Annotated in this window: 116 protein-coding genes and 2 pseudogenes (1 of these 118 only partly in view); 58 read left to right on the top strand and 60 right to left on the bottom strand. The window is 71.0% G+C overall.

The genetic code is table 11. The features are described from left to right. The 3 genes from IEY17_RS13220 to IEY17_RS13210 all read right to left on the bottom strand — a co-directional run. A protein-coding gene (locus IEY17_RS13220; protein ID WP_188987662.1) for a type 1 periplasmic-binding domain-containing protein crosses the window boundary here: on the bottom strand, positions 1–861 show its 5' portion. The gene continues 651 nt to the left of window position 1, outside the view; the window shows 861 of its 1,512 coding nt (coding positions 1–861); it begins with the start codon at positions 859–861; the stop codon falls past the left edge of the window. A gap of 15 nt (positions 862–876) precedes the next feature. Further along, positions 877–2,721: a hypothetical protein gene (locus IEY17_RS13215; RefSeq protein WP_188987661.1), complete on the bottom strand. Its 1,845-nt coding sequence runs from the start codon at positions 2,719–2,721 to the stop codon at positions 877–879. A 141-nt stretch (positions 2,722–2,862) separates the two neighbouring features. Beyond that, positions 2,863–3,012 carry a hypothetical protein gene (locus tag IEY17_RS13210; RefSeq protein WP_188987660.1) on the bottom strand — a complete coding sequence of 50 codons (150 nt, stop codon included), beginning with the start codon at positions 3,010–3,012 and terminating at the stop codon, positions 2,863–2,865. 474 nt (positions 3,013–3,486) lie between these two features. Here IEY17_RS13210 and IEY17_RS25405 point away from each other — a divergent pair, with 474 nt between their 5' ends. The 3 genes from IEY17_RS25405 to IEY17_RS13200 are packed head-to-tail and all read left to right on the top strand — an operon-like array spanning position 3,487 to position 4,497. Then, positions 3,487–4,020 (top strand): Scr1 family TA system antitoxin-like transcriptional regulator, encoded by a 534-nt coding sequence (locus IEY17_RS25405; RefSeq protein WP_229680117.1) that lies wholly within the window; start codon positions 3,487–3,489, stop codon positions 4,018–4,020. Further along, the gene (locus IEY17_RS25400) at positions 3,977–4,324 is read left to right on the top strand and encodes a DUF5753 domain-containing protein (RefSeq protein ID WP_229680116.1); all 348 of its coding nucleotides are present in this window, start codon (positions 3,977–3,979) and stop codon (positions 4,322–4,324) included. Before IEY17_RS25405 ends, IEY17_RS25400 begins: the two co-directional genes overlap by 44 nt. Then, the gene (locus tag IEY17_RS13200; protein WP_188987659.1) at positions 4,321–4,497 is read left to right on the top strand and encodes a DUF397 domain-containing protein; all 177 of its coding nucleotides are present in this window, start codon (positions 4,321–4,323) and stop codon (positions 4,495–4,497) included. The genes IEY17_RS25400 and IEY17_RS13200 overlap by 4 nt, the downstream gene beginning before the upstream one ends. Positions 4,498–4,546: 49 nt before the next feature. Here the strand turns inward: IEY17_RS13200 and IEY17_RS13195 are convergent, their stop codons facing one another. From IEY17_RS13195 to IEY17_RS13170, 6 genes are all read right to left on the bottom strand, one after another. Continuing rightward, positions 4,547–6,310: an acetyl/propionyl/methylcrotonyl-CoA carboxylase subunit alpha gene (locus tag IEY17_RS13195; RefSeq protein WP_188987773.1), complete on the bottom strand. Its 1,764-nt coding sequence runs from the start codon at positions 6,308–6,310 to the stop codon at positions 4,547–4,549. Between the two features lie 57 nt (positions 6,311–6,367). Further along, the gene (locus IEY17_RS13190) at positions 6,368–6,622 is read right to left on the bottom strand and encodes an acyl-CoA carboxylase epsilon subunit (RefSeq protein ID WP_188987658.1); all 255 of its coding nucleotides are present in this window, start codon (positions 6,620–6,622) and stop codon (positions 6,368–6,370) included. A 34-nt stretch (positions 6,623–6,656) separates the two neighbouring features. Beyond that, positions 6,657–8,297 (bottom strand): acyl-CoA carboxylase subunit beta, encoded by a 1,641-nt coding sequence (locus IEY17_RS13185; RefSeq protein WP_188987657.1) that lies wholly within the window; start codon positions 8,295–8,297, stop codon positions 6,657–6,659. A gap of 210 nt (positions 8,298–8,507) precedes the next feature. Next, entirely contained in the window at positions 8,508–9,725 is a 1,218-nt protein-coding gene (locus IEY17_RS13180; RefSeq protein WP_188987656.1) for a TetR/AcrR family transcriptional regulator, read from the bottom strand. Between the two features lie 135 nt (positions 9,726–9,860). Then, entirely contained in the window at positions 9,861–11,237 is a 1,377-nt protein-coding gene (locus IEY17_RS13175) for a type I glutamate--ammonia ligase (RefSeq protein ID WP_188987655.1), read from the bottom strand. Positions 11,238–11,303: 66 nt separating this feature from the next. After that, positions 11,304–12,401, bottom strand: a complete 1,098-nt coding sequence (locus IEY17_RS13170; RefSeq protein ID WP_188987654.1) for an LLM class flavin-dependent oxidoreductase — start codon at positions 12,399–12,401, stop codon at positions 11,304–11,306. A gap of 179 nt (positions 12,402–12,580) precedes the next feature. Here IEY17_RS13170 and recQ point away from each other — a divergent pair, with 179 nt between their 5' ends. Both recQ and IEY17_RS26090 read left to right on the top strand, forming a co-directional pair. Continuing rightward, positions 12,581–14,440, top strand: a complete 1,860-nt coding sequence (recQ, locus tag IEY17_RS13165) for a DNA helicase RecQ (protein WP_188987653.1) — start codon at positions 12,581–12,583, stop codon at positions 14,438–14,440. Positions 14,441–14,561: 121 nt separating this feature from the next. Then, complete coding sequence (locus IEY17_RS26090; RefSeq protein ID WP_188987652.1) at positions 14,562–14,726, top strand: hypothetical protein; 165 nt, start codon at positions 14,562–14,564, stop codon at positions 14,724–14,726. Between the two features lie 371 nt (positions 14,727–15,097). Here IEY17_RS26090 and IEY17_RS13155 read toward each other — a convergent pair whose 3' ends face one another. The 3 genes from IEY17_RS13155 to IEY17_RS13145 form a co-directional block, all read right to left on the bottom strand. Beyond that, complete coding sequence (locus IEY17_RS13155; RefSeq protein WP_188987651.1) at positions 15,098–16,360, bottom strand: NB-ARC domain-containing protein; 1,263 nt, start codon at positions 16,358–16,360, stop codon at positions 15,098–15,100. Positions 16,361–16,583: 223 nt separating this feature from the next. Then, positions 16,584–17,099: an XdhC family protein gene (locus IEY17_RS13150; RefSeq protein ID WP_188987650.1), complete on the bottom strand. Its 516-nt coding sequence runs from the start codon at positions 17,097–17,099 to the stop codon at positions 16,584–16,586. 40 nt (positions 17,100–17,139) lie between these two features. Then, positions 17,140–17,769, bottom strand: coding sequence for a class I SAM-dependent methyltransferase (locus tag IEY17_RS13145; RefSeq protein WP_188987649.1), 630 nt, complete (start codon positions 17,767–17,769; stop codon positions 17,140–17,142). A 262-nt stretch (positions 17,770–18,031) separates the two neighbouring features. Here IEY17_RS13145 and IEY17_RS13140 point away from each other — a divergent pair, with 262 nt between their 5' ends. Together IEY17_RS13140 and IEY17_RS13135 are read left to right on the top strand one after the other, a co-directional pair. Continuing rightward, positions 18,032–20,521, top strand: coding sequence for an ATP-dependent Clp protease ATP-binding subunit (locus IEY17_RS13140; protein WP_188987648.1), 2,490 nt, complete (start codon positions 18,032–18,034; stop codon positions 20,519–20,521). 71 nt (positions 20,522–20,592) lie between these two features. Beyond that, the gene (locus IEY17_RS13135) at positions 20,593–20,940 is read left to right on the top strand and encodes a gamma-glutamylcyclotransferase family protein (RefSeq protein WP_188987647.1); all 348 of its coding nucleotides are present in this window, start codon (positions 20,593–20,595) and stop codon (positions 20,938–20,940) included. 142 nt (positions 20,941–21,082) lie between these two features. On the opposite strand, the gene IEY17_RS13130 is transcribed toward IEY17_RS13135, so the two are convergent. Next, positions 21,083–21,439 (bottom strand): arsenate reductase family protein, encoded by a 357-nt coding sequence (locus IEY17_RS13130; protein ID WP_188987646.1) that lies wholly within the window; start codon positions 21,437–21,439, stop codon positions 21,083–21,085. A gap of 114 nt (positions 21,440–21,553) precedes the next feature. Here IEY17_RS13130 and IEY17_RS13125 point away from each other — a divergent pair, with 114 nt between their 5' ends. From IEY17_RS13125 to IEY17_RS13100, 7 genes are all read left to right on the top strand, one after another. Further along, entirely contained in the window at positions 21,554–21,838 is a 285-nt protein-coding gene (locus IEY17_RS13125; protein WP_229680115.1) for a DUF3040 domain-containing protein, read from the top strand. A 93-nt stretch (positions 21,839–21,931) separates the two neighbouring features. Beyond that, positions 21,932–22,012, top strand: a complete 81-nt coding sequence (locus tag IEY17_RS26085; RefSeq protein ID WP_373289879.1) for a putative leader peptide — start codon at positions 21,932–21,934, stop codon at positions 22,010–22,012. Between the two features lie 211 nt (positions 22,013–22,223). After that, entirely contained in the window at positions 22,224–23,135 is a 912-nt protein-coding gene (locus IEY17_RS13120) for an ABC transporter substrate-binding protein (RefSeq protein WP_229680114.1), read from the top strand. A gap of 12 nt (positions 23,136–23,147) precedes the next feature. Then, positions 23,148–24,284 (top strand): LLM class flavin-dependent oxidoreductase, encoded by a 1,137-nt coding sequence (locus IEY17_RS13115; protein WP_188987645.1) that lies wholly within the window; start codon positions 23,148–23,150, stop codon positions 24,282–24,284. Positions 24,285–25,303: 1,019 nt separating this feature from the next. Next, positions 25,304–25,615 carry a hypothetical protein gene (locus IEY17_RS25395; RefSeq protein ID WP_229680113.1) on the top strand — a complete coding sequence of 104 codons (312 nt, stop codon included), beginning with the start codon at positions 25,304–25,306 and terminating at the stop codon, positions 25,613–25,615. Between the two features lie 89 nt (positions 25,616–25,704). After that, positions 25,705–26,055: a class III lanthionine synthetase LanKC N-terminal domain-containing protein gene (locus IEY17_RS26215; protein WP_483407259.1), complete on the top strand. Its 351-nt coding sequence runs from the start codon at positions 25,705–25,707 to the stop codon at positions 26,053–26,055. Between the two features lie 334 nt (positions 26,056–26,389). Further along, the gene (locus IEY17_RS13100; protein WP_188987644.1) at positions 26,390–26,542 is read left to right on the top strand and encodes a hypothetical protein; all 153 of its coding nucleotides are present in this window, start codon (positions 26,390–26,392) and stop codon (positions 26,540–26,542) included. 78 nt (positions 26,543–26,620) lie between these two features. Here the strand turns inward: IEY17_RS13100 and IEY17_RS13095 are convergent, their stop codons facing one another. Both IEY17_RS13095 and IEY17_RS13090 read right to left on the bottom strand, forming a co-directional pair. Beyond that, positions 26,621–27,160 (bottom strand): MarR family winged helix-turn-helix transcriptional regulator, encoded by a 540-nt coding sequence (locus IEY17_RS13095; RefSeq protein WP_229680112.1) that lies wholly within the window; start codon positions 27,158–27,160, stop codon positions 26,621–26,623. A 62-nt stretch (positions 27,161–27,222) separates the two neighbouring features. Continuing rightward, positions 27,223–27,768, bottom strand: coding sequence for a hypothetical protein (locus IEY17_RS13090; protein WP_188987643.1), 546 nt, complete (start codon positions 27,766–27,768; stop codon positions 27,223–27,225). A gap of 582 nt (positions 27,769–28,350) precedes the next feature. On the opposite strand from IEY17_RS13090, the gene IEY17_RS13085 reads away from it, so the two are divergent. Together IEY17_RS13085 and IEY17_RS13080 are read left to right on the top strand one after the other, a co-directional pair. Continuing rightward, positions 28,351–29,397, top strand: a complete 1,047-nt coding sequence (locus tag IEY17_RS13085) for a tryptophan dimethylallyltransferase family protein (RefSeq protein WP_229680111.1) — start codon at positions 28,351–28,353, stop codon at positions 29,395–29,397. 70 nt (positions 29,398–29,467) lie between these two features. Continuing rightward, positions 29,468–30,844, top strand: a complete 1,377-nt coding sequence (locus tag IEY17_RS13080) for a tryptophanase (RefSeq protein WP_188987641.1) — start codon at positions 29,468–29,470, stop codon at positions 30,842–30,844. Between the two features lie 78 nt (positions 30,845–30,922). Here the strand turns inward: IEY17_RS13080 and IEY17_RS13075 are convergent, their stop codons facing one another. From IEY17_RS13075 to IEY17_RS13060, 4 genes are read right to left on the bottom strand one after another with little or no spacing between them, the layout of a single operon-like run. Then, positions 30,923–31,495, bottom strand: coding sequence for a GTP-binding protein (locus tag IEY17_RS13075; RefSeq protein ID WP_229680135.1), 573 nt, complete (start codon positions 31,493–31,495; stop codon positions 30,923–30,925). A 40-nt stretch (positions 31,496–31,535) separates the two neighbouring features. Next, on the bottom strand, positions 31,536–31,895 hold the full coding sequence (locus IEY17_RS13070; protein WP_188987639.1) for a DUF742 domain-containing protein: 360 nt from the start codon (positions 31,893–31,895) through the stop codon (positions 31,536–31,538). A 2-nt stretch (positions 31,896–31,897) separates the two neighbouring features. Then, a complete protein-coding gene (locus IEY17_RS13065; RefSeq protein ID WP_188987638.1) occupies positions 31,898–32,314 on the bottom strand; it encodes a roadblock/LC7 domain-containing protein in 417 nt (138 codons plus the stop codon). Between the two features lie 30 nt (positions 32,315–32,344). Beyond that, a complete protein-coding gene (locus tag IEY17_RS13060) occupies positions 32,345–34,696 on the bottom strand; it encodes a sensor histidine kinase (RefSeq protein WP_188987637.1) in 2,352 nt (783 codons plus the stop codon). A gap of 753 nt (positions 34,697–35,449) precedes the next feature. Here IEY17_RS13060 and IEY17_RS13055 point away from each other — a divergent pair. Then, positions 35,450–36,268 (top strand): polysaccharide lyase, encoded by an 819-nt coding sequence (locus tag IEY17_RS13055; protein ID WP_229680110.1) that lies wholly within the window; start codon positions 35,450–35,452, stop codon positions 36,266–36,268. Between the two features lie 27 nt (positions 36,269–36,295). Here IEY17_RS13055 and IEY17_RS13050 read toward each other — a convergent pair whose 3' ends face one another. Further along, positions 36,296–37,216 (bottom strand): sugar phosphate isomerase/epimerase family protein, encoded by a 921-nt coding sequence (locus tag IEY17_RS13050; protein WP_188987636.1) that lies wholly within the window; start codon positions 37,214–37,216, stop codon positions 36,296–36,298. A gap of 2 nt (positions 37,217–37,218) precedes the next feature. Continuing rightward, positions 37,219–38,361 carry a Gfo/Idh/MocA family protein gene (locus tag IEY17_RS13045; RefSeq protein ID WP_229680109.1) on the bottom strand — a complete coding sequence of 381 codons (1,143 nt, stop codon included), beginning with the start codon at positions 38,359–38,361 and terminating at the stop codon, positions 37,219–37,221. A 152-nt stretch (positions 38,362–38,513) separates the two neighbouring features. Here IEY17_RS13045 and IEY17_RS13040 point away from each other — a divergent pair, with 152 nt between their 5' ends. Next, the gene (locus IEY17_RS13040) at positions 38,514–39,737 is read left to right on the top strand and encodes an ROK family transcriptional regulator (protein ID WP_188987634.1); all 1,224 of its coding nucleotides are present in this window, start codon (positions 38,514–38,516) and stop codon (positions 39,735–39,737) included. A gap of 37 nt (positions 39,738–39,774) precedes the next feature. On the opposite strand, the gene IEY17_RS13035 is transcribed toward IEY17_RS13040, so the two are convergent. Next, on the bottom strand, positions 39,775–39,987 hold the full coding sequence (locus IEY17_RS13035; protein ID WP_188987633.1) for a PQQ-dependent sugar dehydrogenase: 213 nt from the start codon (positions 39,985–39,987) through the stop codon (positions 39,775–39,777). Positions 39,988–40,289: 302 nt separating this feature from the next. Between IEY17_RS13035 and IEY17_RS13030 the strand changes: the two genes are divergently transcribed. From IEY17_RS13030 to IEY17_RS13015, 4 genes are all read left to right on the top strand, one after another. After that, positions 40,290–40,520 (top strand): hypothetical protein, encoded by a 231-nt coding sequence (locus IEY17_RS13030; protein WP_229680108.1) that lies wholly within the window; start codon positions 40,290–40,292, stop codon positions 40,518–40,520. 98 nt (positions 40,521–40,618) lie between these two features. Then, complete coding sequence (locus tag IEY17_RS13025; RefSeq protein ID WP_188987632.1) at positions 40,619–40,978, top strand: hypothetical protein; 360 nt, start codon at positions 40,619–40,621, stop codon at positions 40,976–40,978. Between the two features lie 76 nt (positions 40,979–41,054). Beyond that, entirely contained in the window at positions 41,055–41,642 is a 588-nt protein-coding gene (locus IEY17_RS13020; protein WP_188987631.1) for a DUF305 domain-containing protein, read from the top strand. Between the two features lie 88 nt (positions 41,643–41,730). After that, positions 41,731–41,913: a hypothetical protein gene (locus IEY17_RS13015; protein WP_188987630.1), complete on the top strand. Its 183-nt coding sequence runs from the start codon at positions 41,731–41,733 to the stop codon at positions 41,911–41,913. A 3-nt stretch (positions 41,914–41,916) separates the two neighbouring features. Here IEY17_RS13015 and IEY17_RS13010 read toward each other — a convergent pair whose 3' ends face one another. Then, positions 41,917–42,198, bottom strand: coding sequence for a metal-sensitive transcriptional regulator (locus tag IEY17_RS13010; protein ID WP_188987629.1), 282 nt, complete (start codon positions 42,196–42,198; stop codon positions 41,917–41,919). A 213-nt stretch (positions 42,199–42,411) separates the two neighbouring features. On the opposite strand from IEY17_RS13010, the gene IEY17_RS25825 reads away from it, so the two are divergent. The 4 genes from IEY17_RS25825 (at position 42,412) to IEY17_RS12995 (ending at position 45,426) form a co-directional block, all read left to right on the top strand. Further along, on the top strand, positions 42,412–42,540 hold the full coding sequence (locus IEY17_RS25825; RefSeq protein ID WP_268240342.1) for a hypothetical protein: 129 nt from the start codon (positions 42,412–42,414) through the stop codon (positions 42,538–42,540). Between the two features lie 173 nt (positions 42,541–42,713). Then, the gene (locus IEY17_RS13005; RefSeq protein ID WP_188987628.1) at positions 42,714–42,998 is read left to right on the top strand and encodes a WhiB family transcriptional regulator; all 285 of its coding nucleotides are present in this window, start codon (positions 42,714–42,716) and stop codon (positions 42,996–42,998) included. A gap of 306 nt (positions 42,999–43,304) precedes the next feature. Further along, positions 43,305–44,579, top strand: a complete 1,275-nt coding sequence (locus IEY17_RS13000) for a multidrug effflux MFS transporter (protein ID WP_229680107.1) — start codon at positions 43,305–43,307, stop codon at positions 44,577–44,579. Between the two features lie 49 nt (positions 44,580–44,628). Then, the gene (locus IEY17_RS12995; protein ID WP_188987627.1) at positions 44,629–45,426 is read left to right on the top strand and encodes an SAM-dependent methyltransferase; all 798 of its coding nucleotides are present in this window, start codon (positions 44,629–44,631) and stop codon (positions 45,424–45,426) included. Here IEY17_RS12995 and IEY17_RS12990 read toward each other — a convergent pair whose 3' ends face one another. Next, complete coding sequence (locus IEY17_RS12990) at positions 45,427–45,702, bottom strand: GlsB/YeaQ/YmgE family stress response membrane protein (protein ID WP_188987626.1); 276 nt, start codon at positions 45,700–45,702, stop codon at positions 45,427–45,429. A gap of 185 nt (positions 45,703–45,887) precedes the next feature. Between IEY17_RS12990 and IEY17_RS12985 the strand changes: the two genes are divergently transcribed. Then, the gene (locus tag IEY17_RS12985; RefSeq protein ID WP_188987625.1) at positions 45,888–46,619 is read left to right on the top strand and encodes a FadR/GntR family transcriptional regulator; all 732 of its coding nucleotides are present in this window, start codon (positions 45,888–45,890) and stop codon (positions 46,617–46,619) included. Between the two features lie 7 nt (positions 46,620–46,626). On the opposite strand, the gene IEY17_RS12980 is transcribed toward IEY17_RS12985, so the two are convergent. After that, positions 46,627–46,908, bottom strand: coding sequence for a hypothetical protein (locus IEY17_RS12980; protein WP_229680106.1), 282 nt, complete (start codon positions 46,906–46,908; stop codon positions 46,627–46,629). 184 nt (positions 46,909–47,092) lie between these two features. On the opposite strand from IEY17_RS12980, the gene IEY17_RS12975 reads away from it, so the two are divergent. Further along, positions 47,093–47,404: a hypothetical protein gene (locus IEY17_RS12975; RefSeq protein ID WP_188987624.1), complete on the top strand. Its 312-nt coding sequence runs from the start codon at positions 47,093–47,095 to the stop codon at positions 47,402–47,404. A 145-nt stretch (positions 47,405–47,549) separates the two neighbouring features. Then, positions 47,550–48,524, top strand: a complete 975-nt coding sequence (locus tag IEY17_RS12970) for an Acg family FMN-binding oxidoreductase (RefSeq protein WP_188987623.1) — start codon at positions 47,550–47,552, stop codon at positions 48,522–48,524. A gap of 4 nt (positions 48,525–48,528) precedes the next feature. On the opposite strand, the gene IEY17_RS12965 is transcribed toward IEY17_RS12970, so the two are convergent. Next, a complete protein-coding gene (locus IEY17_RS12965) occupies positions 48,529–48,732 on the bottom strand; it encodes a hypothetical protein (RefSeq protein ID WP_188987622.1) in 204 nt (67 codons plus the stop codon). A 314-nt stretch (positions 48,733–49,046) separates the two neighbouring features. On the opposite strand from IEY17_RS12965, the gene IEY17_RS12960 reads away from it, so the two are divergent. The 5 genes from IEY17_RS12960 (at position 49,047) to IEY17_RS12940 (ending at position 55,185) form a co-directional block, all read left to right on the top strand. Beyond that, positions 49,047–49,730: an acyl-CoA dehydrogenase family protein gene (locus IEY17_RS12960; RefSeq protein WP_188987621.1), complete on the top strand. Its 684-nt coding sequence runs from the start codon at positions 49,047–49,049 to the stop codon at positions 49,728–49,730. Between the two features lie 405 nt (positions 49,731–50,135). Further along, positions 50,136–51,614, top strand: coding sequence for a DUF4153 domain-containing protein (locus IEY17_RS25390; protein WP_229680105.1), 1,479 nt, complete (start codon positions 50,136–50,138; stop codon positions 51,612–51,614). A gap of 305 nt (positions 51,615–51,919) precedes the next feature. Next, positions 51,920–52,894: an NAD(P)-dependent oxidoreductase gene (locus IEY17_RS12950; protein ID WP_188987620.1), complete on the top strand. Its 975-nt coding sequence runs from the start codon at positions 51,920–51,922 to the stop codon at positions 52,892–52,894. Beyond that, positions 52,891–53,889 carry a DUF1015 family protein gene (locus tag IEY17_RS12945; RefSeq protein WP_188987619.1) on the top strand — a complete coding sequence of 333 codons (999 nt, stop codon included), beginning with the start codon at positions 52,891–52,893 and terminating at the stop codon, positions 53,887–53,889. Before IEY17_RS12950 ends, IEY17_RS12945 begins: the two co-directional genes overlap by 4 nt. A gap of 471 nt (positions 53,890–54,360) precedes the next feature. Beyond that, entirely contained in the window at positions 54,361–55,185 is an 825-nt protein-coding gene (locus tag IEY17_RS12940; protein ID WP_188987618.1) for a nitroreductase/quinone reductase family protein, read from the top strand. Between the two features lie 39 nt (positions 55,186–55,224). Here IEY17_RS12940 and IEY17_RS12935 read toward each other — a convergent pair whose 3' ends face one another. Continuing rightward, positions 55,225–56,175, bottom strand: a complete 951-nt coding sequence (locus tag IEY17_RS12935; protein ID WP_229680104.1) for an ArsR/SmtB family transcription factor — start codon at positions 56,173–56,175, stop codon at positions 55,225–55,227. Between the two features lie 530 nt (positions 56,176–56,705). Between IEY17_RS12935 and hppD the strand changes: the two genes are divergently transcribed. The 10 genes from hppD (at position 56,706) to IEY17_RS12885 (ending at position 68,565) form a co-directional block, all read left to right on the top strand. Next, a complete protein-coding gene (hppD, locus tag IEY17_RS12930; RefSeq protein ID WP_188987616.1) occupies positions 56,706–57,830 on the top strand; it encodes a 4-hydroxyphenylpyruvate dioxygenase in 1,125 nt (374 codons plus the stop codon). A gap of 51 nt (positions 57,831–57,881) precedes the next feature. Then, the gene (locus IEY17_RS12925) at positions 57,882–58,922 is read left to right on the top strand and encodes a prenyltransferase (RefSeq protein WP_188987615.1); all 1,041 of its coding nucleotides are present in this window, start codon (positions 57,882–57,884) and stop codon (positions 58,920–58,922) included. A 46-nt stretch (positions 58,923–58,968) separates the two neighbouring features. Further along, the gene (locus IEY17_RS12920) at positions 58,969–59,997 is read left to right on the top strand and encodes a polyprenyl synthetase family protein (RefSeq protein WP_188987614.1); all 1,029 of its coding nucleotides are present in this window, start codon (positions 58,969–58,971) and stop codon (positions 59,995–59,997) included. Then, positions 59,994–61,667, top strand: a complete 1,674-nt coding sequence (locus IEY17_RS12915) for a prenyltransferase/squalene oxidase repeat-containing protein (protein ID WP_188987613.1) — start codon at positions 59,994–59,996, stop codon at positions 61,665–61,667. Before IEY17_RS12920 ends, IEY17_RS12915 begins: the two co-directional genes overlap by 4 nt. Further along, on the top strand, positions 61,664–62,914 hold the full coding sequence (locus IEY17_RS12910) for an FAD-dependent oxidoreductase (protein WP_188987612.1): 1,251 nt from the start codon (positions 61,664–61,666) through the stop codon (positions 62,912–62,914). The genes IEY17_RS12915 and IEY17_RS12910 overlap by 4 nt, the downstream gene beginning before the upstream one ends. After that, positions 62,911–64,299 carry an NAD(P)/FAD-dependent oxidoreductase gene (locus tag IEY17_RS12905; protein WP_188987611.1) on the top strand — a complete coding sequence of 463 codons (1,389 nt, stop codon included), beginning with the start codon at positions 62,911–62,913 and terminating at the stop codon, positions 64,297–64,299. The genes IEY17_RS12910 and IEY17_RS12905 overlap by 4 nt, the downstream gene beginning before the upstream one ends. Then, on the top strand, positions 64,296–65,081 hold the full coding sequence (locus IEY17_RS12900; protein ID WP_188987610.1) for an SAM-dependent methyltransferase: 786 nt from the start codon (positions 64,296–64,298) through the stop codon (positions 65,079–65,081). Before IEY17_RS12905 ends, IEY17_RS12900 begins: the two co-directional genes overlap by 4 nt. A gap of 100 nt (positions 65,082–65,181) precedes the next feature. Next, the gene (locus IEY17_RS12895; protein ID WP_188987609.1) at positions 65,182–66,015 is read left to right on the top strand and encodes an SAM-dependent methyltransferase; all 834 of its coding nucleotides are present in this window, start codon (positions 65,182–65,184) and stop codon (positions 66,013–66,015) included. A gap of 2 nt (positions 66,016–66,017) precedes the next feature. Continuing rightward, positions 66,018–67,181, top strand: coding sequence for a cytochrome P450 (locus IEY17_RS12890; RefSeq protein ID WP_229680103.1), 1,164 nt, complete (start codon positions 66,018–66,020; stop codon positions 67,179–67,181). Positions 67,182–67,350: 169 nt separating this feature from the next. Then, a complete protein-coding gene (locus IEY17_RS12885; RefSeq protein WP_229680102.1) occupies positions 67,351–68,565 on the top strand; it encodes a cytochrome P450 in 1,215 nt (404 codons plus the stop codon). 631 nt (positions 68,566–69,196) lie between these two features. On the opposite strand, the gene IEY17_RS12880 is transcribed toward IEY17_RS12885, so the two are convergent. The 6 genes from IEY17_RS12880 to IEY17_RS12860 form a co-directional block, all read right to left on the bottom strand. After that, on the bottom strand, positions 69,197–70,099 hold the full coding sequence (locus tag IEY17_RS12880; RefSeq protein WP_188987608.1) for an aminoglycoside phosphotransferase: 903 nt from the start codon (positions 70,097–70,099) through the stop codon (positions 69,197–69,199). A gap of 50 nt (positions 70,100–70,149) precedes the next feature. Further along, entirely contained in the window at positions 70,150–70,815 is a 666-nt protein-coding gene (locus IEY17_RS12875) for an AAA family ATPase (protein ID WP_229680101.1), read from the bottom strand. 91 nt (positions 70,816–70,906) lie between these two features. Then, the gene (locus IEY17_RS12870; protein WP_229680100.1) at positions 70,907–71,446 is read right to left on the bottom strand and encodes an SPASM domain-containing protein; all 540 of its coding nucleotides are present in this window, start codon (positions 71,444–71,446) and stop codon (positions 70,907–70,909) included. Between the two features lie 2 nt (positions 71,447–71,448). Next, on the bottom strand, positions 71,449–71,622 hold the full coding sequence (locus IEY17_RS25385; RefSeq protein WP_229680099.1) for a hypothetical protein: 174 nt from the start codon (positions 71,620–71,622) through the stop codon (positions 71,449–71,451). Positions 71,623–71,796: 174 nt separating this feature from the next. Beyond that, a complete protein-coding gene (locus tag IEY17_RS12865) occupies positions 71,797–72,018 on the bottom strand; it encodes a hypothetical protein (protein ID WP_188987607.1) in 222 nt (73 codons plus the stop codon). 112 nt (positions 72,019–72,130) lie between these two features. Then, the gene (locus IEY17_RS12860) at positions 72,131–72,382 is read right to left on the bottom strand and encodes a hypothetical protein (protein WP_188987606.1); all 252 of its coding nucleotides are present in this window, start codon (positions 72,380–72,382) and stop codon (positions 72,131–72,133) included. A 619-nt stretch (positions 72,383–73,001) separates the two neighbouring features. Here IEY17_RS12860 and IEY17_RS12855 point away from each other — a divergent pair. Beyond that, complete coding sequence (locus tag IEY17_RS12855) at positions 73,002–74,192, top strand: helix-turn-helix domain-containing protein (protein ID WP_188987605.1); 1,191 nt, start codon at positions 73,002–73,004, stop codon at positions 74,190–74,192. Positions 74,193–74,542: 350 nt separating this feature from the next. On the opposite strand, the gene IEY17_RS25820 is transcribed toward IEY17_RS12855, so the two are convergent. Both IEY17_RS25820 and IEY17_RS26080 read right to left on the bottom strand, forming a co-directional pair. Next, positions 74,543–75,097, bottom strand: a complete 555-nt coding sequence (locus IEY17_RS25820; RefSeq protein ID WP_373289878.1) for a transposase — start codon at positions 75,095–75,097, stop codon at positions 74,543–74,545. 21 nt (positions 75,098–75,118) lie between these two features. Further along, positions 75,119–75,223: pseudogene (locus IEY17_RS26080) on the bottom strand (CRISPR-associated endonuclease Cas1); the annotation flags it as partial. 932 nt (positions 75,224–76,155) lie between these two features. Here IEY17_RS26080 and IEY17_RS25960 point away from each other — a divergent pair. After that, entirely contained in the window at positions 76,156–76,434 is a 279-nt protein-coding gene (locus IEY17_RS25960; RefSeq protein WP_308423985.1) for a DUF397 domain-containing protein, read from the top strand. 59 nt (positions 76,435–76,493) lie between these two features. Here the strand turns inward: IEY17_RS25960 and IEY17_RS12840 are convergent, their stop codons facing one another. Continuing rightward, positions 76,494–76,925: a protein-tyrosine phosphatase family protein gene (locus IEY17_RS12840; RefSeq protein ID WP_229680097.1), complete on the bottom strand. Its 432-nt coding sequence runs from the start codon at positions 76,923–76,925 to the stop codon at positions 76,494–76,496. A gap of 1,070 nt (positions 76,926–77,995) precedes the next feature. Beyond that, positions 77,996–78,136 (bottom strand): hypothetical protein, encoded by a 141-nt coding sequence (locus IEY17_RS12835; RefSeq protein WP_188987602.1) that lies wholly within the window; start codon positions 78,134–78,136, stop codon positions 77,996–77,998. A 294-nt stretch (positions 78,137–78,430) separates the two neighbouring features. Between IEY17_RS12835 and IEY17_RS12830 the strand changes: the two genes are divergently transcribed. Together IEY17_RS12830 and IEY17_RS12825 are read left to right on the top strand one after the other, a co-directional pair. Then, positions 78,431–78,622 (top strand): LPXTG cell wall anchor domain-containing protein, encoded by a 192-nt coding sequence (locus tag IEY17_RS12830; RefSeq protein WP_188987601.1) that lies wholly within the window; start codon positions 78,431–78,433, stop codon positions 78,620–78,622. Between the two features lie 85 nt (positions 78,623–78,707). After that, the gene (locus IEY17_RS12825; RefSeq protein ID WP_229680096.1) at positions 78,708–79,316 is read left to right on the top strand and encodes a class F sortase; all 609 of its coding nucleotides are present in this window, start codon (positions 78,708–78,710) and stop codon (positions 79,314–79,316) included. Between the two features lie 66 nt (positions 79,317–79,382). Here IEY17_RS12825 and IEY17_RS12820 read toward each other — a convergent pair whose 3' ends face one another. Genes IEY17_RS12820 through IEY17_RS12800 form a run of 5 tightly spaced genes read right to left on the bottom strand, consistent with a single transcriptional unit; the run spans position 79,383 to position 84,124 of the window. Further along, the gene (locus IEY17_RS12820; RefSeq protein WP_229680095.1) at positions 79,383–80,168 is read right to left on the bottom strand and encodes an ATP-binding cassette domain-containing protein; all 786 of its coding nucleotides are present in this window, start codon (positions 80,166–80,168) and stop codon (positions 79,383–79,385) included. Positions 80,169–80,173: 5 nt separating this feature from the next. Beyond that, positions 80,174–81,220, bottom strand: coding sequence for an ABC transporter permease (locus IEY17_RS12815; protein WP_188987600.1), 1,047 nt, complete (start codon positions 81,218–81,220; stop codon positions 80,174–80,176). An 8-nt stretch (positions 81,221–81,228) separates the two neighbouring features. Next, complete coding sequence (locus IEY17_RS12810) at positions 81,229–82,233, bottom strand: sugar ABC transporter substrate-binding protein (protein ID WP_188987599.1); 1,005 nt, start codon at positions 82,231–82,233, stop codon at positions 81,229–81,231. A gap of 17 nt (positions 82,234–82,250) precedes the next feature. After that, positions 82,251–83,126, bottom strand: coding sequence for a sugar phosphate isomerase/epimerase family protein (locus IEY17_RS12805; RefSeq protein ID WP_188987598.1), 876 nt, complete (start codon positions 83,124–83,126; stop codon positions 82,251–82,253). Continuing rightward, positions 83,123–84,124, bottom strand: a complete 1,002-nt coding sequence (locus tag IEY17_RS12800) for a Gfo/Idh/MocA family protein (RefSeq protein WP_188987597.1) — start codon at positions 84,122–84,124, stop codon at positions 83,123–83,125. The genes IEY17_RS12805 and IEY17_RS12800 overlap by 4 nt, the downstream gene beginning before the upstream one ends. Positions 84,125–84,254: 130 nt before the next feature. Here IEY17_RS12800 and IEY17_RS12795 point away from each other — a divergent pair, with 130 nt between their 5' ends. Beyond that, positions 84,255–85,259 carry a LacI family DNA-binding transcriptional regulator gene (locus tag IEY17_RS12795; protein WP_188987596.1) on the top strand — a complete coding sequence of 335 codons (1,005 nt, stop codon included), beginning with the start codon at positions 84,255–84,257 and terminating at the stop codon, positions 85,257–85,259. Positions 85,260–85,455: 196 nt separating this feature from the next. Here IEY17_RS12795 and IEY17_RS12790 read toward each other — a convergent pair whose 3' ends face one another. After that, the gene (locus IEY17_RS12790; protein ID WP_188987595.1) at positions 85,456–86,616 is read right to left on the bottom strand and encodes a beta-ketoacyl synthase N-terminal-like domain-containing protein; all 1,161 of its coding nucleotides are present in this window, start codon (positions 86,614–86,616) and stop codon (positions 85,456–85,458) included. Positions 86,617–86,973: 357 nt separating this feature from the next. Here IEY17_RS12790 and IEY17_RS12785 point away from each other — a divergent pair, with 357 nt between their 5' ends. Continuing rightward, positions 86,974–89,694, top strand: coding sequence for a sensor domain-containing protein (locus IEY17_RS12785; protein WP_188987594.1), 2,721 nt, complete (start codon positions 86,974–86,976; stop codon positions 89,692–89,694). A gap of 6 nt (positions 89,695–89,700) precedes the next feature. Here the strand turns inward: IEY17_RS12785 and IEY17_RS12780 are convergent, their stop codons facing one another. The 3 genes from IEY17_RS12780 to IEY17_RS25810 form a co-directional block, all read right to left on the bottom strand. Beyond that, positions 89,701–91,041 (bottom strand): hypothetical protein, encoded by a 1,341-nt coding sequence (locus IEY17_RS12780; RefSeq protein ID WP_188987593.1) that lies wholly within the window; start codon positions 91,039–91,041, stop codon positions 89,701–89,703. Between the two features lie 85 nt (positions 91,042–91,126). Beyond that, a complete protein-coding gene (locus tag IEY17_RS12775; protein WP_188987592.1) occupies positions 91,127–91,513 on the bottom strand; it encodes a hypothetical protein in 387 nt (128 codons plus the stop codon). A gap of 183 nt (positions 91,514–91,696) precedes the next feature. After that, positions 91,697–93,031: a hypothetical protein gene (locus IEY17_RS25810; RefSeq protein ID WP_188987591.1), complete on the bottom strand. Its 1,335-nt coding sequence runs from the start codon at positions 93,029–93,031 to the stop codon at positions 91,697–91,699. Positions 93,032–93,656: 625 nt separating this feature from the next. On the opposite strand from IEY17_RS25810, the gene IEY17_RS12765 reads away from it, so the two are divergent. The 3 genes from IEY17_RS12765 to IEY17_RS12755 all read left to right on the top strand — a co-directional run bounded on the left by IEY17_RS12765 (position 93,657) and on the right by IEY17_RS12755 (position 96,031). Continuing rightward, entirely contained in the window at positions 93,657–93,998 is a 342-nt protein-coding gene (locus IEY17_RS12765; protein WP_229680094.1) for a hypothetical protein, read from the top strand. Positions 93,999–94,288: 290 nt separating this feature from the next. Beyond that, positions 94,289–95,101 (top strand): dienelactone hydrolase family protein, encoded by an 813-nt coding sequence (locus IEY17_RS12760; RefSeq protein WP_229680093.1) that lies wholly within the window; start codon positions 94,289–94,291, stop codon positions 95,099–95,101. A gap of 285 nt (positions 95,102–95,386) precedes the next feature. After that, the gene (locus IEY17_RS12755) at positions 95,387–96,031 is read left to right on the top strand and encodes a nuclear transport factor 2 family protein (protein WP_229680092.1); all 645 of its coding nucleotides are present in this window, start codon (positions 95,387–95,389) and stop codon (positions 96,029–96,031) included. Between the two features lie 218 nt (positions 96,032–96,249). On the opposite strand, the gene IEY17_RS12750 is transcribed toward IEY17_RS12755, so the two are convergent. From IEY17_RS12750 to IEY17_RS12700, 12 genes are all read right to left on the bottom strand, one after another. Next, a complete protein-coding gene (locus IEY17_RS12750; protein WP_188987589.1) occupies positions 96,250–96,522 on the bottom strand; it encodes a GlsB/YeaQ/YmgE family stress response membrane protein in 273 nt (90 codons plus the stop codon). Positions 96,523–96,676: 154 nt separating this feature from the next. Continuing rightward, positions 96,677–96,820 (bottom strand): hypothetical protein, encoded by a 144-nt coding sequence (locus tag IEY17_RS25375; RefSeq protein ID WP_229680091.1) that lies wholly within the window; start codon positions 96,818–96,820, stop codon positions 96,677–96,679. Positions 96,821–96,868: 48 nt separating this feature from the next. After that, positions 96,869–97,183, bottom strand: coding sequence for a gas vesicle protein K (locus IEY17_RS12745; RefSeq protein ID WP_188987588.1), 315 nt, complete (start codon positions 97,181–97,183; stop codon positions 96,869–96,871). Next, a complete protein-coding gene (locus IEY17_RS12740) occupies positions 97,176–97,403 on the bottom strand; it encodes a gas vesicle protein (protein ID WP_188987587.1) in 228 nt (75 codons plus the stop codon). Before IEY17_RS12740 ends, IEY17_RS12745 begins: the two co-directional genes overlap by 8 nt. Continuing rightward, the gene (locus IEY17_RS12735) at positions 97,400–98,194 is read right to left on the bottom strand and encodes a GvpL/GvpF family gas vesicle protein (protein ID WP_188987586.1); all 795 of its coding nucleotides are present in this window, start codon (positions 98,192–98,194) and stop codon (positions 97,400–97,402) included. Before IEY17_RS12735 ends, IEY17_RS12740 begins: the two co-directional genes overlap by 4 nt. Further along, a complete protein-coding gene (locus IEY17_RS12730; protein WP_188987585.1) occupies positions 98,187–98,597 on the bottom strand; it encodes a gas vesicle protein in 411 nt (136 codons plus the stop codon). The genes IEY17_RS12735 and IEY17_RS12730 overlap by 8 nt, the downstream gene beginning before the upstream one ends. After that, positions 98,594–99,004, bottom strand: coding sequence for a gas vesicle protein GvpO (locus IEY17_RS12725; protein WP_188987584.1), 411 nt, complete (start codon positions 99,002–99,004; stop codon positions 98,594–98,596). The genes IEY17_RS12730 and IEY17_RS12725 overlap by 4 nt, the downstream gene beginning before the upstream one ends. A 3-nt stretch (positions 99,005–99,007) precedes the next feature. Beyond that, the gene (ccmI, locus tag IEY17_RS12720) at positions 99,008–99,256 is read right to left on the bottom strand and encodes a c-type cytochrome biogenesis protein CcmI (protein ID WP_188987583.1); all 249 of its coding nucleotides are present in this window, start codon (positions 99,254–99,256) and stop codon (positions 99,008–99,010) included. A gap of 1 nt (position 99,257) precedes the next feature. After that, positions 99,258–100,049, bottom strand: a complete 792-nt coding sequence (locus tag IEY17_RS12715; protein ID WP_188987582.1) for a GvpL/GvpF family gas vesicle protein — start codon at positions 100,047–100,049, stop codon at positions 99,258–99,260. After that, positions 100,046–100,456, bottom strand: coding sequence for a gas vesicle protein GvpJ (gene gvpJ, locus IEY17_RS12710; RefSeq protein ID WP_188987581.1), 411 nt, complete (start codon positions 100,454–100,456; stop codon positions 100,046–100,048). Before gvpJ ends, IEY17_RS12715 begins: the two co-directional genes overlap by 4 nt. Further along, positions 100,453–101,484, bottom strand: a complete 1,032-nt coding sequence (locus IEY17_RS12705) for an SRPBCC family protein (RefSeq protein ID WP_188987580.1) — start codon at positions 101,482–101,484, stop codon at positions 100,453–100,455. The genes gvpJ and IEY17_RS12705 overlap by 4 nt, the downstream gene beginning before the upstream one ends. Continuing rightward, positions 101,477–102,019, bottom strand: a complete 543-nt coding sequence (locus IEY17_RS12700) for a hypothetical protein (RefSeq protein WP_188987579.1) — start codon at positions 102,017–102,019, stop codon at positions 101,477–101,479. The genes IEY17_RS12705 and IEY17_RS12700 overlap by 8 nt, the downstream gene beginning before the upstream one ends. Positions 102,020–102,360: 341 nt before the next feature. On the opposite strand from IEY17_RS12700, the gene IEY17_RS12695 reads away from it, so the two are divergent. Beyond that, positions 102,361–102,606, top strand: a complete 246-nt coding sequence (locus tag IEY17_RS12695) for a hypothetical protein (RefSeq protein WP_188987578.1) — start codon at positions 102,361–102,363, stop codon at positions 102,604–102,606. A gap of 118 nt (positions 102,607–102,724) precedes the next feature. On the opposite strand, the gene IEY17_RS12690 is transcribed toward IEY17_RS12695, so the two are convergent. Together IEY17_RS12690 and IEY17_RS12685 are read right to left on the bottom strand one after the other, a co-directional pair. Next, complete coding sequence (locus tag IEY17_RS12690) at positions 102,725–104,668, bottom strand: YhgE/Pip family protein (protein ID WP_188987577.1); 1,944 nt, start codon at positions 104,666–104,668, stop codon at positions 102,725–102,727. A 35-nt stretch (positions 104,669–104,703) separates the two neighbouring features. Further along, the gene (locus tag IEY17_RS12685; protein ID WP_188987576.1) at positions 104,704–107,427 is read right to left on the bottom strand and encodes an efflux RND transporter permease subunit; all 2,724 of its coding nucleotides are present in this window, start codon (positions 107,425–107,427) and stop codon (positions 104,704–104,706) included. 175 nt (positions 107,428–107,602) lie between these two features. On the opposite strand from IEY17_RS12685, the gene IEY17_RS12680 reads away from it, so the two are divergent. The 4 genes and pseudogenes from IEY17_RS12680 to IEY17_RS25370 all read left to right on the top strand — a co-directional run. Beyond that, positions 107,603–108,301, top strand: coding sequence for a TetR/AcrR family transcriptional regulator (locus IEY17_RS12680; RefSeq protein ID WP_229680090.1), 699 nt, complete (start codon positions 107,603–107,605; stop codon positions 108,299–108,301). A 735-nt stretch (positions 108,302–109,036) separates the two neighbouring features. Further along, positions 109,037–109,930, top strand: coding sequence for a hypothetical protein (locus tag IEY17_RS12675; protein WP_188987574.1), 894 nt, complete (start codon positions 109,037–109,039; stop codon positions 109,928–109,930). A gap of 351 nt (positions 109,931–110,281) precedes the next feature. After that, complete coding sequence (locus tag IEY17_RS12670; RefSeq protein ID WP_188987573.1) at positions 110,282–110,548, top strand: hypothetical protein; 267 nt, start codon at positions 110,282–110,284, stop codon at positions 110,546–110,548. Further along, positions 110,541–110,721: pseudogene (locus tag IEY17_RS25370) on the top strand (DUF6879 family protein); the annotation flags it as partial. The gene IEY17_RS12670 and the pseudogene IEY17_RS25370, both read left to right, overlap by 8 nt.

The following is a 110,721-nucleotide window of genomic DNA, read 5'->3' as shown; positions in this document are numbered from 1 at the left end:
GTTCGCGGTGCCCAGCGACGAGTCGTAGATCTCCGGCCGGATCAGCTGCCGCCCGTCCCGCGGGTACTCGCTGTTGAACGCCTCAGCCAGGTTGTTGGCCAGCAGGTCGGACTGGTTGGCGTCCTGCACCAGCATCGCGCGGCGGGTGCCGGCCAGCCGCCGGACCATCGCCCGGACCTGCTCGGTGTTCGACGGCGCCACCCGCATCAACCCGGTGAACCGGCCCTGCCGCTCCGCCTCGGTGAACACGTCGGCGGTGATCGTCGCGCCCACCATCGGGATGCGGTACTCCGCCAGCCGCTCGATGGCCCGCGCCGTGCCCTCGTGGCTCTGCCCAAGCCCGGCGACCGCCACCACCCGGTCGTCCGAGTGCTGCGCCTGCCGGATCCGCTCCACCACCGGCTCCCACTGCTGGAACCGGGTTCCGGGGTTGGCGGGCAGCAGCCGGATCAGCGGGAAGTCGCCCTCCCAGCCGCCGTCGTGGTTGGCGCGCAGCTGGGCGATGTAGGCGCCCCGCAGGGCGTTGCGGGTGGCCTCGACGGTGACGGTGTCGCCCTCGGCCAACGTCATCGGGGCGAGGTAGACGATGCTGACGTACGGCCTGCCCTGCGCCAGCACCCAGTCGTTCTCCTCCTTGATCTTGCGCTGGACGTCGGCCAGCATCGGGTGGAATTCGAAGGAACCGTCGGATATCCCGATGCACTCACCGTCCGGGCCGAGCCGGTCGACGCCCGCCGCGCAGCGGCCCGCCTGCCACACCCAGAACACGCCCCCACCGGCCAGCAGCAGCACGACGGCGGCCACCGCTAGCACCTTCATCCGGTGCTGCTGCCACCACGTCCGCTCCACGTAATTCGCCACCGACTGCCTCCCGGGTCAGGCGTACTTCTCGCTCTCGCCGAACAGCACCACGAATCCGGCCCGCGCCTGCCGCGCGAGCTGTTCGAACTCGCTGCGCACGATGCCGCGCAGGGTCCGGCCGGGGTCGCCCAGCGGGTCGGACATCAGCCACTTCGCCGCCACCAGCCGGGCCAGGTTCGCGTTCGCCGCCGGGGCCGCCCGCACCAGCTGCTCCACCTGCTCGCGGGGTTCGCGGTCGGTGGGCAGGCGGTTGGGCGCGGCCGTGATCAGCTCAAGGCGCTGCAACCACGGGTGCACGTCGGCCTCGGTGCTGATCTGCTCGAACCGCTGCTGGAGGTGCGCCACCACGGCCCCCAGGTCCTGCAGGGCCAGCGCGTGGTAGAGCGCCAAGGCGGTGTTGCCGTTGTCGCGGTGGTGCTCGCGGTGCCGGGTGTGCACCACGACCCAGCGCTGCGGGTGGTCGTCGGGCCGGTTCGCCAGCTCGTGCAGCAGCAACCGGCGCAGCCACGGGTGCAGGGCCAGCCGGTTCTCGTGATCCAGCACCGACCACAGCCGACTGCGGATCTCGTGCAGGACGCCCGCGGCGCCGTCGCTGCCCAGGCGGACCTCGGCGCGGGTGGCCAGCTCCAGGTTCGGCGCCGCCGACAGGCCGACCAGTACCTCCCGCTGCGCGGCGTCGAAGTCCCGCAGCAGGTAGTCCCGGGCCCGCTCGGCGAGGGGCGCGGCGCCCGCGGCGCGGTGCTTCAGCACCAGCCGCATCGCCGAGCCCGTCGGCCGGTCACCGAGCGCGGCGCGGACCTCCTGCACACCCCACGGGTGGCCGCCGGTCAGCTCGTGCACGAACGGCGCCGCCGCCGAGCCCGCCGCGAACCGGCCGACGATCGCCACCTCCGCGGGCACCAGGTCGCGTAGGTCGATCGGGTACCACCAGGAGTCCGGTCCCCGGTCCGGTTCGCGGTGGTCGGCCCAGTCGGCCAGCGAGGCATGCTCCGGGGCGACACCCCGCTGCCCCCACCTGGGGTGCCACTGCCGACTGGTGCCGACCACGACCAGCGGGTCCGGTTCGTGGCGCTGCCGCAGGGTGAGCAGGAGGTCGAGGAACCGCATGCCGCCGGGCGAGTCGACGTTGTCCAGCAGCGCCACGCAGTTGGCCCTGCGCCGTCGGCCGCGGCGGCCCCGGTACGCCTCCCGCAGGTCGGCGAGGAACGCCGCGCAGAACACCTCGTCCATCAGGTCGCTGTCGGCGGCCCCGATGTCCACCAGCACGTCCTGCAGGTTCGGGGACCGCTCCGGTACGGCCTCCCGGATGCCGGAGGCGCGACGCAGTCTATGTCGCCACCGCAGTGATTCGCTGCCCCGCAACAACGTCTCGGCGGCCAGCTTCGACCACCACGGAACCACGCCGCCCTGCATGACGCTGTCGATGACGCCTTCGACCACGGTGTGCGTGCGTTCGGAGAACTCCGCGTCGGCCGCCGCGGCGGCGCGGACCTGCGCCAGCGCCTTCTCCCGGTTCTCCGGGTTCAGCTGGGCGCCGACGACCAGCAGGCACAGCATGAGCTGCCGGAAGTGGATGCGGCCGGAGCTTTCGTACTTGCGGCTCAGCTCAAAGGCCAGCTCGGTGACGATCGCCCGCGGCGAGGTGTCGGGCTGCTCCAGATCGGACGCGGCGTGCGGCACCAGCATCCCGCAGCGCCGCCGGATGTCGCCCAGCGCTGCGGTCTTGCCGCTGCCGCGCGGCCCCGCCAGCACGATGACGGGCAGGTCCGCCCCCGCCGCGCGCAGGTCACGGCGCACGCACTGGCGCACGAGCCCCTCGACCACGCCGGACCGCCCGGCCAGTTCGCCGCCCCCAGCCATCCCTCTCCCTTGATCACCCCCGAGGGATCCAGTGTCACCACTGCCGGCGATGAGTCAAGCGGTTTGCGCGAAATCGGCGGGAACGCCCGAAACCGCCTCGGCCCGGCACGTGCGCGCGGCGCACCGCAACCGAGGTGACCTTCAGGCCCGCGTGGCCAGCCAGCCGAAGCGGCGCAGAGCGTTCGCGAAGCGTTCGGTGTCGGCGGCCAGACGTCCGAGGCGGATCACATCCACGTCACCGGTGGGGATACGGCGTGCCTCGTCCGCCAGGTCCTGTTGCAACACCAGCATTTGCGGACGCCATCTCACGCGGCGTGTCGATCCGCGCCGGGATCATCCCGTCCGCCACTGCCCGGTCGGCGAGCTCCGGAAATGCGGCGGCCACGAAGCAATCCGCGCATTCGTGCATCCCCGCCGGCAACCCGGGGGACGGCTCTCCCGGCGGCGAGCACTCCTCCACCTCCTCTGCCTGGAACAGCCGGCGGCACCAGGACCGCACCAAGGAATCATCTGCGCCGCAACGAATGTGCGCGAACCTGCACCAGTCCGGCACAACCCCCGGCCGGTACTGGAAATGGCGAATCCCCTTGGCAGCCCGGATAGTTGAACCATATTCCGGTTTCGTGGACATCATCCCTCCGCTCACTGCTTTCGTTCTCGACCACCCGATGTGGTCATTACTGAACTTTGTTGCAACGTGCCACCATCAACAACGCCGTGACCATGGGCGCAACAGGTGATCAGTGCTTACGAACGGAGAGAGCTATGACGAGAACCCCCAGAAGCCGAGCGCTTGGGAACGCGCTTCGCGAGGCTCGGCAGGAGCAAGGACTGACGGTCCGCGGGTTCGCCGCCCAGCTCGGCCGAGACCCCGGGGTCCTGTCGCGATGGGAAACGGGTGATCGGATACCGAAGCCGGAACAGGTCGCCCAGATCCTGACGGCGCTGGGGGTGAACGGGGAGCGCTACGAGGAAATCATCGGTCTTGCTTACGGCGCAAGCGATTCGAGCTGGGTAGCGACGACGCTCCCCGAAAACCGGCAGCAAACCGCCGCCTTGCTCGACCTGGAGCAAAACGCGACCAAGATAACCGAGGTGTCACCCCTGCTCATCCCCGGCTTGGTGCAGACGACCGACTACATCCGCGGAATCATGGGATCAGGTCTGCCCGCTGGCGAACTCGCGACCCGCGTCTCGATCCGGGTCGGGCGGCGCGAGGTGCTGACTGGCCCGCAAACCCGTCCAGTTCGTAGCCATGATCGGCCAGTCGGCGCTGACGCAGGTCATCGGCTCCCGTAAGGTTCTCACCGAGCAGCTCAGGTACCTCTTGAAGGCCGGGAAACGCCCGAACATCGAGCTGCGGCTCATCCGGTCCGACACTGGCTGGAATCCCGCGCTCGACGGACCGTTCATGCTGATCGAAACCCCTTCCGGGGCGGCCGTCCACCTCGAGAACCGCAAGTCTGGCCTCTTCCTCCATGAAGAAGCAGACATTCGCATGTACAGGCAGGCGATCGAGATGGTACGAAAAGAGACGCTGAGCCCCGAAGACTCGGCGAAGCGCATAGCGGACCTGGTTGGCAGGATGGAGCGGAAGGAATGACCGACCCGAAGGTCTGGATCAAGTCGTCCCGCAGTCAGAGCACCGCGACCTGCGTCGAATTGACGACGAGCCTAGACGAGATCCGCGACTCCAAGGACCCGCACGGCCCCACCCTGCGCGTAGACGTCGCCACGTTCGTACAGGCCGTCAAGCGCGGCCGGTTCGACCGCTGAGCACAGACGGGCCCCGCTCGGAGCTCCCAGGCGGGGCCCACCGCGTTCGTCAGTCCTTCAGCTCGCAGAGGGTGGTGCCCTGGGACACCGAGTCGCCCGGCTGAGCGGACAGGCCGGTGACGGTACCCGCCTTGTGGGCCGTCACCGGGTTCTCCATCTTCATCGCTTCCAGGACCGCGATGAGGTCGCCCGCGGCGACCTCCTGGCCGTCGGTGACGGCGATCTTGACGATGGTGCCCTGCATCGGCGCGGTCACCGCGTCGCCCGACACCGCGGCGGCGGTCTTGCCCGCGGTACGCCTGCGGCGCTTGGCCCTGGCCGCCGGGGCGGCCGACGGCGCGGCGAACTCGGCGGGCAGCGTGACCTCCAGGCGACGACCGCCGACCTCCACGGTGATGGTCTGCCGGGGCTCCGGCTCCTCCGCCTCGGCGCCGCCGGTGAACGGCTCGACGGTGTTGTCGAACTCGGTCTCGATCCAGCGGGTGTGCACGGTGAAGCCGTCGGTGCCGACGAACGCCGGGTCGCGGACGATCAGCCGGTGGAACGGCAGGACCGTGGCCAGGCCCTCCACGACCATCTCGTCAAGCACCCGCCGGGATCGCTCCAGCGCCTGCTGCCGGTCCGCGCCGGTCACGATCACCTTGGCCAGCAGCGAGTCGAACTGCCCGCCGATCACGCTGCCGGTCTCCACCCCGGCGTCCACCCGGACACCCGGGCCGTGCGGGGCGACGAAGCGGGTGACCGTGCCGGGCGCGGGCAGGAAGCCGCGGCCCGGGTCCTCGCCGTTGATGCGGAACTCGATGGAGTGGCCGCGCGGCTGCGGGTCCTCGGTGATCCGCAGCTTCTCGCCGGCGGCGATGCGGAACTGCTCGCGGACCAGGTCGATGCCGGTGGTCTCCTCCGACACCGGGTGCTCCACCTGCAGCCGGGTGTTGACCTCCAGAAACGAGATCGTCCCGTCCAAACCGACCAGGAACTCCACGGTGCCCGCGCCGTGGTAGCCGGCCTCGGCGCAGATGGCGCGCGCCGCCTCGTGGATGGTGCGGCGCTGCTCGTCGGTGAGGAACGGCGCGGGCGCCTCCTCGACAAGCTTCTGGTGGCGACGCTGCAGCGAGCAGTCACGGGTGCCGACGACCACGACGGTGCCGTGCTGGTCGGCCAGCACCTGGGCCTCCACGTGCCGTGGCCGGTCGAGGTAGCGCTCCACGAAGCACTCGCCGCGGCCGAAGGCGGTCTCGGCCTCGCGCACCGCCGAGGCGTACAGCTCGGGGATCTCCTCCAGGGTGCGGGCCACCTTCAGGCCGCGCCCGCCGCCGCCGAAGGCCGCCTTGATGGCGACCGGCAGCCCGTGCTCCTCGGCGAACGCCACGACCTCATCAGCTCCGGACACCGGGTCCTTGGTGCCCGGCACCAGCGGCGCCCCGGCGCGGGTGGCGATGTGCCGGGCGGTGACCTTGTCGCCGAGGTCCCGGATGGCCTGCGGCGACGGCCCGATCCACACCAGGCCCGCGTCCAGCACCGCCTGGGCGAAGTCGGCGTTCTCCGACAGGAAGCCGTAGCCCGGGTGCACCGCGTCGGCCTCGGCGCGCTTGGCCACGTCGATGATCTTGTCGATGTTGAGGTACGACTCGCCGGGTGTGGAACCGCCCAGCGCGAACGCCTCGTCGGCCAGCCGCACGAACGGCGCGTCGGCGTCCGGCTCGGCGTAGACGGCGACCGAGGCGATGCCCTCGTCCTTGCAGGCGCGGATGACCCGCACCGCGATCTCACCGCGGTTGGCGATCAAAACCTTGCTGATCGGCGTCACGTCCACAGTGGTCAACTCCTCATTTCCCGGCGCGACGCCGGACAACTGGTGACATCTGGTTGCTCAGCCCGGTAGCGCCGAGGCACGCCAGGCGTGCGGCCCCGGCCGCAGCGGGCGGCGCCCCACCGGGTGGCGGAGCGCGGCGGACCGGTCACCCCACAGCGACATCGGCTGGCGCACCGGTGCGGACGCGGCGGCCCGCGCGGCGGCCAGACCGGTCAGCGCCGCGGTCAGCGCGGCGATCTCGACGTCGTTGGGATTGCCGCGCACGACGCGCAGCACCGGCCGCAGCGGCGCCGCACCCTCGTCCTGGCTCATCGAACACCTCCTCGCGGGAGTCCCGCCCTCGACGTCACAGCGGGATGTTGCCGTGCTTCTTCGCGGGCAGGTGGGCGCGCTTGTCGCGCAGCATCCGCAGCGACCTCGCCACGTACCCGCGGGTGTGCGACGGCGGGATGACCGAGTCGACATAGCCGCGCTCGGCGGCGACGTACGGGTTGCAGAGGGTGTCCTCGTACTCCTGCTGCAGGCGGGCGCGCAGGGCCTCGACGTCCTCCCCGGCCTCGGCGGCCTCGGCGAGCTGCCGTCGGTAGAGGATGTTCACCGCGCCCTGGGCGCCCATCACCGCGACCTGCGCGGTCGGCCACGCCAGGTTGATGTCGGCGCCCAGGTGCTTGGAGCCCATCACGTCGTAGGCACCGCCGTACGCCTTGCGGGTGATCACGGTGACCAGCGGGACGGTGGCCTCGGCGTAGGCGTACAGCAGCTTCGCGCCGCGCCGGATGATGCCGTTCCACTCCTGGTCGGTGCCCGGCAGGAAGCCCGGCACGTCGACGAACGTCAGCACCGGGATGTTGAACGCGTCGCAGAACCGCACGAACCGCGCCGCCTTCTCGCTGGCGTCGATGTCCAGGGTGCCCGCGAGCTGGGTGGGCTGGTTGGCGACCACGCCCACCGGGTGTCCCTCGATCCGTCCGAAGCCGGTGATGATGTTCGGCGCGAACAGCGCCGAGGTTTCCAGGAACTCCTCGTCGTCGACGACCCGGGAGATCACCTCGTGCATGTCGTACGGCTGGTTCGGCGAATCCGGGATCAGCACGTCCAGCTCCCGGTCGGCGTCGGTGACCGCGTCGGCCACCGAGCCGACACTGTTGTCGAGGCCCTCGAAGACGGGCGCTTCGGCCAGGTTGTTGCTGGGCAGGTACGACAGCAGTTCCTTGACGTAGGCGATCGCGTCCGCCTCGTCGCTGGCCAGGTAGTGCGCGTTGCCGGACCGCGAGTTGTGGGTGCGGGCGCCGCCCAGTTCCTCGAACGTGACGTCCTCGCCGGTGACGGTCTTGATGACGTCCGGTCCGGTGATGAACATGTGCGAGGTCTGGTCGACCATCACGGTGAAGTCGGTGATCGCCGGGGAGTACACGGCGCCGCCCGCGCACGGTCCCATGATCAGCGAGATCTGCGGGATCACACCGGATGCGTGGGTGTTGCGCTTGAAGATCTCGGCGTAGAGGCCCAGCGCCGCCACGCCCTCCTGGATGCGCGCCCCGCCGGAGTCGTTGATGCCGATCAGCGGGCACCCAACCTTGAGCGCCAGGTCCATGACCTTGACGATCTTCTCGCCGAACACCTCGCCGAGCGAGCCGCCGAACACGGTGAAGTCCTGGGAGAACACGCAGACCTTGCGGCCGTTGATGGTGCCGTAGCCGGTCACCACGCCGTCACCGTAGGGCCGGTTGGCGTCCATCCCGAAGTTCGTCGAGCGGTGCCGGGCGTGTTCGTCGAGCTCCACGAACGATCCCGGGTCCAGCAGCATGTCGATCCGCTCGCGCGCGGTGTTCTTGCCCTTGGCGTGCTGCTTGGCCACCGCGCGCGCCGAGCCGGCGTGCACCGCCTCGTCGCTCCGCCGGTACAGATCCGCCAGCTTGCCGGCGGTGGTGTGGATGTCCGGCACGTCAACCGGCGGCTGACCGACCGGTTCCGTCGCGCTGCTCATGCAACCAACCCGTCCTCGAAACCTGTTCGATTCCAGTGTCCACCGTCCAGCCCCCGCCCAGGCAGACCTGGTCCACGCGGAGCGTAGTGCGGACCGCCACTCGAAGTCAACGTCGAAGTGAGCAGCCCCTAGTATGTCGTGACCAGCAGTAACGTCACTTTCAGCGGGTTTGAACTGTTAAGTGAATCGTGGTTAGCAGCCCTGTGCCGCTCAGGGGAGGTCCTGTCGCACCGCCTCGACCGGGGTGTCCAGCATCAGCGCCGACCCGATCCGCAGCAGCGCGTCGACGTCGCGCACCGCGCCGGTGCGGGCCATGTCGTTGGCCGCGGTCAACGCGGCCTGCACCAGGATCCGGGAGCGCACCGGGTCCAGCTCCGGTCGCGCCTCGCAGAGCAGCCCCACCCACTCCGCGACGTAGGCGTGCTGCGTCTGCCGCGCCCGGTGCCGCTCCGCGTCCGGCAGGTGGTTGACCTCGCTGACCAGGATGTCGATGAACCGGCCGTGGTCGAAGGCGAAGGTGATGTAGGAGCGCAGCAGCTCCCGCAGCGCGTCGTCAGCGGCCGGGGTGCTGGCCAGCGTCCGCTCCAGCTCCACCTCCAGCCACGCGCTGCCGCGGTTGATCACCGTGCTCAGCAGCTCCTGCTTGCTGGCGAAGTAGTTGTACAGGCTCGGACCGGCGATGCCCGCCGCCGCGCCGACGTCCTCGGTGGTGACCTTGGTGTAGCCGGCGTCGGAGAACAGCCGCATCGCCGCGGCCAGCAGCAGCCGCCGCCGCGAGGCGCGCCCGGCGAACAACGCGGCACGCCGGTCGGGGTCCTCGTCGCGCCGGTCGGCGAAGCGCAGCGGCGGCTGGTTGCCGATGACCACCACCATCGCACGCAGCAGCTGCTCGAACTCCCGCCGCGGCAGGTCCACCTGGTGGTACGACGGGCTGGTCAGCACGCTGAACATGCACCAGGCGCGGAACCGGGCGTCCTCGCCGGTCAGCTCCGGCCGGAAGGCGCGCGCCACCTCGGCCAGCCCGCTGGCGACCCCGCGCAGCTCCTCGCGCAACACGTCGCGCTGCTCCTCCGGCAGCTGCCGAGCCTCACGCTGCCACAGCACGCCCAGCTGGCGGTGGTCCAGCGCGGCGGTGGCCAGCTCGGCGACCACCTCGTCGAGGTCGCGGTCGGTGACCTGCGCGGTGATCGCACTGAACGGCTGGAGCTCGTCGAGCACCACCCGGGTCAGCAGTTGCTGCTTGCCCGCGAAGTGCCGGTACAGCGCCGAGGAGCCCACGCCGACCGCCTCGGCGATGTCGCTCATCCCGACACGCGCGTAGCCGAGGCGGTAGAACAGGTCGGCCGCCGCGGCGGTGATCAGCGCGCGGCGGTTACGCGGCCGGGTCCGGCGGGCAGGCCGACTGGCCGTGTCGGTCACCTCAGCCATCGCAGCCTCCCCTCTGCAGGTGTCGCGGACCATACTTTCGCACCGCGTCGGGACCGCGCCAGGACGGCATGGCCCAGAACACGCCGTCCTCTGCGGACGGTGCGCGGGGCTGCTCGCGGATGGTGGACGACGTGGTCACCAGCGCCACAGCGTTCGCGCGACGAGATCGGCGGGGTCGGCGTCGGCGAAGCGCTCGGCCTCCCCGCGGCGCACCGCGAGCACGGCGTCGTGCAGTTGCGGGCCCATGGCCTCGGCGAGCACCTCCGACGCCGCCAGCGCGTCAGCGGCCTGCGCGGCATCCGTCGGCAGGCGGCGGATGCCCGCCTCGGCCCGCGCGGCCTCGCCCAGCGCCGCGGGGTCGCCGGTCGTCTCCGGCGGCAGGCGCAGACCGGCACGCACCCCGGCCAGCCCGGCGGCCAGCACCGCGCCCACCACCAGGTAGGGGTTGGCGGTGGCGTCGAAGCACTTGACCTCCGCGTTGGCCGCCCACTGCTGGGTGCCGACCGTGCCGGTGATCAGCCGCAGCGCCGCCTCCCGCGCCTCCCGGCCCCACACCTGCCAGACCCCGGCCCACCGCGACGGCTCCAGCCGCAGGAAGCTCGCCGGACTGCCGCCGCCGATCGCCAGCAATGCGGGCAGTTCCCGCAGCACCCCGGCCAGGAACGCCTCGCCCTCCGGACGCAGCCCGTGGCGCCCGGAACCACCGGCGAGCAGGTTGCCGTCCGCGTCGCGCACCGACAGATGCAGGTGGGCCCCGGACCCCGCCTCGCCCGGCACCAGGCATGGGGCGAAGGTCGCCCGCCACCCGTACCGCCGGGCCACCGCACGCGCCGTGTGCCGCACCAGCAGCGCGTCGTCAGCGGCGGCCACCGGGGCCTTCGCCGCGACCGACAGCTCCACCTGGGCCAGCGCGTACTCCGGGTGGAACTGCTGGACCTGGAGCTGCTGCGCGTGCAGTGCGGCCACCAGCTCGCGCGCGTAGTCGGCGGTCGCCTCCAGGCGGGCCTGGCCGTAGGCGGGACCGGTGCAGGCCGGGACGAACCGGGTGTCGTCGGCGCTCAGCGCCCACTCGTGCTCGAACGCGGCCAGCGCGATCAGACCGGCTGCGGCTGCCGCGTCCACCTGGCGCCCGGCGAAGGCCCGCTGACAGGCGACGAACCGGTGTCCGTCCTGGTCGTACTTGTCGGCCGGGGCCCACGCCCAGCCCGGCAGCGCCACCAGGCGGACCAACCGCGACGCGTCCGGGACCAGCCGCAGGTCACCGTCCGGGCCGCCCAGGTAGCGCCCGCGCACCATCGCGTCGTCGCAGGTGAAGGTCTCGAAGCACGGCGAGGCGCCGACACCGAACCGCGTCGCGGCGGGCAACCGGTCCAACGGCACCGACTTCACCCGCACGATCCCGGCGTTGTCCACGAAGGACATCTCGACCATCTCGACGCCGTCCGCCCGCAACCGGGACACGACGTCGGCCAGCGCTGACGGCTCCTCGGCGGGAATGCGCTCCGGCCCCATCCTGCCACGGTATCCGCATTCCACCGCTGGAGTGCGAGTGCCCACATTGAGGCAGAACCTGGGGGCTCATCGCACCGCCTCGGACCTCGCTGCCTCGGCCGCTGCCTTCAGGGAGGCGTGTGTCGGTGCCTCCGGCACGTGCGCGGGCCGCAGCTTGCGGAACTCCTCGCGCAGCACCGGGACGACCTCCTCGCCGAGGATGTCCAGCTGTTCCAGCACGGTCTTCAGCGGCAGCCCGGCGTGGTCCATCAGGAACAGCTGCCGCTGGTAGTCGCCGACGTACTCACGGAAGCCCAGCGTGCGGTCGATGACCTGCTGCGGACTGCCGACGGTCAGCGGGGTCTGCTCGCTGAACTCCTCCAGCGACGGGCCACCGCCGTACACCGGGGCGTGGTCGAAGTACGGGCGGAACTCGCGCACCGCGTCCTGGGAGTTCTTCCGCATGAACACCTGGCCGCCGAGGCCGACGATCGCCTGGTCGGCCGAGCCGTGCCCGTAGTGCTCGAAGCGCTGCCGGTACAGGTCGACCATGCGCTTGGTGTGCTCCTTGGGCCAGAAGATGTTGTTGTGGAAGAACCCGTCGCCGTAGTAGGCGGCCTGCTCGGCGATCTCCGGGCTGCGGATCGAGCCGTGCCAGACGAACGGCGGGATGCCGTCCAGAGGGCGCGGTGTCGAGGTGAAGCCCTGCAGCGGGGTGCGGAAACGGCCCTCCCAGTCGACCACGTCCTCCCGCCACAACCGGTGCAGCAGGTGGTAGTTCTCGATGGCCAGCGGGATGCCCAGGCGGATGTCCTGGCCGAACCACGGGTACACCGGCGCGGTGTTGCCGCGCCCCATCATCAGGTCCACCCGGCCGTCGGCCAGGTGTTGCAGCATCGCGAAGTCCTCGGCGATCTTGACCGGGTCGTTGGTGGTGATCAGGGTGGTGGCGGTGGACAGGATCAGTCGCTCGGTGCGGGCCGCCACGTAGCCCAGCATCGTCGTCGGCGAGGACGGCACGAACGGCGGATTGTGGTGTTCGCCGGTGGCGAAGACGTCCAGGCCGATCTCCTCTGCCTTGAGCGCGATCCGCACCATCGCCTTGATCCGCTCGGCCTCGGAGGGCGTGCGGCCGGTGGTCGGGTCGGTGGTCACGTCACCGACCGTGAAGATGCCGAACTGCATGTGCGCTCCCCCGCAGGCCGAACTAGTACGAGATTCAACTGTTTCTGCGAACGATTCTGCGCGGCGAGTTGTTCCCGGCGGCCACGGGCAGCCGGGCCCCACGTCACACCGCCCACCACGACGCGCCGGGGCGTGTCGGCCCCGTCGGACACCCCGGTCCATCGGGGCCCGTGCGTAAGATGCGCGCCGTGGCTTCCCCCGATCGCGCGGCCGAGCCGACCAGCTCGTCGGCCACTGCCCTGCAGGTCCTCCAGCGGATCTTCGGCTACGACTCCTTCCGCGGTGACCAGCAGGAGATCGTCGAGCACGTCATCGGCGGCGGCGACGCCCTCGTGCTGATGCCCACCGGCGGGGGCAAGTCGCTGTGCTACCAGATCCCGGCGCTGGTCCGGCCCGGCACCGGCGTGGTCGTCTCGCCACTGATCGCGCTGATGCAGGACCAGGTCGACGCGCTCAACGAGCTCGGCGTGCGGGCGGGCTTTCTGAACTCCACCCAGAGCTACGAGCAGCGGCGCGCCACCGAGGCCGCGTTCCTCGCCGGTGAGCTGGACCTGCTCTACCTGGCACCGGAACGGCTCCGGCTCGACTCAACCACGGTCCTGCTGGACCGCGGCGAGGTCTCGCTGTTCGCCATCGACGAGGCGCACTGTGTGGCGCAGTGGGGCCACGACTTCCGCCCCGACTACCTGGCGCTGTCGGTGCTGCACGAGCGCTGGCCCGCGGTGCCGCGCATCGCGCTGACGGCCACCGCGACCCCGGCCACCCGCCAGGAGATCGCCACCCGCCTGGAGCTGACCGGCGCCCGGCACTTCGTGGCCGACTTCGACCGGCCCAACATCCAGTACCGGATCGTCCCGAAGAACGACCCCCGCAAGCAGTTGCTGCAGCTGCTGCGCACCGAGCACGCCGGCGACTCGGGCATCGTCTACCGGCTCTCCCGCTCGGAGGTGGAGCGCACGGCGGAGTTCCTGGTGAACAACGGCATCCCGGCGCTGCCCTACCACGCGGGCCTGGACAAGGAGGTGCGCGCCGCGCACCAGTCCCGGTTCCTGCGCGAGGACGGCCTGGTCATGGTCGCCACCATCGCGTTCGGCATGGGCATCGACAAGCCCGACGTGCGCTTCGTGGCGCACCTGGACCTGCCGAAATCGGTGGAGGGCTACTACCAGGAGACCGGGCGCGCGGGCCGCGACGGGCTGCCGTCGACGGCGTGGATGGCCTACGGGCTGCAGGACGTCGTGCAGCAGCGCAAGCTCATCGAGCTCTCCGAGGGCGACGAGGCGCACCGGCGCACCCAGTCGCGGCACCTGGACGCGATGCTGGCGCTGTGCGAGACGGTCGAGTGCCGCCGGGTGCGGCTGCTGGCCTACTTCGGCCAGGAGGCGACGGCCTGCGGGAACTGCGACACCTGCCTGGCACCGCCGAAGTCGTGGGACGGCACGGTCGCCGCACAGAAGCTGCTGTCGACGGTGGTCCGGCTGGACCGGGAGCGCAACCAGAAGTTCGGCGCGGGGCAGATCATCGACATCCTGCGCGGCAAGAAGACGGCCAAGGTGGCGCAGTTCCGGCACGACGCGCTGAGCGTTTTCGGCGTCGGCGCGGACCTCAGCGACCACGAGTGGCGCGGCGTGATCCGCCAACTCCTGGCACAGCGGCTGCTCGCGGTCGAGGGCGACTACGGCACGCTGGTGCTCACCGAGTCCAGCAAGGAGGTGCTGCGCCGGGAGAACCCGCGCCAGGTGCTGCTGCGCACCGACACCGCCCGCGCCGGCTCGCCCAGGGAGAAGGCGACCAAGCAGGCGCCGCAGGACATGCCGCCGGAGGCGGAGCCGGTGTTCCAGCGGCTGCGCGCCTGGCGCGCGGCGACGGCCCGCGAGGAGAACAAGGCGCCGTTCATCATCTTCCACGACTCGACGCTGCGCCAGATCGCCACCGTCCAGCCGTCCACACTGGACGAGTTGGGCACGATCAGCGGCGTCGGCGAGCAGAAGCTGGCCAAGTACGGTCGGCAGGTCCTCGACGTCCTCGCCGTCGAGTGAGCCGACCGTCCTTTCGGGACTGGCGAATGCGGTACTGGCAGCAGGCCGGTGCGTGGGAGCAGCTGGTCGAGGTGCTGCTGGCCAAGTTGCGGGCGGCTGATGTGATCACTTTTCCCGGGCCGTGATCGATTCGTCGACGGTCCAGGTCAAGCGGGGGCGTGATAGCCCAGAAGTCGGGCCGAGTCCGGTTGACCGCGCCCGCCCGGGCTCCAAACACCACATCATCTGCGATGCCCAGGGCACCCCGATCCGGGTGAAGTTGACCGCCGCGAAACCCACGACGTGACCCAGCTACTGCCCATGGTCGCCGACCTCCCGGCGATCGCGGGCAAGCACGGACGCCCGCACACAAGATTCCTGGAGCTCTACGACGACACCGCCTACGACTCCAACGCCGCACGCAAGGCACTCCGCGATGGGCATCATCCCGTTCCTGCGACGCAGGGGGCGCGAGAACGGCTCCGGACTCAGCACCTACCCATGCGTCGTGAACACGCCATCGCCTGGCTACCCGGCTTCCGCAGACTCCGCATCCGCTGGGAAAACCTGACCTCACGCACGAAGCATTCCTGCAGCTCTCACTAGTCAGTGGTATCGCCTGGTTTTTTGTTTTTCCAGTAGATGAGCTGGTTGCGGGTGGTGAGGGTGTCGGGGTGGTCAGGTCCGTAGGGCGTCCGCAGCCGCCCGAGCCGTTAGTTCGTGTTGTTGGTGGGTGAAATTCTCGCGAGTGGCGCGCTGGACGAGCGCGTGTATACGCACTTCCTGGGACACCGATGAGGGATCGAGAGTAATCAGGCTGAGTCGGTGCAGGCAGCCGAGACCGTCAGATGCCTGGTCCGTGTCAATCTCGCGGCCCACTGTGGTGGTCAACAGGTTTGCGATGGCCTCGGTGGCGAAAACTAGGCGGGGGATGCCGTTGGCATCCAGCAGGCTGGCGACCTCCAACAACGGTTGCGCGAGCCCGGCTGGTCGCAGCTCGTTGGCGAGCTCGACCGACAGTGACCAGGTCGCGGCTACTGTCGCGTGATGCTGGTCGGGTAGTGACTGGGGTTCTGGCAGCAGGGATGCCAGTTGGTGGCGGCGGCTGGTCAGTCGCCGCTGGTACTCGGCGCATGATAAGGCGCGATCTTGCATGTAGGCGCTGACCTGGGCCAACGCCAGTGGCAAGTAGCCCAGTTCTTCCGCTAGCTCGGACGCGCCCTCTAGCAGGGAAGGCTCGTCTGCCAGCTTGGCCCGCAGGTAGGCATTGGCTTCGTCGGGGGTGAACACTCCGACGTCGATCATGCGACGGTCGTGACCGCGCAGCGCGGAGTCTCGGCGGCGGGTGGTCACCACGATCTGCCCGGTGCTCGTGTTCGGTGGCCACAGATCCCGGAGGTCGTCCGGGCGCTGGAGGTCGTCCAGCACGATCAGCCACCGCACCGACGTCGAGGCCAACCACGCAAGAAGCCGCTGAGCACCAAGTTCCGGCTCAGGGTCCTCGATGCCAGTTAGCTCCGTCGCCAAGCGCGCGTAGCCGGAGATGATGGCTTCCCGTGAGGTCGCGGTCACCCATGCGACCAGATCAGCCGCACCTGACTTCCACACCCGCTCGGCGTAGTACCGTGCGACTTGGGTCTTGCCCACGCCGCCCATTCCGGAAACCACGACGGAGTCCGAAGACAGCACCACGGTGTCGCCGGAATCCAACACTCCCGTCAACGCCTTCGTGACATCTCGTTCCTGAATCTTGTCGGCAAGTGGCGGGAAACTGCCCGACCAGTACGGCAGCTTGACTGGCGCATGTCCTGCGCTATGGAAATGGACCCCACCCTCGACGACTCCCGCCTGCACCACATTCTGGGCTGAACCCGACGCCACATTCCACGCAGCCGCACCCGGAACCCGGTCGCCGAGACGATCATCCATGCTCGCAAGCATTCCATAGCACGTTTTGTCACATCCGCGATGTCGACCAAAAAGCCGATGACCGGTAGGATCCCCGTACCGACAGGGATAAAAAGAGGTCGCGGCCTGTGCTCACCCGCGAAACAGGCTACCTAGCGCTTCACTCGATCGGCGCAGGGACACGTCGCTGTTGTCTCGCCGTCAGGTTCCATTCGCTTTTTCCCTGCCTGGGGATTCCCCAGGCAGGGGTGGTTCGTCAGGCAGGCCCTGAGAAGGTGAAGCCGCCGGGTTTGCCGTTGCGGTCGGCGATCAGCCCGGCCAGGGTGGCCACCGCGATCTCCGGCGGGGTGCGAGAGCCGATGTTCAGCCCGATCGGCCGGTGCACCCGCTTGATCTCGGCATCCGGGACGCCGAGCTCCCGCAGGGCCGCCACGTGCGGTCCGACGTGGCGGGGGTTGCCCATGATGCCGACCCACCGGACGTCGTGCGCCAGCACGTCGCGCAGCACCGGCCCGAGCTCGGCCCGGTGGTGGTCGGTGACCACGACGTCGACCTCCGGGCCCAGCTCCGGCACGGACCGCACCACGTCGAGTCCCTCCGGCACGGCGCGCTCCGGGTCGGGCTCGACCAGCAACAGCCGGAAGCCAAGGTCCCGGCCGTACCGGAGCAGGTGATCGGCCACCGGCGAGGCGAAGACCGCCACCAGCGCGCGATCACCGGTGTCCATCGAAACTTCACCGTGCGCCACGGCGCACGCGGCATCCTCGGTCATGCCCCCAGTCTGCCACACCCGATACGGTCCACAGTGGAGCTCAGGCCCGGGTGGCGGTGGCCAGCCAGGCCGCCAGGTCGACCACCGCGCCGTCCTCGACCCCCAGTTCCGCGGCCGCCTCGCCGCGCGCGACGCCCCGGTAGTGGCTCGGCCGGACCTCCTCCAGCCGCCAGCCCGCCCCGAACGCCTCGCGGATCACATGCTCGCCGACGCGCGGCCCGAAGCCGGGCTCGACGTCGGACAACGCCAGCACGTGCACCGCCCCGCCCGCGCGGCACACCCGGTGCAGGCCGCGCACGTAGGCCGCGCGGTCCTCGGGCCCGAACACGTGGAACAGCGCGCTGTCCACCACGGTGTCGAAGCGCGACTCGCCGTCCAGCCGCAGCGCGTCGGCGACCTCGAAGCGGGCCTCGACCTGCTGCCGGGCGGCGTTCTGCCGCGCCAGCTCCACCGCACGCGGTGAGAAGTCGACGCCGAGCACGTCGTAGCCGAGCCGGGTCAGCAGGATGGTGTGCTCGCCCGCCCCGCACCCGGGGTCCAGCACCGCCCCGCGGATGCCACCCGCCCGCTCCAGCTCGACGATCGCCGGTTGCGGCTCGCCGATGACCCACGGCGCCGAGCCCGCCGCGTACGCCTCCTCGAAGGTCGACCGCTCCACCGAAGTCTCCATGCCCACACCTCTCTCTGTCGGTGCCCCCAGCGTGGAACTTCGAGCGGACTGGAGGTCAAGACCCGGACCACGAACGGCGGACGGTCGCCGACAAACCGGCGTGGCCCGCCAGACGTGCGCAAGCGTGCGCATGCGCGGAAGGTGACGTGCGACACCAGTGGGGCTGCTGGGAATTACCTGGGCCGGGCTAACGTTGGTTGATAGCAGCACACTCAAGGAGATGGCGGCGACAGCCAGCAACACCGTCGCGAGGAGGTCAGGAATGGCGACGTTCTTCGGACCGGTCGGCGGACCGTTCGACGAGTACTTCGCGCGCTTCTTCGGCACGGACGACGCCACGCCCAGCTCCCGCCGGATCGACATCACCCAGTTGATGACCGAGCAGGCGCAGCAGCTGGTGGGCGAGGCCGCCCGGTTCGCGCGCGACCGCGGGCAGCACAGCCTGGACGCGCTGCACCTGCTGTGGGCGGCGGCCAAGCAGGCCCCCACCCGCGAGCTGCTGAAGCAGGTCGGCGTCGACACCGACGCCTTCGCGAAACAGGTCGAGCAGCACCTTCCGGCCGCCCAGTCGCCGGTGGAGAACGACGCCGTCACGCTGACCCTCGCGGCGCGCACGGTGCTCGCCGACGCACACCGGGTGGCCCGGGCGCTCGGCTCCACCTACATCGGCCCGCATCACGTGCTGCTGGCGATGTCGGCCAGCCCCGAGTCGGAAACCGGCCGCCTCCTGGGCTCCGCCGGAGCCGGCCCCGAGGCACTGCGCGCGGCCAACCAGCGGCAGCGCACCGAGCAGACCGCGCCGAGCCAGCAGGAGAACAGCGACACCCCGACCCTCGACCAGTACGGCCGCGACCTCACCGCCCGCGCCCGCGCCGGCGAGCTGGACCCGGTGATCGGCCGCGCCGACGAGATCGAGCAGACCGTCGAGATCCTGTCCCGGCGCACCAAGAACAACCCGGTGCTCATCGGCGAGGCGGGCGTCGGCAAGACCGCGGTCGTCGAGGGCCTGGCCCAGCGCATCGCCGCCGGCCAGGTGCCGCAGGTGCTCGCCGACAAGCGGGTGGTCCAGCTGGACCTGTCCGGCATGCTCGCCGGGACCCGCTACCGCGGCGACTTCGAGGAGCGCATGACCAAGGTGATCGACGAGATCGCCGAGCACCGCGACGAGCTGATCGTGTTCGTCGACGAGCTGCACACCGTCGTCGGTGCCGGCGGCGCCGAGGGCGCGATGGACGCGGGCAACATGCTCAAGCCCCGCCTGGCCCGCGGTGAGCTGCACGTGGTCGGCGCGACGACGCTGGACGAGTACCGCAAGCACATCGAGAAGGACTCCGCGCTGGCGCGCCGGTTCCAGCCGGTGCAGGTGCCCGAGCCGAGCGTCGCCGACACCGTCGAGATCCTGCGCGGCCTGCGCGAGCGCTACGAGGAGCACCACCAGGTCCGCTACACCGACGAGGCGGTGCAGGCCGCGGCCCGGCTGTCCGACCAGTACCTCAACGACCGGTTCCTGCCGGACAAGGCGATCGATCTGATCGACCAGGCCGGTGCCCGCAAGCGGCTGTCCGCGCTCGCGCCGGACGTGGAGCAGCTGCGCAGCCGCATCCAGCGGCTGGAGCAGCTGAAGAACGAAGCCGTCGCCCAGGAGGACTACGAGCGGGCCTCGGCGCTGCGCGATGAGATCAACCAGGCTCAGGCCAAGCTCGGCAGCAGCCCGTCCGACGGCAGGCCGGAGATCACCGCCGAGGACATCGCCGAGATCGTCGCCCGCGCCACCGGGGTGCCGGTCAGCCGGCTGACCGCGGCCGAGAAGGTGCGGCTGCAGAACCTGGAGCAGGAGCTGCACCAGCGCGTCGTCGGCCAGGACGACGCGGTGCGGGCGCTGGCCCGCGCGGTGCGCCGTTCCCGCAGCGGGCTCGGCGACCCGAACCGGCCGGTTGGCAGCTTCCTGTTCCTCGGCCCCACCGGGGTCGGCAAGACCGAGCTGGCCAAGGCGCTGGCCGAGTCGCTGTTCGGCGACGAGCAGCGCATGGTGCGGCTGGACATGAGCGAGTTCCAGGAACGGCACACCGCCAGCCGTCTCGTCGGCGCCCCGCCCGGCTACGTCGGGCACGGCGAGGCGGGTGAGCTGACCGAGGCCGTGCGGCGGCACCCGTACTCGGTGGTGCTGCTGGACGAGATCGAGAAGGCCCACCCGGACGTGTTCAACACGCTGCTGCAGGTCCTCGACGACGGCCGGCTGACCGACGGCCAGGGCCGGACCGTGGACTTCAGCAACACGGTGCTGATCATGACCAGCAACCTCGGTTCGGAGATCGTCTCCAGCCCCGGCGGCCGCATCGGGTTCAGCAGCGGGGACGCCGACCCGGCGCTGGACGAGCTGATCATGCCGCGGCTGCGGGAGGCGTTCCGGCCGGAGTTTCTCAACCGCATCAACGAGATCGTGGTCTTCCGGCGGCTCGACGACGAGCAGCTGCGCACGATCACCCGGATGCTGCTCCGGCGCACCGAGCAGCGGTTGCGGGACATGGGGATCGCCGTTGAGTTCGACGACGCGGCGGTCGCCTGGATCGCCGAGCGCGGCTACCGGCCCGAGTTCGGGGCGCGGCCGCTGCGGCGGGCCATCGAGCGCGAGGTCGACGACCGGATCAGCGACCTGATCCTGGACGGTGGGCTCGAGGCGGGGTCGAGGCTGCGGATCGGCACCGCCGACGGCGAGCTGACCTTCCAGGTCGACCACGCGGTCGCGGTCTGAGCGGTGCCACGTGGCCGGGGCGGGCGCACCACGCGCGCGCCCCGGCCGCGTCCTGCAGGAGAATCGCCGACGTGCCCGATCGCATTGCTGTCTACGGAACGCTGCGGGCAGGCGCGGCGGCGTGGCACCTGCTCGCCCCGCACGTCACCGGCCCCGGCGAGGCGACCTGGCTGCCCGGGAAGCTCTACGACACCGGCCACGGCTACCCGGCGTTGAAGCTCGGCGGCGATTCCCGCGTGCCGGTGGAGGTGTTCCGGCTGCGCGACCCGGCCACCGCGTTGCCGCTGCTGGACGAGTACGAGGGTCCCGAGTACGAGCGCCGCAGCGTCCCCCTGGGCGGGCGACCGTGCTGGGTCTACCTCTGGCTCGGCCCGGTCGACGGGATGCGTCCCCTGCACCGCGGCTGGCCGCTGGAGTGACGGGATGCCCGCGGTCGCTGTGCGCCGGTGGACCCGCTGGACCCCACTTTGTGGAAACCCTCCGCGACGGAACCTGAGGCGGTCAGCTCGCGTCAAGCGGGCGGCGGCCGGTGACACGCCACGGTCACGCCTGAGCGCCGGGTCAGGGCAGGACGGACCGGACCGCCTCCGGGGTGCGGGCAACCACGGTGGTGCCGTCGTCGGCGGTGATGATCGGCCGCTGGATCAGTTTCGGGTGCGCCACCATCGCCTCGATCCACTTTCCGCGGGTGGCCTCGTCCCGGTCCCAGTCCTTCAGGCCGAGCTCCTTGGCCACCGGCTCCGCCATCCGCGCGACGTCCCACGGTTCCAGACCGAGGCGGTCTAGCACCTGCGCCAGCTCGTCCGCGGTCGGGGGCTGCTCCAGGTAGCGCCGCACCGTGTACTCGACGCCCGCCTCGTCGAGCATCTCCACCGCCGAACGGCACTTCGAACACGCCGGGTTGACCCAGATCTCCATCGAGAACTCCTTGTCGCAGCGACCGGGTCCCAGGCTAGCGGGACTGCTCCGCGGCGGGGACGATGGACCCTTTCCAGGCAGGTCGATCGTTGCGATACTTGTTCAACGAGGCGGATGACCTTGGAGGTGGCCATGCTGCCCAGGGATGAACGTCGCCGCCTGAAGGAGATCGAGAACCAGCTTATGGGCGAGGATCCGAAGCTCGCCCGCAGGCTGACCGACACCAGCCTGCTCACCCGGGTGCGGGCCCACATGTCGCCGCGGATGCTGCTCGCGCTGGTCGCGATCATCCTCGCGGTGCTGTGCCTGTTCCTCGGCGAGGGTTGGGGTGTGCTCGCCGCGGGCTCGCTGGCCGCGGCCGCCCTCGTCTCGCGGCACTGGCAGATCCGGTTCGACTGACGGCGGCGGGCGCGGACCGCCGCCGTTCCCGGTCCGTGGGAGGGCGCGCCGGGGCGTTGACGCTGCCGCCGCGCCGTTGCGAAGATCCGCACCGTGACCGGACGCGTTGCGTTGACCTGGCGCCTGCACGTCGATCTGCGACGGCAGGCCAGCTCCGCATGTCGTCCCCGTTGATCCTCGTGCGCTGATCCTTTTGGGCTGATCCGCATTGCCGTCCCGCGCCCGCCGCGCGGGTCTGCTTTCGCCTGCCTTCACTCCCTCTTCGAACCTGGAGTAACCGACCGTGCGTCGTCGTGATTTCCTCACTTTGCTGGCCATATCCACCGCGTCAACCGGCCTCCTCAGCGCCTGCGCCAGCGGGTCGCGGGCGCCCGAGCAGGCGCCGGTGCCCGCACCGGTCTCCCCGCAGCAACTGGCGAAGGTGACCCTCCGCGTCGGTGACCAGAAAGGCAACTCCCGTTCCCTGCTGCGCTCCGCGGGCCTCGACGAATTCCCGTACACCGTGCAATGGGCCACCTTCCCGTCCGGGCCACCGCTGCTGGAGGCGGTGTCGGCGGACGCGATCGACCTCGGCGGAGTCGGCAACACGCCGCCGCTGTTCGCCGCCGCGGCCGGCGCCAAGATCCGCGCGGTCGCGGCGTCGAAGGGCAACACCACCAGCGACGCGCTGGTGGTGCGGCCGGATTCGCCGTTGCAGCGCGTCGACGAGCTGCGCGGCCGCAAGATCGCCGTCGCCAAGGGGAGTTCCGCGCACGCCCAGATCCTGCTGACGCTGCGCACGATCAACCTCACGCCCGACGACGTCGAACTCGTCTACCTCCAGCCGTCCGACGCGCTCGGCGCGTTCCGGCAGGGGGCGGTGGACGCCTGGGCCATCTGGGACCCGTACTTCTCCCAGGTGCAGCTGGAGTCGGGTGCCCGGGTGATCGCCGACGGCCGGCACACCGCCAACGGACTGAGCTTCCAGGTCGCCGGGACCGCCGCGCTGGCCGACGCGGGCCGCAACACCGCCATCGCCGACTACCTGGTGCGGCTGGCGCGGGCGCAGCGCTACGCCGACACCCACCGGGAGGAGCGGGCCCAGGCGTGGGCGGCCGACACCGGTCTGCCGATCGAGGTCACCCGCCGCGCCACCGCCGCCGGGCCGGACCTGCCGGTGCCGCTGGATGAAGCAGTGGTCCGCTCCGAGCAGGAGCTGGCGGACGCCTTCGTGGCGGCCCGGGAGATCCCGCGCCGGTTCTCCTTCGCCGAGTTCGTCGACACCAGGTTCGCCGCGCAACTCGCTGCGGTCAGCTGATCCGGAGGAAGCATGAGCATCACCACACACTGGTTCCTGCCCACCCACGGCGACGGACGCTCCATCGTGGACCGTCCACACGTAACAGCGGCTGCGGCCGACACACCGCGACGACCTGACATCGACTACCTCGCGCAGGTGGCGCAGGCCGCCGAGCACGTCGGGTTCACCGGCATGCTGACCCCCACCGGCAGCTGGTGCCAGGACGCCTGGCTCACCACCGCCGCGCTGCTGGCGCGCACCCGCCGGATCAAATTCCTGGTGGCCTTCCGCCCCGGCTCGCTGACCCCGACGCTGGCCGCGCAGCTGGCCGCCACCTACCAGGAGGTGTCCGGGGGTCGGCTGCTGCTCAACATCGTCACCGGCGGGGAGTCGGTGGAGGCGCAGCGCTACGGCGACTGGCTCGACCACGACGAGCGCTACGCGCGCACCGACGAGTTCCTGGCCGTGCTGCGCGGGATCTTCGCGGGCGGGCCGTTCGACTTTGACGGCCGGTACTACCAGGTCCGCGGCGCGACCTCGTTCGCGCGGCCGACCCCGCAGCCGCCGCTGTACTTCGGCGGGTCGTCGGACGCCGCCCTGCCGGTCGCGGCCCGGCGCGCCGACGTGCACCTGACCTGGGGCGAGCCGCCCGGCGCGGTGGCCCGGAAGGTGCAGCGGCTGCGCGAGCTGGCCGCCGAGGAGGGCCGCACGCTGCGCTTCGGGGTGCGCGCCCACGTCATCACCCGCGACTCCAGCGCCGAGGCGTGGGCGACCGCGCAGCGGTTCGTCGACCAGATGGACCCGGCGGACGTGGCGGCGTCCCAGGAGAGGCTGGCGCGGACCGAGTCGACCGGCCAGCGCAGCATGGTCGCCCTGCACGGCGGGCAGCTGACCGGCAACGCCCGCGACCTGGAGGTGCACCCGGGGCTGTGGGCGGGGGTCGGGTTGCTGCGCGGCGGCGCCGGCACGGCCTTCGTCGGCAGCCACAGCGAGGTCGCCGACCTCATCGAGGAGTACCACGCGGTCGGCGTGGAGGAGTTCGTGCTCTCCGGCTACCCGCACCTGGAGGAGGCGTACTGGTTCGGTGAGGGCGTGCACCCGGAACTCGCCCGCCGTGGCCTCCTGGCGCACCCCGAAACCCCGGTCCAGCAGCCGGTCCCGGCCTGATGCTCCCCGGCACGGACACCCCGCGCGCTGCGGGGTGTCCGTGCCGGGCGACGAGTCCCTCCCGGCCCGCACCCCAGCCCGTTCCGGACCACCTGTCCCTTTCGAACCACGTCGTGAGCGGCCGCCGTCCTTTCGCGACCGCGCGGTGCTCGGCGCGTTGTGCCGATCCTGCCAGACCGCCGAGCAGGTCGCCGCTGACCCGCGTCGTGGCGCGCTGCCAGGCCACGTCGAGCTCCACCCGTTGCTCGTAGTCGGCGATCCGGTCGTACTCGGCGAGCAGGAACCGGCGCAGCGTGAAGGCGCGCACCTCGGCGGCGGGCAGCCGTTCGGCCATCAGGTCGGAGAGCAGGAACTTGCGCCGCCGCGCGGTGGAAACCCGGCGGAACGCGGCGTAGCGCATCCGTGCCGAGCGCAGCGCCGCCCACCCGTCGGGTAGCGCGGTCACCAGCAGCAGCGCCGGGATCGCCGCGCGCACCCGATCGACGGTGGCGCCGTCGGTGAACAACGACTCCAGCACGTCATTGCTGGCCAGCAGGCCGGAGGCGGTGAAGAATCCGGCCGGCACGTTCACCACGAGGGCGGCGGCGGTGTCCGCCCGGCTGGCCTGCCAGGCGACGTGCAGGGCACCCCCCGCCAGGTCCGGTAACCGCCGGGCGATCACCCCGAAGTTCGCCGCGAGTATCTCGGCATCGTGGGCCTGCCAGTAGGGCGTGACGAGGTCGGCGGGTTCGGCGGGTGCCAGCACCGCCACCTCATCGACGCGGCCCGGGAGTCGAACGAGTTGTGCCACAACCGCTTCGCCCTGTCACACCGGTGAACTGAGACCAAACACCGGAGTTGTGTAAATGGCCTTTGTTCGTCCATGTGGGCCCAGGTCGCCGAAGCGGCCTGTGGCAACAATTCTTCAGGCTCGCCGGGTGACCCGGCCGCATCGGAAATCCGCGGCGCACGACGCCGATTCTTTGTGCGCTGTGCCCTGAACGTGCCGCCGAACCGGCGGACGAGAAAGCAAGATTCGCATGTCCACTCTCACCCTGGAACCGCGCGACGCGGGCGGGCTGGAGATCGAGGACGTCGCGGTCGCTTCGAGGCCGACCTCAAGGAGGTCCTGCACGGGCCGCAGGCTGCGTGAACACCTGCACGCGAACGGTGTGCAGCACCTGGCCGTGCTGTCCGTCGATCATCTGACCGACAACGCTTTCCCCTTCCCCACGAATTGCAGGAAAAACGGTAATCAGACCGGTCACGGAAAACGGCGGCGGACCGGCCTCGCCGCCGTGCGACCGTTTTCCACCGGTTCGTCGACCGGGGAGCGCGGAACATGGACATAATTGCGACCAAACCGATTCGCGCGTAGGGCAGCGGCTGGAACGGGAAGCAACGCACGCGGGTCGCATAGGTCGCGGTCGACGAAACCTGGGTGAGCGTGCACGAACACGGCATTGCGCTCCCCGTGCAGGGCTGGAAGCTGCGCATCTCCGCCCGGCCGGGCACGCTCGCGGAGACCCTCGACCGCGTGCTGCCGCTGCTGTTGGCCCGGGACTGCGACTTTCTTCGCCGCCACCGGCATCAACCCGATCGGCGCGGACGGGGACCTGGCGCGCAACGTGGAGCGCACCCTGCTCTGCCCCGAGCCGGGAAACGGTGTGGTGCGGCTGCTGCCCGCGCTGCTCAGCCTCGACCCCCGCGGTGCGCACCGAGGCGTTCGCCGAGCTGCGGTCCGGTCGCCTGCGCGCCCTGTCGACCTCCCGGCCGAAGACTCCGATGCTGACAGCGAAACTCCTGTCCTCCATTGTGGACCACTCGGTGGCTCAGTGCCTCCGGGCCGTCGAGCTGATGGCGGCGACGCCGACCGAACCCGGCCGGGGCGAACCGCCCAGGACCAACGTCTACAGCGGCTCGGCCGGGCTCGGGCTGGAACTGCTGCACCACCCGCAGGGCGTGGCGGCCGCGGTGGAGCTGGACATCCACGGCGTCGCCGGCATCGGCGCCGGGCACCTGGTGCTGCACGTCGTCGAACCGGACGCCGTATCGGCGAAGCCCTCATCGACCTGGCCACCGCCACCGGCGACGAGGATTTCTGGCGCGGTGCCGAGGAAATCTTGGTGCACATGCTCGCCCGCAGCGGCGGCGACCTCACGGCCCCGGTGTTCCCGGACAACTCCCTGGAGTCGGCGAGCGGCCCGTGGTCCACGGGAACCGCGGGTGTCCTGTCGTTCCTCCGCCGCCTCCACCGCCGAGGAGGAACCCGCCTCTAAACCGCCGTCTGGACCCCTCCCACGCCGTGATCCCGGAACCCGCCCGCCAGGCAGGTGGAGGGTGCCTCTCGGTGGCGTTCAGCGGTTGGGTTGTTGGGCTGCCGCGTGGTCCAGTGAGACTTCAAGGCGGCTCAGCAGGTCCGCCAGGCGCTCCTGCTCGGTGGCGGTCAGGCCGCTGAGCATGCGGCGCTCGTTGGCGAAGTGCACCGCGCTGACCTCGTCGGTGAAGGCGATGCCCTTCGCGGTGAGCTGGACGTGCACGGTACGCCGGTCGTTGGGATCGCGATCCCGGCGCACCAGCCCCGCCGCCTCCAGCTTGTCGACGCGCTGCGTGATCCCCCCGGTGGTCACCAGCGCGGCGTCGGCGAGCTCCCCGGCGGTGCGCCGGTAGGGACTGCCCGCCCGGCGCAGCGACGCCAGGATGCTGAACCCCGCCATGGTCAGATCGAAGGAGTGGAGGATCCGGTTCAGCTGGTCATGGTAGCCGCGGAAGGCGCGATGCAGGCGGCCGAACACGGCCATCGCCGAGGCATCGACGTCCGGAACCTCCCGCTGCCACTCCTCCAACATGAAGTCGACCGCGTCCGGACGAAACCGGTTGCGTCGCGCCACTGTCACGTCACCCCGCAATTGCGCGGAACAGGCGAGTTGAGAATAGCAGCGCCCAGCAATCGCGCCGGTCAGCGGCGGCCACCGGGCCGACCACCGGCCGGTCGCTGCTGCGGACGCGGGGCCTGCCGGGTCGGGGCGGCGGTACGGCGCGGCGGGTTGGCACCGCGCTGCTGCGGAGGATTGGCCGCCCGCTGGATGTTCGGGTTGCGCTGGGCATGGGGATTGCGCTGGGCGTTGGGGTTCCGCTGTGCGGTGCGCTGAGGTCCGGACGCGCGGGGCATGGCCGCGCGCTCCGCCGGACGCTGCTGCGACCGCCGCGACGGGGTGCGCGGGGCTGGTTCGAAGTCGAGGTCAAGATCGTCGTCATCACGACGGCGGGCGGGCCGGCGACCGGCCGCACCGCGCCTCTTGCGGCTGTTCACCCAGAGGTCGAAGCCCAGCAGCAGCAGACCGCCCACCGCAAGGATCGCCGCCAGCTCCGGGACGCCAACGATCAGCACCACCACCGCGAGCAGCAGCAGCGGCACCACGGGTAACCAAACGAAGGGATCGATCCGCTTCAGGATCGCGGAAGCCCCTGCGGCGGAACCGTCACGGTCCGCGTCACGTGCCATCGAAACTCTCGCTTCCCAATCGTCGCCCGGCCGGAAAAGTCTACCGGAGCCCGGTCGGCGCCAGCCCGAGCCGCATGCTCCCACAGCGGCTCACCGACCGGGCCATCGACTCCACTCCGCCGCGGTCATACCGTGCTGCGCAGCCGGCAACGGGACCATCGTGGACCCGGCGCCGGCGCGCCAACGTGGTCCTCCCCCGACCCCACCGAGGGCACCGACTTCTTACGCGGCGGCGACTTCCCACCATAACCGAGTTCGAACAGGCGTTCCCATTCGAAACACTGGCGAACAGTTATCCGAGGTGTCCATTGCGGACCGGATACCATTACGCAAACGAGCACAGAAGAGACCTTCGATTACGAATTGATCTCGGCTGCGGAACAAGGAGTTTTCCCTAACTCTGCGCAACCGAACCGGGCTCCAATTGGGCCCATCGAGTTGTTCAAGATCACCCCCATGGACCTGGCCTGCCCCAAAACCACGTATTATTGTGACCGCCCGTCACACCAGACACGGTTGTTGTAGCCTGGAAACACACGGATCGGGGTTTCAATGCGTTTTGTCGGGGCCACGCTGGGCGAGTTGACGGGAACACAGTTAAAGAACCTCTGCGAAGTCGTCGGCATCGACGAATCCGCCGCGCTGCGACTACTCTCCGATGTTCTCGGACCGGCCGCCCAGCGCCCGTTGTCCGAACCACCGATCTACCCGTCCGATGTCGCCGACGACGCCACGCCCGTCGAGTACTCGCTGCAGTTCCAGGACGACGGGTCGCGACGCCTCCGGATCCTCGCCGAAGCGCTGCCGGCCCATCCCGGTCCGGCCGCGAACCTGGCTGCCGCCCGGCAGCTGGTCGATGCGCTGGCCGACCGCTACCACCTTGCCCTGGACCGGCTGCGCTCGGTGCAGGACCTGTTCTCCCCGGACGAACCGCAGGGCAAGTTCTCCTGGTGGTTCTCGTTCATCTTCGACGCCTCCGGCGCGCCGAAGTTCAAGGTGTACTTCAACCCCCACGTGCGCGGTGCCGACGCCGCACCGCGGCTTGTCAAAAAGGCGTTCGACCGCCTGGGCATGGCTGGTGCCCACGAGACCGTGCACAGGTACGCGCTGCGCCGCGACGGGCTCGACGACCCGGTCTTCTTCGCACTCGACCTCGACGACAGCCCGCACGCCCGCGTCAAGCTGTACGTCAGCCAGCGCGACGCGCGGCCGTCCGACGCCCAGGCCGCCGCGGACGCCGTGCCCGGCATCGACCCCGCGCTGGTGCGCGAGTTCTGCGCCCAGCTGGCGCCGGACACCGAGGTCTTCACCGGCCGACCGCTGGTGTCCAGCTACTCGTTCGTCGCCGACGACGTGGACAAGCCCAGCAACTACAGCCTCTACCTGCCGATCCGCGACTACGTGCCGAACGACGCGGTGGCCCGCGAGCGGATCGGCGGATACCTGCCGCAGGTCGGCGTCGACCCCGCCGTGCTCGACCGGGCCATCGGCGCGCTCACCGACCGCCCGCTGGCCGCCCGCGCCGGTCTGCTCGCCCATATCTCGCTGCGGCTGAGCCCGAACCGCATCGGCACCACCGTCTACCTCTCCTCCGAGGCGTACGGGGGAACGCCTGCCGGGGAGCGGTAAGCACACCTCGTCGGCCGCGGCACTCCGCGGCCGACGAACAGACCAGCAACGTCACAGGGAGAAACGTTAGATGCCGCATCTCCGGCCCTTCGTCGCCGCCGTCGTGCGACCCATCCCGATCACCACGCGGGAGCAGCGGATCGCCGAACTCGACCGCGCCGGGCACAACCCGTTCAACCTACCCGCCGACAAGGTCAGCATCGACCTGTTGTCCGACTCCGGCACCGGCGCCGTCTCCGTCGACCAGCAGGCATGGGCACAGCGCGCCGACGAGCGGTACGCGGGTGCGGAGTCCTTCTACCGGTTCCGCGACGCGGTGCGCGACATCGTGCCGTACCGACACATCCTGCCGGTGCACCAGGGACGGGCCGCCGAGCGGGTGCTGTTCAGCGCCCTGCTCGGCCCGGGCCGGATCAGCCTCAGCAACACCCACTTCGACACCACACGCGCCAATGTGGAGCGACTCGGCGCGGAGGCCCGGGACCTGCCCTGCCGGGAGGCCGCCGATCTGGACAGTGCCGAGCCGTTCAAGGGCAATATCGACGTCGACGCGGTCCGGGAGGTCCTGTCCGGACCGGACGGCTCGCGGGTCGGCCAGATCCTAATCACCATCACCAACAACGGCGGTGGTGGGCAGCCGGTGTCGATGGCCAACCTGGAGGCGGTCAGCGCGGTGGCCCGCGCGCACGGCGTGCCGCTGATCCTCGACGCCGCCCGTTTCGCCGAGAACGCCTGGCTGGTCACCCGGCGCGAACCCGGCTATCAGGACTGGACCCCGCGCGAGGTGGCGCGGCGCGCGTTCGAGCTCGCCGACGGCGCGATCGCCAGTCTCAAGAAGGACGGCCTGTCGCCGGAAGGGGCGTTCATCGGCGTGCACGACACGGACCTGGCCGACCGCTGCGAGGTCGACGTCATCGCCACCGAGGGCTTCCGCACCTACGGTGGTCTCACCGGGCACACCATGGAGCAACTCGCGCAGGGTCTGCGGGAGGTGCTGGACCCGCACTACCTGGAGGACCGGGAGCGCGAGGCGGCGTTTCTGGCCCAGCGCGCCCAGGAAGCCGGGGTCGACACGGTGCGTCCGGCCGGGCTGCACGCCATCTACCTCAACGCCGGGCGGGTGCTGCCGCACCTGCAGCCGCGGCACTTCCCCGGTCACGCGCTGGCCTGCGCCCTGTACCGGGAGGGCGGCATCCGCTGTGCCGAGCTGGGGTCGCTGTACCTCGGGACGTTCGACGCGCAGAACGAGCTGGTCACCCCGGCGCCGTTCGAGCTGGTCCGGCTCGCCTTGCCGCGCCGCGTCTACGACCACAGCCACCTGGAGTACGTCGCGGAAATCCTGGCCGGCATCGCCAAGAATCCCGAACGCGTGCCGGGTTACCGCCTCACCCACGCGCCCGGAGTCCTGCGGCACTTCCGCTGCCGCACCGAACCGATCGCGGTGTAACGGGTTTCCGCGGAAACCGGAAGGGGGCGTGACCGCCGAAGTGGTCACGCCCCCTTGTCCTTGGCGCTGGCAGCCGGACTAGGGCGTACGGTCGATCGCGTGCCGCACCAAGGTGATCAGGGTGTTCTTGGCCAGCTCCCGATCCCGCGCGTCGCAGATGACGATCGGCACCTCCTGCGGGATCACCAGCGCCTCGCGAACCTCCTCGGGCTCGTAGTGGTACGCGTCGTCGAAGATGTTGACGGCCACCACGAACGGGATGCCGCGGCGCTCGAAGAAGTCGACGGAGGCGAACGCGTCCTCCAACTTCCGCGTGTCAACCAGTACCACGGCCCCGACGGCGCCCAGCGCCAGGTCGTTCCACAACGGCCAGAACCGGTTCTGGCCCGGCGCGCCGAACAGGTACAACACGATCTCGTCAGAGATGGTGATGCGACCGAAGTCCAGCGCGACCGTGGTGGTCTCCTTGCGCTCGACGCCGGTGAGGTCGTCGACGCCTTCACTGGCGACGGTCATCTCCTCCTCGGTGGTCAGCGGAGGAATCTCGCTGACCGCGCCGACGAGCGTTGTCTTGCCGACGCCGAAACCACCGGCGACCACCAGCTTCACCGGGATCGGCGCCGCGTTCTGGTCACCGCCCGGCGCGTCGATGCGGCCCTGGGCTGTTCTGCGGGAACGGCCCTCGGCCAGGCTAGAGTCTGCAAAGCCCACGGTACACCTGCTCCAAGATTTCTCGGCTGACTTCTGTACGAGGCGAGCGCACGAAGACGGCGCCATGGTCGAGCAGGTCACTGCACAGGACCCGGACCACGCCCAGCGGCTGGGTCAGGATGACGGCGAGCTCCGCCAGCGAAACCGGACGCATGCAGGCATCCAGGATCATCCGGTGCTCGGGCGTCAGCTCCAACCGCGGTGTCTCCGGACGGGGCTCGACGGTGACCACCTGGGCGGCCGTATCGAGGCGGCTGTGCTTGCCGGGAGTGCGACCACGCGTGATCGTGTACGGGCGGACTATCGGGCCCGCTTCATCGTCATACCACGCCTCGTCCACGGTCAGGTCCTGTCCGCCGCCACACCGCGCGGTTCACGTGGAGCCGCCGACAGGAACGTCCCGACCCGCGTGATCAGCCGCCCCATCTCGTAGGCCACCAGCTCGATGTCGGCCTCCGAGGCGCTCAGCACGGCCAGACAGGCACCGCTGCCAGCGGCGGAGACGAACAGGAAGCCCCGCTCCATCTCGACGTGCGTCTGCGCGACCTGGCCGCGGCCGAAGTCCTTGCTGACGCCCTTGCCGATGCTGCGCATGCTTGACGAAGCAGCCGCCAGCTTGTCGGCGGAGTCGCGGTCCAGACCGGCGGACTTGGCGATCACGAGGCCGTCGTTGGACAGCACCACGGCGTGGTCGGCACCGTGCACTCCCTGCACGAAGTCGTCCAGCAACCAACTCAGTTTCGAAGCTGTCTCGGTCATGCCCACCTCACACACTTGCTTGTCATCAGGTCACGAGCGGTTGGGCTCGTCGCCGAAGCCACCGCGGAACGCCCGCCGGAAGCCCGCCAACCGGCTCGGAGAGGCCACGACGGCCTGTTCCTCCTGCTCCGGATCGTCGCGCAGTCCCTCCGCGAGGTGGGTCTGCGGGACCCGCTTCGGCAACGGCGGACGCCCGCTCGAAGGCCGTCGTCGTGCCGACGGGGGCGTCGGCGATGGAGCCGGGGTCGGGTCGGGTCGTGGCACCGGTTCGAACTGCGCCGTCTGCGAACCGGGGTTCGGTTCGGCCATCGGCCACTCGTACGTGGTCTCGACCGGCTTCGGCGCCGGCGGGGTGGGCTGGTCGGTCATGACCCCATTCCAGCTCAACTCCCGCGGCCGCGGCACCACCGTCGGCTCCTCGAGTTGGTGTTTGCCGCCACTGCTGGCCGGGGTGGCGCCGGTCTTCCCGGCGCGAGAACCGGCGCCGTTGCTGGTGGTGGCCGCCGTGTCGTGCTCCAGGATCCGGTCCGGCAGCAGCACCGTGGCTCGGGTACCGCCGTAGGCGGAGACACCGAACTCCACGGAGATGTCGCGGCGGTGCGCCAGCCGCGCCGCGGTGAACAGGCCCAGCTGCTCGGCCTTGTTGTTTTCCAGAACCAGCCGGTCGAACTCCGGCGGTTCGGACATCATCGCGTTGGCCCGGTCACGAGTCGCCTGGTCCATGCCCAAACCCTGGTCGGCGATGTCGATGGCGACGCCGCGCGCCACCGCGGTGGCATCGACGTGGACCTGCGTGTTCGGCGGGGAGAACGCCGTGGCGTTGTCGATCAGCTCGGAGATCAGGTGAATCGTGTCACCGACCGCGGAGCCGTTGACCATCACCTCGGGGACGTGCCCGATGACCACGCGGGAGTACTGGTCGATCTCGGAGATCGACGAACGCAGCACGTCCATCAGCGGCACCGGTCGGCTCCACCGGCGGCCCGGCTGCTGATCACCGAGCACCAGCAGGTTCTCCACCGTGCGCCGGGCGCGGGTGGTGGAATTGTCCAGTTCGAACAGCTTGGCCAGCTGGCTGGAGTTCTCCTCGTTCTTCTCCAGCTGGTCGATCGTGCCGTGCATGTGCCGCAGCAGCCGCTGGATGCGGTGCGCCATACCGACGAACACCACGCGGGCGCCCTGCCGGGCGCGGGTCTCGCCGACGGCCGCCTCCACGGCCTCCTGCTGGAACACCCGGATGGCCTGCGCCACCTCGCCGACCTCGTCGTCCCCGTAATGTTCCAGCGCGACCATCTCGGACTTGACGTCGACGGTCTCGCCTTCGCGCAGCCGCCGAACCACGTCGGGCAGCTTCTGCGCCATCGCCAGCGATTCGGTCCGCAGGCCCTGCAGCCGGGTGAGCAGGGCCTCGTCGACCACCGTGCGGTAGACGCGGCGGGCGAAGATGAAGGACACGACCGCGACGGCGAGGGCGACCAGGCTGCCCCACACCACCGTCCACAATGCGTCGTTACCGCTGCGGACACCGTTCGCGGACACCTCGTCGGCCTGGGCGGACACCAGCCCGGACATGTTGGAGACGACGTCGTTGGTGATCCGCCGCCAATCCTCCAACTGGACCGGGAGCGGGTCGCTGCGGTCGAAGGAGCCGTTGGAGATGATGGTGTTCTCCACCGCGACCAGCTGCTGCCAGGACGGGCTGGCCAGCATCAGCTCGTACTGCTGGCGCACGCTGGGCACCAGGTTGGGGGCGTTGTGCTGCAGTGTCGTGCGCTGCGCCTCGATGTAGTGCACGACCTGCCGGTGCTGGTCGGGCGTCATCTGCCCGGCGGCCAGCGCGGCACCAACCAGCGACGCCTCGCGGGAGAACATGTCGGAGGCCCGGAACGTCTCGGTCGCCACGAGGGCGCCCTGCAGCGTCTCCGGGTTAAGGGTGATCCGCGACTGCACGTCGAACAGCTGCGTCGCGGCATCAAACAGGCCGTCAAAGAACTGGTTGATCTCGCCCACCGAGACCTGCCCGGCCGCCACCCGGGAACGCATGTCGTTGAGCCGGTTGAGGTAGCCGGTGAGGTCGGCCATCGGACGCCGGACCTCCTCCGGCGCCGACTCGATCAGCGGACCGACGGTGGCGTTCATCTCGGCGAGCGCCTGGTCGGTGCGGCGCTGCTGGGCGATGAGCTCGGCCGAGCCGAGTCCCGGCTGGCTGACGACTTCCAGGCTACGCAGCCGTTCCCGCTGCACCTGGTCGAGCGCGCTCACGGCGGGCAGCGACATCTGCCGCACGCTGGCCGCGATCTGCTGGGTGTAGAGGGCGTCGTAGGCGAACAGGGCGCACCCCACGACCCACAGGACACCGACGACGACCCAGGGGATGACCACGGCCCAGGTCAGCCGTGACCGGATCGAGTTGTTCGTACCTCTGCCCCGGCGTCTTCTGTGCTGTCCAGGGGGCGCTAAGGACTCGTCTTGGGTAGTCACTTCTACGCACTTTCCATCGTGTGTTCTGGCCCGCTCGGGGACGGGCCGCCCGGCACGTCGTGCGGACGCATGTCAGGATGCAGCGCCCGATGCGCGTGGAGGACGCAGGTGCGCTGCCGACAGGCATCTCGATTCGATTGATGCGGAAGACCTCTCCTTTCAGCACTGCAGCCCGACCGTGGTGCCGGCACTCCCGCTTTCCGACACGTCCGCGTGTCCCCCTGATGCGAACGCACTGTAGCGGATCAAGATCGCCCATTAGTGATCGGAGTCGGACGTCCGAGGCGTTACCGGCCGCGGACGCGCGCGGCCTGCGCGAAATTGCCGCCCAGCACCCTGCCGTACGCCTGCGGGTCCAGCTGTGCGCTGCGGGAACGCGGCCGAATGAACTCCCGGTGAGCGCCCCCGCCGACGCCGGGACGAAGCCCACGATCACCCGGCTGGCGCAGCGGTCGGAGGGTGACGGGACCCGTCACGACGTTCTTTGCCGCAGCGCACCCGACACCCGTTTCACATCGTGGAAAGACAGCGTCCGGAAAACCTTGACCGGACGTGAATGGTGGTGTTCGCTGAAATCGCCGGGGCCGTTCCCGGTGAGGACCGTTCCGCCGCCCGGTCCGGTGATTCAGCAATCGGATGCGAGGTGTGCGAGAAGTGCGGGAACCACGTGCATTCCGGTGGCGACTGCTTGGACTGGTCCTGGCGGCGGCGCTGGCACCACTGCCGGCCGACGCGGCCCCCGCGGCCGAACCGTGGACCGGCGATTTCGCCGACTTCCCCAGCGCTTCCTGGAAGCGGCAGTGGGGTGTCCTCACCGAGGGTGACTGGGGCTTCGACCGGATGACGCCGCAGGGCGACGCGCTGGACGTCTTCTACGGCAAAGGCTCCTCGGCGCCGTCCTGCGGTGACTGCCCGAGCGAGGGCGGTGGGCAGTTCTACACCGACTTCCGCTCGATCGGCCGAGCCGACCTGGCGGACGCGCGGACCCTGTACCTGAGCTACCAGGTGCGATTCCCGGCCGACTGGGACTTCGGCGAGCGCGGTGGGAAGCTGCCCGGCCTCTACGGCGGGCCGCCCGGGCAGGCCACTGGCGGCCAGCACGGGGACGCCTGGTCGACGCGCTACATGTGGCGCATCCGCAGCGACGAGCCGAAGGCCACGGTGTACGTCTACGACCCGTCGATGGGCAGCGGCTACGGCGAGGACGTCGGCCTCGGCGCGTGGAACTGGGCGGCCGACGGGCAGTGGCACACCGTGCAGCAGTCGGTGGACCGCTCCTCGGGCACGATCACCGTCTGGTACGACGGCCGGGAGGTGCTGCGGGAACAGGCCGTCCACGAGATCGCCGACATCCCGTTCGGGGGCATCCTCTTCTCCACGTTCTTCGGCGGCCACGACACTTCGTGGGGGCCGAGCCGGGACGTGCACGCGCAGTTCCGGGATTTCCGGGTCAGCGAGACGAACCTGCGCTGATCCGCGGCCGGGCAGCCGCCAGGCGGGTCAGCCGACGATGAGGGGGCGCAGGGTGCGGTGAGCGATGCGCAGGCCCTGGGTGACGCGCTCGTCGTCACCGCCCCACACCGGGTCCTCGTGCTCCACCGACAGGGTTCCGGTGAAGCCGTGCTCGTAGAGCCGGTCCACCACGCGCGTCCAGTCGATCTGCCCCAGCCCGGGCACGCGGTAGCGCCACCAGCCCATGTCCCAGGGGTTGCCGCCCTTGTCGACCTTGCCGAAGAAGCCGTAGCGCTGCCGCGCCGCCGGGTCGAGTTCGACGTCCTTGGCCTGGGCGTGCACGATCCGATCGATGTGGGGTGCGATGGTCTCCACCGGGTCGATGCCGATCCAGGTCAGGTGCGACGGGTCCCAGTTCAGGTACAGCCCGAGGGAGAACATCCACTCCCACAGCTCCGGCGAGTACGCCAGGTTGCCCGGGTAGCCGTCGGGATGCCAGCCCTCCATCACGCAGTTCTCGATGATGATCCTCACCCCGCGTTCCCCCGCGTAGTCCACCAGTTCCGGCAGGACCCGCTCGGCCTCGGCGAGGTTGTCGGCCACCGACTTCGTCCAGTCGCGGCCGACGAAGGTACCCACATAGGGCACGCCCAGCGCCTGCGCCGCGTCGATCGCGTGCCGCAGATGGATGCGGATCTCCTCGCGTCGCGCCGGATCGGGGTGCAGGTTGTTGTCGTAGTAGGCCAGCGCCGACAGTGTCAGCCCGTGCCTGTCGAACAGGGCCAGGGTCTGCTCGACCTGCTGCGGGCCGAAGTCGGCGACCGGCAGGTGTGCGGCCTCGAAGTCGCGCCCTCCGGTGCTCGGCCAGACCGCCACCTCCAACGCCTCGTACCCGGCGTCGGCCGCCCACGCGGCGATGCGGTCCAGGCCCCACTGCGGGAGGCACGCGGTGAGCATTCCCAGCTGCATGGTCACACCTGGGTCCAGGAGCCGTCAGCAGCCGAGCGCAGCACGGCGTCGACCAACCGGGCCGAGCGGAGCCCGTCGGCGAACGTGGGCAGTCCCTCCGGGCTGCCGCCGTCGATGGCGGCGTAGGTGTCGGCTACGAACGCCTCGAAGCACTGCGCGTAGCCCACCGCGTGCCCGGCGGGCAGCGTCGACAACCGCCGCTGCTCGGCCGAACCGTGCGCGGGGTCGCGCACCAGGATCCGGTTGCCGTCGACCCCGCCGAGCCAGACGCGTTCCGGGTCCTCCTGGTCGAACACCGCGCTGCCCAGCGAACCGTCCAGTTCGAACCACAACCGGTTCTTGCGGCCGGCGGCGACCTGCGAGATCACCGCGGACACCGGCACACCGGTGCTGGTGCGGGCCAGCAGCATCGCGGAGTCCTCGGTGCACACCTCAACCCGCTCCGCCGGTTCGCCGGTGGGGCCGGCGAAGCTGGGGCCGCCGGTGGCCGGCCGGGTGGGTACCGCGATGGAGGTCTGCGCGGACAGCTCGGCCAGCCGCTCGCCGGACACCCACTCCACCAGGTCGCACCAGTGCGACCCGATGTCGGCGAACGCGCGTGACGCGCCCCCCAGCTCCGGGTCGACCCGCCAACTCGACGCGTCCGGCGAGAGCATCCAGTCCTGCAGGTAGGTGCCGTGCAGCAGGTGCCAGGTGCCGAACTCCCCGGCCTGCCGCCGCGCCCGGATCTCCCGCACCACGGGGTGGTAGCGGTAGACGAACGGCACCGTGGCCACCAAGCCACTGCGGTCCGCGGCGGCGGCCATCCGCTCCGCCTCCGCCAGCGAGATCCCCAGGGGTTTCTCGCAGATCACGTGCTTGCCCGCGGCCAGGGCCGCCTCGGCGAACGGCGCGTGGGTGGCGTTCGGGGTGCAGATGTGCACCACCTGGACCCGCTCGTCGGCCAGCGCCTCGGCCAGATCCTGGTAGGCCGCCGTGCCCCAGTTCCGTGCGACCTCGGCGGAGCGCTGCGGGGACGAGGCCAGCACTCCGGCGACCTCGGCGCCGGCCAGCAGCGCCGCTCGCCGGTGCACCTCGCCGATCATGCCGGCGCCCAGGATCGCCACGCCGCGGGGCTCGGTGGCGGGGGAATGAACACGGCTCACGCGGAGTCTCCTCGGATCGGTGGGAACAGTTACGGGTGTCTCATGCCCGAATTTCGTTGGGATCAAAACTAGAGCCGCGTATTTAGGCCGACAAGCCCCATGATTTATTTTCTTTCCAGTCATTAATCGGCCGGAGATCGAGGAGCAGCGCGATGGCGTGGAAACCGGTCCGACTGGCGGTGCCGCGGACGTCCGGGCGGGCCGACGAGAACCTGGTGCACAGCGGCCTGGCGCGGCTGATCGCTTCGGGCGCAGCGGAGAGCCGCGTCGAGCTGGTGCGGGCCACCGGCCTCGCCCGGTCCACTGTGCACAACCACCTCGACGCGCTGATCTCGGCCGGGGTCGTCGTCGAACGCGGCGCGAAGGGCAACGGCGGGCGCGGCCGACCGGCGCACCGGCTGGCCATCGCCCCGCGCGCGGGCGTGGTGCTGGCCGCCGACGTCGGCGTGCACAGCACCCGGCTCGCCGTGGCCGACCTCGGCCAGGATGTGCTCGCCGAACGGCAGGTGAGGCTCGACATCGCCATCGGCCCCGAACCGTTCCTGGAACGGCTCACCGCGCACCTGCGGGATCTGCTCGCCTCCGCGCGGGTCGCGCCGACCGAGGTCAAATCCCTGGTGATGGGCCTGCCCGGCCCCGTCGACCCGCGGATGGGCATGCCGGTGCGCCCGCCGATCATGCCCGGCTGGGACAGCTTCCCGGTCGGCGACACGATGGCCGCGCGGTTCGGCTGCACGGCCTCGGTGGACAACGACGTCAATCTGATGGCGCTGGGCGAGGCCCGCGCGCTGCCCGCCGAGGAGTCCCCGCTGCTGTTCCTCAAGATCGGCACCGGCATCGGCGGCGGCATCGTCTGCGCCAACGGCGAGCTGCACCGCGGTGGCGACGGTGCGGCCGGGGACATCGGGCACATCCGGGTCCCCGGCGCCGACGACGTGGTCTGCCAGTGCGGCAACGTCGGCTGCGTCGAGGCGGTGGCCTCGGCCGGCGCGGTGCTGCGCCGCCTGCGCACCGGCGAAGGCGGGCCGCAGACCCTCGAGGATCTCGCCCGCCTGCTGCGCGACGGCGACGCCACCGCCGTGCGCCAGGTGCGCTCCGCCGCGGCCACCATCGGCGAGGTGGTGGCGATGCTGGTGCACTTCTACAACCCCAGGCGGATCGTCCTCGGTGGACTGATCACCGCGGTCTGCGACGACCTGCTCGCGGGCATCCGCAGCGTCGTCTACCGGCGCGCGCTGCCGCTGGCCACCCGGAACCTGTCGCTGGCCAACAGCGTCCTGGGCCGCTGCGCGGGACTGGCCGGCGCGGTGGTCGCCGGCATCGAGAACGTGTTGTCCCCGGAGGGCATCTGTGCACTGGCGCACGCCATGTCCTGACCCGCCCGCCCGCACCCGTCACGCGATCACGTGGCGGTCACATGCGCTGCACCTCGGTAACCTGACCGTCCTTCAGGGACATGATCTGCCCGGTGTCGCGCTGGGTGAACAGCGCCGAGCCATCCGGCAGGAACGTCACGGCCCAGGGGATCTCCAGCCCGGTGGCGACCGGCGTCGCCTCGGCCGCCTGGGCGGCGGGTGTGCAGGTCAGCGCCAGCGTGGCGGCGCAGGCGACGATCTGGCGGATCATCGCAGCCTCCTTCCCCTCGCGAACTCCTCGTCGGCGACGTGGTGAGGCGGCGGATCACCACCAGCGATCCAGGCACTCCCGAAAGACCGCCCGTACCGCCGCCAGGAGGCTTCGCGCACCGACGTTCAGCTGTGCAATCCCGGCAGCCTCCCGGCGAGCCGCGAACCGGGTGCACGCCGACTTCGCCGGGACCAGCTCGTGCCGCTGCTGCGTCGACCTGCTCGGGCCGCGTCCACGCTGGTCGAGCTACATTCGGGCGTGCCTGGACCGTAGCGGCGAACGTCCCGCCCGGGAGGTGTCTGATGATCGACAGGAGCCGGCTCACCGCACTGCTGGTGCGCACCGCGCTGTTCTTCGCGGTCGCCGTCGGGCTGGCCGTCGTCTCGGGCTGGTCGTGGTACGGCGTGGTGGCCGTGGCACTGACCGGCGGAGCCGCGCTGCTGCAGCTCGGCGGCGTGCTGTGGTTGCGGCGCGTCGAGCAGCGCAACCCGGAGGCGGCGAAGAAGGCGTCCCGACCAGGCGGGTTCCGCTGACCGCCTTGACGCGAAGCCCCGGGAGGCCGGCGACGCGATCGCCCGCCTGATCCGGTCCCGACCCGGCGTAATAACCCAGCCCCGGTATGGTAGGTCCCGTGCGGGTGCGGTCGGAGATTCTCCGGTGGGGGCTGCTGGTGGCCCTCGCCCTGTGCGTGGTGCTCATGCACCACGTGCCCGGCGAGCACGACCAGCCCCACCCGCCCGCGGCAGCCGCCCACCACGTGGCGCCGGTGGAGCACGACCCGGGCCCGGCGGCCCCCGACCACGGGCTGCTGCTGCACCTCTGCCTGGCGGTCCTCACCGGGTTCGTCGTGCTCCTGCTGCCGCTGCTGCACCGCGCCCTCCGCGCGGCCCACGAGCGGGGCGACCACCTCGTCACAGCGGCCCGGGACCTCTTCCGGCCGCCCACCCCGGTCCCCCGCCGACTCGCCGCCCTCTGCGTCCTCCGGTGCTGACCGGCACGGGCCACGGCTCACCGTGGCCGGCGTCCGCATGCCTGACAACCAGCTCCGGAGGAGACGAGGAACCACGATGAAACGCGTGCTCACCGCTGTCGTCGGCGCCGCCGCGGCAGCCGCGGTCCTGGCCGGGTGCAGCGGCGGCGACATGCCGCCCATGCCCGGGCACGGGGCACCGACCACCGCGGCCCAGCCCGGCGCCGAGGCCGCCAACACGGCCGACGTCGCGTTCGCGCAGGGCATGATCCCGCACCACCAGCAGGCCATCGACATGTCCCGGCTGGCACCCGAGCGGGCCCAGTCCCAGCAGGTCAAGGACCTGGCCCGGCAGATCGAGGCCGCGCAGGGCCCGGAGATCCACACGTTGTCCGGGTGGCTGCGCGACTGGGGCGCCCCGGAGCCGCACGGTGGCATGGACCACGGCGGCATGGGTGGCATGATGTCGGCCGACGAGATGGCGCAGCTGCAGGCGGCGCGCGGCACCGAGTTCGACCGGCTGTTCCTGACGATGATGATCAGGCACCACGAGGGGGCCGTCGCCATGGCCCGCACCGAGCTCGCCGAGGGCCGGTTCCCGGCGGCCAAACAGATGGCGCAGCAGATCATCGACGCCCAGCAGGCCGAGATCGCCACCATGAAGGGCCTGCTCGCCCAGTCCTGATCAGGTGAGGAGTGGAGGGCATCGTGCCGGACCTGCTCGGCGACGATGCCCTCCATGCCACCCCCGTCATGGGAAGGATGTGATCGGAATGCGTGACCTGCTGCGGGTGCACGGCTCCCGCCGGATCGGTGGCTTCATGGCCGGCGGGGAGGCGCTGGTGCGGTTCTGCTGCCGTCGGCTCGTGCCCTCGGCCCGGGTCGACATCCGGCGGGCCGGGGAGTTCGGGGTGCTCGCCGCGAGGATCAGCATCGCCGGGCGTTGCCGGCGGTGACGCTCAGGACTTCACCAGGCGGGCGATGGCCTCGCTGGCCTCCCGCACCTTCTCGTCGGCGTTCTTGCCACCCTCGGACAACGCCTCCGCCACGCAGTGCTTGAGGTGCTCGTCCAGCAGCCGCAGGGACACCGCCTGCAGGCCCTTGGTGGCCGCGGAGATCTGGGTCAGGATGTCGATGCAGTACTTGTCCTCCTCGATCATCCGGGCCAATCCGCGGATCTGCCCCTCGATGCGCGCGAGGCGCTTGAGGTAGTTGTCCTTGTCCTGGGTGTATCCGTGCATCTGCGCTCCCATCACCGGCCAGGTGCGCTCAGGGTACCCCCTGCCGGTAGCGCCCCGGGGCTTCGAGCCGGGCCCTGGATCAGCCACGTGCGGCGCCGGCGACCGCGCCGTGACTGCCCGGTCCGGACCGGGCAGCACCACGTTTCAGCCCCGGGTGTTACCGGGAAGGCAATGGTCGGAAGGCAGTCATGCAGCGTTCTGAGGAGGTGACGAATGGGCCGGATCAGCACCGCGCTGCACCGGTTGCGGGACTGGTTGCGGTCATCGGCGGGCCGGCGCCGCGACGGCCACTGCGACCCGCTGCTGCACTGCGGCGTCCGGGTGCCGCCGGACCGCGGTTGAACCGGGGGGACACAACGGGCGGGGAACCGCTTGAGACGGCGAAGTGAGCCGCGGCCACTGCGCCAGCCCGGTGACTCCGGTCCGAGTCACGGGCCTGAAGGTTTGTGCGCGGCTGCGCTGGGTAGGTGAACGGGCACGCCAGTGAACGCACCATCACCGGAGAGGTGAGAGCAGTGGCCGCGACAGCTCGATTACCCAAACCGGTCGGCGAATCCTGGCACTGGCAGCTCCAGGCGGCCTGCCGGGACGTCAGCACCAGCCGCTTCTTCCACCCGGAGAACGAGCGCGGCAGCGCCCGCGACAACCGCGAGGCGCGGGCCAAGTCCATCTGCTTCCGATGCCCGGTGATCCGTGAGTGCCGCGCGCACGCGCTCAGGGCCCGCGAACCGTATGGCATCTGGGGCGGTCTCGGTGAACGGGAGCGCTGGGAACTCATCGCCCGCGGCCACACGGCATGAGAGCTGGCGGATACGTTTCGCCGCGCCGGTCGGGACCCGGCACCGGGCGCCCGACCGGTGCCTTCGGTTCAGCGGAAACTAACTTGACATTGAGCCGTTTTCTTTTTCTGTCCTTTGTGGACTTCGCGCGACAGCCGCGTGACCAGCCCGAAACGCACTGTCCCCGCTAAGGATTTCATGCCCCACCGGCGCGATGTATTCCGCATCACACCGCATTTCTTGCCGAAGCGGGAACAAAACGATCGACTCGGTTGCTGGTACCCGTCGTCAGTTTCGCCCGCCGATCGCGGTGGAATCCGAAGGGGAATGATGGAAAACGTTGCGCTGCACAGCCCACCGACGGCCGATGGTGCGCAACCAGCAACCGGTGAGCCGACCGGATCCGACCGGCTCAAGGTCATCCTCGTCCTGGGGGCGCTGATCGCCCTGGGTCCGCTGACCATCGACATGTACCTGCCCGCCCTGCCCGCCATCGGCGACGACCTGCAGGCGTCCCCGTCCACCGTGCAGCTGAGCCTCACCGGCACGCTGCTCGGCCTGGGCCTGGGACAACTGTTGATCGGCCCGTTCTCCGACATCGTCGGGCGGCGCATCCCGCTGATCGCGGGCACGATCCTGCACATCGCGTCGTCCATGCTGTGCCTCATGGCACCGAACATCGCGGTGCTCGGCGTGCTGCGCACCGTGCAGGGCGTCGGCGCGGCGGCGACGATGGTGGTCGCCATGGCCGTGGTCCGCGACCTGTTCACCGGGCGGGCCGCCGCCACCGCGCTGTCCCGGCTGGTGCTGGTCATGGGCGTGGCCCCGATTCTGGCACCCTCGCTGGGCGGGGCGATCCTGCTGGCCGGTTCGTGGCGCGGCGTCTTCGGCGCGCTGGCCGCGCTCGGCGCCGTGCTGCTCGTGGTGGCCCTCCTCGCGCTGCCGGAGACGCTGCCACCGCAACGCCGCCAGGCCGCGCAGTTCCGCCCGATGCTGCGCACCTACCGGACGCTGATCACCGACCGCGACTTCGTCCTGCTGACGGTGGTGGCGGCGCTGGCGATGTCGGCGCTGTTCTCCTACGTCTCCGGCTCGTCGTTCGTGCTGCAGCAGCAGTTCGGGCTCAACCAGCAGGTGTTCGGCGTGGTCTTCGGCATCGGCGCGGTGGCGCTGATCGGGGCGTCCCAGTGCAACGTCGTCCTGCTCAACCGGTACACGCCGCGGCAGATCGTGTTCCGCGCGCTGTCCGCCGCGACCGTCGCCGGTCTGGTGCTGACCGTGCTGGCCACCACCGGCACCGGCGGGTTGCTCGGCTTCGTGATCCCGCTGTGGCTGGTGCTGGGCGCGATGGGCTTCGTCCTGCCCAACGCCCCGGCGCTGGCGCTGTCCCGGCACGGCGAGGCGGCCGGCACCGCCGCCGCGCTGGTGGGCGCCGTGCAGTTCGGGCTCGGCGCGCTGATCGCCCCGCTGGTCGGGCTGCTCGGCAACGACGGTCCGGCGATGGCGATCACCATGACCGGCGGGGCGGCGATCGCCCTGGTCGCCCTCGGCGTGGCCGCCCGGCTCGGCCCGGTGGACGAGCCCACCGACGCCGCAGCCTGAACTATCCTCACGGCTGGGCGGTGGCCCCGCCCAGCCGTGAGGAGACGCGATGGCCGAGCCCGAGTTCATCGACCTGGACAAGCCCAACGCGGCCCGGGTCTACGACTACTACCTCGGCGGCAGCCACAACTTCGCCGTGGACCGGCAGATGGCCGAGGAAGCCATCGCGATGTGGCCGGAACTGCCGCTGATCATGCAGGCCAACCGGGCGTTCCTGCGGCGCGCCGTGCAGTACTGCGTCAAGCGGGGCGTCCGCCAGTTCCTCGACCTCGGCTCCGGCATCCCCACCGTCGACAACGTGCACGAGGTCGCCCAGCGCGAGGCCCCGGGCGCCCGGGTGGTCTACGTGGACACCGACCCGGTGGCCGTCGCCTACAGCAAGAACCTGCTGGTCGGCAACCCGGACGCGGACATCGTGCGGGCCGACCTGCGCGACCCGGACCAGGTGCTCGGCGCGCCCGAGGTGGCGGAGCTGCTGGACCTGGCGCAGCCGGTGGCGCTGATGATGGTGGCGGTGCTGCACTTCATCGGCGACGAGGACCAGCCCGGCCGAATCATCGCCCGCTACCGGGACGCGCTGGCCCCCGGCAGCTTTCTGGTGATCTCGCACGCCACCGCGGAGGGCCGGCCGGACGTCGCCGGTTCGCACGCCGATCTCTACCGGAGGCGCACCACCACGCCGCTGACGATGCGCCCGAAGGCACAGATCCTCGCGTTCTTCGAGGGGTTCGAGCTGGTCGATCCGGGGTTGGTGCACCTGCCGCTGTGGCGGCCCGCCTCCGCGGACGACGTGGGCGCGCACCCGGAGCGGTTCACCGGCCTGGCCGGTGTCGGACGCAGGCCCTGATCAGGAGCGGGCGCCGCGGCGCTTGCGGCCGGTGATCCGGTTGTAGACCACCAGCACGATCACCGCGCCGACCACCGACCCGACCCACCCGGCCGGCTCGAAGCCGCGCACCCCCACGGTGAGCAGGCCGAACAGCCAACCTCCCACGATCGAACCGGCGATGCCGAGCAGGACCGTCCGCACCAGTCCGATGTCGTCCTTGCCGGGGACCAGGGCGCGGGCGACCAAGCCCGCGATCAGGCCGAAGATCACCCATCCGACGATGTTCCAGAACACGGAGCCGACTCCTCTGGGGCGGGGACAGGACGGCCCCAGGCTACGCCGATCACCGAGCGACCGGTCGCGGGGCAGCGCTGTCCGCTCCGGCCCGGATCGCCCCGCGCGGCGGGGGGCCGAGTCGGCGGTGCGGCGTAAACTCCGTGCTTCGGCGAGTGGGACCGCGTGCGTTTTCGGAGGTCGGGATGTGGGAGCGGCTGGCACCGACGTCGATCGCGGGCCGGGTGGAGCAGCAGATCATGCAGGCCATCAACTCCGGGCGGTACAGCCCGGGTGACCGGCTGCCGCCCGAGCGGGAGTTCGCCGAGCTGCTCGGGGTCAGCCGCCCGACCGTTCGGGAGGCGATCGGCGCGCTCAAGGCCAGGGGCATCGTCGAGGTGCTGCACGGGCGCGGCGTGTTCATCGCCGAGCCGGAGACCACCCGTGAGCTGCGCGAGGCACTGGCCACCCAGCGGCACTCCATCGACGAGCTGTTCGCGATGCGCGAGGTGCTGGAGGTGCCCGCCGCCGGGTGGGCCGCCGAACGGCAGGACGCCGAGGCGCTGCGACGGGTGTCGGACCTGCTGGAGACGATGCGGGCGGCCGCCGAGGAGGTGCCGCGGGACTTCGACCGGCTGCACCAGCTGGACACCAGGTTCCACCTGGCCATCGTGGAGGCCGCAGGAAACAAGTTCCTCCAACAGACGCTCGGCGTGCTGCAGCGGATCCTGCACGAGGGCATGCAGACGACGCTGATGGTGCCCGGCCGGGTCGAGGCGGCCCGGGAGGACCACCAGCGCATCCTGGACGCGCTGCTCGCCGGTGATCCGGACGCCGCCCGCCAGGCCGCCCTGGACCACGTGCGGTCGGCGCGCGCCACCGCCCTGCGGCGGCTGGCCGAGCGCGCCGAGGACCAGCAGGCGGCGCGGCAGGGTTAGGGTCTGATCAGGTCTCCGGCAGCGGCTCGGCGGCCCGGGCGAGGTCGAGCAGGTTGCGCATGCCGACCACGACCTCCTCGTCGTGGTCGGCCAGCCAGGTCAGCATCGCGTGGTCCCGGGAGTCGAGTTCGACACCGGCCAGCGGTGCCCGCAGCACCGCCAGGTTCAGCGTGCAGCGGTGGGAGCGGGCCTCCCGGTTCGCCCGCAGCTCCTCCTGCGACCACGGGCGCGCCGCGGCCATGCCCGAGCTGTGCGCGTCCAGGCACCCGGCGTCGGAAGGGTCATCCATGCCGCGGCTCCATTCCTCGGACCTGTCGTTGTCTTCTGGATAACACGACGCGAAAACGGCTCAAGGGGCATAAGTCCCCGCGTCAGCCCAGCGTCGATGAGCCGAGCGGCACAACCCGATATCACCCCTGTGGGTGATCTTCGCGGGCTGGAAAGCCGCATCGAGCCCCGTAGACTGCCGCCTCGTGAGTGCCGGATCACACACCTCGACCGAGGCGGCCCTGCGCGACGCGGTGGACACCGCGCTGATCGACATTCTCACCGCGCAGAGCAACACCCCGGAACGCGCCCACCGCGAGCTGACCCGTGCGGTCGGCCTGCTCGACCAGAACCCGCAGATCGACATCTCCGCCGCGGCGGCCTCCGCCGTGCGCACCGCCGCCCAGCACCTGGCCCGGGGCGACCGCGACGACGCCCGCTCCGCGCTGGTGGCCGCCCGCGGCAGCCTGGCCGCTCCCGGCTCCCGCCTCAGCCCCGAATCCCGCCGCGCCGACTGAGGAACCGCTCGGCCTCGCCGCGCTGCACGGCGGGGCCTGCCGAGCACGATCGGGGTCGCAGGTCGTTGGACCCTGCCCGCACCACCGCGGCGCTGGCACCGTGACGAGTGCCAGGTGGTGCTCGTGACCTGCGAGGAGGGGCACCATGCAACGGTTCCCGGCGGTCTTCGACCTGGTGCCGGACCAGATCGAGCAGGCCATCCGGCTGGCCGGGCGAGCCCCCTCGCTGCACAACTGCCAGCCGTGGCGATTCCGCGTGCTGCCGCGCGTCATCGAGATGCACGCCGATCCCGGCCGACGGCTGCCGGTCGCCGATCCCGACGACCACGAACTCCGGCTGGCCTGCGGTGCGGCGCTGATGAACCTGCGCCTTGCGCTGGCGCACGCCGGTGTGCGGCCGATCGTGTCCCTGCTGCCGCCAGCGGCCACGCCGACGGTGCTGGCGGAGGTGCGCAGCGCCGGCCACCAGCGCCCGGAGGCCGAGCAGATCGCCCTGTACGAGGCCATCAGCGACCGCCGGACGCAGCGGCAGCCGTTCCGTCCCACCGCGGTCCCCGAGAGCAAGCAGCACGAGCTCGTCGAGGCCGCCCGGGTCGAGGGCGGCTTCCTGCACCTCGTCCAGCCCCGCGAACGCGACGCGGTCGAGGTGCTGGTGCGCGGCGCACACCGCGCCCGGATGGCCGATCCCCGGTTCTGCGCCGAGCTGGCCACCTGGGCCGAGCGGACTGACGTCGAGGCGCCCGCTGTCCCGGAACCCCGCAGCCGGTCGCCGCAGCAGGACTTCGCGGAACGAGCGACCCCGCCGCCCGCCGCCCCGGACGCACAACCGCTGCTGGTCGTGCTGGGCACCTGCGAGAACAGCCCGGAGGCCGAGCTGCGGGCGGGCCAGGCGATGCAACGGGTCTGGCTGACCGCCACCGCCCGCGGGCTGGTCGCGGTCGCGCTGCCCGAGGTCGTCGGACTCCCGGAGACCCGCGCGGAGTTGCGCGACCTGCTCGGTGGTGCGGTGCACCCCCAGGCGCTGCTCCGCATCGGCTACGGGACTCCGTCCCCGGCCGCGCCCCGCCGGTCCGCCGACGAGCTGCTCATCGACGAGCTGCCGGCGTCGAACCATTCGTGACCGGTCACTGTGGCACCGGTTCGCGCTGCGCACCGTTGCGCAGCCGGTCGGCGAGTTCCTCCAGGAACCAGTTCAGCACCGATTCGGCCACTTCCGCATCGGCGGCCGAACCCCTGCTCCGGGCCTCCGCGCGGGCCCGAACGGCGATCTCGATCTCCTCACGCAACTGCTCGTACGGGAGGTCGCAACAACGCGTAGCAAGATCCATTTCAGACCACTCCCGTGGTCACGCACCGGAACCACGCCCCCAGGCACACCCCGGCGCTCTCCCCCATTGTTGTCCAGCCCTCATAGCGAGGGCAGTTCGTGCGCACGTGTCACGACAGTAACCCGTCGGCCACAGATTTACCTTCACCCACATGGGTTTCAGTGGGAAATTCACCGTCATGCACGACACACAATCACAGCTGTCCCGGTGGCCGCCCGGCGAAACATGTCCCGCGTCGCACCGCCACCGCACAGCCTGCGAGGCGCCGATGATCACACCGGCACCGGCCCAGCGCACCCCATCGGGAGACGAGGATGACCTCCAGGCTTCGCACCAGCGACGAGTTCGATCCGCTCCACCGCAGGCTGGCCGAGCTGGCCCCGCTGTTCCAGGACCACGCCGACGAGTGCGACCGGCGGGGCGGGCTCACCGACGAGGTGGTCCGGGCCCTGCACGGCAGCGGCGTGTTCCGGATCGGCATCCCGCGCGAGCTGGGCGGCTACGAGTTCAGTCCGCGCCAGCAGCTTGCCACCATCGCGCAACTGTCCTATTGGGACGCTTCGGTGGCCTGGACGACCATGGCGCTGCAGATGGTCACCGGCACCACCGCCGCCTACCTCGGGCCGGAGGCGGCGCGGGAGCCGTACCCCGACGTCGCCCGCGGCGAGCACGCGCTGATGGCCGGGCAGAGCACCAAACCCGGCACGGCTGTCCGCGTCGACGGCGGCCACCGGATCAGCGGCCACTGGCAGTTCGCGTCCGGCATCGCGCTGGCCGACCACCTGCATTCCGCCGCGCGGTGCGCGGAAACCGGGCGAGTGCCGGTGTTCACCTTCCCCAAGAAGCAGGCGACGCTCATCGACAACTGGGACGTGCTGGGGCTGCGCGCCACCGACAGCATCGACTACACCTGCGAGGACGTCTTCGGGCCCGACACGCATGTCTTCGAGGCGACCACCACGCGGGCCCACCACGGCGGCGCACCGGGGGCGCGATGAAACTTCCTCGAACTGCAGGACCCGTGACCGTGGCCAGATAACGTTCCGGTCATCCGGTGAACCACTCGCCCCGCCGTGCGTCCCAGAGGATGAAGGACGAACGACTGGAGGAACATGTCGGACCAGGCGAGCGAGCCCTCGAAGCCCGACGAGGCGGGCCGACCGGTGCGATCAGCGGGTGCCGCGGCCGAGCCCGTGGCCGCGCAACCGGAAGCACGACCGGCTGCGGCTGTGCCAGCGGAGCAGCCGGGTGGTACCGAGGCCAAAAAGCCCGCGGGCGCCGCGGCCGAGCCGCGAGCGGACCAGACGCCAGCAGCCGAGGCCGAGCCGGGCGGGACCGCGGACAGCGTGCAGGGCCCTGGGCAACCGGCCGCCGGCGTGGTATCTCAGGCCGCCGGACCGCGGATGGCATCGGTGCCGAACCAGCAGGCGCTGCCGCCCATGGCGCCCCTCCCCCACCAGCCCGCCGCGTGGACCCCGCAGCCGGTGCCGCCGATGTTCGACGACTTCTGGCCCCGGCCCGAGCCGTCCGCGGCCCCGGCCGCGCTGCTGGCCGCAGTCCTCGGCGGCGCCGCAGCCGCGGTCTTCGTGCCGCTGGGCGCGCCCGGGATCGGCTGGCCGCTGCTCGGCCTGGTCACCGCGGCCGGTCTGCTGCTGGTGGGCCGCAAGGCCGGCCGGAAGGTCCACATCGGACAGATCGGGTGGGCGGTCCTGGCGTTGCTGCTGCTGGCGGTGTGCGCCTTCCGGGCGGCGGAGTGGCTGACGACGTTGTGCGTGCTCACCGCAGCGGTCGCCGGGACGCTGGCCGTCACGGGTGCACGCACCGTGCTGTCGTTCGCCCTGGCCAGCATCGCGATCCCGATCGCGACGCTGCGCGCGCTGCCGTGGACCGTCCGCGGCACCCGCGAACTGCGGCGCACCCGCGGCGGCCTGCGGCTGGCGGTGTCCGTGCTGGTCAGCATCGTGCTGCTGGTCGTCTTCGGCGCGTTGTTCGCCAGCGCCGACGAGAACTTCGCCGAGTTGGTGGCGACGATTCTGCCGACGCTCAACGCGGAGACGGTCTTCCGCTGGACGTTCGTGTTCGTGCTGTTCGCCGCCGGGACGCTGGGTGCGGCGTTCACCACGGCCCGCCCGCCGGAGCTGGCGGAGCGGACGAACCCGGTGCGGACCCTGCGCCGCCTGGAGTGGGCACTGCCGATCGGAGTGCTCGTGGTGCTGTTCGCGGCGTTCGTCGCGGTGCAGAGCACGCCGATGTTCGGTGGCGAACAGCACGTGCTGACCACCGACCGGCTCACCTTCTCCGGCTACGCGCGCAGCGGATTCTGGCAGTTGATGGTGGTCACCATCCTCACCCTGCCGATCATCGGCGCGGCGGCCCGCTGGGCGCCCAAGGAGTCGCGACTGGACCGCAACCTGCTGCGCGGCCTGGCCGGGGCGCTGGCGGTGCTGACCCTGGTGATCGTGGCGTCGGCGTTGCTGCGCATGAGCGCCTACCAGGCCGCCTACGGCTACACCGTGCTGCGCGTGCTGGTGATGACGTGCGAGCTGTGGTTGGGCGTGGTGTATCTGCTGATCATCGCGGCCGGGGTGCGGTTGCGCGCGGCCTGGCTGCCCAGGGCCGTGGTGGGCACGGCGATGGCCGCGCTGCTCGCGCTGGCGGCAATCAACCCGGAGGGACTGATCGCCGAGGGCAACATCGCCCGCTACCAGCAGACCGGCAAGCTGGACGCCTTCTACCTGTCGTTGCTGTCCAGCGACGCGATCCCGGCGCTGCAGCAGCTCCCGGAGCCGACGCGGCAGAAGATCGTCGCCGGCATCGTCAACGAACTGGACGAGAAGGACTGGCGGTCCTGGAACCTCTCCGACCACCTCGCGCCTCGCTGACGGGCGGTGGCGGGGATCGTCACGGTCCCGTCATCCTCCGAACGCGGCCGAACGGGATGCGGGGCACCCTGCAAGCATCGGTGAAGGGCGCCCCGCACCGCGACGGTGCTCCCGCACCGGACGACGCGGCGTGACCGCTACCACCGATGGTCGCTCGACCCGGGCGAGACGCGTATCCGGGTGTTGACGGCGGCTCACCGCGACCGTCACTATTGCGCTATTCGCAAACCGTCTCGCAATGAGCAACACTGTTCGTTCGCTGACCGCTCGCCGGGCCCGGCGGAGGCCCAGGTTGGGAGTTGCTGATGAGGGTTCTGCTCGCCGACGCCTTCCCCGAGCCGCACCTGGCCGACCTGGTCGAACGCGGCCACGACTGCCGGTACGAACCGGACACCACCACCGGGCAGCTGGCCGACCGGCTGTCCGGCCGCGAGGTCCTGATCGTGCGCAGCACCCGGGTCCCCGCCGAGGTGTTCGACAACGCCGACGCACTGCGCCTGGTCATCCGCGCCGGCTCCGGCACCAACACGATCGACTGCGCCGCCGCGGCACGGCGGGGCGTGCGGGTCTGCAACGTGCCCGGCCGCAATGCGATCGCCGTCGCCGAACTGGCCCTCGCCCTGCTGCTGGCGCTGGACCGCACCATCTGCGACAATGTCGCCGACCTGCGTGCGGGGCGCTGGGACAAGAAGCGCTACTCCCGGGCCCGCGGCATCTTCGGCCGCCGCGTCGGCGTGATCGGACTCGGGCGGATCGGGATGGCCTTCGCCGAACGGGTCGCGGCCCTGGGCACCACCGTGTACGCCGTGGCCAAGCCCGGACGCGACCCGCACACCCTGGAACGCGCCCGCGCCATCGGCATCCGGTTCGTCGACGACCTGCCCGAACTCGCACGGACCTGCGACGTGCTGTCGCTGCACCTGCCCGCCACCGACGCGACGCGGCACCTCGTCGACCGCGACCTGCTCGCCCACGTGCAACCGGGCACGATCATCCTCAACACCGCGCGCGGCGACCTCATCGACGAGGACGCGCTGATCGAGGCGATGGAGACCAAGGACGTCCGCGCCGGGCTGGACGTCTTCGCCGACGAACCCGCCACCGGCACCGGCACCATCGACTCGCGGCTGGTCAAGCACCCCAACGTCTACGGCACCCACCACATCGGGGCCTCCACCGAGCAGGCTCAGCACGCGGTGGCCGCCGAGGTGGTGCGGATGGTCGACGCGTTCGCGTCCGGCGAAGTCCTGCACTGCGTCAACTGCGGCGACGCGTCATGAGCACCACGCCCGCGCTGGACCGCCGCGGCATCACCACGCGCCCGCCGCGCGCGCAGGTCAGGACGACGTCCGGACAGTACGCGCGGCTGCCCAGCCCCGCGGTCGTGGTGTACCGCATGGAGACCGGGCGGCACCGGCAGACCGGGGTGGTCCTGGAGGTCTCGCTGGACGACTACCGCACCGGCCGGATCCGGTGCCACGAGGCCACCCAGCCCGACCGCGAGCGGGAGCTGGAGGAGCTGACCGAGGCCACCGGGATCGAACAGATGCCGGTGATGCTGGTGCACCGCCGGCATCCGCTGCTGCGCGCCCAGCTGGCCGAGATCACCACCACCGACCCCGACGTGCGGCTGACCACGGGCGAGGTCACCCACTCGGTGTGGATCCGGCGCGACGCGGAGCGGGCGCGCGCGGTGAACTTCGAGGTCAGCCGCATCCACGCGCTCTACATCGCCGACGGGCACCACCGGATGCGGGTCGCCGGGCGGTACGCCGACCGGCATCGCGACCTCGGCCCCACCCACCCCGCCGCATACACGCTCGCGGCGCTGTTCCCCGCCGACGAGATGCGCATCCTCGGCTACCACCGGTGCGTGCCGGTGCCGCCGGACGGCGAGGTGCTGCGGCAGCTCGCGACGCACCCGGCGACGATGCGGATCGAGGCGGCAGCCGCGCCGGAGGCCGCACCGGGGGTGATCGCCGTGCGGCTGGACGAGCAGTGGTACCGGCTGCACCTGCGCACCCGGCGCGACCCGTACCACGGGCTCGACGCACGTGTGCTGGACGAGGAACTCCTGCCGGAGCTGGCGGTTGACGGCCACCACAACGTGGACACCTGCTGGTGCGCGACCCACCGGACGATTCACTTCGCCCCGCACCCGCCGAGTATCGACCAGCTGATGTCCACATCGGACGCCGGGCTGGTGATGCCGGCAAAGTCGACGTGGTTCGACCCCAAGCCGGCCCCGAACCTCTTCCGCCGCAGACTCCGCTGAACCCCACACCCGCCCGGACCCGCCGAGCCTCAAGCCCGCACCCACTCGCCGCGGCAGGCTCCCGGGCGCTTGCCGCGGCGCAAGCCAGGGCCCCCCGGCGGGAAACCTCCCAAGGTTGAGCGAGCTTGGATCCCCACCCCCGGCGCGAGAGTGGTCGTTGCTCCTGTGGTTTGCGTTCGGCTAGGATCACGGTCGTGACTGCCGGGTCGGCCTTGGGCCACGAGCGAGTTGGGTTCCCGGCCGGGGCGTGAGGCCCCGGCGGGCGCGGAGCCCGCCCTTTCCCTGATACCACGCGTTCCGCGTGCTGTTCGCGCCGCATCGATGGTGCCGCGCTCTCTTCGCGCCTGAGCCGGTCGTACCGGCGACCGGCGGCTTCAACGCGCCTTCTTCCTTTTCCCACAACGAATTCAGCCTGCCCGAAGGACGGTTCCGCGCAGCACCGCCCGCGGGCCAACTCATCCCTGGAGCCCCATGCCCAACGACTTCAACCAGCGGATCATCGACGAGTTCCGCGCCAACAACGGCCGGGTCGGCGGCCCCTTCGAGGGCGGCCGACTGCTGCTGACGACCACCGGCGCGCGCACCGGCGCCCCGCACACCACGCCCGTCGGCTACCTGCCCGACGGTGGTGACCAGGTCCTGGTCATCGCCTCCGCCGGCGGTGCCCCGAAGCACCCCGACTGGTTCCACAACCTGGTGGCCAATCCGCTGGTCACCGTCGAGGACGGCGTGTTCACCTACCAGGCGCGGGCCACCGTGCTCGAGGGCGCCGACCGCGACCGCGCCTTCGCCCGCGCCGCCGAGGCCGATCCGGGGTGGGCCGCCTACCAGGCCCGGACCACCCGCACCATCCCGGTCGTGGCGTTGCGACCGGTCTCCGGCGGACCGCCGAACGCGGCGTCACCGGGCGCCGGGCTGAAGCTTTTGCACGACGCTTTCCGGCGGGAACTCTCCTTGATCCGCAGGGAGATCGCCGAGTCCGGACCCGGGATCGGAGCGCAGCTGCGGGTCAACTGCCTGACGGTGTGCCAGGGACTGCGCAACCACCACACCGGCGAGGACACCACGATGTTCCCGTTCCTCACCGAACACCACCCCGAACTCGCGCCGGTGCTGGAGCGGTTGCGCGCGGAGCACGAGCGGATCGCCACGCTGGTGGCCGAACTCCACAAGGTCGTCTCGTCGACCGCGGCGGACCCGGCGCTGGTGCGGGCCGAAGTGGACCGGCTCGCCGACGAGCTGGAGCGACACCTGGCCCACGAGGAGGAGCAGCTGATTCCGGTCCTGGACGCGTGAACCGGTGGCCCACCGCACGGCGGAGCCACCTCCTGGGCTTCAGAACCCGGCCAGCGCCTCGTGCGTGATGTCCGACGGGCTGTTGTGCGCCAGCAGCTGCTGGCCGAGGGGCGTCAGCCCGTGCAGCACCGCCTTCCCCAGTCGCGTCGAGGTCACCAGCCCGGCCCGGCGCAGCACCGAGGTGTGCTGGCTGGCTGATGGCAGCGAGGTCTGGAGGCGTTGGGACAGTTCCGACGTCGAGCAGGGCGTCTGCAGCGCCAGCAGCACCTGGGCCCGGGTGCGGCCCAGCAGCGCGACCAGGCTCTCCGGCACGTCGTGGCTGTCGATGGCGCGCCGCTGCTGCGGCGTCTGCCGCGCGGGGTACACCAGCACCGGCGGCAGTTCCGGGTCGATGAACGTCATCGGATGGCCGAAGCAGAAGAACGACGGGATCAACGTCAGGCCGCGCCCGCCGAGGTGCAGGTTCCGGGTTTCCGGGTAGACCGTCTCCAGCACCGGCCAGGTCCACCGGATCGGCGCGGGCAGCGACCGGAACGCCTGCTCCACGCCACCGGTGGTCAACTGGTGGGTGCGCAGCACGCGGTCCTCGACCACCCGCTCCTGCACCTGCCGCCAGTGCGGGCGGACGGCGGCCTCGAAGTAGTCACGGAGCATGGTGACCAGGCTGATCACGATGGCCCGGTCGCCGTCGGCCAGCGACCGCACCCACGCCGGCGCCGTGCCGCGCGGGAAGGTCCGGGCCAGGTCCTGGCGCAGGTCGTCGCGGCGCGCGGCCAGGATGGTCTCGATGCCCTCGTCGAACCCGACCGGGGCCGGGGTGAGAAAGTCGGGGAAGTTGCCCTTCACCGGCACCAGCGTGGACAGCAGGAACATCCGCCGCGACAACCCCGCGTCCCGCAGCCGGTGCCGCGCCCACCGCTGCCAGGCACGCTGCTGCGGCCAGGGCGCGGCGCCGCGCAGGACGTGCAGGCTCAGCGCGAGCTCCCACATCGGGTGGGGCTGGTCGAGAATGCGCGTCCGCAAAACGTCCGCCGGAGTGAAGTGGATTCTCAGCACGCTCGTACTCCAACACGTGCCCGGTCGGGCAGATAGTGCCGTTTGCCGTAACGGATCCGCTCACTCGGCCGATCAAGGGGAACTCGCATTTTACCGATCGGACGCCGCGTCCGCCGCGTAGCGAACAACACATTTTTCCCACCACGACGAAGAAATCGGGAACTGATACAACGATCAACCAACCCAGGGCGGGGATTCTGCGTTTCGCCACCGCCAGCTCGCACGTGTTTGTGATCTTGGATACGCCCGCCTGGCGCTACCTTTCACGCTGCTCTGAAAGGATTGTCGGCCGCCTCGGGGTCCTGGAAGCTTCGACCGGCCGGGCAGCCGGGATCGCCGCCGGCGCGGCCAGGACCAGACGACGACGTCGGGTCCGCGCGACCGGACGCGGCGTCGAAAGCCGCCCGGCGCGGTTCGTCGTTCACACCACTCGCCACACGGCGGAATGGGGGCTCCGGCGCACGATGTCGCCTTCCGAGAAAGTGCTCGACCGGCACACCGCTTCCGAGGCACCGGCGGATCCGTTCCCGGTGCTGGGCATCGACCACCTCCGGTTCGCGGTGGGCAACCCCAAGCAGGCCGCCCACTTCTACGCGACCGCCTTCGGTATGCGCTGCGCGGCGTACCGGGGGCCGGAGACCGGGCACCGCGACCACGCCGAGTACCTGATGGTCGCGGGCAGCACCCGGTTCCTGCTGACCGGGGCGGCCCGCCCTGGCACCGATCTCGACCGGTACCTTGCGGTGCACGGCGACGGGGTCACCGACATCGCGTTGCGCGTCGCCGACGTCGAGCGCGCCTACGCGCACGCCGTGCAGCGGGGCGCGACCGGGCTGGCGGCTCCGCACCAGCCGGCGGACGGCCTGCGGCTCGCCGCCATCGCCGCCTACGGCCAGGTGCGGCACACCCTGGTCGAGCGCCAAGACGACGCGGTGTTCCTGCCCGGGTTCGAGCCGCGCGAGTTCGGCGGTGCGACCGAGGGCGCCTTCCACGGGATCGACCACGTGGTGGGCAATGTGGAGCTCGGTCGGATGGACGAGTGGGTGGAGTTCTACCAGCGGGTCATGGGCTTCACGAACATGAAGGAGTTCATCGGTGACGACATCGCCACCGAGTACTCCGCGCTGATGTCCAAAGTGGTCGCCGACGGCGAGCGGCGGGTGAAGTTCCCCATCAACGAGCCCGCCACCGGCGAGCGCAAGTCGCAGATCGAGGAGTTCCTGGAGTTCCACGGCGGTCCCGGGGTGCAGCACATCGCGCTGGCCACCGACGACATCGTGGCCACGGTGCGCCGGATGCGGGCCGCCGGGGTCCGGTTCCTGGACACCCCGGACGCCTACTACGACGCCCTCGACGAGTGGGTCGGCGAAACCCGGGTCCCGGTCGACGAGCTGCGCGAGTTGAAGATCCTCGCCGACCGCGACGAGGACGGCTACCTGCTGCAGATCTTCACCGCACCGGTCCAGGACCGCCCGACGCTGTTCTTCGAGCTGATCGAACGACACGGCTCGCAGGGCTTCGGCAAGGGCAACTTCAAGGCGCTGTTCGAGGCGGTCGAGCGTGAGCAGGCCCGCCGCGGAAACCTCTGAGGATCGGCCGATTTCGAAGCACGGCCTGACGCTCGTGCGAAAAGGAGCAGGATGACCACGACCCCCGCCGAGGTGCGGCCGCTGCGCGCGTTCGTCCGACTGGGCCGCCCGAAGTTCCTGTTCCAGAGCATGCTGGTGGTCGCCGTCGGCGTCACCATCGCGGTGCACAGCGGGTTCCCGGCCGACCTGCGCTGGTACCTGGTGACGCTGCTGTTCGCCTGGTGCACGCACCTGATGACGCACTACTGCAACGAGTACTTCGACCTGGAGGCCGACCGGGCCAACGCCGCCCCCACCTCGTGGACCGGCGGCAGCCGGGTCCTCGTCAGCGGGCACCTGGCCCCGGTGGTGAGCCTCAGCGCGGCGTTCGTGCTGCTGTTCGCCGGGGTGCTGCTGCTGGCTGTGCTGCCCGGCACGCCGACGCGGCTGATGGGCGCGGTGATCATCGCGCTGGCCTGGCTGTACACCGCGCCGCCGCTGCGGCTGAACTACCACGGCCTCGGCGAGATCAGCTGCGCGGCAGTGCTCTACGGGCTGGGTCCGCTGCTGGCCTGCTTCGCGCAGGCCGGCACGGTCAGCACGGCCGGGTTGAGCTGCATCGCGGTGCTGTTCGGCTTCCAGTTCCTGCGGATGGCGATCATGAACCTTCCTGACATCGAGGGCGACCGGGCCGTCGGCAAGAAAACGCTGGCCGTGCTGCTCGGCGCCACCGGGCTGGTGCGCCTGTTCGCGGTCGGCCAGGTCGCCGGGTACGCCGCGATCGCGCTGCTGCTGGTGCTGGGCGTGGTCCCGGCCGTGGTCGGCGTGCTGATGCTGGCCACCGCGCCGGTGCCGCTGTGGGTGACCCGGCAGCTCACCAGCGGCGCACTGCGGGAGCCCCGGCGCGCCAACGCCGTGACGTTCTGGGCGTCGATGCACATGCCGCTGACCGCCGCGGCGATCACCCTCGGCCTGCTCGCCGATCTCGCGGCCGCCGGGCGGTTGTGGCAGCCGTGGACCGCGGTGTGCGCCGCGACGTTCCTGGTCTTCGGCGGCTGGCTCGCGCGGGCCGTGCGGGACAACCGCGCCACCGCGCCGGTTCCCACGGGCTGAGCCGCACCCCGACCCCCACCAGCAACCACGAGGATCGAGGTCGATCATGACGTCTCCGATCGCCGCCGACCACGACCTGGTCGCGACCGCGACGAGCCGCGCCCGCGGGCTGACCGAGCCGCTGCTGCGCGCCATCGTCGACTCACTCGGCCCGACCCTGGCCGGGATCGGGCACTACCACTTCGGCTGGCAGCCGGGCACCGAGCTCGCCGCGGGCAAGGCGGTCCGCCCGACCCTGGCGGTGCTGGCCGCCGAGGCGGTCGGCGCCGCGCCGTCGGCGGCGCTGCCCGCGGCGGCCGCCGCCGAGCTGGTGCACAACTTCAGCCTCATCCACGACGACATCATCGACAGCGACGAGCAGCGCCGCGGTCGTCCGTCGGTGTGGAAGGCGCACGGCGTGGCCGCGGCGATCCTGATCGGCGACGCCCTGCACTCGGCGGCGTTCGAGCTGCTGCTGGGCACCGGCAGCCCGCACGCCGCGGCGGTCGCCGAGCGTCTCGCGGTGGCGATGCGCGAGGTGGTGATCGGGCAGGTGCAGGACATTGAGTTCACCGGGCGGCCGTGGTCCGGGGCGCAGGCGGTGACCGTCGCGGAGTACCAGGCGATGGCCGAGGCCAAGACGGGCGCGCTGCTGGCGTTCTCCGCGGCGGGCGGCGCGCAGCTGGCCGGGGCGTCCCCGGAGGCGGTGCGGGCGTTCGACGCGCTGGGCCGGCACCTGGGGCTGGCGTTCCAGTGCACCGACGACGTGCTGGGCATCTGGGGTGATCCGCTGGTGACCGGCAAGCCGGTGTTCGGGGACCTGCGAGAGGGTAAGAAGACCCTGCCGATGATCGCGGCGCTGTCCAGCGGTACGCCGGCCGGGAACCGGCTGCGGGAGCTCCTGCCGGCGGGCGACGCCGAGCCGGAGCTGGTCGCCGCGCTGGTCGAGGAGGCCGGGGGCCGGCAGTACGCCGAGCAGGAGGCGGCGCGGCAGCTGCGCGGCGTCGCGCAACAGCTCGACGCGCTGCCGATGCCCGAGCAGGTGCGCCGTTCCTTCAAGGCGCTGGCCGGCACGCTGATCGGCAGGACGCGATGACCGGGTCGCTGTCCACTCAGGACCGTGTTCGGCAGGCGCTCGACGACGCCGGGAAGGCGCTGCTGGCCGCCGCACGCCCCGGTTCCTGGCCGAATCCGCGCCGCCCAGCGGTGTCCGGCGCGGCCGGGGCGGTTCTGGCGCTGCACGTCGCCGACCCGGACCGGTCGGCCGACCTGATCGCCGACGGCGTGGACTGGCTGGTGCGCGCGCAGAACGACGACGGCGGCTGGGGAACGCTGGAGCACCTCCCGAGCGACTTCGTGGCCACCGCGATGGCGACCGCGGCGCTGCGGCTGGTCGCGGGCGAAAGCGGCGCGGAGGCCGTGGCCCGCGGGCTGGGCTGGATCCGGCGCCGCGGCGGCGTCGAGGGCCTGGACGACCCGATGATGGCCCAGCTGACCGGGTTGGTGCTGTCCATCGCCGGGCTGTACGACGCGAACCGCCTGCGCCGCGTTCCGGTGGAGCTGCTCCTGCTTCCCGCCAGGCTGCGCCGCAGGCTGCTGTCCTACCTCACCCCGCCGTTCGTGGCGTTGGCGTTCATGCAGGCACGGCAGCGCCGCCACGGCCGCCTGGCCCGGGCCGTCGAGCGCCTCGCCCGGCCGGTCGCGGTGCGTCTGCTGGAGGAGTTCTTCCGGCAGGAGGGCGAATCCGGCTCCTACGGCGGCGACCCGTGGCTGACCGGGCTGGTGTGCACCGCGCTGAGCCGGGCGAACGCGGCCCCGCACCTGGTGCGGGCCTCGGTCGGCTACCTGCGCGCGACGGCGCAGCCGGGCGGGGCCTGGCACCTCGTCCACGGCGTCGAACGCGACCGGGTGGAGGTGACCGGCATGGCGTTCAGCGTGCACGGGCTGGTCCGCGCGGGCCTGGCGGATGACGCCCGGGTGCTGGCCGGACGCGACTGGTTGGCCCGCTGCCAGCAGCGGGAGCCCTCGGTGGTCTACGCCAGCCCGGCGGGTGCGTGGACCTGGACGGGGCGCACCGGCTGGCCGAATGCGCTGGAAACCGTGCTGGTGCTGCGGATTCTGGTGGACACCGAACGCGACGAGGAGACCGACCGCATCCTCGACCGCGGGGTCGCGTGGCTGCGGGCGCAGCAGGACAACCGCGGCTCGTGGAGCACGTTCGTGCGCAACAGCCTGGTGCCTCTGGACGGCCCGTGCCCGTTCATCACCGCGGTGGCGGTGGAGATCCTGCACGCCGTGGGCGTCAGCACCGCCGACCCGGTGATCGAGCGGGCGTTGCGCTGGCTCGCCAAGAGCCAGGCCCCCGACGGCTCGTTCGAGGCCCGGTGGCACCGCGGCGGCGTGCCCGCCACGGCGGCGGTGGTGCACGCGCTGAGCCGGCTCGGCATGAGCGGGCACCCCGTCGCGATCCGCGCCCGGGACTGGTTGCTGGCCTCGCAGCGCGACGACGGGTCGTGGAGCGACGGGCGCGGCGACGGCACCCCGGACGAGACCGGGCACGCGATCAGCGCGCTCGTGGCCTGCGGGCAGCACGAGGCCGCGCGGCGCGGCGTCGAGTGGCTGGTGGCCGCGCAGGGGCCGGACGGCTGGTGGGAACCGGGCCAGTGCTGCATCTACATCCGCGACCACGTGCACTACTGCGACCCCCTGATCGCGCAGGGGCTCGCGGTCGGCGCGCTCGCGGCGTTCGGAGGTGGTGGGCGATGACAGCTGAGTCCGCTGACGTGGTGGTCTGCGGAGCCGGGGTGGGCGGTCTGGCGGCCGCGTGCGCGCTCGGCGCGCGGGGGCTGCGGGTGTTGCTGCTGGAGAAGCGGCCCAAGCCGGTCCCGGTCGCGAAAGGCGAGGTGCTGCAACCGAGTTCGATCCAGATCCTGCGCGAGTGGGGTGTGCTGCCGCGGTTGGAGGAGCGCGGCGCGGTGCCGTTGGACCGGTTGGTGATCCGCGAGGCCGACGGCCGCCGGGTGATGGTGTTCGACTACGCCGCGCTCGCCGGGCAGCGCCACCTGCTCAGCCACGACCACGGCGAGATCCTGGGCGCGCTCGCCGACAGCCTGGGCGACGGGGTGCGGTGGCGGCGCGGCGCGCTGGTGCGGGATCTGCTGCGCGACGGCTCCGGCCGAATCTGCGGGGTCGTCGTCGACGAGGACGGACGCGGCGTCGAGGTGCGCGCACCGCTGGTGGTGGCCGCCGACGGGTTGTCCTCCCGGCTGCGCCGGCTGGCCGGGATCAGCGCCGAGCCGGTCGAGTACCCGCACCGGCTGGCGTCGTTCGAGCTCACCGGCGGGCCGGAACTGCCCGCCGAGGTCTCCAGCTACCTCACCGACCGCGGGCTGCGGCTGCTGTACCCGCTGCCGGGCGGCCGGATCCGGCTGTACGTGCAGGTCGGGGCGGACGAGCTGCGGGGGGTCCGCAAGGACGACCTGGCTTCCTGGTGCGACGGCGTGGTCGCCGGCACGCCCGCACTCAAGCCGCTGCTGGGCGTGCTGCGCGACAGCCTCGGCACGCGGCAGCTGCTGAAGTTGTGGCGGTTCACCGCGGACCGGATGGCGGTTCCGGGCCTGGCCATGGTCGGCGAGGCCGCGCATGCCGTGCACCCGATGGCCGCGCAGGGCATGAACACGGCCATCGCCGACGCCCACACCCTGGCCGGGCTTCTCGGCGGCCAGTCCACGGTGGACACCGCGCTGGACCGCTACCAGCGGGCCCGCGCGGGCTGGGTCCGTCACATCGACCGGATGAGCCACGACGCCACCCGGATGGTCACCGACACCTCGTGGGCGGGCCGGCTGATCGGCCGGCGGATGCTGCGCCGCACCAGCCGCAACGCCCGGCTGCGCTTCGTGGCCACCTACAACATGGCGGGGCTGGGCATCCGCCCGTTCACCGTGCTGGACCGCATGCACCAGCTCGGCCTGCCCGACCCCCGAGCGGGAAGGATTCCGGCCTGGACATGAGCGGACGACGAGGTGTGGTGCTGGGCGGCGGCCTGGCCGGGATGCTGGCGGCCCGGGTCCTGGCCCGGCACCTGGATTCGGTCGTGGTCGTGGAACGCGACCGCTACCCCGACGGGCCGGTGGTGCGCAAGGGCGTGCCGCAGGCCCACCATGGGCACCTGCTGCTGACCGGCGGGGCGCAGCGGCTCGACCGGCTGCTGCCAGGCGTCGTCGACGAGCTCGTCGGCCAGGGCGCGCGGCGGCTGGGACTGCCCAGCGACGTGGTGTCGCTGACCGCGCAGGGCTGGATGCCGCGGTTCCGGCAGATCCGGTACGCCCTGTGCTGCAGCCGCGCCCTGCTGGAGTGGACGGTCCGCAAGCGCGTGCTCGGCGACGGTCGCATCCAGGTGGTCGAGGGCACCGAAGCGGTCCGGCTGTGCGGCACGGCCGACCGGGTGACCGGCGCGCTGGTCCGGGACCGGTCGAACGGGCAGCTGGCCGCGCTCGACGCCGACCTGGTCGTGGACGCGACCGGGCGCGGCTCCAAGGCGACCGTGTGGCTGCGCGCGCTCGGGCTGCCGGAGGTCCGCGAGGAACTGGTGGATCCCGGCCTGGCGTACGCCACGCGGCTCTACCGCGCCCCGACCGCGGACTTCCCGACCGTGTCGGTCCAGGCCGACCCGGGCGGTGGGCGTCCGGGGCGGGCCGCGGTGATCTTCCCGATCGAGGGCGCGCAGTGGCTGGTGACGCTGTCTGGCACACGCGGTGCGGAACCCCCGGTGGACGACGCGGGGTTCGAGGAGTTCGCCCGCAACCTGCCGCACGGTGTGATCGGCGAGCTCATCGCCGCCGCCGAACCGCTCGGTCGCGCCCGCGGTTACCGTAACAACGCCAACCGCCGCCACCGTTTTGACCTGCTCGCGCAGTGGCCCGACGGGTTCGCGGTGCTCGGCGACGCGGTGGCCACCACGAATCCCACGTACGCGCACGGCATGTCGGTCGCGGCGGCCGAAGCCGTCGCGCTGGACCGGGAGCTGTCCCAACACCGATTGCGCCCGGGCAGCTTCCGCCGGGTGCAGCGCCGCATCGTCCGCGCCACGCACGTCTCGTGGGTGATGGCCACCAGCCAGGACCGGCTGTACCCGGGCGTGGTGGGCGGCGGTCCGACCCGCGCGGCGCTGCTGCAGAAGCGGCTGGCCGACCGGCTGCAACGGGTGGCCGGGCGCGACCCGGTGGTGTTCGGTGCGCTGCTGGGCGCGCACACGCTGTCCGGTGCGCCGCCGCTGTCGCAGATCCCGCGGGTGGTCGCGGGGCTGCTGCGCGGCGCCGGGCCGTTGGACTCCGGCGATCCGCCGTTCACCGCGGCCGAACGGGCCGTGCTGACCAACCGAGGAGAGCAGGTTTGACCGAGCAGTTCACCGCGGCCGAGGTGGCCGAGTTCTACGACGGACTGGAGCGTTTCCTGTCGTCGTGGCTTGGCGAGAGCATCCACTACGGCTACTGGCCCGACGGCCCGGGCGGGTCGTTCACCGACGCCCAGGACCGGCTGACCGCGCTGGTCGGCGAGAAACTCGCGCTGCGACCGGAGGAACGGCTGCTCGACGTCGGCTGCGGCACCGGACGCCCCGCCACGCTGCTCGCCCGCGCCACCGGCTGCATTGTCACCGGCATCACCATCAGCCGCCGCCAGCTGGAGACCGCGGTGCGACGCGACGTCGACGGCGTCGCGTTCACCCTCGCCGACGCGATGGACATGCCGTTCGCCGATGGGGAATTCGACGCCGCGCTCGCCCTGGAGTCGCTGCTGCACATGCCCGATCAGAAAGGGGCGCTCGCCGAGGTGCACCGGGTGCTGCGGCCGGGTGGCCGGTTGGTCGTCGCCGACTTCTTCCAGATCACCCCCGCCCCGGAACAGCCTGGCGGCGTGCCGTTCACCCCGCCACCGCCGCTGCCGGAGCTGACCGACCGGATCCGCGCCGCCGGGTTCGAGGTCACCGACGTCGTCGACATCACCGGGCCGACCCGCCCCACCTACGACGAGCTGCTGGCCGCCGTCGCCGCCCAGAGGTCCACTTTGGACTCCGTGACCGAGCGGATCGCCGAGCAGGTCCAGCGGGCCATCCCGCAGATCGTCGCGCACGCCCGCCGGTACACCGGCTACGCGGTCGTCACCGCGCACCGCGCCTGACAGGGTCGTCTTCGCACTGCTCAGGTGGTCACCGGCTGGCCACCCCGCTCAGGTGGGCCGCCACACCGCTTGGAAGCCCGGATCCGAGAGGAGATCCCCCGTGACCGACCAGACCACGTTCACCGCGGACGAGGTCGCGATGTTCTACGACCAGCTGGAGGAGTTCTTCTCGTCCTGCCTCGGTGAGAGCATCCACTACGGCTACTGGCCCGACGGCGTCGACGCGGCGTCGCTGACCGAGGCCCAGGACCGACTGACCGCGCTGCTGGGCGAGAAGCTCGCGCTGCGACCAGAGGAACGGCTGCTCGACGTCGGCTGCGGCACCGGACGCCCCGCCACGCTGCTCGCCCGCGCCACCGGCTGCGCCATCACCGGCATCACCATCAGCCGCCGCCAGCTGGAGACGGCGGCTGAGCTGGCCCGCTCCACCGGCCTGGGCGACCGGGTGCGGTTCCAGTACGCCGACGCGATGGACATGCCCTTCGCCGACGGCGAGTTCGACGCCGCGCTGGCGCTGGAGTCGCTGCTGCACATGCCCGACAAGCAGCGGGCCCTCGCCGAGGAGCACCGCGTGCTGCGCCCCGGCGGGCGGCTGGTCATCGCCGACTTCTTCGAGACCAAGCCGATCCCGCCCGGCAAGGTCCCGCAGACCGCGATCGGCGTGCTGCCCAACCACGTGCCGCCACCCCTGGACGAGCTGACGGGCCTGGTGCGCGACGCCGGGTTCGAGGTGGCCGAGGTCCTCGACGTCACCGAGCAGACCCGGCACTCCGGCGAGGCGATCCTGACGGCCATCGCCGCCTACCGCCCGGCCGTGGAGTCGGAGCGCAGCGCCCGCATCGCCGAGCAGGTGCAGCACGCCATCCCGCTGATCGTCGAGCACGCGCAGGAGCACACCGGCTACGTCGTGCTCACCGCACGCAAGGCGGGATAGCCGTGGCCGAGGTGTTCTGCCCCTTCGATGTGGGCGAGGAGTTCCGCTGGCTGCGCGAGCACGCGCCGGTGTCGCGCATCGACCTGCCCAGCGGCGCGCAGGCGTGGTTCGTCACCCGCCAGGCCGACGCCCGCCAGGTACTCACCGACGGCCGGTTCCGCAGCGTCGACGCGGCCCGGCTGATGCGTCCGGGCACCACCGACGCCGGGGTCGCCGAACCCGGCCCCGGCGTGTTGCTGTTCATGGACCCGCCGGAGCACACCCGGCTGCGGCGGATGCTGGCCGGGAATTTCACGGTGCGGCGGATGGACCAGTTCCGACCCGTGGTCGAGTCGATCGTGACCGCGCAGCTGGACGAGATGGCGCGGCGCGGCGGTCCGGTCGACTTCGTGCGCGAGTTCGCGCTGCCGGTGCCGTCGCTGGTGATCTGCGAGCTGCTCGGCGTGCCGTACGCGGACCGCGCCGAGTTCCGGCGCCGCACGGCGGCGCAGGTCGACCTGGCGATGAGCGAGGAGCGGGCCGCGGCTCTGTGGGCCGAGTCCACCGAGTACATGGCGCGGCTGGTGGCCGACAAACGCGCCCACCCCACCGACGACCTGCTGGGGCGGCTCGTCGCCGAGCACGGCCACGAGCTGTCCGACGCGGAGCTGTCCGGCATCGGGATCTTCCTGCTCGGTGCGGGCTACGAGACCACCGCGAACATGCTCGCCCTCGGCCTGCTCCTGCTGCTGCGTCACCCCGACCAGCTGGCGAGGCTCCGCGACGCGGCGGTGGTCGACCGCGCGGTGGAGGAACTGCTGCGCTACCTGACGGTGGTGAACAACGCGGCGATGCGGCAGGCCCGCGAAGACGTCGAGATCGGCGGGCAGCTCGTCGGTGCGGGCGAGTTCGTGCTGGTGTCGCTGGGATCGAGCAACCGGGACGACGCGGTCTACGACCGGTCCGACGAGTTCGACATCGACCGCTCCCCCGCCCCGCACCTGGCGTTCGGGCACGGCGTCCACCACTGCCTTGGTGCTCCGCTGGCCCGCCTGGAACTGCAGGTCGCCTACCCGGCGCTGCTCGCGCGTTTCCCCGACCTGCGGCTGGCGGTGCCGTTCGAGGACCTCGAATACCTGCCCCGCACTCTGGTGCACGGGGTGCGGAAGCTTCCGGTGACCTGGTGAGAGGCCGTCTTGGAACCCGTTGCGGGATCCGACCTCAGCCACCGCCTGGCTCCCGAGCTGGGCATTTCTCGCCCCGGTCGGCGTCTGAGCACGGGTGGTCGCCCTGCGCAGGTGAACCCAGCCGCCACGACAAAGATCAAGGACAGGCGCTGAAACTGGAGAGATCCGCGTGACCGAAACCCACGAGGTGTTGACGTTCCCGATGGCCCGGCCGACCGGCTGTCCGCTGGACCCGCCGGAGCACTACCGCGCAATGCGGCAGTCGGCCCCGGTCGCCCGGGCCACCCTGCCCGACGGCAGCCCGACCTGGCTGGTCAGCCGGTACGCCGACGTGCGTGCCGTGCTGCGCGACCCGCGGGTGAGCGCGGACCTGCGCGCCCCCGGATTCCCCATCATCTCCGCGGCCGAACGGGCCCTGGTCGACGCGGGATTCCACCCCGGGTTCATCCGGACCGACCCGCCCGAGCACGGCCGGCTGCGCCAGATGGTGGCGCACGACTTCACCATCAAGCGCAGTTCGGCGCTGCGCCCGGACATCCAGCGGCTGGTGGACGAGCGGATCGACGCGATGCTGGCCGGGCCGCGGCCCGCCGACCTGGTGGCCGAGCTGGCGCTGCCGGTGCCCAGCACGGTGATCTGCTGGCTGCTGGGCGTGCCGGTGGACGACATCGGCAGCTTCAACGCCTGGACCCGCACCATCGTCGACGCCACCACCACACCGGAGGAGACGCAGGCGGCCAACACCGCGATCCTGGAGTACTTCGACCGGCTGATCGCGGTGAAGCAGCGGGAACCCGGCGACGACATCGTCTCCCGCCTGGTCGCCCGGCACGAGGCGGGCGAGCTCAGCCGCCAGGACGTGCTGACCACGTCGATGCTGCTGCTGGTGGCCGGGCACGAGACCACCGCGAACATGATCTCGCTGGGGGTGCTGGCCCTCCTCCAGCACCCCGAGCAGGCCGCCGCGCTGCGCGACGACCCGGATCTGGCGCCCGGCGCCGTGGAGGAGCTGCTGCGGTACCTGTCCATCTCGGAGTTCGCGACCACCCGCGTCGCGGTGCGGGACCTGGAGGTGGGCGGCCAGGTGATCCGCGCCGGGGAGGGCATCGTGGCACTGACGCCGTCGGCCAACCGCGACGCGGCCGTGTTCGCCGACCCCGACGTGCTGGACATCCGGCGCGGCTCGCGCCAGCACGTGGCGTTCGGCTTCGGCCCGCACCAGTGCGTCGGCCAGTCCCTGGCCCGCACCGAACTGCGGATCGTCTACCCGACCCTGCTGCGCCGCATCCCGACCCTCCGCCTGGCGGCGGACCCGGCGACCCTCCGGTACAAGCGTGACGAAGGCATCTTCGGCGTCCACGCCCTCCCCGTCACCTGGGACTGACCGCGGGCCCACCGGACGGCGATTCCGGTTCGACGCGCCCCGCACTCCGCAGGCCACCAGCACGTGGTCAGGGGCGTCTGGGCGACGAAAGCGGCGAGGCACACGATGCTGAGCACGACCGAGACGCACCAGAACGTTCCCAAGTTCGACGGAACTTGGGCACCAGAAGTGTCCACGTTTTCCTGAACTTGGGCGCAAAATCCCAATTTGCCGGCACTTGGGCGCCAAGGACGTCCAGTCTTGCCTGAACTGGGATAGGGCGTAGAGAGGCTCTCAATGCATCGAACCCGGACATGCGTCGAAAGGTCGCCTCCCTGCAAACATTCAAACGAACATTCAATCACGCTGTGTGATCAACGCGGCGGGACGGTGTGGTGACGTTGTGTCGTGGCTGCGTCGGTTCGCTGCTGCTGGGGCCTGGCTGCGTGGTTGCTGCTGGGCGTCGTGGGTGCGGTGGTGGCTGGTGTTGTTGGGTTGTGCAGGGTTCTGCCGAACTGGCGTCGCCCGTGTTGATCTGTTGGGTATGGGCGGGGGTGATCGGCAAGACACAGCCGGGGTCCTGCGGGTGCCATGTCGTGGGGCTTTCGGGCCGATCACCCCCCTAGAGAGAGGGCGTGGCCTTCCCCCGAGGTCATGTCGCCGGGAGCCCCCGCCGCTGCGGGGGCTCCCGTGCTTGTGCGGGGCGTGGGGCTTGTGAGGTGTGGCGGATCGTTCGTCGCTCGCCTGCCAGGGTTCCTACCCGTTGAGCAGGGCGGATGCGTGTTCGGCGGAGGGCTGCGGCGAATTCGTGGCGGTGGTCCGTCTCGACTCGGTGCAGCAGGCGTGCGGCGGCGTAGAGCTGGGCGACGCGGCCGGTCGGTGAGTCGAGAACGTCACCGAACCCTGACCGGACGGCTCGGTAGGTGGCGGGGTTGAGCACGCTGGAACACAGCAAGGTGGCCGCGTCGGTTCCGGCCGGGCCGCGTCCCCAGCCTTCCCAGGCCAGCACACCGAGTTGTGGGTGTAGGAGGTTGTTCCAGTGCAGGTCTCCGTGGACGGTTTCCCACTGTTCGATGTGGCTTTCGACGTGATCGCCGAAGGTGTCGCGGATGCGGCGGGATACCCGTTGTTGGTCGGCGTGGGTGCGCAGTGTTGGGGTGGCGGCCAGGGTGGCGAGCGTGCGCCGCAGGTCCGCCCACCAAGCGGGCGGTAGGTTGAGGTCCGTGGTGGGGGCGTCCGTGGTGGAGCAGGGGTCACCGGGCAGCAGCGTGGAGAGTTCCGCACGCTGGTGCCGCCAGTCCCGTTCGTTCCACTCGCAGCAACCCAGAACGTACGGCTTGGGAATACTGGCGGGAAGTGTGTTGGCGTCGGTGTTTCCGGTCCAGAACTCCCCGTGCGCCCATTGCGGGAATTCCGACACCACCCGCAGCCAGTACCCCGTCCCCGAGGCGTCACGCACTCGTGTGCCGATGGAACGCAAGCGCCAACCGAACACCGGCTCACCGTCGAGGGTGACGGCGAAGTGGTCGGCGGCGCGGGCGAGGTTGCCCCGCATCCACACGATGAACTGTCGGTCGGCCTCGGCGACTTCGGCGTCTGTCGGGCTCATGGGTCGATGAGGTGCCGCAGGTAGTTGTCCGGGTTGGTGAGGTAGCGCCGCCAGTGGTCCACGAGTTCGAGTTCGTCCCACTTCACGCGGCGGGTTCCGTGGTCGCCCACTTCGATGATGTTGGCTCCGGGGGTGGCGGCCAGGATCGGTGAGTGTGTCGCACAGATGACCTGAGCACCCGTGGTGCTCAGTTGGTGCATGAGGCCCACCAGGCGCAGGCACGATGTGAACGACAAGGCGGCCTCGGGCTCGTCCATGACGGAGAAGCCAGCGGCGTTGAACATGTCCCGAAACATCGTCAAGAAACCCTCACCGTGCGACATTTCGGCGGTGTTCTCATCCCAGAAGCCGGGTACCCCGCCGAGGTTCTCGGTCATCTGGAACGCGGTTTCAGCCCGAAGGAAAAAGCCCTTCTTCTTCGATCGGGGGCCGCTGCGCATACGAGACCCGGCGGCGGTGGTTTCCAGCGAGAGAACTTCGCCAAGCGGGGTTTTGGTCGGGTTGGGTCGGCCCCGTTTCGCACCGAGGCGACCCCCGTAGGAGTCCAGCCCGAACCCCTCGGCGATCGCCTCCACAAGCGTGGGCTTGCCCGACCCGTTGTCACCGACGAAGAACGTCACCGGTGAATGGAAGGTCAGACCCTCGTCAGCCAGCTCGGCCACGCATGGCACGGTGAACGGCCACCGGCCGCGCTCAGCGCGGCCGGGCCGGTTCGCCTCCCTGATGTAGGCACGACGGACGAACACAGGGCTCCTAGGCGTCGTAGTTCGGCTGGCACCCGCCGTTGGGACCACACGGCCCCGCGCCGGTCGGCCAGCACGACGGGTTACAGGCAGGGCTACAGTTCGGCCCACACTGAGGGTCGCACGCCGACCGGGGCCGCGTGGCGAAGTGGGTGCGCAGTGTCGCACCCACCTCCGCCGTACGGGGGCCGGACAGGATCTCGGCGAGCGCACGTTCCCGCACGTTGCCCACCGGCATCCACCGGGAGAACATGCACGGCCACACCTGGCCCGATGGCGAGATCGCGATCTTGCCATCCCCGCAGTGCCCACACAGTTGATCGAGCCCCGCCCGCCCCGTGCGCACGCCGCGTCCGACCTGCCGCAGACGGTCGGTGCCGATCTCGGTCACCCCCAGCTCGCGCAGCTCGGCGACCGCCTGGTCACTGCGCTGCCCCGCCCACAGGTTCACCACACCGACCCGCAGCGGGATCGCCCGGCGCACGGCTTCACGGATGTTGGCCTTGGTGCGCTCGTACGCCGGGCGCACGTACACCAGGTTGGAAAACACCTTCACCTCAACGCCCCGATCTCGGCGGCCTGGTCGATCACCCGCCGCCAGTCCTCCACCCGCATCCGCCCGTGGTCACCAGCCGGGCCGGACTCGGCGTAACAGTGCCCGCATTCCAGTTGACATCGGCCCGTGATTTCCAGCCACACGAACGAAATCCGACCATAGTCCATCATGGACTCTCCCCAATGTGTTGAAAGGCTCTGCCCGTTCGCCTCACTCACAGCACCACGCCCGAGGTGCCGCTACTCGGGTTGGAACCGGCGGGGGTGGTGCGCCGAGGGGCGACGCACCACCCCCGCCGGGCGACTCCGTGCCGAAGTTCGGGAGCAACGACACCGAGCCACGCCTTACAACCGCCGCACCCCAGCGAGAACGCGTTGCAACACCAGCGGATTGCGTGCGACCTCGTCCGGCTTCGCCGCAAGCACTTCGGGTGGCAGCGGCAGAATCCGTGTCTGTTCGTTGGCGATGTCGTCGGCGAGGTCACCGCGCATCGACACCGGTTCCCCCGGCCCATGACGGGCACTGTTGCCGGTTTCCGCCTCAATCCGCTCGACCAGATGCCGCACGGTCAGTGCACCCTCACCAGCGCGGCCGTGCTGCCGCCGAGACGTGCAACAGCTCCCCAACACCGCGCCAAGCCCGAAGTGACAACCACCAGGACAATCCTCCAGACGATCACTATTCGCCCCTTCCCACATCGATGACCGTCCGTCCGCCGTCACCGCTACGCAGCGCCGCGACCAGCTTCTCAAGACCGTCGGCGAGGTGATCGCATTCGTCAGGCGTCCACAGCCCGCGTTCCAGGTCATCGACCGCGAACCCGAGCATCACGATCGCAGACCGCATGAGCTTGGCAAGTTCGACGTAATCGACACTCGCCGGACGAAGTACGCGGGGGTGGCTGCGCGTCGGCGAATTCGGGGCGCTCATGCCGTGGTCTCCCGCGCAGCGAGCTTGCCGGGGCAACCTGTGCACGGCACGTAAGTCCGCAGGGGATCAGGCAGCGTGAGCGACACGAGCGGCACACCGCAGAGTGCGGTGGACGCATTGGGGATGACCCAGTGCTCAACACCGTTGGCGGACACCAATTTTCGGACGGTCACGACGATTACCCCGGAAATCTCGGTGCCAGTGGGCGGCGGGAACCGACGGCGTGTGATCGAGGCCAAGCCGGTTCCCGCCGCGTGCCGACGCCGCGCCTGTACTGGGGGGACGGGCGCGAGAATGGACGTCGGCAAGCCGCGCCGGTGTCCACCGATACACACAGCGACGTCACTGCCGTCTTGCGTTAGCACGGCAGTCAGCCCGTCGCGGGTGACCCGTGACCATTGCGGCATGTCTTCACCGTCGTCACTCGGTCACTGCGTGTGTAGGGGTTACGCCATACGCATTGGCATACGCATGAGGTATGAGGGTCGATCAGTGGTTCACCAATGGTGATGGCGTCGATACGCTCGATGCTGGCTCTGCCCTGGGTCACGCCCCCGGCTGATCACCGGGGGCACCTGGGGCAGACACCAACCAACCCAGGGGCAGAGGACCACACAACATGAGCACCGAAGGCGCTGAGCTGCGCCGCTATCGGCGCGCTGCGGGGCTGGGCCAGGGGACGCTAGCCCGCCTCGTGCCGATCAGCCAGGCCACGATTTCGCGGTATGAATCCGGTCTCCAGGCCGTTGACCCAGCCACCGCTGAACGCCTCGATGAAATTGTTGGTGCGGGCGGGCAGCTCGCCCGCGCAGCTCAGAACCAGCACGCCCCCGCGCAGTACCGGGCACCGGCCGCCACCGGGGGTGATACCGAACTGGCCGCTCTCGAACTCGCCCGCCGTGCTGCGTCCAGCAACGTCGGAAGCACCACGCTGGCGCATCTGGAGGCCATCGTTGATGACCTTGCCACCGCCTACCCGGTAACCCCACCGGGCGAACTCGCCTCCCGTCTGCGCACTCACATCGGCCACGTGACCAACCTGCTCGATGCCCGCGTGACGCTGTCCGAACACACGCGACTGCTCAACGTCGGCGCGTGGCTGTCCCTGCTGGCGGCCACCGTGTACATCGACCTCGATCAGCAACCGGCAGCGACGGCCTACCTGCGGACCGCCGCGAGCCTCGCCGGCGACACCGGCCATGCCGAGATCACCGCATGGTGCTACGAGACCGCCGCGTGGCGCGTGCTGACCAAGGGTGAATACCAGCAAGCGGTCGCCCTGTCACAGGCTGCCCGACACCACGCGCCCACTGGATCGTCCGTGATGATTCAGGCGACCGCCCAGGAGGGCCGTGCGTGGGCTCGGTTGGGCAATGCGCAGGAAACCCGCCGCGCTCTGGGCGAGGTCCACCGCATGGCCGAGCGTCTACCCCAGCCGGATCGACCAGAACGCCACTATGTGTACGATCCCACCAAGGCTGTTGCGTACACCGCCACCACGTTGGCCTGGATCGCCGACCCTGCTGCCGAGGCGTACGCTCGCGCGGTTATTGATCGACTTGACCGCGCGGAAAATGACCATCAACGATGGCCCCGGCGGGTCGCCTCGGCGCATCTCGATCTGGGGTTGTCTCTGCTGGGCAGCGATCGTCTCGATGAAGCCGCCGAGGTTACGCGAAAGGCTCTGGAATCCGGTCGAGTTGCGCCCTCGAACTACTGGAGGGCCGATGAGGTCGTACGGGCTGTCGAAGCCCGCGGCCTGAGCGTGGCGGGGGAACTGCGGGAAACCTACCGGGCACTGTGTCAGTAGAGCCACCATCAGGCGTGACAGTGCACGCCACTCAGACCACCTCAACAACGAACGCCCGGAACCGAGGGAGACGGGTTCGGGGCGTTCGTTGCGCCTTCCCCCAGGAAGCGCAGCTTACCGTGGCCGCGAACGGTTCCGGTTCCGGGCGGCCGGGCGGCCCGTTCTGGCAGTACCGGGAGGGGGTAGGTGTTGCCGGCGGCGTCCCGCGGTTCCTGTTGTGCCTGATCACAGCGTTGCAGTGGGTCGCGCCGGATACCCCCCAGGAACGGGGCGTCAGGGGGTGTCCGGTGCGACCGTGCCGACCGGTGCGGGTGGGGGTGGTCAGTTTGGCCACCTTCACCGGGTGCCGATCAGGTGCGGGTGGTTTCGGTGCGGAGTTGGCGGAGGTGGTCGCTGTCGTCCAGGACGCGTTGGATGGCGGGCCAGGTGCCGGTGTGCTGCCAGGTGTCCAGGCGGGTGCGGCAGGTTCTTGCACTGACTCCGAGGGTGGGCGGAATCTTGGTGTAGGAGCAGCCGAGGTGTCCGGCGCAGACGATTCCGGCGAGTACAGCGCGGTTGTCAGCTTGGGGGCGTCCGACGCTGCGCCGCTGCGGGGCCGGGGGCAGCAGTGGCGCGACGTCAGCCCACAAGTGATCAGGAATGATCCGCTCGACCGTGACCGTCCCGGACAGCCCCAGCGCTCTGGTGCGCTTGTATTTGCGGGGGCGGATGTGCTTGCGGGGTGTGGTGGGCCGGATCTCGCCTTTGGCGTGGGTGGCGAGCATGCGGGCGATGTGCACGGCGTGAGGTGCGATGCTGTGCGCCCAGTGCAAGCACTGTTCAGCGATCACGTGGGTGATCGGCGCGACCAGTCGGCAATGCCCGTCGGGTTCCTCCACGAAAAGCTTCGGGGACAGGTACCGCATGGGTCCGTTCGTGCACAGCAGGTCCAGCACGAACCGCTCGACCTCAGGGCGCAGCATTTCCAACAGATCCAGAGCGAGGGAATCGCGGTTGGGTTTGTCGGAATGGTGGAAGCCCATCGCGGGATCGGGCCCGACCCCCGAGGCAGGCCAGGCGGCATTCGATCTCGGCCAGCCGGTAGGCGTAGTTCAACAGCGCGTTGATCGGATCGGCCGCGTAATGCCCGTTGGTCTTGGCGGTGTCGATCGGTGATTTCCGGGCGACGAAAGTGGTCCGGTGTGCGGGGACGGTGAACGCCTCGCGGGGTTCGAACGGGACGATGACGCGTCCGGACCAGGCGTGCCAATACACGTCGCCCCGGCCGCGCCTTCCCGCACCCGTGCGGCGCTGATCGTGGGGGCGGTGGCGATGTCGGCGGCGTGGGCGCGGATCGTCTCGGCGGCGTCCGGGTTGTTCAGGTACTCCGTGGCAATGGCCGCTTGCCGTCGAGCTTGCGGGCCAGGATGTATTTCGCGATCTCCAACCCGACGGCGGCGTGGGGGCCGTCTTCGCCCGCGAAGGCTTGCGCCCTCCGCAGCCGGACGTCGTCGGTGTCCGGCGCGGGCTCGGCCGCGACGTGAGTTCTCGGCCGGACCGGTCGGCCTGCACCACGGTGATCCCGACCTCGGCACACCAGCGGGCCGCCTCCCAGGACCGGTATCCGCCCGTGTCGCAGAAGACGATGATCCGGCGAACCTCGCGTTCGATCTTCGACAGGGTGCGGGTGCGGCGGTGCTGCCCTATCCCGTCCAGAATGGACAGATGGCCGCGTTCCACGCGGAGTTGGACATTGCGACCGTCGGCGGCGATCACGCAGGGGTCCGAGCTGGTGCGGCCGTAGACGACGGCGGCGGTGGCGGTGGCACCTTCGGGCAGGACCCACCACCAAGACGCCAGCCACCCACGCACCACCGCACCCACGACGCCCAGCCGCAACCACGCAGCCAGGCCCCAGCAGCAGCGAACCGACGCAGCCACGACACAACGTCACCACACCGCCCCGCCGCGTTGATCACACAGCGTGATTGAATGTTTTGTTGAATGTTTGCAGGGAGGCGACTTTTCGACGCATGTCCGGGTTCGATGCATTGAGAGCCTCTCTACGCCCTATCCCGTTTTGCCTGAACTTGGGAACCCTCCCGGCCCGGCGGTCGCAGGCCAATGCGTCGAGGTCGCTGTGACGCCGGAAGCGATCGGTGTCCGCGACAGCAAGAACCGGGCGGCCGGTCACCTCACCGTGACCGGCGCCCAGTGGTCCACCTTCCTTCGCGGAATCAGGACCGGTCGCTTCGAGCGCTGATGCTGTGCCGATCTTCGGCCGGAACCGGGTCGCGGCCGTTGGCGCTCTCGCCGCCGGTTTCAGTTCGGGAAACGAGCGACGAACCGACGCTGCCAGGGCGTCTCGACGGCGTGCTTGGAATAGTTCGCGCGGACGTAGTCGACCGCCTGACTGTTCGGGACACCGTCCAGGACCGCCAGGCAGGCCAGCGCCGTACCGGTACGGCCGCGCCCACCTCCACAGGCGATCTCGACGCGCTCACTCTCGGCGCGCTCCCAAGCCTCACGCAGCACTTCCCGAGCGGCCGAGCGGTCGGACGGCAGCCAGAAGTCCGGCCAGCGCAACCAGCGCGCCTCCCAGGGCACCGCGGGTGGTTCCTTCCCGAGCAGATACACCGCGAACGCCGGCCGCGGCCCGTCCGGCAGCGGGTGCCGAAGCCCCCTGCCACGCACCAGCCGACCCGACGGGAGTTTCAGCACACCCACCCCTGCGGGCGCCCAGGTACCGCTCACACCAGCGAGCATAGCCAGTTCTCACCGGAAAGTGTGGTGTGCTGGGATTCGGCGACGCGCCCCGGACCCCACCCGATCCCACGCGCTGGACCGGGTGCAGGGCACCTTCGGCCACCACGGGTAAGGGTGCCCTTCGACGATGGCGCATCGCGCCGCAGGCACTCGCGAAGCCGAGAGACCGTCCATATAGGACTTCGGTTGGGGGCTCGGCGCACCCCTGCGGGTCAGGATCGGAGGAAAGCGCTACGTGCGGGCTCCAGGACCACCCAGTCGTTGCCGTTCGGCATGGGACTCGGCCCTGAGAGATCGTCCACCCATCATTTCACCCCATCCACGAGATACCGATTTGATCAGGGCGGAGATCCGGTCGAGCGCGGTGCCGAGAAAACCGATCTACGGCGCCCGCGAATGATCGGGAAGTGATCGTTGAATGCGAAATGCGACACCCGCCCGATATCCGCGCAACCATCCGGAACCCCACCCCGACAACAGATCAGCAGTCCGCCGTGATCCCGGCCACCAGAACAAGTCGCAAGGGTGACACGCAAAGCGGTCCGACCCGCGCACCCAGATCAACTGTTAGGTACTTCTACCTGCGAAGATCTACCCACTGTGGAGTCCGGTGGACCGACACCGCAGGTCGCTCCGAATAGCACTGATCCCATTTCCGGAGGGGAACTGGTCGAATAGGAACGACCGAACTTCGCAGACGATCACCCTTCCACCTCGCAGAGTGACTATCTCCCGCCGAACTTCCCCTATAGAGGGAGACCAAACACTAAAGGGGCATGAACACCGGACTACAGTCGGTGCTTGGCTCACGATCAGTAACCCACTATCCCTAGTGGACTGATCAGGGGCTGCCTCGATAGTATGATCACGCATTTCTGCGGCTGCCGATCCGGAAATCCGTGCTTACGGTAGCGGACAGGCGCTTTACCAGATAAGACGAGATCGAAAACGGACGATCTCGAATTTGAAGGATCGACGCGCCCGCGATCAATAGGGAGGTTGGGGTGTCCTCAAGTCTTGTCCGCCTCGGCGGGATAGCCGCCTTCGTGTTGGGGGCGTCATTCGGTCTGACGCCCGTGGCAGCCGCTGCCGCGCAGCCGGCGCTGCCACCACTCACACTCGTCACCACCGAGACCAATGACCACGACGATGGCGACGACCACGACGACGGCATCGGCCACGGTGACGGCATTGGCCACGGTGACGAGTGCAAACCGGACGATTGCCCGAAGCCACCGCCGTGCAAGCCGGAGGACTGCCCGAAGCCGCCTCCGTGCAAGCCGGAACACTGCCCGAAACCGCCGTTCAAGCCGGAGAAGCCGCCGTTCAAGCCGCCGGCCGTGGCACCGCCTCCGGTGGTGGCTCCGCCGCCGGCCGCGCCGCCGGCCGCGCCCCCGGCCCAACAGCCTCCGGCGCAGCAGCCTCCGGTGCAACAGCCGCCGACGCAGCAGCCTCCGGTGACCGTGCCACCGACGCCGATGCAGCCGACACCCATGAGGCCGATGCCGCAGGTGCCGCAGCCGCCCGTGGGCGGTGTCCAGGCCGGTGGTGGCGCCACCGCTCAGGAATCGACCGGCGACACCTCCGGCCCGATGTGGGCCGCAGGTGGTGCGGCGGCCGCCGCCGCACTGGCCGCCGGTGGTGCCTACCTGCACCGCCGCCGACGCGCCGAGCAGCGCGGTTGAGCCGGTCCGGGACTGGTGGCGTGCACTCCCCCGGGAGTTGGCGTCACCAGTCCCGGTCTGCCGGTCCGCGAATCGGAGGTGCACCGTGAAAGCCGCAGCGCTCGCAGTATGGTTCACCCTGCTGCTGATCATGACGTGCCCACCCGACCTCGGACCGGCCGAACCGGTCGCGGCCAGCCCGGTCCACCCGGCAGCCACTCCCGCCGAACCGGTGGTTCTGCCCGGCGGGGAGGCCGCCCGCCCGCTCGGCATCGCCATCCCGACCATCCGGGTGACCTCCAGCCTCATGCCGCTCGGGTTGAATCCCGACGGTTCGGCGGAGGTGCCGCCGATCGAGCGGCCCGAGCAGGCCGGGTGGTTCCGGCTCGGCCCGGGCGCCGGTGAGGTGGGCCCGTTCGTCGTGACCGGGCACGTCGACTCCCACACGGAGGCCGGCGTGTTCTACCGGCTGCGGGACCTCCGGCCCGGAGACCGGGTTTACGTCGAACGGCAGGACCGCATCCGGGTCACCTACGTCGTCGACCGGGTCACCGTGGTCCCCAAGGACCGCTTCCCGACCGACGCCGTCTACGGCGACGTCCCCCGTCCCGAGATCCGGTTGATCACCTGCGGCGGCGCGTTCGACAGGACCCGCGGCAGCTACACCGACAACGTGGTCGTCTACGGCCACCTCCTCCAGGTCGCGTACCCGTGACCGCGAACCCCCCGCGGTGCGGACCGGGACCGGCCCTCGCGACGAGGACCGGTCCCACGCGGGAGATCACGTCGCGCCGCCGCGGAGCTCGTGCGCCAGCGCCTCCAGCTCGGCGCCACCGGCCATCTGCCGGGTGAGCTCCTCCAGCGAGATGTCCGCCTTCTCGTAACAGCCGAGGCTGCGGCCGCGCTTGAGCAGCAGGAAGCGGTCGCCCACCGGGTAGGCGTGGTGCGGGTTGTGGGTGATCAGCACGACGCCCAGGCCGCGATCGCGCGCCTGCGCCACGTACTTCAGCACCACACCCGCCTGCTTCACGCCCAGCGCCGCGGTCGGCTCGTCCAGGATCAGCACCTTCGCCCCGAAGTGCACCGCCCGGGCGATCGCCACGCACTGCCGTTCACCGCCGGAGAGGGTGCCCACCGGTTGCTCGACGTCGCGCAGCTCGATGCCCATCTCGGCCAGCGCGGTCCGGGTCGTCTCGCGGGCGCGCCTGCGGTCGATGAACCGGATCGGCCCGATCCCCCGGCACGGTTCCGAGCCGAGGAAGAAGTTCCGCCACACGCTCATCAGCGGGACCACCGCCAGGTCCTGGAACACCGTGGCGATGCCGTGGTCCAGCGCCTCCCGCGGGGAGGCGAACCGGATCGGCCGCCCCTGGTACAGCAGTTCACCGGCGTCGTGCTGATGCGCACCGGCCAGGATCTTGATCAGTGTGGACTTGCCCGCCCCGTTGTCACCGAGCACGCAGGTCACCTGCCCGGCGTTGACCACCGTGGACACGTCGCGCAGCGCCAGCACGCTGCCGTAACTCTTGCCGATCCCGCGCGCTTCCAGCAGGGGTGTCGCAGTCACTCCAGTCACCTCCGCAGCCGTTCCGCCCGACGGCGGAACGTGTTGTTGACCAGGACGGCGCCGAGCAGCAGCACGCCGAGGAACAGGAAGAACCAGTCGTTGTCCCAGCGGGCGAACACGATGCCCTGCCGGACCATGCCGAAGATCAGGGCGCCCACCGCCGCGCCGATCGCCGACCCGAACCCGCCGGTGAGCAGGCAGCCGCCGATCACCGCCGCGATGATGAACTGGAACTCCAGCCCCACACCCTGGTTGGCCTGCACCGTGGTGAACCGCAGGATGTTGATCGACCCGACCAGCCACGCGCACAGCGCGGTGGTCATGAACAGCAGCACCTTCGTGCGCAGCACCGGGACGCCGACCGCGCGGGCGCTGCCCACCGCCCCGCCGACCGCGAAGATCCAGTTACCGAACCGGGTGCGCAGCAGCAGCACCGAGGCGACGGCGGCGGTGCCGATCCACCAGACGATGGAGATCTGGAACGCCGTACCGCCGATGTCCACAGTGGAGGCAAAGACGAATCCGGCGGACTCGTAGCCCGGCGCCGAGCGGATGCCGGTCACCTGCACGGTACCGGTGACCAGCCGCGTCACTCCCAGGTTCAGTCCCTGCAGGGCGAAGAACGTGCCCAGGGTGACGATGAAGCTCGGCAACCCGGTGCGCATCACCAGGAACCCGTTGAAGGCCCCGACCGCCAGCGCGAACAGCAGCGACAGCAACAGCCCCAGCCACACGTTGAGGCCGAGCTGCGCGGAGACCATCGCGGTCACCAGCGCCGTCGACGCGGTCATCACCCCGGCCGACAGGTCGAACTCGCCGCCGATCATCAGCAGCGCCACGCCGACGGCCATGATGCCCAGCGTGGCCGAGTCGTCCAGCCACGTCGCGACGCCCAGCGGCGACAGGAACTGCTCGGTGATCACCGAGAAGAACGCGAAGACGCCGATCGCGCCGAGCAGCGCGCCCAGCTCCGGCCGGGAAACCAGCCGGTCCAGCAGTCCGGTGCGGGCCAACCGCTCGTCGGGCACGCTCAAGGTGGTGGTGTCGCTCATGGTTCCTCCTAGCGCGTCCCGCGAGCCGCGTACTCGCCGACCGCATCCACATTGGACCTGTCGACGAATCCGGGGCCGGTGAGCACCGGCCGTCCGCCGCCGACGGTGTTGGCGTTCTCCAGGTACAGCTTGAGGAAGACCACCGGCAGGTAGCCCTGCTCGTACTGCTGCTGGTCGACCGCGAACAGCAGCTCGCCCGCCTTGATGGCGCTCACGACGTCGCTGTTGAGGTCGAACGTCGCCACCGCCGCCCGGGAACCCGACTCGCGCACCGCGTTCACCGCGTTGCCGGCGACCTGCGGGTTGAGCGTGAGCACCGCGTCGACCGCGGGGTCGGACTGCAGCGCGCCCCTGATCCGGGACTGCACGTCGGTCGGGTTGTTGATGTCGACCTGCAGGTTCACCACCTGGCCGCCGGCGAACCCCTGGCGGGCACCGTCGCAGCGCTGGTTCAGCGTCTCCACGCCCGCCTGGTGGATGACGCACAGCAACTTCCGCTTACCGGCGGCGGCGAACCGCGACCCCGCGGCCTGTCCGGCCACCGCCTCGCTCTGGCCGACGTGGGTCAGCGCGCCGAACTCGGCGCTGCGCTCCTCACCGGCGTTGATGGTGATGACCGGGATGCCCGCGCGCACGGCGTTGCCGACCGAGGCGCGCAGCGCGTCCGGGCTGCCCAGCGAGACGACCACGCCGTCAGCGCCCTGGGCGATCGCGTTGTCGACCAGCTTGGCCTGGTTGCCGGGGTCCGGGTCGGCCTGGTACGAGACCTCGATGCCGAGGTCCCGACCGGCCTGCTCGGCGCCGTTCTGCACCACGTTCCAGAACGCGTCGCCCGGGGTGCTGTGGCTGATCACGGCGATCCGGATGGGCCCGGTCCGCGCGGTGTCCTGGTGCGGCCCGGCTCCCGGGGCCGGGCCGCTTGCCTTCGGACCGGTGCAGCCGGCCAGCGCCAGCGCACCGGCCAGGACGACCAGCAGGACCCGCCAGGCGGCGGATCTGGGATGAGACGCCATTGTCTTCCTCGTTTCCCTTACCAGCGGGAGAGCACCTGGTCCAGGTATGCCAGGCTGCGCGCGGTGTCGCGCCGGGGCACGTCCGGTGCGGAGTCCGGCCCCAGCGCGGTGTCCTGTTCGAGCACGTACCAGCCGCGGTAGCCGGCCTCGTGCACGGCGGCCACCATCGAGCTGATGTCCACGTCGCCGTCGCCGAGCGGCACGAACAGGCCCTGCGCCACCGCCGCGGCGAACGGCACGGCGCCGGTGCGGACCTGCTCGGCGAGATCGGCGCGGACGTCCTTGAGGTGCAGGTGGCCGACCCGCTCCGGGTGCCGCTGCGCCAGCGCGACCGGGTCGGTGCCGCCGACCAGCAGGTGGCCGGTGTCCAGGCACAGCGGCAGCGGCGAGTCGGCGAGGAACCGCTCCACCTCGGCCTCGGTCTCCACGTGCGTGCCGACGTGCGGGTGCAGCACGGTCCGCACGCCGTGCCCGGCCGCGACCTCGGCGATGCGCCCGGCGGTGCCGATCAGCGTCCGCCACTGCCGGTCGTCGAGCTCGGGCCGCTCGTCGTAGCCCGCCAGCCCGGTGGCCGCGGCGAGCACCAGCACGTCCGCGCCGCAGCGGGCGAACTGCTCGGCCGAGGCGGCGGCCATCTCGACGCTGCGCTCCGCGGCCCCCGCGTCGTGCAGCGGGACCGCGAGGAACCCGCCGACCAGCGTGAGGCCGTGCCGGGCGAGCAGGTCCTGCGGGGCGTCGGAGAGGTAGCCGGGCGGGCCCAGCTCGGTGGCGCGCACGCCGAGCTCGGCCATCTCGGCGAGCACCACCTCGGCGTCCAGCTGGCGGCCCCACCCGGGGACCTCGCTGACGCCCCAGGAGATCGGTGCGGCGGCGATGCGGAACTGCGACGTCATGCCCGCACCTCCTGCTCGATCCGCACCGGCCGCCCGGTGCGCGCGGACTCCTCGCACGCCTCCGCCAGGCGCAGGCTGAGCAGGCTCTCCCGCGGTGGCGACGGGTTCTGTGTGCGACCGGCGATGACGTCCATGAACGCCCGCAGCTCGTTGACGTAGGCCCCGTGGTACCGCTCGGTGAACGACGACCAGGGCCGTTCGAATCGGGGTCCGGTGGGGTCGAGCGAGTGCAGCGGAGTGCGCTCGTCGAGCCCGACGGTGAGGGTGTCCCGGCTGGCGAAGACCTCCAGTCGGCAGTCGTAGCCGACCGGGTCGTGGCGCCCCGCGGACAGCAGCGCGTGCGCGCCACCGGCGAACCGGAGGGTGACCACCGCGTTGTCCACGTCGCCGGCGTCGGCGAAGGCCGGGTCGACGAGCACGGAGCCGGAGGCATAGACCTCGGTCACCGGTTCGCCGACCAGCCACGGCACGGCGTCCAGGTCGTGGATGAGGCAGTCCCGGAACAGCCCGCCGGAGGTGGCGACGAACTCGCTTGGCGGCGGCAGGTGGTCGTTGCACACCGCACGCACCAGGTACACCGCACCTGCCTCGCCCGAGCGCAGCCGGCGGTGCAGTTCGGTCGTGGCCGGGTCGAACCGGCGCTGGAACCCGACCAGGACCGGCACGTCGGTCCGCTCCAGCTCCTCGACCAGCCGTGCCATCGCGGCCAGGTCCGGCGCGAGCGGCTTCTCGCACAGCACGGGCGTGCCGGCGGCGACCGCGCGGCGCACCATGTCGGGGTGGGTGGCGGTGGGCGTGGCCACCAGCACGCCGTCCGCGGCGAGCAGGTCCTCGACGGTGTCCACCGCCGCGGCCCGGCCACCGGACGCGGCGGCCAGCTGCGCGGCCCGGCCCGGTGCCGGGTCGAACAGCAGGACCTGCTCGACGTCTGCCAGCTCGGCCAGGTTGGCGGCGTGCATGGCGCCGATCCGCCCCACCCCGGCTACTCCGATCCTCATGTCGTCGCTTGCCTCGTTTTCGTCTCGACCGACGGAGTTAGAGCGCTCCAACGGTTGGAGCGCTCTCATGCTGTAAGCTCAGGCACAACGGTGTCAATCCCCCACTGCCGACGATCAAGGAGGAGCACACGTGGCACGGCCGACCATGGAGGACGTCGCAGCCCGCGCCGGGGTGTCCCGCGCGCTGGTCTCCCTGGTCATGCGCAACTCGCCCAAGGTCAGCCCGCAGCGGCGGGCTGCGGTGCTGCGGGCCGCCGAGGAGCTCGGGTACTCGCCGCACGCCATGGCCCGCTCGCTGGCCTCGCGGACCTCCAACGTGCTGGGCGTGATGGTCTCGGACCTGCACAACCCGTACTTCGCGGAGATCGTCGACGGGCTGGACACGGTTGCCCGCAGCGAGGGCTTCGAGCTCATCATCAACACCGGCGGCCGCAGCCCCGCGCGGGAACGCCGGGCGGTGGCCGGCCTGCTGTCGTTCCGGCCGGCGGGACTGGTGCTGCTCGGTCCCGTGGTCGCCGCGGCCGACATCGCCGCCGCGGCGTCGAAGACACCGGTCGCGCTCGTCGCCCGCGCCTCGAACCTGTCAACTGTGGACACCGTCAACGACGACGGCAACGCCGGGGCGCAGCTGGCCGTCGACCACCTGGTGGCGCTCGGCCACACCCGGATCGCGCACTTCGACGGCGGTCGCGGTTCCCAGTCCGCGCTGCGCAAGCGCGGCTACCTCGCCGCGATGCGCCGGCACTGCCTGGAACCCCTGGTCCTGCCCAGCGAATACACCGACGTTGCCGGGGCGAAAGCGGTCGGGAAGCTGCTGGAACGCGGTCATCCGATCCCCACCGCCATCGTGGCGGCCAACGACTACAACGCCGTCGGCGCGATCTCCGCGCTGAACGAGGCCGGGGTGCGGGTGCCGCAGGACATCTCGGTGATCGGCTACGACAACACCTCGCTGGCCGCCCTGGCGCACGTCGGCCTCACCACGATCGACCAGCCGCGGCGGGAGATGGGGCGGCTGGCCGCCGAGGCGCTGCTGCGGCGGGCCCGGGACCCACGGGCCGAGCCGGTGCGCCACCTGCTGCAGCCCAGCCTGGTCGTGCGGAGCACCACCGGAACCCCCTTACAGGCGCGCTGAAACGACGGATCGATCCTCAGTGGAGGGATGTCAGAGCCTGCCGTTGATCGTCGCGCGGCATGGCGCCTGGGCGGGTTCTCCGACGTCGACCGGCGAGCCCCGACGCCGCGTGATCGGGCACGACCGAGCTCGGCGCGGTCCGGGCGGCGTCGGAGGTTCCGCCAGCCATCCTCGGTACGAGTTCGAGGATGGCTCCTCAGCGCGGGGGTGCGAGCACGACCGCGGAGTTGTGGCCGCCGAGACCGAGCGACGACTTCAGGGTCAACCCGTCGGTCGGCGCGGTGGGGCCGGGCAGCAGCCGCGGGTGGCCCGGGCCCACCGGTTTCGGCGCGGGGATGAGCCCGCGATCGTAGCCGAGCACCGCGGCGACGACCTCCACCGCCGAGGCCGCACCCATGCAGTGTCCGACGAGCGGCTTCACCGAGTACAGCGCGGCATCGGCGGGCAGCAGCTCGTCGAACACCGCCGCCTCGGCGCGGTCGCACTGCTGGGTCCCCGGCCCGTGGGCGTTGAGGTAGCGCACCTGCGACGCCGCGACACCCGCGTCGGCCAGCGCCTCGGCGAAGCACCGCGTCAGCTCCGCCCGGCCCGGGTCCACCGAGGTGACGTGGTGGGCGTCGTGCGACATCGCGCCGCCGAGCACCAGCGCGTACGGGTTCGGCGCGCGTTTGGACAGCACCATGCCCACCGACGCCTCGCCCATGATGAAGCCGCGGCTGCCCTCCTGGAACGGGCGGCACGCCTGCAGCGGCTCGACGTCGGTGACCGCGACCCCGAGCCGCTCGAAGTGCAGGACCGTTTCCGGAGTCGACGACAGGTCGGTGGCCACCAACACCACGTCGTCGACGACCCCGGCGTCCAGCCACGCCTTCGCGGTGAGCAGACCCGCGTTGCCGGATGCGCAGGTCGCGGACACGTTCATGGCCGGGCCGTGGAAGCCGAACTCCTGCATCAGCGTCGACACCGGGGTCGAGGGCATCAGGGAGACGTAGCCGCGCACCGGGACGTCCGCGCCCCGCACGGTGTAGAAGTCACGCCAGGACTCCAGGTCACCAAGCACCGCCGCGTGTAACAGGCCGACCCGACGGCCGGGCTGCCAGCCACGCCGCTCGGCGTCGCGGATCGCCTCGCGAGCGGCGGCGCGCATGGCCCTGGCGAAGCGGCTGGGACCGTCCAGTTCGTCGCCGCCGTCCGGGACGTTCGCGACCCACGCCTCCTGGTCCCGGTCGGGTCCGTGCCCCCCGGTCGGGCGGGCGGCCACCTCGCCGGCGGCCAGTCCGTTCCAGAGCGCCTCGCGGCCCCAGCCGTAGCCGGACACCGCGCCGATGCCGTTGATTCCGCAGTGCTTGTTGATCATGACGTACCGTCCTCGGAGTGTGATCATTCCGCCGCGGGTCCGCCACCGCAGCGGGTGACGCTCGACCGGGCGGAGTGCGCCCAAAGATCGAACTACCTGCGGTAACGGCCCACCTTTCACTCGCAAGAGTGATGAACACAGGGACGAATCGCTACACACTGCGCTCGTAATCGTGCCGACCTTCATCCAATAGGATGAAGGTCGGCACTTTCGAGCACCGGTGCCTGTCCAGTCACGCGGAGGTTGACGACCAACGCATGTGGGAACTTCTAGGTCGGTCGGTGACGCAGCGCTACGGTCATGCGGAGTGGTCCTCGCGATGAGCTGGCGCGCGAGGACTCCTCAACGGGACGGGTCATGGGGATCGATCCTGGAAGCGGGCTCTCGGTCAGCTCGGGCGACGATCGCGAGTTCCTCGAACTCGCGCTGGCCTCGCACGGCGAGATCCGCTGGACGTACGATGCCGCCGATGACGGGGTCCGCTGGTCCGCCGGCATGGAACATCTCCTGGGCATGCCGGACGCCACCGACGAGGCCGTCCGCGCACGGCTGCTCGAGCTCATCGAGCCCTGGACGGTCGCTGCGCGGACCGGTGCGCTCCGGCACGGCCTCGACCTCGAACAACCCGTCGTCACCGCCGACGGCGAGGTGCGACTGCTGCACTTCCGGGCGCGTCCGCCCGGCGACCGGCCGACCGGCCGCCTGATCGGGCTGGTGCGCGAAGTGACGGATCTGCACCGCGACCGGCAGGCGCTGGCCGACCTCGCCGGACGGTACCGCCTGCTGGTCGAACTCAGCCCCGAGGCGATCTGCGTCCACCAGGACGGGATCATCCGCTACGCCAACCCCGCGATGAGCGCCATGCTCGGCTCGGAGTCCAGCGCGGAGCTCATCGGACGCCCGGTCGCCGACTTCGTGGCACCGCACTCGATCCCCGGCATGCGCGAGCGGCTCCGGTCCCTGACCGAACCCGGGGCGACCACACCGCGGGCGCAGGCCGACCTGCAACGCGTCGACGGCACCCCGGTCCCGGTCGAGCTGGTCGCCGTGCAGATCACCTGGGAGGGCAAACCGGCGGTGCAGGTCATCGGCCGCGACGTCACCGCCCAGCGCGAGGCTGAGGCCGCGCTGCGCTACCAGGCGGCGCTGGTCGAGCACGTCAGCAACGCGATCATCGCCACGAGCCGCGACGGCGTGGTGCTCAGCTGGAACCCCGCCGCCGAGGCGGTCTACGGGGTGCCCGCGGAACAGGCGCTGGGCGAGCCCGTCGCGGACCTGGTGGGCGCGCCCCTGGGGGCGCTGCTGGCCCGCGGCGACAGCGAGATCCTGCACCGGCGCCGGGACGGGGCGATCCGGGTGATTCGCATCTCGGTGGCCGAGATGGACTCCGGTTACGTGCTGGTGTGCGCCGACGAGACCGCGCGGCGCCAGGCCGAGCAGGACTTCGCCACCGTCGTCGCCACTCTCGACGAGGGCGTCATCGTGGTGGGCCCGGACGGCATCATCGAATCGGCGAATCCGGCCGCCCACCGCATCCTCGGGGCGTCGACGTCCGAACTCGTCGGCTCGGCGCCGGCGCGCTGGTCGCTGTTCGACGAGTCCGGCGCGAAACTACCCGCCGAAGATCTCCCCACGGTGCGGGCCCGGCGGACCGGCCACCCCGAACGGCCCCGGGTGGTGCGCTTCCACCGGGCCGACGGCCGCAGCGTGTGGCTGGCGGTCACCGCCCGCGCACTCAACCCGCTGGACCGGCCGCCGCACAAGGTGGTCACCTCGTTCACCGACATCACCGAGAGCCGGGCCGCCCAGGAGCGGCTCACCTACGAGGCCACCCACGACCCGTTGACCGGCCTGGCCAACCGCACGCTCGTCCTGCGACACCTCGGGGACCCGCAGCGCACCACCCCGCTGGGGGTGCTGTTCATCGACCTGGACAACTTCAAGCGCATCAACGACTCCCTCGGCCACGGCACCGGCGACGAGGTGCTGCGGATCGTCGGGGAACGGCTCGTGTGCGCGGCACCCCGCGAAGCCGTCGTCGGGCGGCTCGGCGGCGACGAGTTCGTCGTCATCACCTGGGGAAACTGCGACGAGGACGTGCTCGGCGCGCTCAGCGACCACCTCCTCGACTCCCTCACCCACCCGATCCAGCTCCACGGCAGGCACCTGCACCTCACCGGCAGCATCGGGGTACTGGTGACCCGCCCCGGCGACACCCGGTCCGGTGAGGACTTCCTGCGCGACGCCGACGTGGCCATGTACCAGGCCAAGGCGCGCGGCGGCGGCCGCTACGCGTTCTTCGACGTCGAGCTGCGCGAACGCGTCCAGCGGCACATGGTCCTCGAACAGGACCTGCGGCACGCGGTGCGGCAGGACCAGCTGTGGGTGGCCTACCAGCCCGTGGTGGACCTGCGCACCGACCGCGCGGTGGCCGTGGAGGGGCTGCTGCGCTGGACGCATCCGCTGCATGGCGTGGTCTCCCCCGGCGAGTTCATCCCGCTGGCCGAGGAGAGCGACCTGATCAACTCCATCGGCGCGCACATGCTGCACACCGCAACCCGGCGGATCGCCGCCGAACGCCCCTGGCTGGACCTCAAGCTCAACGCCAATCTGTCGCCGCGCCAGCTGGAGGACCCCGACCTGCAGGGCATCGTGCAGGGCGCGCTGGCGGAGTCCGGGCTGCCCGCGCGGGCGCTGTGCCTGGAGATCACCGAGAGCGCCATCATGCAGGACCCGGCCGCCGCCGCGCGCGTCCTGCACTCGCTGCGCGAGCTGGGCGTCTGCCTGGCCATCGACGACTTCGGGACCGGCCACTCGTCGCTGGCGCAGCTGCGGCGGCTGCCGCTGGACATCCTCAAGATCGACCGGTCGTTCGTCACCGACCTCGCCGACTCCGACGAACTCCGGATCATCGTGGGCAGCATCATCACCATGGCCCACGCGCTGGGGCTGACCGTCGCCGCCGAGGGCATCGAGACCGAGGAGCAGCTGGCCGCGCTCCGCGACCTGGGCTGCGATCAGGGCCAGGGCTACCACCTGGGCGGGCCCGTCGCCGACGGGATGCCCACCGGGCGGTGAGGCGGGTCAGGACGACGCGCGCCGGGCGCGCCAGGAGCGGACCGCCCGCACCAGGCGCCGCCCCAGGGTGGCGAAGATGAGCGTGATGCCCGCCCACGGCAGCACCAGCAGGAACATCCGCAGGACGTGAACCGCGGTGGCGGCGGCGTCACCGGCGCGGGCTGCGCCACCGGCGCTGTGCCAGTGCAGGATGAGCGCGTCCCACACGACGGGCAGCACCTGCGGGGCGATGATGAGGAAGAAGACCAGCCAGTACGCCTGGAAAGGGATGACCAGCAGCACCCAGATCGTGATCACCCGCCGAACCCACGGCTTGAGCTCGCGGACGCGCGGGTGCGGGGGCCGCCCCGGCAGGAGACTGCGCAGCACCGGTCCCATCCGGTCGAACAGGTCCGGCACCCCCACCAGGTCGCTGAGCACGTAGTAGCCGTCAAGCCGGATCGACGGCAGGAACTGCCAGATCGTCGTGGCCTGCCACGCCAGGGCCGCGGCCAGCAACCACGGCTGCCCGCTGGCCGCGTACGCGGCGATCAACGCCAGCAGCGCCAGCACGTTGAAGTAGATGCCGCCGAGGTCGGTGCGCAGGCGGCCGATCCGGTCCAGCCGGTAGGAGTCGGTGACCGTGCTGTACATGGCGGGCCACACCAGGTAGATGCCCACCCCCATCGCCCCGGGGCGCGCACCTCCGTAGCGGCAGGCGGCGACGTGGCCGCACTCGTGGAACGCCCCGGCCACGACCAGCACGCCCAGCACCAGCAGGATCTGCTCCGGGCGCTGCAGCAGCGCCTGCGCGCCGGCGATGGCCTGGTCGACGACGTCGTGCGCGGCCAGCCAGAGCTGGGTCAGGACGAACGCGGCCAGCGAGACGACCACGACCGGCGGCCAGAACAGGGGTTGGAAGACGCGGGCGATGACCGAGACGACCCGCTCGGGGACCAGCGCGACCCGGAACCGCAACGCCAGCAACCGGTCCCGGCCCTTCGGAAACGCGACGGCGACCTGGCCGGAGGCGGGGTCGTCGGCCAGGATTCCCGCGCGGCGCAACCGCTCCTCGACCAGGAAGAACACCTGCCCGGCGGTGATGTCGCGCCCGTACTCGCCGCTGAGGCGCTCGGCGAACCGCTCGTAGCTGCTGCGCCCGTCGAGTCCGGCCGCGATCCGGTACAGCAGCGGGGTGAGCTGCAGGATCTGGCCGTCAGCGCGCCGGGCCAGGTATGGCGCTTCTCGGTACCCCGAACCCTGGTACCGGCCGATCAGCTCGGTGCCCGGCGCGAGTGCGGGCACCGTGCGGTGCACGATCTCCTCGTCCGCCGGGGGTGTTCCGGCCTGGTCGCGGGCAGCGGCCACGATCACTCCTGGAACGCTCGGGGGTCGGCGGGCGCGGCGTCGACAACCGCCGCCCCCCCCGACCGGTGGGCTGCACTAAGCGGCGTCAGCTCGCGTTTCCGCCGCCGGCACCGCCGATGCCGGCACCGCCGATGCCGTTGCCGCCGATGCCGTCGCCGCCGTCACCGCCGTCACCACCGTCGCCGCCGCTGCCACCGTCGCCACCGTCGCCACCGTTACCGCCGCCCTGGCCACCGCCGGTGCCGCCACCGGTGCCGCCCGCGCCGCCGGTGACATCGCCGGTGGCCGTGACATCGGCGTTGCCGTACACGTCGGTGTGCGAGTAGACGTACGGGTAGTCCATGGGCAGGACGACGAGTTCCTCGCCGTTCCAGGGCAACCAGAACGTCGACATGACCGTGCGCGCCGGCAGGAACGCCACGCGCTGGTCCGCCAGTTCGGCGGAGCTCAGCGACCGCCGGATTTCTGACATCTGCTACTCCTTAGCAATCGTTGGGAAACAGCCGGGCAGAAATCCGGACTCGGCCACTCCTGTGGACCGGCTCGAGCTGCACGTTGCTGGCGCACGAGGCCGAACCTAGGAGGACCGGGCCCGGGATGCACTTCAAATCACCCCGCCGGGCAAGATCGGCGCCCGCACGGAGTCGACTGTGGACTATTGGTCGCGGCGAGCGCTCTCGGCACCCGTACCGATGTGGCCACCGGCGCCGCCCGCGCCGCCGGTGCCGCCGTGGTTCGCCCTGCCGTTCATGCCGCCGAGCCCGAGGAGGCCGGGGGTTCCCCCGCCACCGCTGCCGTCGCCACCGGTACCGCCGTCGCCACCGTCACCGCCGGTGCCCTCGATGATGTGGACGGTGGACGTGCCGCCGTCGCGGGACAGGATTCGGCCGGTGTTGGCGACTCCGCCGTCACCGCCGGTCCCCCCGGTGCCGCCGGTGCCCTCCGATTCGCGGGCACCGGCGCGGACGGCGGTGGCGGGGCTGTTGCCCCCACCGTCGCCGCCGCGACCGCCCCTGCCGCCCCGACCACCGCGAATGGTGATCTCGTCGGTGCCAATGCTGGTGATCGTGCCGGTGGGGCCGTTGCCGACGCCGCCGCGACCGTTGCGGCGCTCCGCACCGCCGCCGCCGTTGCCGCCCTTGCCGCCGTCGCCGCTGCGGCTGAACGCGGTGCCGTCGCCGCCGCGCCCGCCGTTGCCGCCGTCACCGCTGTCGCCGCCGACGAGGATGACCGTGTTGTTGCCCTCACCGGGGTTGATCTGGCCGAGGTTCCCGGTCCCGCCGTCTCCGGCGTTGCCGCCGTTGCCGCCGCGCGCGTCGGCGGGGTTGGTACTGCCCGGGCCCCCGTCACCGCCGTCACCGCCGTTGCCGCCCGCGCCACCGGTGATCTTGATGGTGTCGTCGCCGGGCCCGGCGTTGAGCACGCCGGTGCGTGCCACGCCGGGACCGCCGGTGCCACCGGCTCCGCCCGTGCCGGCGCTGCCACCCGCCCGCGCGGTCGGACCGGGCGCGCCCGGCGTTCCGGCGGTGCCTGCGGTGCTCGCGCCGTCGGCGCCGCCCTTCTTCCCGTCGCTGCTGCGGTCTCCGCTGCGCGGGCTGAGGTGGCCGTTTCCGCCCTTACCGCCGTGGCCGCCCGCGCGGCCGGTGATGATGATCGTGTCGTCACCGGCTCCGGCGTTGAGGGTGCCCGCAAGCGCACCGTTCAGCACGATCCGGTCGTCGCCGGGGGTACCGTCGAGCGTCATCCCGGCCGGGACGCCACGGCTGCACATGATGTCGTCGCCGGAACCGTTGAAGCTGCGGGTGCAGGTGGGCGGCGCGGCGTGGGCGCTGTGAACCGGGAGGAGGCTGAACGTGATGGCGAGGACTGCGGCGCCGGGCAGCGGCCAGCGGTGCCGTTCCCACCGCGGGGTGGCGGCGGCCTGGTCGCCGCCGGAGAGGGCCGCGCCCAGGACTCCCGCGGCAACGGCCCGATGTGGACGGTTACGCATCGATGTTTTCTCCTCACCCAGGGTGATGGGACTGGGCCAAACAGCCGCCGAGCTTAGGCCAGATGATCCAGAAAGCGGGGATCTTGGCGGTGGTGTCGGGCGAATCGGGGCCGACCGTCACCCGGTACCGCTAACGGGGGCCGCGCCCGGCGCGCCGGGACGCCACGTCTCGACCGGTCCAGCCTCCGGGCTTGGATCCGGCCGGGGTCGCCGACGGCGACGCGGCAGGCTCCCGAGAATTACGGAACTTCGCATTATCACAACAACTCGATTTCTCACCCACAAACATCGGCACGCTGCCATCCCACCGCGGTGACTGTCGCGAACAGGCGGCGCAGTGCCGAACGGATTCGCGAGCCAAGCTGCTCACCGACAGTCCTGCCTGGTCAAAACCCGTGCGCGCACCCCGCAAAATCAACTGGGGGATGAATTGCACTCGCTGTCACCCGAAGCGGCGAAATTGCTTTCGAACACTTTCGGGCTGCGCTGCACTGACGCTTCTCCTACCCTCCGTGCTGATGCCAACGAATCTGGGGTGTTGGAAATAGGGGATCTGGGGGTTGCGACCTTGTTCGGGCATCGATCTCCGCATGGATTCCGAGCCCAATCGACGAGGGAGGACCAAGTGTTCGAAGGCACTCGAGGTGTGAGCTCGGCGGAGCTCGACGACCAGCGCGTGGAGTTCCTGCCCACGCGCACGGTCATGTCGGCGTTCCCGTTCGGACATGGCTGGGACTGGGGCTGGGGGCCCATCGTGATCAACGGCGGCGACGGCGGTGACGGCGGCGGCACCGGCGGCGGCCAGGGCGGCGGCTCCGGCGGCGACGGCGGCGGTGGCGGCGACGCCAACGGCTTCGGGTCGCTCGCCGGTCACGGCGGCGACGGCGGCCACGGCGGTCCGGGCATCGGCGGCGATGGCTGGGGCGGCGGCGGCATCGGCGGGCACGGCGGCGGCAACGTCTGGTAACTCGCGCTGAGCGGGCGGCGGGTCCGGCACCGGTGCGGACCCGCCGCCCGACGCTGTGTCCGGCTCACCGGTGCACCATCCACATCGTCTGCGGCACCTTCCCGAGGCCGGCCGCGCACCCTCTCAATGTGTCCACTGTAGATGAAATCGTTGCATTTCCTGCCATCACCGCCGGGGGCGAGCACCCAGGTCCCGCACCCGCGGGATCCGCCGCGTCGGGATCGACGCCAGCGGTCACCTCCGAATGGGTGGATCGACGCTGGTTCATGATGACCGGAGGAGGTCCGATCATGGAGCAGCAGGTGCTGGCGGGTTTCGCGCGGTCGTCGTTCAGCTACGCCGGTCTCGTGCACGACGTCTACCGGGCCGGCGCGGGGCCCGCGGTGATCGTCATTCACGAGATGCCCGGGGTGCACCCAGGCGTCGTAGCGTTCGCACGGCGTCTGGTCGACGCCGGTTACACCGTGTACCTGCCGTCGCTGGTGGGTCGCCCGGGTGAACCACACAGCAGCGCCGCGATCCGCCGTTCGGTGGCTCGGGCGTGCGTCGCGCGGGAGTTCGCGATGCTGACCGATCGCACCAGCGGGGTGGTGACCTGGCTCCGGGCACTGGCCGCTCGAGCGTTCGCCGAGTGCGGCGGGGTCGGTGTGGTCGGCATGTGCTTCAGCGGCGGTTTCGCCCTGGCCACCGCGCTCGAACCGGCCGTCGTCGCGGCCGTGGTGAGCCAACCGGCGCTGCCCGCGCCGATCGGACGCCGCAGACGTGCCGCCCTCGGGCTCGCCCCGGACGACCAGCGCCGGATCCAGCAGCGCGCGCAGGATGACGGCTTGTGCGTGCTCGGGCTGCGGTTCACCCGCGACCGGCAGTCGCCCCCGGAGCGGTTCGAGACGCTGCGCCGGACACTGGGCACGGCGTTCGAGAGCATCGAGATCGACTCGTCACCCGGCAATCCCCACGGCATCCCGGAGAACGCGCACTCGGTGCTGACGGTCGACCTCGTCGACGAACCAGGCCACCCCACCCGGGATGCCCTGGACCGGGTCATGGCGCTCTTCGCGGAACGGCTCGGGCCGCGACCCGCGAGGAGCGCGGACGCATCCTGAGCCCCCGCCGCAGGAATCTGTCCAGGTAGCGATGAGTTCTGCCGGGGTGTGCGGTCCACCCAGGTGCACGTCAGGCTCCAGCGGAACAGGAGGCGAGCGGTGTCGGCTGACCAAGAGCAGATCCGAGCCCTGATCGAGGAGGTGGGCCGCGGCGGTGCGCGCCCGCGACCTGAACGGCGTCCTCGCGGATCACGCCGACGACATCGTGATGTTCGACGTGCCACCACCCCACGACGGCGTCCACGGCGTCGACGCCTACCGCGAGACGTGGCCGCCGTTCTTTGAGTGGCAGGCGCGAGAGGCGGATCGTTCGAGATCGTGTCGCTGGACATCACCGCCGGCGCCGACGTCGCCTTCGCCCACGCCCTGCTGCGTTGCGGAACACCGGAGGATTTGGCCCGCAACCCCGAGCAGCGACTCCGGCTCACCCTCGGACTGCGCAAGGAACAGGGTCGCTGGGTCATCGCCCACGAGCACCACTCCTTCCCGTACGAGGACGCTGCACCGGAAGCGGCGGCCGAGGAAGTGCGCCGGATTCACCAGCAGTGGTTCGACCGGACGGCGGCCAAGGACCTGGACGGGCTGATGGAGTACATCGCCGACGACGTGGTCTCCTACGAGCACGAAGAACGCCTGGAGCACGTCGGCGGGAGCGAGGTCCGCGAGGTCTGCCGGGCCGGCCTGGAAGCGTCGGTTGGACCGGTCGACTGGCAGGTGCCGGACCTGCACATCCTGGTCCGTGACGACCTCGCCGCCACGTGGGGCCTCAACCGGATGCGAGCCCAGCAGCCGGACGGCCGGACCATCGAGAGCTGGTCCCGGGGAACGCGGATCTTCCAGCGCAGGAACGGCAGGTGGACGATGGTCCACCAGCACGTCTCCTACCCCTGCGACCCGGCAACCGGCCAGGCCATCACCGACCTTCGCTGACCGCCTCGGGCAGCTCGTGGTGCTCCGCCCCGGCCCCGTCACCGCGAAAAGTGGGACACCACGCGTTGTCGAGGCAACCCCACTACCACCCGGGACAGCTTGCGGACCCGTCTGCCCATCGAAAGCCGATGAACCCGGCCTCGTGACCAGCTTTGTCCTTTGTAGACACAAAGGCGCCGCCGACCGAGCCGGCAGGCGGCACCGATCCGCTGGCGGACTCAGACGCGGAGCCCGCGCTTGCGGTGGAAGATCACGCGGTAGATGGCCAACAGGATCAGGGACCCGACCACCGCCCACACGAAGCTCATCAGGTTGAACCCGGTGACTCCCTCGCCACCGGCCAGCGCGGTGCTCACCCAGCCGCCGAGCAGGCCACCGGCGATGCCGATCAGGATGGTCAGGATGATCCCGCCCGGGTCCTTGCCCGGGAGGATGAACTTGGCGATCACGCCGGCGATGAGTCCGAACAAGATCCAGCTGAGAATGCCCATCGCGGGTCTCCTTACGCCGACTGCGTGGATACCGGATCGACTACCCGGTCCGGCACCGGACCATGCATCACCGCGACGTCACCGCGACACCACCCGCCGATGCGCAGGCGGGCCCGCGCCCGGGTACCCGAGGGACGCGCACGAAAGGAGACGGTCACATGAGGGTTTCCCGACTTCGCAGGCAGTCCAGGTGTCCGGTCTGCCGCCACCGCACGCCGCTGGGCACGCGGGGGTACTCGGTCAGGCTGGGGCCGTGGGAATGGACCTTGCGCTGGCGGCGCACCAGGCGGACGACCACCAGGCGGTTCCGTGCCCGCTGACCTCGCAGTACGACGCCGGGTCTCTCCTACCCGTCCCGAGGCAGAAGAGGGCCGAGGGGGCCGAGGTCCAGGTTCAGCTCCGCTTCGGTGAAGCCGAAGTGGTCCCGCAGCTCGGCCATCGCCTGCTCCAGCTCCATGAGGGCCAGGCCAAGGTCCTCGACCTGCTCCTCGGCGAGCGTGCCGCTCTCCACGCGGCGCAGCGCCTGGCGCTCCATGAGCTGGCGCACGAGTTCCACGATGGTCAGCACCAGGCGCACCAGGTCGCGGCGCACCGACTCGGCATCGGCGTCGACGCGGCGCGGCAGCCTGCCCGCGCGGCGCGGTTCGCCCGGCTCAGCCATCGGTGACCTCCCAGTCCCGGACATCGGGGTCCGACTCCTGGATCGAGGTGATGATCGCGCGCAGCGACACCTGCACCAGGTCCACGCCGGCCAGCGAGATCGTCACGTCGCCGGTCACCACGACGCCACCGGCCAGCAGCCGGTCCAGCAGGTCCACCAGGGCGATCTCGCGCACCTCGCCGACCGGGTCGAGCGCTCGCTGGGTCACCTCGGCGGTCACGGCGTTCCCTCCCGCTCCGGTTCCCGGACGACCGCGAACGAGTAGGGCGGCCACGGCCCGGTCAGCTCGATGCGCAGGCCCGTGCCGCGCTCGGCCGCGTCCCGCACCGCGGCGGTGAACTCCTCGGCCACCTGATCGGCGACGAGGTAGGCGGCGTTGAGCACCATTCGGCCCTCGTACCCGGCGAGCTGGCGGTTCTGCGGCGGGTGGGTGCGGGTGGCGTCGGCGAGCTCGGCCAGTTCGGCGTGCAGGTCCCCGGCCAGTTCCAGGGCGGCGTGTTCGGCGTTGACCCGGCTCTCCCGGCGTTCCCGCAGCTGGCGCAGGTAGGCGGAGCCCGGTCCCTCGGCCGCTGCGGAATCGTGTCCCCCACCGGACCGCAGCGCGGGATCGTCCAGGTCCGCGAAGATCTTCACGCCCCACTCCGCGCGACCGGAGATCCGGTCGAGCACCTCGGTGAATGCCTCGGCCCGTTCGGTCAGCGCGGCGCGCACCCCGTCGTCGTCGAAGTAGACCGCCGCCAGCCCCAGCGGCGCCACGGGCACGATGGCCGCTGCCGCGGCGACGACGCGGTTGTGCGCCCGTGCGGTGCGCTCCAGCCACGCCAGGTCCTCCAGGTTCTCCCGGAGACCCTGTTCGCCGAACTCCGCAGCGTCGACAGAACCGGCGAGCGCCGCGAGGTCTCCGCAGCGCACGAGCCGGACCGGAGCCCCGGCGATGCCCTCGACGTCCAGCTGCGGATCGTGGGCCGGGTTGCGCACGACCCCGTAGACGTAGGTCACCGACTCACTCACGGTCCCGCTCCTCGATGTCCTCGTCCGCGTCCTCGCCCGGCCCGACGGCCTCCGGCGATCCGCTGGCCTCCAGTTCCCGCACGCGGGCGCGCAGGCGCCGGTTCTCCTCGGCGAGGCGCCCGCGGCGACCCGACGACAGCGACGGGTCGTGCTCCCACCAGTCGATGCCCATCTCGCGCGCCCGGTCCACGGAGGCCACCACGAGGCGCAACTTGATGGTGAGCAGCTCGATGTCGAGCAGGTTGATCTGGATGTCGCCGGCGATGACGATGCCCTTGTCCAGCACCCGTTCCAGGATGTCCGCGAGGTTCGCGGACTCCTGTCTGGCGGGTGCCGCCTGCTGCTGCCCGTACCAGGCAGGTGCCCGCGCCCGTCCGCCGTATGCGTGCCCTTGATCGGTCATCCCTCGTCGCTCCGGCCTCGTCCTCGCGCGTAGCGGTCGATCCTCCGGTACGACAGCAGGTCCCCGTCCTCGTCCAGCTGCACCTCGTACACGGCCAGGATGTCCATGGTGTCGGGGACGCGATGCGTTTCGACGACCTCGACGTGCACCAGCCACCCCTCGTCGGACCGCTGCAGGGAGGTGACCCCCTCGGCGTCCTTGCCGGTCATCTCCGCCACGTGCCGCACCGCCATGCGGGCGGCCTGCGGCGCCTTCAGCGCGGGTGGTGCGCTGCGGGGCCGGTCGTCATCCTCGGCGGGTCGCCGCGGACGCGCATGGGCCTCGTCCCCGTCGGGCTCCCGCGCCCGGGGGCGCCTCGGACGTTCCGCCGGCGCACCGCGGCGGTCGTCGTCCCGCGCTGTGGCCACTGGTCACATCTCCTCGGTCGGCCGCTGTTGCGCCTCGTAGATGCGTCCGAGCAGCTGCCGCTGGAGCTCGTCGCGCTGCTCGTCGGTGAGTTCCCCGGCGGCGTGCGCGTCGTCGACCTCCGCCAGCTGCTGCCGGATCACGGCCGGGTTGTAGTACTCCTGCTCGGCCTGCTGCTTCAGCTGCCTGGCCACCCAGACCGCGCCACGCACCGGCGCCATCGGGAGGGTGAGCAGTCCGGTGATGAGCCCCATGTCAGCCCTCCGGCACGAAGTCGTAGGGCGCCAGCGGCCCCACCTGGCGCAGCTGGATGCGTCCGCGCCAGTGCTCGGCGAGTTCGTCCACGACGTGCTCGAACTGGTCCTGCCGCTCGCGTTCGACCAGGCAGGCCACGTCGAGTGCCTCCTCCTCACCGACCACCTCGTGCGGGGCGGTGGCGACGACGGCCGACGACACGGCGTCGGCCAGGTGCGCCGCGTCGGCCTGCCGCTTCGCCGCCACGGCTGCGCTCACCACTTCGCCCAGCCGCAAACGTTCGTCGTACCCGGCGTCCTCCGGCAGGTTCCGCAGCCGCTCGCGCAGCGCCCCCACCTCGGGTTCCTCGGTGACGATCTCGCGCAGGTGCGCCGAATCGACGTAGCGGCCCCGCAGCACGAACTGCACCGTGCCCTCGAGCTCGTCGAGCGTGGACTCGAAGAACTCCCGGTTGGGCGCCAGCAGTTCGCCGGTTACCGCGTCCTCGCCGGCCACCACCCCGCCGAAACGCATCGGCAGCACGGTGGTGTGCTCCGCGACGGTGTCGAGGACCCGCTCGTGGGCGAACAGGTCGTCCGGTGTGCCCAGCGGCCGGGTCAGGTGGATGTCGCTGACCAACGCGGCCAGCCCCTCGTGCGACACCAGGCGGACCGCCGCGTCCTCGTCGCCGACCGCTCCGAGGTCGCCCGGCAGTTCCCCGGGCTCCCGGATGACGCCGTACACGTAGACCCCGCGGTCACCCACGGGCGCTTCCGCCAGCACCTCTTCGCCGCGTTCCGCATGCGTGGTCATCGGTCGTCACGTCCCCGGCCGCCCGGTTCGCGCCGGCGGGCGGGTTGGCGCTCCCGGTCGCTGTCCCGGAACTCGTCGTACTTGTCCTTGGCCGCGTCGATCACGCCCTTGGTCTTGCTCTCGACGCCGCCCTGCTGCATGCCCTCCATCAGCTCGGGCAGGTCCTTGCCGCCCTTGGCCTCCAGGTCCAGCCGGTTGGTCGCCTCGGCGAACCGCAGGTAGGTGTCCACACCGGCCACCACGACGCGGGCGTCGACGGTGACCACCTCGATGCCGACCAGGGAGACCCGGACGAACGCGTCGATCACCAGGCCCTTGTCCAGGATCTGCCCCACCACGTCAGCGAGGGTGCTGGCCGACGCCCGCTGTACCTGCGAGCCGCCGCCCTGGGTGCTCGCGACAGTCATCTGTCACCTCCTGCGCCGGACCGCACCCGTTCGCGCCGACGGGTGTCGCGCTCGCCGGACTCCTCCTCGTCCGGCTCGTAGTCCTCGCCTCCGCCGTAGTCCTCGTACTCGTCCTCGTAGCCGCGCTCGTCCTCGTCTCGCTCCTCGGAGCCGTACTCCTCACCCTGTTCCTCGGTGGCGTACTCCTCCTCGTCGCGCAGGGCGTCCTCGTGGCTGCGGACGACCTCGGCGTCGCGGATCTCGCCGCGCCAGCCCTCGATCTTGTCCTGCTCGAGGATCGTGCGGGTCATCATGTGTCGCTTGATGTGCCGCAGGTCCGAGCGGACGCGGCGGCCCTGGGCCCGCCAGAGGTTCCCGGTCTTTTCGAAGAAGCCCTTCGGGCGGTACTCGATGACCAGCAGAACGCGCGTCATGTTCGGCGCCAGCTCGTGGAAGGTGACGCTGCCGTCCACGGTTCCCTTGGCGGCCTTGGAGGTCCACACGATCCGCTCGTCGGGAACCTGCTCGACGATGGTGGCCTCCCAGTCCCGGTGGGACAGGAAGATCTGCGCCTTCCAGAGGAGCTTCTCATCGCTCTCCTGCTCCACGCTGTTGACCTTCCTGGTCCAGCTGGGGAACTCCTCGAACTGCGTCCACTGGTCGTAGACGACGCGGAGCGGCAGCCCGACGTCGATGTGCTCGACGATGTTGACCACGTTGGCGCGCTTCTTGCCGCCGCCGGCCTTCCCGCCACCGAGCAACCCGGCCGCCTTGTCCTTGACCTTGTTGAGCCCGCCGCCGACCGCTGACTTGAGCACGGCTCCTCCGATCCCGCCCCCGCCGGTCACCGCCGACAGGAGGCCCTTCCCGCCGTTTCCGGCAGATTCGGTCAATCGCTCCGCGACGCCCTCCAACCGATTGGTGAGCGAACCGGCCGCCCGATCGGCGAGCGCGGTCGCCACGTTGAACACGCCCTTCTTGAGCTCGTCCATCGGGAGCTCGTTCAGCAGCGTCCCGACGCCGGGGGAACGCTCGCCCTGCTCAGCCATCTCCGCCACCCCCGCTCGATTCGGGTGCCCTGGCGGGGTGCCGCGGCCTGGGCCGCTGCTCCCGCGCTTGCTCGGTCCGGCCGCCGGAGGCGCGCGACGTCGCCTTCCCGGCCGTGGACCTGGCCCGCGCCGCGCCACCGCGGGCGCGTTCCTCGCCGCGGCCTTCGTCCGATCGTGTACCCCGTTCTTCGCCGCGCTCCTCGGCGGGTTCCTCACTGCGGGAGTGCGGGATACGCAGGCTGGCGGCCCGTCTGTTCAGCCCCTCGCCCAGTTCGTCGATCTTGGTGGTGGCCGCGGACATGACGGCGGTGCGGGCTGCCTCCACGAGGTGCTTGCGCACGTCCCCGGTCAGCTTGCTGAGTTCCGGGGAGGCTTCGACGAGCTTGCTGCCCTGCGCCAGAAGTCCCCCGGGACCGGTCCTGAAGCGCCGCCCGGCCAGCATGCCGCCGAGCGCGATCGCCAGCTTCATCTTGCGGGTGCGCCCGAGGGCGTAGCCGATCGCCACGGCCATGGCGATCTGAGGTCCTCTTGCCATATCGACCTCCCGTGCGGAGTAATTCGGGCGTACCCCCGCCCGCGGCGGCCGACACCTCGTGACCTCTTCCGCCCCGGGCACCCGCTGTTCCGACGCGGCCTCACTGCCGGTCGGGGTCGGCGAAGGGGCTCACCTCCTGATGGGGCCACCGCGCTCCGCGGCGCACGAACGGACACTCCCGCTCTCCCCCCACGACCCAGTATGCGCGCCTGGACGCCCGGGGACGCACGGCCGAAAGTCACGGAGAAGCCTGTGCCGATGGGGGAAGAAAACCACTGACCGCGGCCCCGCCGGAGGACTACCGTGGCCCCATCGGCACAGCCCACTCGACAGGCACGAGGATGAGCACCGGACGAGATCCCCGCCCCGCAGACGCCCCGCTGGTGATCCGCGCGGAGATCCGCCTCACCGGGTTGCCCCGGGGTCTGACCAGGACCTGCCTGCGCGCCCTCGCGACGCTCACGCCGCTACTGCGCACCGCGCTGGAACGAGCCGCCGATGACCGGGCACCGGCGGCACGGCTGCAGGTGGAGTCCGAACGGGTCGACGTGCCCCGGCGGGACCCGCGCCGCCGCCCCCGGACCTAGCGACAGCGGCCACTCCGGGACCACCACAGTGGACGAATCTGCGGACTCCACTGTGGCCAGTGCTGTTTCCCTTGGTGGACCGGCCGGTCGGGGGTGGTGCGACCGGCCGGTTCCGCCGTCACGCCACTCCGGGGCTGCGGCGCAGCGCGCGGAGCCGGGTCACGCGGACCGTGCGGCTCCGCTCGATCGCCAGGGAGGTGACCACGACGCCGATCGCCGCCCACAGCAGCAGCGCGGCGATCGCACCACTGCCCGGGGCGGTCCCGGCGATGACCGCGTGCAGCGCGTCCTGGGCAGGTCCGACCGGCAGCACCGACTGCACCCGGCCCAACACCGCGGGCACCGCCGCGATGAAGCCGTTGGCCAGCACCACCAGTCCCACCAGCATGGCCGCGAACCGGCCGGTGCCGCCGAAGGCCGCCGCCAGCGCCTGGTTGACCGCGGTGAACGCCACCGCCGCGAGCACCAGCAGGCCCGTCGCGCCGAGCCACCGCCCAGGCGACAGATCCTGCGCGATCCCGACGACCGCGGCCACCAGGACGCCCTGCGCGATTGCGATCCCGGCGGGCAGGCGCAGCTGCTGCCACGCCAACCGGAACGACGAGCGGGTCGACTCCAGCGCCCGCTTCGGGCGGGCGCGCAGCACCAGGAACGCAACCACCGCACCGACCCACAGCGCCAGCACCGCGAACAGCGACGGGCCCGAGAAGCCGAACCCGAGCGCCGTGCCCCCGGCGGTGGTGACCGGGTCGGCAACCGCCTGAGCGAGCTTCTGCCGGTCGCCGTCCGGGTAGCTGGGCAGCTGCCGCACCGCCTGGTCCAGGCCCGAGGACAGCCGGCCCGTGCCGTCGTCGAGCTGCCGGGCGCCGTCGGCGACGCCGCGCACCCCGGCGGCGAGCTGGTCGGCTCCCTCGGCCAGCCGGGTGGCTCCGCCCCTGGTCTGCGACAGGCCGTCCGCCAGCCGCGTCGCACCGTCGTCGAGCTGGGCGGCGCCGGTGGCGAGCTGGTCGATGCCCGCGGCGAGCGCGGGTAGCCCGCCGCTGGATTCCTGGGTGCGTCCGGCCAGCGCGTCAAGGCCGGTGGAGACGCCGGTGCTGGCCTGCTGCAGCTGACCGGCCCCGTCGCTGAGCGCCTGCGCGGTGGCGGCCTGGATGGCGAGCTTGGTGCACATCGGCACCACACCGGGCGGGCACTGCCCGGACATCTCGGCGAGCTCGGCCGCCAGCTGCTTCAGGCCGCCGTTGAGCTGCCGCACGCCCTGCGCCTCCTGTGCGGAGACATCGGCCAACATCGAGGTCTGCTGGGGCAGCTGGGCGGTCTGCTCGCGCATCCGGGACAGGCCGTCGGACAACCGACGCGTGCCCTGCGCCAGCTGCGCGGCGCCACCGTCGAGCGCGCCGAGCCCGTCCGAGAGCGTCCGCGCCCCGGCCGCCAGCTGGTCGGCACCGGCGGAGAGCTGGTCGGTGCCGCCCGCGAGCTGCCGGGCGCCGTCAGCCAGGGACGTGGCGCCCTGCGACGCCTCCCCGAGGCGGTCGCCCAGCGTGTTGAACCCGACGTAGACGTTGTCCAGGTAGGTGGTGGTGAGCTGCTGGCCGAGCAGGTTCGCCGCCGTGGCGGTCACCACCCGGCTGATCGCCTCGTCCGCGAGGTGGCTGCGGTCGCCGGTGGTGACGTCGATCGTCGCCCGCGTGGCCTGCGCCGGGTCGCGGGAGAACGAGGTGGCCGCGGCCGAGAAGGTCTCCGGGATCGTGACCACGGCCGCGTAGGTGCCGTCCGCGAGACCTTCGGCCGCGGTCTGCTCGGTCGCGAACTCCCAGGTGTAGTTGCTCTCGATCTCGCCGCCGACCAGTTTCGCCGACAGCTGTCGGCCCAGCGGAACGAGCTGCCCGTTGACCTCGACGGGCTTGTCCTTGTTCACGACGGCGGCGCGGACGTCCTTCATCCGGTCCTCGGGGTCGCCCAACGACCAGATCAGCAGGCCCGCGATGGCCAGCGGCACGAGTAGCAGGCCGAGCAGGCGCAGCACGGGGAGCCGGGACCGGCCGTGCACCGATGTCTTCACGGGGATCGCCTCTGCTTTCCGGGTCGTTTCGGCGTTCACGACAGCCTCTGACCGACCGCGCCGGACAGGACGCGGGCTGGCGCGACTGCGTCGTCGCGCAGGTCGGTGGTGGTGGCGGCTTCTGCTGCGGGGAGGATGTCGCGCAGGTCCGCCAGGCCGGTGGTGCCCGCGATCGCGGTGCACCCGGCACCGGCGAGCAGGTCGCGGATCTCACGGCGCGCGCCGGGGTCGGAAACCCGGTCGGTGCGGTCGAGGACGAGCACGGCGGGGCGCTCGCCGAGCGCCCGCCGCACGGGCTCGACACCGCCGTCGCCCGCGTCGACGTAGGCCACCCGGGAGCGCACGGCCGCGGCCCGGGCGGGCAGGGCGTGGCCGAGGACCTTCAGCTTGCCGCGGTCCGGCTGCAACCGGCCGGACAACGTCAGCAGCAGCGCGCTGACCGCGGTCTCGTCCGCGCCGCGCACGACGTGCACGCCCTGCCGTGGCAGCAGGAACCCGACGTCGCGGTAGACCGGGCGACCGGTGTCCGGGTCGGCCAACCACAGTCCCTCGCAGGCGACCGCCTCGTCGGAGCCCGGCCGCGGCCAGTCCGCCAGCGCCAGCTCCTCGCGCAGGCTCTCGCCCTCGATGTCGAACGACGGCAGCGCGCGGTCGAGTTTGCGCGGCATCCACCACGCCCTCTCGCCCAGCAGCACCAGCACCGCCGGCACCAGGGTCATGCGCACCACGAACGCGTCGACGAACACGCCGACCGCCAGGCCGAACGCGATCGGTTTGAGGTTCGCGTCGCCTTCCGGGACAAACGCGACGAACACCGCGAACATGATCACCGCGGCGGCGGTGACAACCCGTGCCGAGGAGACGAACCCGGTGGTGACCGCGGCCCGCGCGTCGCGGGTGTGCACGTACTCCTCGCGCATCCGGGAGACCAGGAACACCTCGTAGTCCATGGCGAGTCCGAACAGGACCCCCATCAGCACGATCGGCATGAAGCTGATCACCGGCCCGGTGCGTTCCACGTTGAGCGCGTCGGCCAGCCAGCCGTCCTGGAACACCAGGGTCACCAGGCCCAGCGAGGCGCCGATGCTCAGCAGGTAGCCCAGGGTTGCCTTGACCGGCACCGCGACGGACCGGAACACCATGGTCAGCAACAACAGCGACAGGCCGACGACGACCACGCCGAACGGCAGCAGCGCCGCGCCCAGCTTGTCGGAGACGTCGATGCCGACGGCGGTGAAGCCGGTGACGGAGATGTCGATGCCGTAGGTGTCGTGGAAGTGCCCGTGCAGCGCGCGGATCTCGGCCACGAGCTGTTTGGTTTCCGCGGAGTCGGGTGCGCCTTCGGGGATCACCTGCACGATCCCGGTGTCGGCGGTGGGGTTCGGCGTGGCCAGCGGTACCTCGGCCACCCCGGGCAGCCGCTCGATCTCGCGCTTGAGGTCGTCCATCAGGCCCAGCGGGTCGGTGCTGGTGACGATGGTGGCGGTGACGATCAGCGGGCCGTTGAAACCGGGCGAGAAATGCTCGCTGACCAGGTCGTAGGTGACGCGCGCCGGGTCGTCCTCAGGCAGCGCCCCGGCGTCGGGCAGCGCGAGCCGCAACCCGGCCGCCGGGACGGTGGCGAGGCCGAGCACGGCGACCACGGCGAGCACGGTGACGGCGGGGAAGCGGGTCACCGCGCGCACCCAGCCGGTGAAGAACCGGGTGCCGACCGGTTCGCGGCGCGACCGCCTGGCGCGCTGCCGCGGTTGCAGCCGGTTCCCGGCGAAGCCCAGCAGGGCGGGCACCAGAGTGATCGAGACCAGCACGGCGATGCCGACCGCCACCGCGGCGGCCACGCCCATCGTGGTCAGAAACGGGATTCCGGCGACGCCGAGCCCGACCAGCGCGATGATCACGGTCAGCCCGGCGAAGATGACCGCCGAGCCCGCGGTGGCCACCGCCCGCGCCGCGGCCTCACGCGGCGGCGAGCCCGCGGCGAGCTCCTGCTGGTGGCGCGAAACGATGAACAGCGCGTAGTCGATCCCGACGGCCAGGCCGAGCATGAGGGCCAGCAGCGGCGTCGTCGCGGTGATCGGGCCGAGCGCGGTCGCGACGAAGATCAGTGCCATCGAGATGCCCACCCCGATGAGGGCGTTGACCAGCGGCATCCCGGCCGCCAGGAACGAGCCGAGGGTGATCACCAGGACCACCACCGCGATCACCAGCCCCAGCGCTTCCACGATGCTCAGGCCGGGGAAGTTCTGCGCGAACAGCGGGCCGCCGTGGCTGACCTGCGAGCCCGCGGGCAACCGCTGCTGCAGTCCGTGCGCGATCGCGGCGATGCGGTCCTTGGTGGCCTGGTCGATCGCGGTGGCGACGCCGTCGAGCTGGATCGTGATCAGACCGGCCCGGCCGTCGTCGCTGATCTGGCCACCGATGTCGGTCGCGTAGGGAGAAACGGTCTGCGCGACCTGCTCGATGCCGTCGAGTTCGCCGACGGCGCGCTCGACCTCGCGCCGCACGCCGGGATCGCGCACGCCACCCGGGACGACCACGACGAGCTGCGCGGACGCGCCGCTGGTCTGGGGGAAGGTCACCGACAGCCGGTCGAGCGCCTCCTGCGCCTCGGTGCCGGGGATGGTGACCGTGTTGTCCATGCCCTTGTTCAGCAGACCGGCGGCGCCACCGCCGACGGCCAGCACCAGCAGCCAGAGGGCGAGGACGGTCTTGCGGGCCGCGAAGGCTCTGCGGCCGAGTGAGTGGAGGAACGAGGACACGCCAGACTCCCGTCGCCAGCAGGTCGATGTCTCTGCCACGGACGACACGACCCGATACAGGACTGTATCCGATACGACACCGTATCCGATACAAGAGCGTATCGGGAATATGATGGCCGGGTGCCCACCGGGTACGGTGCGACGCCGGACCCGCCGGGCCCAGAGAGGACAGAGCGTGAGCAAGAGCAGAGCGGCTGCCGAGGCACCCAGCGGCGGCGGGCGGGAGACGGCGCGCCGGGCCAGGACCCGGGAACGGCTGCTGGACGCCGCCTACCGTCAGTTCTGCCAGCACGGCATCAACGGCGCATCGATCGAGGCGATCACCGACGACGCCGGGTTCACCCGCGGGGCCTTCTACTCCAACTTCGACAGCAAGGAGGAGCTGTTCCTGGCGCTCATCGAGCGGGAGAACCGCACCCGGCTGGAGACACTGCGCGAGCGGTTCGGCGAGGCGATCGCGCCGCTCGCGCGCGTCGAGGGCAAACCCGGCCCGGATGTCCTCGAGGAGGTGCTCGCCGACATCATCGCCTCCCAGCCGATGGACCAGCAGTGGTGCCTGCTGCACAGCGAATTCCTCCTGCTGGCGATGCGCAACCCCCAGGTGGCCCCGCGCTTCCTGGAGAGCGCCCGCGCCTTCCACCAGCAGCTCGCCGACCTGCTCGACACCGCGCTCGAATCGGTCGGGCTGCGCTTCGTGGTCGACACGGTCGACCTGACACAGATGGTGGTCAACCAGGCGGAAGCCGCGATCCAGGAGGCGATTCTCTCCGGCGCGGAGGACACCGACCGCGCCGCCCGGGACAGCATCATGCGCATCCTGCCGCCCCTGCTGCACAGCCTCACCGAACTCCGCGACCCGCCCACCGGCCCCTGACAGGAGTCCACACAGGACCGGCCGCACTCTCCCAACTCGCGTGGGTGAGCCCCGGGGGCCCGCGGAGACCGGCATTTCGGAACCTGGCGCCCACCGGCCTCCGCGGGACTTCCTCCCGCCGACCGGAGGGGGAGCCACCCGGCAGGAGGAGAACGCGGGCTCGCTCGCGTCGAGCCGCCCGAACGACAGCATCGCCGACTTTCCGCGCCGCCACCAGAAGCACACGGGCACGGCATCGCGCACTTCGGGGCAGCATCGGCACGCCACCGGGTGGCCGTGGCCCACGGCGCGGTCGGGATCGCAGATCCACCCGCTCGAGCGCACGCACCACGGCGGTGATCCCCCCGCCGCGAACCCCACCCAACTCACCGCAGGACGATTCCAGAGCACCGGAAACACACTGCTCATGAACAATCTTTATTAAACGCGAATGGCCGATCTCCCCTTTCACCCGAAAGAAGGGGCGCGGTTCGTGACGCACCCGCATAGACTCGGCAGCGTGCACCTGGTCCGCCCAAAGCATTGTGACCACGGTGTTTCACCCACGAACCGCGCCACGGGAACGGCGCGGAAAGTTCGATTAGCGGACTGCGAAACTGTTTCGCTGTCGGTTGAGTGGTGCTTCAGACCCCGCCGAGAAAGGAGAACAAGGGTATCCGCGGCGCACCCGAACCGTCTTTGGCGACAACACCGGCTCGCCATCGTCCGCTCAGCACGCAGGAGGAGCGATACTCTGTGTCGACTCGTGAAGTTGACGTGGAAGCCGAGGGCCCGGAACGGGAGGAAGCGAAAATCGACACCGGTGTGATCAGCACCTGTGAGAACAGGTGCGAGGTCGACATCACCATCGAGAAGACCGCCGTGTCCCAGGGCCATGACATCAGCTTCAGCGGCGATGGCACCTGGGACGGCAGGACCCTCAAACCCGGCGGCATCGTGACCATGACCATCACCGGCACCACGGACAGCACCGAAAGCGCCTTCGGCACGGTGAAGGTGAACGTGCAGGACACCAACAACACGCTGGCGACGCTGCACTGGCAATCCGACCGGGGGAGGAACCCGAACAACTGGACGCAGAGCAAGTTCGATGCCGAGGCCAAGGGCGATGTCGTGGTCAGCATGGCGAACTACGACAACGACGTCATCATCCCGAGCCTGAAGGACACGTCATACGGCGACACCTCGTCGATCGAACCACGGTACGAACTGTGGGCCTTCTACCGGTGGGCCCTCCACTCCAAGGCGCAGCCAGGCCCGCCGCCCCCGCCGCCGGAGCCGCAGGAGAAGCTCGAAACGCCGAAGCACACGTTCCAGGGGGACTTCGAGGAGGGCTGGGGCGAGCACAAGCGCCAGGTCTATTCGCACCGGGTCACCCTGAAAGCGGGCCAGAACGCCATCAGGACCTGGCAGTTCCGGTTCTTCCTGGCAGACGGCCTCCAGCTGCACAAGTCCTGGCTGGGCAAGGCGGAAACGCTGACGACGAACCAGGGCCGACTCGTCATCGTCCAGGGCACGGGCTACCTGGAGCCGGGCAAGGAACTGCCCATCGACCTCGAGATCGCGGCCAGGACCAAGAACGAGGAGGGCAAGAACCTCAAGGACCTCAACGGATTCCGGGTCGACTGACCCGAACCCGCGCCGCTCGGCCCACTCCGCGGCCGGGCCGCGCGGTCCCGCATCGAGCAGCGCCTCCCCCGCCCCCACCTTCGGAACCCGGCCGGACAACGCCTTCCGCATCGCTCGCCGCCCCCCTCTCCCCACGCGTGACGGACACCACGAAATATGCCCGTACCGGCTGATGTGCCGGTCTCGTACGAGCGAAACCCATGATCAGTTGCGCGTCGGTGGCACGCGATCAAGGCTGGTCGGATACGTTGATCGGCAGCCCGCTTCCGCCGGATAGCGGCTCCCCCACGAGAGAATACCTCGATATCATCCAAATCTCGATCTTTCCAAGCAGAAGGTGGAGCGCCGACCATGAGACGTTGGGAAGCAGACCCTTCCGCCTCGTTCTCACGACGGTTGGGCAAGTCGGCAGCCGAGCTCGACAAGACGGGCGGACGCACGGGCTGCCCCGACATCTGGGAACTCGACAACGGTGACATCGCGGTGATCGGGCGCGATCTCACCGAATCCTACGCTCCGCGGCTGCCTGACGGTGTGACGATCGCTCCGGACGAACGACTCGTCGTCATTCCGCACGTCATGATCGTCGCTGCCAAGGAAGACATCCCGGATGCTTGAGACGTGGTCGAACGGTTCGGGGGTGCCGCTCGGACTCGGCGACTACCAGGCTGACTACGAGGCCAGGTTCGCGGGTTCAGCCGGTCACGACTCATGGAAGCTGGAACGTCGACAGCACTTCCGCGAGCCGGGGAATCCCAGCTGGGAAGCGTTCGCCCGGCACGACTGGCCGG

The sequence above is a fragment of the Saccharopolyspora thermophila genome (genome assembly GCF_014646075.1).
Classification (GTDB): domain Bacteria; phylum Actinomycetota; class Actinomycetes; order Mycobacteriales; family Pseudonocardiaceae; genus Saccharopolyspora; species Saccharopolyspora thermophila.
The sequence above is the reverse complement of the archived record's forward strand: the minus strand, read 5'-3'. Positions and strand labels throughout refer to the sequence as shown.

What these genes read in the sequence shown, in the direction of transcription:
- IEY17_RS13215 (WP_188987661.1), bottom strand. Translation starts at nt 2,721, where the DNA reads ATGGCTGGGGGCGGCGAACTGGCCGGGCGGTCCGGCGTGGTCGAGGGG.
- IEY17_RS13210 (WP_188987660.1), bottom strand. Translation starts at nt 3,012, where the DNA reads ATGCTGGTGTTGCAACAGGACCTGGCGGACGAGGCACGCCGTATCCCC.
- IEY17_RS25405 (WP_229680117.1), top strand. Translation starts at nt 3,487, where the DNA reads ATGACGAGAACCCCCAGAAGCCGAGCGCTTGGGAACGCGCTTCGCGAG.
- IEY17_RS25400 (WP_229680116.1), top strand. Translation starts at nt 3,977, where the DNA reads ATGATCGGCCAGTCGGCGCTGACGCAGGTCATCGGCTCCCGTAAGGTT.
- IEY17_RS13200 (WP_188987659.1), top strand. Translation starts at nt 4,321, where the DNA reads ATGACCGACCCGAAGGTCTGGATCAAGTCGTCCCGCAGTCAGAGCACC.
- IEY17_RS13190 (WP_188987658.1), bottom strand. Translation starts at nt 6,622, where the DNA reads ATGAGCCAGGACGAGGGTGCGGCGCCGCTGCGGCCGGTGCTGCGCGTC.
- IEY17_RS13185 (WP_188987657.1), bottom strand. Translation starts at nt 8,297, where the DNA reads ATGAGCAGCGCGACGGAACCGGTCGGTCAGCCGCCGGTTGACGTGCCG.
- IEY17_RS13180 (WP_188987656.1), bottom strand. Translation starts at nt 9,725, where the DNA reads ATGGCTGAGGTGACCGACACGGCCAGTCGGCCTGCCCGCCGGACCCGG.
- IEY17_RS13175 (WP_188987655.1), bottom strand. Translation starts at nt 11,237, where the DNA reads ATGGGGCCGGAGCGCATTCCCGCCGAGGAGCCGTCAGCGCTGGCCGAC.
- IEY17_RS13170 (WP_188987654.1), bottom strand. Translation starts at nt 12,401, where the DNA reads ATGCAGTTCGGCATCTTCACGGTCGGTGACGTGACCACCGACCCGACC.
- recQ (WP_188987653.1), top strand. Translation starts at nt 12,581, where the DNA reads ATGCGCGCCGTGGCTTCCCCCGATCGCGCGGCCGAGCCGACCAGCTCG.
- IEY17_RS13155 (WP_188987651.1), bottom strand. Translation starts at nt 16,360, where the DNA reads ATGCTTGCGAGCATGGATGATCGTCTCGGCGACCGGGTTCCGGGTGCG.
- IEY17_RS13150 (WP_188987650.1), bottom strand. Translation starts at nt 17,099, where the DNA reads ATGACCGAGGATGCCGCGTGCGCCGTGGCGCACGGTGAAGTTTCGATG.
- IEY17_RS13145 (WP_188987649.1), bottom strand. Translation starts at nt 17,769, where the DNA reads ATGGAGACTTCGGTGGAGCGGTCGACCTTCGAGGAGGCGTACGCGGCG.
- IEY17_RS13140 (WP_188987648.1), top strand. Translation starts at nt 18,032, where the DNA reads ATGGCGACGTTCTTCGGACCGGTCGGCGGACCGTTCGACGAGTACTTC.
- IEY17_RS13130 (WP_188987646.1), bottom strand. Translation starts at nt 21,439, where the DNA reads ATGGAGATCTGGGTCAACCCGGCGTGTTCGAAGTGCCGTTCGGCGGTG.
- IEY17_RS13125 (WP_229680115.1), top strand. Translation starts at nt 21,554, where the DNA reads ATGACCTTGGAGGTGGCCATGCTGCCCAGGGATGAACGTCGCCGCCTG.
- IEY17_RS13115 (WP_188987645.1), top strand. Translation starts at nt 23,148, where the DNA reads ATGAGCATCACCACACACTGGTTCCTGCCCACCCACGGCGACGGACGC.
- IEY17_RS25395 (WP_229680113.1), top strand. Translation starts at nt 25,304, where the DNA reads ATGTCCACTCTCACCCTGGAACCGCGCGACGCGGGCGGGCTGGAGATC.
- IEY17_RS13090 (WP_188987643.1), bottom strand. Translation starts at nt 27,768, where the DNA reads ATGGCACGTGACGCGGACCGTGACGGTTCCGCCGCAGGGGCTTCCGCG.
- IEY17_RS13080 (WP_188987641.1), top strand. Translation starts at nt 29,468, where the DNA reads ATGCCGCATCTCCGGCCCTTCGTCGCCGCCGTCGTGCGACCCATCCCG.
- IEY17_RS13065 (WP_188987638.1), bottom strand. Translation starts at nt 32,314, where the DNA reads ATGACCGAGACAGCTTCGAAACTGAGTTGGTTGCTGGACGACTTCGTG.
- IEY17_RS13050 (WP_188987636.1), bottom strand. Translation starts at nt 37,216, where the DNA reads ATGCAGCTGGGAATGCTCACCGCGTGCCTCCCGCAGTGGGGCCTGGAC.
- IEY17_RS13040 (WP_188987634.1), top strand. Translation starts at nt 38,514, where the DNA reads ATGGCGTGGAAACCGGTCCGACTGGCGGTGCCGCGGACGTCCGGGCGG.
- IEY17_RS13035 (WP_188987633.1), bottom strand. Translation starts at nt 39,987, where the DNA reads ATGATCCGCCAGATCGTCGCCTGCGCCGCCACGCTGGCGCTGACCTGC.
- IEY17_RS13030 (WP_229680108.1), top strand. Translation starts at nt 40,290, where the DNA reads ATGATCGACAGGAGCCGGCTCACCGCACTGCTGGTGCGCACCGCGCTG.
- IEY17_RS13020 (WP_188987631.1), top strand. Translation starts at nt 41,055, where the DNA reads ATGAAACGCGTGCTCACCGCTGTCGTCGGCGCCGCCGCGGCAGCCGCG.
- IEY17_RS13015 (WP_188987630.1), top strand. Translation starts at nt 41,731, where the DNA reads ATGCGTGACCTGCTGCGGGTGCACGGCTCCCGCCGGATCGGTGGCTTC.
- IEY17_RS13010 (WP_188987629.1), bottom strand. Translation starts at nt 42,198, where the DNA reads ATGCACGGATACACCCAGGACAAGGACAACTACCTCAAGCGCCTCGCG.
- IEY17_RS25825 (WP_268240342.1), top strand. Translation starts at nt 42,412, where the DNA reads ATGGGCCGGATCAGCACCGCGCTGCACCGGTTGCGGGACTGGTTGCGG.
- IEY17_RS13000 (WP_229680107.1), top strand. Translation starts at nt 43,305, where the DNA reads ATGATGGAAAACGTTGCGCTGCACAGCCCACCGACGGCCGATGGTGCG.
- IEY17_RS12995 (WP_188987627.1), top strand. Translation starts at nt 44,629, where the DNA reads ATGGCCGAGCCCGAGTTCATCGACCTGGACAAGCCCAACGCGGCCCGG.
- IEY17_RS12985 (WP_188987625.1), top strand. Translation starts at nt 45,888, where the DNA reads ATGTGGGAGCGGCTGGCACCGACGTCGATCGCGGGCCGGGTGGAGCAG.
- IEY17_RS12980 (WP_229680106.1), bottom strand. Translation starts at nt 46,908, where the DNA reads ATGGATGACCCTTCCGACGCCGGGTGCCTGGACGCGCACAGCTCGGGC.
- IEY17_RS12970 (WP_188987623.1), top strand. Translation starts at nt 47,550, where the DNA reads ATGCAACGGTTCCCGGCGGTCTTCGACCTGGTGCCGGACCAGATCGAG.
- IEY17_RS12965 (WP_188987622.1), bottom strand. Translation starts at nt 48,732, where the DNA reads ATGGATCTTGCTACGCGTTGTTGCGACCTCCCGTACGAGCAGTTGCGT.
- IEY17_RS12960 (WP_188987621.1), top strand. Translation starts at nt 49,047, where the DNA reads ATGACCTCCAGGCTTCGCACCAGCGACGAGTTCGATCCGCTCCACCGC.
- IEY17_RS25390 (WP_229680105.1), top strand. Translation starts at nt 50,136, where the DNA reads ATGGCATCGGTGCCGAACCAGCAGGCGCTGCCGCCCATGGCGCCCCTC.
- IEY17_RS12950 (WP_188987620.1), top strand. Translation starts at nt 51,920, where the DNA reads ATGAGGGTTCTGCTCGCCGACGCCTTCCCCGAGCCGCACCTGGCCGAC.
- IEY17_RS12945 (WP_188987619.1), top strand. Translation starts at nt 52,891, where the DNA reads ATGAGCACCACGCCCGCGCTGGACCGCCGCGGCATCACCACGCGCCCG.
- IEY17_RS12940 (WP_188987618.1), top strand. Translation starts at nt 54,361, where the DNA reads ATGCCCAACGACTTCAACCAGCGGATCATCGACGAGTTCCGCGCCAAC.
- IEY17_RS12935 (WP_229680104.1), bottom strand. Translation starts at nt 56,175, where the DNA reads ATGTGGGAGCTCGCGCTGAGCCTGCACGTCCTGCGCGGCGCCGCGCCC.
- hppD (WP_188987616.1), top strand. Translation starts at nt 56,706, where the DNA reads ATGTCGCCTTCCGAGAAAGTGCTCGACCGGCACACCGCTTCCGAGGCA.
- IEY17_RS12925 (WP_188987615.1), top strand. Translation starts at nt 57,882, where the DNA reads ATGACCACGACCCCCGCCGAGGTGCGGCCGCTGCGCGCGTTCGTCCGA.
- IEY17_RS12920 (WP_188987614.1), top strand. Translation starts at nt 58,969, where the DNA reads ATGACGTCTCCGATCGCCGCCGACCACGACCTGGTCGCGACCGCGACG.
- IEY17_RS12915 (WP_188987613.1), top strand. Translation starts at nt 59,994, where the DNA reads ATGACCGGGTCGCTGTCCACTCAGGACCGTGTTCGGCAGGCGCTCGAC.
- IEY17_RS12910 (WP_188987612.1), top strand. Translation starts at nt 61,664, where the DNA reads ATGACAGCTGAGTCCGCTGACGTGGTGGTCTGCGGAGCCGGGGTGGGC.
- IEY17_RS12905 (WP_188987611.1), top strand. Translation starts at nt 62,911, where the DNA reads ATGAGCGGACGACGAGGTGTGGTGCTGGGCGGCGGCCTGGCCGGGATG.
- IEY17_RS12880 (WP_188987608.1), bottom strand. Translation starts at nt 70,099, where the DNA reads ATGCGGGGCAACCTCGCCCGCGCCGCCGACCACTTCGCCGTCACCCTC.
- IEY17_RS25385 (WP_229680099.1), bottom strand. Translation starts at nt 71,622, where the DNA reads ATGATGGACTATGGTCGGATTTCGTTCGTGTGGCTGGAAATCACGGGC.
- IEY17_RS12860 (WP_188987606.1), bottom strand. Translation starts at nt 72,382, where the DNA reads ATGAGCGCCCCGAATTCGCCGACGCGCAGCCACCCCCGCGTACTTCGT.
- IEY17_RS12855 (WP_188987605.1), top strand. Translation starts at nt 73,002, where the DNA reads ATGAGCACCGAAGGCGCTGAGCTGCGCCGCTATCGGCGCGCTGCGGGG.
- IEY17_RS25820 (WP_373289878.1), bottom strand. Translation starts at nt 75,097, where the DNA reads ATGCGGTACCTGTCCCCGAAGCTTTTCGTGGAGGAACCCGACGGGCAT.
- IEY17_RS12830 (WP_188987601.1), top strand. Translation starts at nt 78,431, where the DNA reads ATGAGGCCGATGCCGCAGGTGCCGCAGCCGCCCGTGGGCGGTGTCCAG.
- IEY17_RS12815 (WP_188987600.1), bottom strand. Translation starts at nt 81,220, where the DNA reads ATGAGCGACACCACCACCTTGAGCGTGCCCGACGAGCGGTTGGCCCGC.
- IEY17_RS12810 (WP_188987599.1), bottom strand. Translation starts at nt 82,233, where the DNA reads ATGGCGTCTCATCCCAGATCCGCCGCCTGGCGGGTCCTGCTGGTCGTC.
- IEY17_RS12805 (WP_188987598.1), bottom strand. Translation starts at nt 83,126, where the DNA reads ATGACGTCGCAGTTCCGCATCGCCGCCGCACCGATCTCCTGGGGCGTC.
- IEY17_RS12800 (WP_188987597.1), bottom strand. Translation starts at nt 84,124, where the DNA reads ATGAGGATCGGAGTAGCCGGGGTGGGGCGGATCGGCGCCATGCACGCC.
- IEY17_RS12790 (WP_188987595.1), bottom strand. Translation starts at nt 86,616, where the DNA reads ATGATCAACAAGCACTGCGGAATCAACGGCATCGGCGCGGTGTCCGGC.
- IEY17_RS12785 (WP_188987594.1), top strand. Translation starts at nt 86,974, where the DNA reads ATGGGGATCGATCCTGGAAGCGGGCTCTCGGTCAGCTCGGGCGACGAT.
- IEY17_RS12775 (WP_188987592.1), bottom strand. Translation starts at nt 91,513, where the DNA reads ATGTCAGAAATCCGGCGGTCGCTGAGCTCCGCCGAACTGGCGGACCAG.
- IEY17_RS25810 (WP_188987591.1), bottom strand. Translation starts at nt 93,031, where the DNA reads ATGCGTAACCGTCCACATCGGGCCGTTGCCGCGGGAGTCCTGGGCGCG.
- IEY17_RS12760 (WP_229680093.1), top strand. Translation starts at nt 94,289, where the DNA reads ATGGAGCAGCAGGTGCTGGCGGGTTTCGCGCGGTCGTCGTTCAGCTAC.
- IEY17_RS12750 (WP_188987589.1), bottom strand. Translation starts at nt 96,522, where the DNA reads ATGGGCATTCTCAGCTGGATCTTGTTCGGACTCATCGCCGGCGTGATC.
- IEY17_RS12745 (WP_188987588.1), bottom strand. Translation starts at nt 97,183, where the DNA reads ATGGCTGAGCCGGGCGAACCGCGCCGCGCGGGCAGGCTGCCGCGCCGC.
- IEY17_RS12730 (WP_188987585.1), bottom strand. Translation starts at nt 98,597, where the DNA reads ATGACCGATCAAGGGCACGCATACGGCGGACGGGCGCGGGCACCTGCC.
- ccmI (WP_188987583.1), bottom strand. Translation starts at nt 99,256, where the DNA reads ATGGGGCTCATCACCGGACTGCTCACCCTCCCGATGGCGCCGGTGCGT.
- IEY17_RS12715 (WP_188987582.1), bottom strand. Translation starts at nt 100,049, where the DNA reads ATGACCACGCATGCGGAACGCGGCGAAGAGGTGCTGGCGGAAGCGCCC.
- gvpJ (WP_188987581.1), bottom strand. Translation starts at nt 100,456, where the DNA reads ATGACTGTCGCGAGCACCCAGGGCGGCGGCTCGCAGGTACAGCGGGCG.
- IEY17_RS12705 (WP_188987580.1), bottom strand. Translation starts at nt 101,484, where the DNA reads ATGGCTGAGCAGGGCGAGCGTTCCCCCGGCGTCGGGACGCTGCTGAAC.
- IEY17_RS12700 (WP_188987579.1), bottom strand. Translation starts at nt 102,019, where the DNA reads ATGGCAAGAGGACCTCAGATCGCCATGGCCGTGGCGATCGGCTACGCC.
- IEY17_RS12695 (WP_188987578.1), top strand. Translation starts at nt 102,361, where the DNA reads ATGAGCACCGGACGAGATCCCCGCCCCGCAGACGCCCCGCTGGTGATC.
- IEY17_RS12670 (WP_188987573.1), top strand. Translation starts at nt 110,282, where the DNA reads ATGAGACGTTGGGAAGCAGACCCTTCCGCCTCGTTCTCACGACGGTTG.